We start from the raw sequence: 115,343 nt of genomic DNA on the forward strand, positions 1-115,343 counted from the left end.
ATCTCGATCTTCTCCACAAGACAAAAGCATACATACAACGGTTGTTCCTAAAAATAAATTTCTTTTCATTTTTTATTATATTTTTTCAACTTGAAAATGAGAACTATTACATATACCTTCGTTTACAATAATGCTGTATTTTGACTGAAATGCACTTACGATTTCTTTTGGTCTTGGTTCTCCACTTCTGTCTGAAATTACAATTTCCACACTCATTCCTTTCACTACTTTTCCGCTGTCTCTTTTTGCGGTGACTTTCCAAAGTTTTGCCATTTTATTTATTTTTTAATTGTTTAATTCTTTCTTGTAATCTTTCCAAAATCTTTTGGTCAGAATCGTCGTAAATATCTCTTATTTCTTCCGAACCCTCTTTAAATTCATTAATATTGAGATTGAATAAGATTTGTGCAAACCTCTGATTTGGATTCTCTTTACAATAATTTGCAATGATATTTAGTATTTCTTGTTTCGCTTCATTCATTATGATGCAAATGTAAATTTTAAAACAGACAAAATATGTCTGTTTATTATTTGAAATCAAAAAATATTGAAATAAATTAAATTTTGGAGAAATTTCTTTTGGAACGGAATTTTGATAACATTTCTGCTAACGTTTTGGGTATTGCCGAAGGCGGGGAAATCGAAGCCGAAAGTTTCGATTTTGCACCGAGGTGAGCCAAAACGAATTTTTATGAGTTAAATTTACAAAACAAAAACGAATAAAATTCGTTTTTGGCGGAATAGTAGGGCAGAACCTTGAGTTTAGCACTTTAGCCCCGCTTTTGGCAATACCTTGTGTGTGCCCTGCATATGCAGGACACACCCCGAAAGCTTTTCAAATAGTTCAAAAATACAAATTTAGTTTTACGAACCAAGTTTTCGGGGTGTTATTTTTCCAGAGGGTGCAAGTCCCTTACGAGCGGATTGAAAACCCGAATCGTTAGCAAGCTGCAAGGTGGTTTATCGTGAGGTATGCACTGAAGGAAGCAGGACTGCAAAAGTCTGTACCGACGAACAGAAAGTACATAAGAGGCATAGCAATAAGGATGAGTATCCACAGCAATACGAAGTCCAAAACAGTGTTCTGAACATGCTATTAAATCAGATTATTGTTATGTAGATGTACCGGCGATAGACGGAAGGAAAAAGCATTTACCAGGGGAGGTCTTGGCGATTACGAGTTAATCAATCCAAGAAGTCAGCAGAGGTCATAGTACTTGCAGGCAAACGAGGTGCGAATAGATACCGCATAGGTCTCACAAACAAGGAAGGACCGAACGTAAAGAGGTTTTCAATAGGTAACGGAACGCATTGTAGCCCTACTTAACGAAAACAGGTTAAAACGACTAAAATGATAACAAGAGTAGTACATCCGTTTAATCTTCAAAAAGCATTGGAACACGTGATTGCCAATAAAGGCAGTGCGGGTGTTGATGGTGTTTCTGTCCGAGAACTCCGCAAGGTGTTTTCAGAAAAGAAACTACAGCTGATTGAAGCAATCAAGCAAGGCAACTACCAAGTGCAACCCATTTTAGGTATTGAAATTCCGAAAGGAAACGGGAAAACCCGATTATTAGGTGTTCCCACCACTACAGAACGTGTGTTGCAACAAGCCGTAGCACAAACTATTGCACCGCATTTCGAACCCGAATTCAGTAATTACAGCTATGGATTTAGACCCCACAAGAATGCCCGACAAGCCGTTGGACAATCTCGGGAATACATCCATTCAGGATTAAACCACATTGTGGATATTGACCTGAAAAACTTCTTTGATGAAGTTGACCATTGTTTATTACTGAATTTAATCTATCAAAAAGTGAAATGCAAAGCTACGATGCAACTCATACGCAAATGGCTCAGAGCACCGATTAAAATCAACGGAAAACTACATAAACGAAGAAAAGGCGTTCCACAAGGAAGTCCACTAAGTCCGCTATTGTCGAACATTTTACTCCATCAATTGGATAAGGAAATGACTCGAAGAGGACATAAATTTGTACGTTATGCGGATGATTTTAGTATCTATTGCAAAAGCCACAATCAAGCCAAAGCTACAAGAGTAGTAATTGAAAAGTTTTTGAAAACCAAACTCAAATTGACTATAAATGAAGAAAAGAGCGGGATTAGAAAACCAATCAACTTCACAATTTTGGGTTTTGGATTCGTACCTACGTACGAGAAAGGAAGTAAAAATCAATACCAACTCATTGTATCGGAAAAAGCATGGAAGAAACTAAAAGAACGACTTAAAACAATCACCCGAAAAACCACACCAGCCACATTTGAAGAGCGTATTGCCAAGATAAAAGAAGTGCAACGCGGATGGTTGAACTATTTCCAAGGCACGAGTATTTTGGGCAAATTACGAGATTTAGACGGTTGGCTTCGCAACCGACTGCGCTATTGCATTTGGCATCATTGGAAAAAACCTGAAAGGAAAAGGAAAAACCTGATTCGATTAGGTGTAGACCAAGACCATGCCTACGCTTGGAGCAGAACACGGAAAGGCGGTTGGGCAATAGCACAAAGTCCTATTCTAGGCACTACCATTACTTTACAACGCCTGAAGAAAAGAGGATATGTTTCCTTAACTGAATTACATTTACAACTTAACCCATCTCTTTGCGAACCGCCGAGTACGTGACCCGTACGCTCGGTGGTGTGAGAGGCGCACTCCGTCAGTTTCTGGCGGAGCCGTCTACTCGATTGAACTAAACCTCCGGTAGCTTTCGCTGCGATGATTTAGTACCTTAGTATTTATTAACGTTTAAATAATTGATAATATGGTAACTAAAAAAAATCTCCGGAGGAATTAAGAACGAACAAATATTTGAATCGTGCTTGTAATGAAATTACAGGTTTTTCTGAACTTCTGCAACGTTTTGAGCGAAATATTTCTATTTTAGGACGAAGCAAACGCACTTTTGAAAATTATTCGCGCCATGTGGCCGCAATGGCACTTCATTTTGGTGCTTTACCAACCGAATTACATCCAGAACAGGTTAAAGATTATCTGTTTGAACTGCAACAACGTTCCAATTCACCTTCGCAATCGTATTTTAAACACACGGTTTACGGACTTCGATTTCTTTTAAAAACAGAGAATTTACCTTACGATCATCTTCATTTACCATCGATTCCTAAAGAAAAAAAACTACCCGTAATACTAAGTCGAGAAGAAATTTGGAGAATGCTTCAACATGCCGATTTGTTAAAACATCGCTTGCTCATCGGGTTGATTTACGGTTGTGGTCTGCGTTGCATGGAAGTTCGAAATATTGAATTGAAACACTTAGATTTTGATCGAAAATTGCTTCATATCGTTCAAAGCAAAGGTAAAAAAGATCGTTATGTTCCGCTTTCTGATCATCTCATTCGAGGGATAAAAAAGTACATTTCAATTGAACATCCGACTACTTTTTTATTTACTGGCAACACCAAAGATGCCAAAGGATTTGATTCGCGTTATAGTCAACGTGGCGTTCAATGGGCGATTCAGTCGGTTTGTAGAAAAGCTGGAATTTTAAAAGACGTTCACACGCATACCTTGCGTCACAGCTACGCTACACACTTGTTGGAAGATGGCGTGAATATTCTTCAGGTTCAGAAACTGATGGGACACGAACGAGTAGAAACCACAATGGAATACCTGCACGTTTGCCAATTGGAACAACAAAAAGTACACAGCCCATTAGATACCGTTTTTGCCTTATGCAGCCGCAGTGGGAGGTAGCCGATGTGCTTAGAAAGGTCGATTTGTCCAACCAAAACTTTACGGTTCATCAAGAGAAAACCTTACGGGCATTGACTTTATGTAGAACAGCAGCTTTGGGCGGACATGTAGATGCTTGTGATGCTTGTGGAAATATTAGCATCAGTTACAACAGTTGTAGAAACAGGCATTGTCCCAAATGTCAAGGGCACAAACGTGAAGAATGGATACAAGCTCGCGAGCAAGATTTGTTGCCTTGTTCGTATTATCATTTGGTATTTACGTTGCCCGATACGCTCAATGGTTTAGCGATTTCTCATCCGCAAATCATGTATCGCATATTATTTGAAGCAACTTGGGCTACAATGTCTCAATTTGGAAAAACAGAAGGATTGCAATTGGGAATGATCGCCATTTTGCATACTTGGGGACAAAATTTGAGTTTGCATCCGCATTTACATTGCATTGTTCCTGGCGGTGGAATTGATAGAAATGGCAATTGGAAACGCAAGATAAAAACCGATAAATATTTGTTTGCAGTAAAAGCTTTGAGTAAGGTTTTTCGGGCCAAATATGTAGCGTTGTTGCGCAAGGAAAAATTAGCGGATACTCAACTCTTACAAGGTTTGTTTGAAAAGAATTGGGTGGTTTATGCCAAACGACCTTTTGGTGGGCCAAAGCAAGTGATTGAATATTTAGGCAGATATACGCACAAGGTTGCGATAAGCAATCATCGGATAAAGAACGTAACCGATCACGAGGTTACTATTAATTATAAAGATTATAAAGACGGCAGTAAAACCAAGCAACTCACCTTAAAAAACGAAGAATTTGCAAGACGATTTAGCTTACATATTTTACCCAAACGCTTTGTGCGAATCAGACATTACGGAATTCTAAGCAGCAGTTGGAAACGCGGAAAGCTCCAGCAATTACAAAAAGAGTTAAATGTTGTACGCCCAATAATTGAACCCAAAACGCAACATAAAAAATGCTATTGCTGTAAAGTCGGTAATCTGATTACCTTGCATGTTTTTGGGCAAAGAGGACCACCGAAAGCCTATCTTATCGAAAATAAACTTGCGCCTGTGAATTAACTTTTACGGGTAAGGGAACTTGTGCTTTTTTGCATCGAAAAACAGTGTAAAAAAGTAAAAACAAACATAAAAAAAAGCAGTAATCCTAAAATTACTGCTCGTATATCTTAAAGTCATACTTCGACAACTCCATAATACTTTATTAGCTTCCTACGGTTCCGTTCAACGGGCTTTCATCTCGTGCCCTCCGGGCAAGACGAAAGCTTAGTTATTGGCAGTAGTTTATATTTAATTTAGCAGTTGCTTTAATTTTTCAATTTCGTCTTGAATTGGTTTGCGGTCAAACAAACCATTACCAATTTCTATGGCTTTTTCATAAAATGGAAGAATGTACTTAGGAAAACTTCTTTTCTTAAATGGATTTTCTTCATTGTCCATTCTCTGTTGTCTTAGACCACCAAATTTTAATAACAAATTAGTTGCCCTAGCAATTTCTATTGGTTCTTTTCTTTCAGATATAGTTTTCACTAATTCGTAAAACTCTACATCACTTTGATTAATATCTTCTTTATTTTCGTAACGTGTAAGTTGTTCTCTAATTTCAACTGTTTCTACGTTTGGCATATTAAAATTTATATTATGCCCTTCGTACATATCATAGTTTTCGTTATACCAAATTCCCGAATCGTGCCATTTACCATAGAATTGAACAGAATTTTTAATTATAAAACCTTTTAATCCATTATTACCACCTAATATTGTTACTTTACATAGATTAGGAAATGAACCTAAAACTTCTTTATCTACGGTGTAATTAGAAAATGCATTTAGATAAAGTCCCTTAAATGAATTAAAGAAAGCCAAAACATTTTCAATTTTTGGATAAAAGAATTCTTCAACATTGAATGATGAAACTCCCAGATTCTCAATAATTATTGGTTTTGAATCGTGAAGAATGTATTCCTCATCACTCAAAGCATAAGCAGAATGGAAAAACGTATTTCGTATTTCTTTAAAATGGTTCTCTTTAAAAAAATGAATAATATGATGTTTGTTAGAATCGTATAATAGTTCAAAGAGTGCTTCTTGTTTTTCTCCAATTCCTAGTAACCTTTCATACTTATTAGTTTTCCAAAATAAATATGATGAAGGTTTGTATCCTAATCTGATATTACATAAACTTCCAATAATGTTATACAAATCACTATTCTCAAAGAATATAGAATAAATCAAAGAACCCAATCTTGTCTTTTCTTTTCCTGTGTGTCTTTTGTATAAAGTTTGATAAAATTCAATTGCCTCAAACCACTCATATAAATTTGTCATTAATTTATGAGTTCCCATTCCTCGATAGTTTAATAAAGTCAAGACAAAGTCAAACTCGTTTTTTTCTTTTGCTTCTTGGAATAGAGTTTCTAAATCGTTAATGAAATTTTCCATTTGATTGGTTTTTAAAATTACTGCCACATTTTTTTTCACGAAATAAAACACGATGTAGTCTCGTAAAACAACACCTATATGCGCGTATTTCGTATAATCTTAAGCTAATTTACATAAATAAGTTGCATAAAAAAACCCAACTTTACATTTTTGGGTGTAAAATTGGGTGTTATACTTATAATTACCTGATAATCAAGGTAAATTGCGGAGAAAGAGGGATTCGAACCCCCGGACCTGTTACAGTCAACGGTTTTCAAGACCGCCGCATTCGACCACTCTGCCATTTCTCCAGTGGTCTGCATTACTTCCGTATTGCGAGTGCAAATATAGACACTTCCTTCAATTCTGCAAAAAAATATATACTAAAAAACACACTTTTTTTTTAGTAATAAAACTAACTCTCTCGGCATGAAATATTTATAAAGAATAAAAAAAGGTCTTAATAAGTAAAAAACTTATCAAGACCTTCTTATTCTAACTCTAAAAACTAATTATACTATTAGTAATTGATATATTCAGTGATTTCTAAACCATATCCTGTCATCCCTACTCTTTTGCCTTGAGCAGAATTAGACAACAACTTAATCTTAGAAATATTTAAGTCATGTAATATCTGCGCTCCGATACCGAAGTCTTTTTCATCTCCAGATAACTTAGGTGTATCAAGATCTAACTTCGCTCCAGAGTTTTTAAGTACAGCTAATCTATTTAAAAGACTTGCATTGTGATCTTCTTGATTAATAAATAAGATCGCTCCTTTATCCCCTTCGTTAATCTTAGCAAACGTATTCTCCATACGAATGCTTAATTTACCACTTAAGGCATCTAAGATATCATTATTACCGATCGTTGAATTAATACGTGTTAAAACAGCCTCATCAGCATTCCAATCTCCTTTAGTCAAAGCGATATGCACTTGTCCATTTGTATTCTGTTGATACGCTCTTAATCTAAAAGTGCCATATTTAGTTTCTAATTCGAAGTCTTCTTTCTTTTCGATTAAGCTATCGTGCTTCATACGATAAGCCACAAGAGCTTCAATAGATATAATTTTTAAGTCCCATTTCTTCGCTACATCCATTAACTGTGGTAGTCTAGCCATAGAACCATCTTCATTTAAAATCTCTACTAAGATACCTGCTGGTTTAAACCCTGCCAGTCTTGAGATATCAACTGCAGCCTCAGTATGCCCTGTTCTTCTCAGTACACCACCCTCTTTAGCAATCAATGGGAAGATATGTCCTGGACGACCAAGATCTTCTCCTGTAGTCTCTTCTTTTACCAATGATTCTATTGTCTTAGCACGGTCATATACAGAGATACCTGTCGTACATCCATGTCCTTTTAAGTCTATAGATACTGTAAATGCTGTCTGGTGAAGTACAGTATTATTAGTTACCATCGGATGCAAGTCTAATTCTTGACATCTCTCTTTAGTAAGGGGAGCACAAATAAGTCCACGTCCATGAGTGGCCATAAAATTGATCATCTCTGGAGTAACCATTTCTGCAGCAGCGATAAAATCGCCTTCGTTTTCACGATCCTCATCATCTACCACTATGATTACTTTTCCTGCTTTGATATCTTCAATAGCTTCCTCGATAGTGTTTAATTGAATGTGATTATGTGACATTATAGTTGTATTTTGTTGTTTTGTATTATTTCTTTTTTTGTTGTCTTTTTGATTTTAAAGCAACAAATAAATCTTTAAATGTATCTAACGATAGACTAAAGCTAACATCTCCATTATCCCTTGTAGCCTTATACGTTAAATATATAGCCAATGGAGTAAGAACTAAAGATCCTATCCACCCTCCAAAGAATGGGATAATTCCATCCTCCTGAGCCATCTTTCTTCCAAAAGTATTTATAAAGTGATAAGTAATAAAGATACCTACTGCAAATACAATTGGCAAACCAATCCCCCCTTTTCGAATAATAGCTCCCAATGGTGCTCCAATATAGAACATCAGGAAACACGAAAAGGCAATCACAAACTTCTCGTATAGAGCTAACCAGTGATCATTTATCTTCTTTACTTGATTTAATATAGAAAGGTCATTACTCTCTGTATTAAAGCTAATGTTATTCGTATAATCTATCGCTGACTGTAAGATTCTACTCTGATTATCATAAGAAAAATCCTTTATTAAGTCAGCATCCGCTATTTCTATTTTTGCAATAGTATCATTACTAGAAGGTTGTCGTTCCATAGACAACAGATTTCCTAATCTCAAAGTTAGGTTATCTGTATTAGATGCTTTCTCTACATTCATAGATCGTTGAAGAGAGTCTATCGTATAGTTTAGCTCCTTTATATTCAGCATACCATACGTATTGGTAATCTTATCCTCATCTTTCCCCTCATCTTGAAAACTACTCAAATCAATATTCATCGTATATTTTTCAAAAGAAGTTTTGATAAACGGCTCTTTCTTCTGTTCTTCATAGTTCTTCGCTACTACATCATCATAGTAGTTACCATCGAATAAGTGAAGCTTTAAGATATTAGACGTTTCTTCTGTTTCTAGTTCTCCATTTACTGATCTAATCACCGTCTTATTTTCATATCCAGAACTAGACTTGACATGCATCGTTACATTATCTAAATACTGACCTTTATCTCCAGTCTTATTATCTACCTTAATGTTGACCTGTCCTAAATCATTAAACTGCCCAGCGGCTATTGCCATAGCTGGTTTTGTTTGAATAATTTCTTTTCGAAGATTTAAAAAACGATATTCCGCCTTTGGAATAACATCATTCGCAAACCAAAATGATACTCCTGCTAATATAAATATGAATATAGACAATGGACGCATCGCTCTCTGAAGAGAGATTCCTGATGCCTTCATCGCTGCGAACTCATAGTTCTCTGCAAAGCTACCAAAGGTCATAATAGATGCTAATAGCACTGACAAGGGCAATACCAAGGGTACCATCTTAGGTGAATAGAACAGTAAGAACTGAACAATCACGATCAAATCAAGATCCTTTCCTGCTAATTCTGAGATGAATAACCACACCCCTTGTAGGATAAAAATAAAGTATAAAATAGCGAACACTGTTAGCAGCGTCGATATAAAGCTTTTTAAAATATAACGGTCAAGTAATTTCACTTAAATCTTTAATCTATATTGTTGATGTAATAATTAGGGTACAACGACTGTGTAAAGGTAAAATGATTTTTCGACATTGACTGATTTGTTTTAAAAGAATTAACCGTCAGTGTTGATTTAGAACCGTCTTTATTTACTTGAATCTTGTTATAGATATCTTTCGTTGCCGTATCTATCCCTAGATATACCTCTTTTATAACAGATTTTTTATCCGTAGGTATTAGTTTTATATACTGTACTTTCTTCCCATCTACATTCTGTAGAATATCCCACTGAAATGTATATCCTTGATTAAAGAAAGTCAGCATCTGAGAAGGCAATATTCCATCTGCATTTTTCTCATTAAACTTAGAGACTGTCACCTCTTCATCTTCATCCGAGATAGTATATATCTTCTTGCCATCATATATCTTCTTTATTCCCATAAATGTCAGGTTATAAAGGTCTTTCTTTAGATCCAGATGTCCTTTGCCATCGAAGTCTTTATTAGCCCCTTTTTGATTAAAAGAAAAGTCGATTGAGATATTCTCATACCCATTTATCTTCTTCGTTACTTCTAACAAATAATTCTTAGCTCGTTGACTACTCTGTGCATTTGCTGAAAAAGCAAATAGTACTATTCCTATAAGTGCAATAATCTTTCTCATTCTATTTCTTTAATTGTTGTTTTCTTCATTATCAAAAAACTGATCTAAAGCCATCAAATCTGGTATATTCACTGTACGTGCCTTACTTCCTTCGAAAGGCCCTACAATACCGGCAGCCTCTAACTGATCAATTAATCTACCTGCACGATTATAACCTAGTTTTAACTTTCTTTGTAACAATGAAGCTGACCCTTGCTGTGCTGTAACGATGATAGCTGCAGCGTCTTTAAACAGAGGATCTCTCTCACTAATATCCACATCTAAATTACTAGCTCCCTCCTCACCTACATATTCTGGTAATATATAAGCCTCTGGATAAGCCTTTTGTGCCCCTATGTACTCTGTTAGTTTTTCTACCTCTGGAGTATCTACAAAAGCACACTGTACACGTACCAAATCATTTCCTTGTGTGTACAACATATCCCCTCTACCGATTAACTGATCTGCACCCTGCTGATCTAAGATCGTACGAGAGTCTATTTTAGAAGTAACTCTAAAAGCTACACGTGCTGGGAAGTTCGCTTTAATAATACCAGTAATAACGTTTACAGATGGTCTCTGTGTAGCGATAATTAAGTGAATACCAATAGCACGAGCCAACTGAGCTAAACGTGCGATAGGCGTCTCTACCTCCTTACCTGCTGTCATAATCAAATCTGCAAACTCATCCACTACTAATACGATATAAGGCAAGAAGCGGTGTCCATTCTCAGGATTTAACTTGCGCTGTTTGAATTTCTCGTTGTATTCCTTGATGTTTCTAACCATTGCATCTTTTAGTAGCGTATAACGGTTATCCATCTCTATACACAGAGAATTCAGCGTATTAATAACTTTCGTATTATCTGTTATAATAGCATCTTCCGAATTAGGCAATTTAGCTAAATAATGTCGTTCTATTTTATTAAATAAAGTTAATTCTACTTTCTTTGGGTCAACTAATACGAACTTCACTTCGGCTGGGTGCTTTTTATACAGAAGCGATGTCAATAGAGCGTTCAGTCCTACAGACTTACCTTGTCCTGTAGCCCCTGCCATCAGAAGGTGAGGCATTTTTGCTAAATCTACTACGAAGGTCTCATTCGAAATCGTCTTACCAAGTGCCACTGGTAACTCCATTTCAGCACTTTGGAATTTAGGAGAAGCTATCACACTTCTCATGGACACAATAGAAGGACTGTTATTAGGTACTTCGATACCTATCGTTCCTCTACCTGGTATGGGTGCAATAATACGGATACCTAATGCAGATAAAGAAAGAGCAATATCATCTTCTAAGTTCTTAATCTTCGAAATACGAATACCTGCCTCTGGCACGATCTCATATAGTGTAACAGTAGGTCCTACAGTAGCCTTAATCTGAGCAATATCGATCTTATAGTTACGCAGGGTGTCTACGATTCTATTCTTATTCTCTTCTAATTCTTCTTGATTAATCGTAATTCCAGAACCACTGTATTCTTTCAATAATTCAATAGAAGGAAACTGATAATTAGACAACTCTAATGTAGGATCAAACTCTCCAAAGTCTTGAACCAATCTAGCCGCTAGATTCTCTTCTAAACTTCCTTCGTCTTTTATTTCTTCAATAACGAAGTCATTAGCACCTGCTTCCTTAGCAGTCACAGATTCTACCTTCTCTACGTTTGGCTTTGGATTTTTATGATCTAATACTAACTCAGAGCTATGTTCTATCGTCGGTTTAATATTCTTTGGTTCTACTATAGCAGACTTAGGAGACTCTGGTTGCTCATAGATACTAAAGTCTTCTTCTTTAACAGGTGTTTCCTGCTTAGCAGACGGTGCTTCTACCTCCTTATTCGCTACTGCTACAGGTTCTGCATTTACCTGATTTGCTTGTCCATTATTATCGAAGTCAGCAGGAGTCTCTATATGTTTCTTTTTAAACTTCTTAAAGAACGCTGGTAACCCTTCTAATCCTTGACGAATAGAAGTAGGTGATAATTTAAATCTAAACAGCGCAAAAGCAATCGCAAAGAATAACAATAACAATACCGTACCAGCTGTACCTAGATAATCTACAAAGTACAGATTTAACTCATATCCTACTGTCCCTCCTAAAAGAGGATTACTGCTCCAGAAAAAACCTAAGAAAACAGATAGCAATAACATTGAGAACAAGTCCCAGAAAATCACTTTCTTGATTCTTCTAGCTGGTATAGTGAAAAAGGCATAAATACCTGAATGAACTAATAACTTTGCAAAAAAGAAAGACGCTACTCCGAAGCCTTGATATACAAATAGGTGAGCTAGATATGCCCCTAGTTTACCTAACCAGTTAGCCACCTCAGCCTGTCTATCTCCTAATAATTCTAAATTACTCTGATCTTCTATCCCTGTGATTAAATAGGATATAAAACTCAACGTTAGTGCGATACCACTGATGATTAACAGTATAGTGATTAAGAATCGGCTATTGATATGTATCGTTGTATCAAATCGTTTGGCCGTACTCGTTGATTTTGTAGTTTTCTTTTTTGTTGTATTTTCTTTTTCCATTTCCTTTTTTATTGACAATATGGCTATATTGTTTTCAACCTAATTCTTTTTATAACAATAGACTGCTAGTAAATCATTCAATATACTAGCAGTCTATGTATATAAAACCCTTATTTTAAAGCAGCGATAGCTTTTTCATAATTTGGTTCATCAGCTGTTTCAGCCACTTGTTCTGTATAGATTACTGTACCTTCTTCGTTTAAGATAACAATAGATCTAGACAACAATCCTTTTAAAGGTCCGTCTGTAAACAGCACCCCATAATCTTTTCCAAATTGTCCGTCTCTAAAATCAGACAACATCTCTACATTCGCAATACCCTCAGCTCCACAGAAACGCCCTTGTGCAAAAGGTAAATCTCTTGAAACACATAATACTACTGTATTCTCTAGTTTAGAAGCATCTTGGTTAAAATGTCTTACAGAAGTAGCACATGTAGGTGTATCCACACTAGGGAAGATGTTTAAGATTACTCTTTTTCCCTTATAGTTTGCTAATGTTTTATCAGCTAAATCTCCTCCTACTAAATTGAATTCAGGAGCTTTTGTATTTAATCCTGGTAATGTTCCGATAGTTTGGATAGCATTACCTTTTAATGTTACAGTCGCCATATTGTTTTATTTTTTAGGTTACACAAAAATAAGTAAAATTCGATAGAATATAATGCTAAATACTGATAGATATATTAGCAAAACCTAAATGTAATAAATATATAATCAATGAAGCTCTCGTATGCAGTCTTCTAGAATTGGACTACAGTCTTATTTAACCCTAAAAACAAAAAAAGGACTGTACTCAGAGTACAGTCCTTAAAAATTTTATAAAGAGAGTTTTATTTATCTATCGATCCTAAAACTCTTTGCATAAAGGTATTCAACGCTTCTTTTTGGGTAGCTCCTTCTTTTACAAGTTTCTGAACCTCTAGAGCCCCATACATATTAGAAATAAGTTCACCGATCACATCTAGTTCCTCATCCTTAAGAGAAGGCACTTCTGTTAGGTTTTCTAACACTTCTAGCGTTTCTATAATATAATCTTGGTCGTTATCTGCAATGAATTGAGATAACTGTCTTATCACTGGTAATTTCATTCTATATCAGATTTATGAAATTATACAATTTCGTTTACTAATTCGTGTAACACCTCAGTTTTATTTGTCTGAGTTTGGTTAACTAACTTACCGTTTACGAATGTAGCAAAAGTTGGTAAATTGCTTACATCAGCCAATTTTCTTGACTCAGGGAAGTTCTCAGCATCTGCAATTACAAATGTCATGTTTTCTTTCTCTGTAGCCAATTTTTTGAATTTAGGCTTCATAATTCTACAATTACCACACCAAGATGCAGCATATTGAACAACCACTTTTTCATTTGAATTTACAATTTCTTGTAAATTATCTTTATCTAGTTCTAAAAGCATTTTTTTTAAATTTTGGGTTAGTAACCTGGTTTATTTCTTAGTGTTTGCTTAAGTATTCAGCTACACCTTTTCTGTCAGCATTCATTGCATCTTTTCCTTCTTCCCAGTTAGCTGGACATACTTCACCATGAGTTTGTACGTGAGCGTAAGCATCGATTAATCTGATGTACTCATTTACGTTTCTTCCTAATGGCATATCGTTTACTGATTCGTGGAAAATTTTTCCAGTCTCATCGATTAAGTAAGTAGCTCTATATGTAACGTTAGATCCTTCGATTTGAACTGAATCTAATTCTTCATTATATACTTCGTTTTCTACATCTAAGATTCCTAATACTGATGATAAGTTTCTTTGAGTATCTGCGATAATTGGGTAAGTAACTCCTTCGATTCCACCATTGTCTTTTGCTGTGTTTAACCAAGCGAAGTGTACTTCGTTAGTATCACATGAAGCCCCAATCACCATAGTGTTTCTTTTTTCAAACTCTGGTAAAGCTGCTTGGAAAGCGTGTAATTCTGTAGGACATACGAATGTAAAGTCTTTTGGGTACCAGAATAATAATACTTTTTTATTGTTCTTTGTTGCTTCTTCGAAAATGTTGATTCTTAAATCATCTCCCATTTCAGACATTGCGTCTACTGTGATGTTTGGAAATTTTTTACCTACTAAAGACATAATAATTTATTTTAAAGTTAATAATCCTTCTTGATTTCTTTTACAAATGTAAGGCTAGTAAATACGATAATCTATTAATCTTGATTATTGTTTTTTATTCTAACATAAATAAAATCTATACTTACATTGCATTGTCTATTGATTAGTTTAGACATGTCTAAAGATAGTCATTTTATATAGAACTAGGAAATCTTAGCATGTTATAATAATATTAATAAACCTAAATATTATTATAATCTATAGTATATCAGCTCCTTTATAGATCTGTATATTTATTCTGCATCACTTTCTTCCCTAGCTTCTCTATAACAAAATAATTTCCACCTCATCATCCAAGTCTTTAATTTTCTCATCTTTTATTCATTTTTACAGAAGTGATCGCATACTTATCGGATACTTATCGCATAGTGGTCGCATAAAAAAGGGCTAAAAGTATGCGACCACTATGCGATAACCTTCCCATCACAAGTCGACCACTCCAAAAATGAATCAAAAAATAAGCAATGAAAAAAGGCGATAAGCTTAGTACTACCTAAGTTTATCGCCCCTTTTCTCTATAATATATAAGGTATGTCTTATGCCTTATTCACTATCTTTCTAATTTTATAATTAAATGCTGCATATAACAAGGTCACAAATGGACTCAAATAATTAAAAAATGCATACGGTAGATAGGTCATCGTAGGTATCCCCAATACTCCTGAATGATATGCTCCACAAGTATTCCAAGGGATCAATACTGATGTCACAGTCCCTGAGTCTTCTAATGTACGGCTCAGATTCTCTGGTGCTAATCCTTTTGCCTTATAAGCGTCAGAAAACATCTTACCTGGTACCACGATAGATAGATACTGATCTGATGTCATCACATTAATCGCTAAACAACTAGCTACTGTACTTGCAAATAACCCGAATACATTATTAGCAATATTCAACAGTGCCATCGAGATCTTCTGTAATGCTCCAATAGCTTCCATCGCTCCACCAAAAAACATAGCACATAAAATCAACCAAACCGTATTCAACATACTTGCCATCCCTCCTGCTTCAAACAAGCCGTTCAGGCTCTCTAATGGCGACAAGATTCTGATATCTGTAGTCAGTGCTAGCATAACACCTTTATACGCATTATAAAAATTAAATGTATCTCCACCTGATACTGCGACTACGATGTCTGGCTGGAAAATCAGTGCAAATACTCCTCCTAATAGTGTTCCTATCAATAATGCTGCTATAGGCTGTACTTTCTTAACGATCAAAAAAACTACAAATACTGGTACTATAAATAAAATAGGTGTGATATTAAATGTATCTGCTATAGCCTGTAAAGTCACTGATGTATCTACATCTCCTCCATGACCATATAATACCCCTAACACAGAGAACAGCACTAACGTAACGATATAAGTAGGTACTGTAGTGTACAGCATATATCTGATATGGGTAAATAAGTCTGTACCTGCCATCACTGGAGCAAGGTTAGTCGTATCAGATAATGGGGATAACTTATCTCCAAAATAAGCTCCTGATATCACAGCTCCTCCTATCATCCCTATAGGCATCCCTATCGCATTACCTATCCCTACTAACGCTATCCCTACTGTAGCAGATGTAGTCCATGAACTACCTGTAGCTATAGATATAATAGAAGTAATGATCAGACAGGCTGGTAGATAAATAGCGGGATGTAAAATCTGTAACCCGTAATAAATCATACTAGGTATAATCCCGCTTAAAAGCCAAGTACCCGATAAGGCTCCTACTAATAATAAAATAAAGATAGCACTAGAGGTATCTCTAACATTATTAATAATCTGCGTGATCACCTTATCGTAACTTACATGATTAAAGATACCCACAACAGTAGCAATAGAACCACCTATTAATAAGATAAACTGATTCGTACCAGACAAGGCGTCATCCCGGAATACAAACACATTAATAGCTAATAATCCTACTAAAATAACAACAGGAATTAGCGATTGAAATAACGTGATTGGCTTCTCTACTTTGTCGTGTTTACTACTCATTTACTTAAATCTTAAATTTATTTTGATGCGAAAGTAACGATTTTACAGTTATATCTTATGCAAAATAAGACATAATACAATATAACTATTAAAAAATCATATTTTACTTTACTGATTCATAGTTTATTATAAAAAAGAATACCAATAAATCCAATTAAAGGTTCAAAAAAATTGTTAAAAACAAAACTTTTTTCTATATTTACTACATACATATAAAGCAATTTATATGCAATCTTTATGTACTATCTCTAGAGAAGAGATACATTTAGATATAAAATATTGTTGTTTTGATGTTTTTAGAGGACATCATATTAAGCTACTTATCTACAATAAGTAGCTTTTTTTATACCTCTAAAGTATAGGTACCTCACCCCTTAATTACAACAATATTATTTTACACAAACCTTATAGTCAGTCCATTATTCTATTTTTTAACGATTGCTTTTATTAATTTCACAAGGATTATTTGTCTAAGACTGAATCCCAAACTAACTTTGCTCTTATATCAAAACTCAACAATATGATAGTAAGACACAAAAAGCATATCATACAAATGCTTTTTATATGGAAGGGGTCTGTCCTTAAAAAAATATTTCCAACGCTACTGGCTATCTTTATATTCTCTTGGATTGTCTATTTTGCTCATTACCTATTCCCTGATGTAATAATCCCACTTAATGTAGGAGCGTTTGCCTTAGTAGGTATTTCGCTAGCGATATTCTTAGGATTTTGTAATAATGCGGCTTATGATCGCTTCTGGGAAGGAAGGAAACAATGGGGAAGCCTAGTGATACACTCTAGATCGCTTGCTTTTCAGATTCAAAACTATATAGACGAAAGCCCTTCGTTCTCTAAAAAGGAAAAACAAGAGGGGATCAAACTTATTATTGCTTTCTGCTATCTCTTAAATAAACAACTGAGAGAAAAGACAGACTATGAAGAGATACGTCAGTACCTGAAAGAAGAGGTATATCAAGAAATGCTGACTAAGAAATTTAAACCTGCGTATATTCTTAATGAATTAACGAAATGGATAGCTACACAGCAGCGTGCAGGTAGACTAGATACTATCACACAAGCTAGGATAGACAAGAATATCGATGAACTATCCATAGTATTAGGTGCATGTGAACGTATCGTACATACTAAAATTCCGTTTGTATACTTTGTTATTCTACACAGGACAGTCTATGTGTACTGCTTTATACTTCCGTTTGGATTAATTGATCTTATTGTCTGGACTATGCCCTTCTTTGTGACCTTCGTAGCGTATACCTTTATCGCACTAGACGCTGTAGTAGCAGAGATAGCAGAGCCATTCGGAGAAGAAGAAAACGACCTTGCTCTAGATCAGATGTGTGCTAATATAGCTTATTCTCTAAGTGAAATATCGGAAATGCCTCTACCAGAGCTGATGACACCTGATAAGAACTATATCGTTACATAATGTATCGAAAGTACATCACTAACGCTCATAAAAAAAGCACTTCGAATGAAGTGCTTTTTAGTTATAATTAAGCGTTAATTAAATTTAAAGATTCTTGAAGTTCTGGTTTTTCTAGAACATAACCATTCACCCATTTCGTTAAGCGATCTACATCATAAGGCAATAATTGATTAATAGCTTTATGAAGTTCTTTGTAAAATAACTTTGGATCAAAACTTACATTCTCAAGTATAGTTTTTGCGAAATCAAACATTAAACGTGTTTTCATATCTGTAATTTTTTATCTTACTACATAGTAAACATAGTCATTTTGAAAAGTATTTCCCGTTTTTCCCTCAGACTTTAATACAATTTTAGCAATTAATATCTGATTCTCATAATTTGAATAAATTGACTGAATTTTATTAAATAAATATTTCAATAATTTCATTTTCTGCAATGAGTTGATCTTATAAAAAAAGCATCTCCTATGGAAGTGCTTTTATCTTATGCGTTCAGTAATTCTAAGGATTGATGTAGTTCTGGTTTTTCCTGAACATAACCGCTAACCCACTGTTTTAACTGATCTAAATCGTATGGTAATAAATTCTGAATTGCTTTTTGCAATTCCTTATAAAATAACTTTGGATCAAAACTTACATTCTCTAATATCGTTTTGGCAAAATCAAACATTGTTCTTCTTTTCATATTTGTAATACTATTGTAACACATGAGCTAAATTAGCACTTACCGTATTAAAACACAAAAATAAATAACATTTTATTATTATTTTAAGCATTTATACATTAAATAAACTTTTATATCTTAATATATAAAATAGTATCAACAAACATCTGTAAGTATTATATAAAAACATCATGTTACCCTATAAATTCACAAAATGTGTATTTCCAAACAAATTGGGGGTATAAAAAAATGAACTCTATTCATAACTAATGATGAATAAAGTTCATTTAGATATTAAGATAAATTCTTTTCGACCGATTTATCCTGCTTTATATTATCCTGATAGAGTCACACCTATCTTATCTTTATGACACTAATACTGTTTTAAGAAGTACTTCAATAAATCCGTAGTAGTCACTATTCCTTTTAAATGTCCTAGCTGATCAACTATCGGTATAGAGTGATAGCTCTGCTTTGACAGTATTTCTGTTACCTCTTTTACTGTTGCTGTAGGTAAGGCACTTACCACTACTTTAGCCATTAGTTGTTCTATAGAATATAAGTCATAGACTACAGAAGGCATGTCTTCTGACTCATCCTCGACCACATCGACATAACTGATTTTAATCAAATCAGAATAACTTAGCACTCCTATTAATTTATCCCCCTTAACGATAGGGATGTGTCTTATTTTATGTTTTTTAAACAATCTCTCTGCATCATATAAACTATCGGATAAAGTAAGAGTGATGAGCTCTTTAGTCATAATCTCTTCAACTGGAACCTTTTGTTTCATAACAATCAGATTTTAGTTAGACAATACACATATAAAAAGGTCACCTTTTTATTACTTTAAATTTACGATACTTATAGGAATATAACAAATTAACTGCCAATGGATTAATTCTATTTTTCAAGTAATTAGACAATATCTTCATTATTTAAAAAGGAATATCTTCATTTTCATTCTTTATAGCTTATATCCTGCCTTCTTTACCATAAAAAAGCACTTCTGTATCTCTACAAAAGTGCTTTTTATACAAACCTATATTTCCTTTCCATTTATATCAATAACTACTGCTACTCCATTCTTTATCGCAGTAGTTTTACCATCTTTAAACTCTCCTATATGACTGTATGTAGTCGGTTCTAATACGATTACCCCTTTATCATTCATAAATCCTACATAGTTATTCAGCCTAATTCGCGCTGTATTATCTTTAGTGAAGCGCTCTACCTTATCATATTTCGCTACTGATACTACCTTTTGTAACTTATCCGCTATGCCCCACTTACCTTTCTCTAAATATGTAGCGTAGCCTTTAAATAAGTTATCTACATCTGTATACTGACCTGGTTTAAATAACTCTATCCCATTCTCATAATTAACAATAGTCAATAGTCCATTCGCTCTCACCTTTGCTAACTTGTCTTTTGTCAAAGCATAATCTGGTATTTCATATTTGGCATGCACAGTCGTAAGCCCTACATGATTCACAAATCCGTATAAACCTCCTTTTACTAAATAGGCATATCCTTCATTATTAAACTCACTGATACGATCGTACATCGGGTTTATAACAATGATGCCCTGTTTATTAATCAGTCCCCATACCCCATTCTGTTTCATCCTAGCTACTAGAGCATTGGTGAAGTCTAGCTCGTTCTCATAAACAGGAGAAGTGATATGTACAAGATTAACAGATGCAAAACCATGTAAATCATTCATCCCTTTTAACAAAATGACTTTGTTTGCATAGTCAAACTTTATCTCTTTATAGTTATCCTCTAAGATCTTTCCGTTCTGATTAAAAACATTATACATTGTCACTGAAGAAGTGTGGATAGTAAGCTTTCTATTACTCTCTTTGTCTGGCGTAGATACCTCATCATATTCTACAGCTAGAACTTCTTTCCACTGTCTATTAATAAGTCCACTCTTATTGCCAAAAGACACTACTGCATGATTATCCTCTGCGAACTCTTCTATATCTGTATATTTAGTCGGTTCTACCAACATATTCATTCTAGAGTCAAATATGCCTAAATAAGGAGCCTTAAGTACTTTAAACACTCCAGCTTCATTAAATGGATATATCTCTGTATAATAAGTATCTAATCGCTCTTCGAAGTTTTTATCTATAAGATTCTTAGATATCTCATTCTTCTGTACTAATGCATATCCAAAAGAGTTATAATTATCTATTCGCTCATAGGTTGGTTCTAAACGTTTATACGTTTTTAGATGGAATAACCCTACAGCTCTTTCTATACCTGGTATATCATTGTAGATTCTCACAGTACCTTGGTCTTCTGTCACATTGATATCCTTATAGTCCACAGGTAATACAACTTCCCAATTCTTATTCGCTAACCCTAGTTTACTGTCTAGTGTTAAGATTGTCATATCATAAGGTAGTAAAGTTCCGATATTATCATACATCACAGGTAGCACTACTTTCCATTGTTTATTAATCACTCCCCATTTACCATTCTGATTGACACGCGCAAAGCCCTCAGCGTTAAACACGGTTATATTATCATATTCTGGAGCTAATAATACCTTAAACTCTCTGTTAATCACTCCCCACTTCTCTCCTACTTTAATACGTGCAAAACCTTGTTCGTCGAATTCTGTGATCTCATCATATATAGGCTCTAAGATTACCTTGTGATTCTTATCAATGAATCCCCACTTCTCCCCTACATGTAATCTGGCATAACCTGATTTATCAAACTCAAATATCTTAAAGTCTGCCTCAAAACGAGGTGCTATAATTTCTTTCCAATCTTTATTTAACAGCCCCCATTTCTCTTTTAAAACTACTTTATAAGTAACTTCTACCTCATCATTAGACTCTTTAATCTCATCGTACTTAGGCTCTAGAATCTTTCCTTCCGTGTTAATCATCCCCATCTTTAACGAGTCGATTAACATCGCTATACCTCTAGTATCAAATTTGGTAATACTGTCATACTTAGCATTCGCTAATACTTTCCAATTCTTATTAATCAATCCTCTCTTTGTATTCTGCTCTACGATGATGTGATCTGCATTCACTCCTTCTGTTCCAAAATCGCGAATCTTAGTATAAGAAGGTTTGATTGCTAATTTCCAATCCTTGTCTATAATACCATACTTCTGCTCTATCATCACCTTTACATACTGCTTATCATAGTAGCCTGTAATCTCATCATACAAAGGTTCTATCTTCTCTTCTCCCTTAGTATTAATCACTCCACTTTTTTCTAATCTCACTACAGTCGCATATCCCTGTATACTAAAATCTTTAATATCGTTATAAGTAGGAGCTATTACAGGTTTGCCCAGCATATCTATTATTCCCCAAAGCTTACTCTTTTTTACTCTAGCTATTTTATGTTGGTCAAAATCTTTTACAGCTTCATACTGAGGTACCACTACCACAACATTAGCCTGTGGGTCTCTGAACCCCCATAAACCACGCTCTTCAAAAGGGATTAGTATTTTAGGTTGATAATCTGGTTTCTCTTCTTTAGGTTTATCATTCTTGTTATTGTCATCATTGCTACAAGAAAATGACAAGAAGCCAATTAATATAAGTAAGGTTATTTTTTTCATAAACGTTTAACGATTATTTGAATAGTTAACAAGGAGAATCAAACAAATTCATCAATCCAAATATATAAAAAATTAACATTATTTAATTATTACACTTAAAAAACAACAATATAACCACACAAAACACTAAATAACAAAACATATAAAAACAAAAAAAGATGATATACTTTATATTTATACCATCTTTTATGTTTGATTATTATATTTATTTTAAGAAATACACACAACTACCTTTCCTACAGTATTCCCACTTTCTATATATAAATGTGCTTTATCCATGTCTTCAAAGTCAAAAACACGACTAATATGAGCTTTTACAATACCTTTTTCTAAGAGATCAGCTATGATTTTCATATCTCTTCCACTCGAATACACACTCATAAAACAACTTCCGTGTAACTGTTTTTCATTAAACAATGCTTCATCTTTCTTTGTATATCCTGATGGCAAAGCTACAAGAGTACCGAACTGCTTAAGTACCTTTACTGATTTCTGAAAATTGTCTCCACCTACTGCCTCTAAGACAAAATCTATATCTGACACTACTTCCTCAAACTTCACACTTCTATAATCAATATACTCATCAGCTCCTAAGTTTAAAACAAAGTCTTTATTCTTCAATGAAGATGTTCCTATCACATAAGCCCCTAAATGCTTAGCAATCTGCACTGCATAATGCCCTACTCCTCCAGATGCGGCATGTATTAGTACCTTATCATTAGGTCTTAGTTTACCATAACTATCAAAAGCCTGCCATGCAGTCAAAGCTGCTAAGGTAGACGCAGCTGCTTCTTCATAAGTAATATTACTAGGTTTTAAAGCGATCTGATTAACGGGCACAGCAATATATTCTGCATAAGCCCTGCCGTGCCCTGGAAAGTTTACCATACCAAAAACAGCATCGTCTACTTTAAACTCTTGTACGTGATCTCCTATTGCTTCTATTACACCTGAAAAGTCCCATCCTAAAATAATAGGAGTAAACTGCTCTACTACTTTAGACATCCCTACTGTACCAGCTCTAGTCAAAGCATCCACTGGATTAATACTAAGTGCTTTCACTTTTACTAATACTTCATCTTTATTTATAAAAGGCATCTCTACCTCTCTGATTTGAAGATTCTCTACTCCTCCAAATTCATTTAACACAATTGCTTTCATATAATTATTACTTTTACACAAAAATAAACTGATTAAACACCATCATACAGGTACATTTTAATCAAATAACAGTATATACATGGCAAGAGAAAATATATATCAACCCTTTGAGGTCTTTTATGAGAAGGTAGATTCTTGTCCTCTACAGAACAGACAATTCAATTTTTTTGAGTTTGTATTTGTGATTTCAGGAGAAGGAACACACACTGTAAATGGCAATAAAAGCAAAATAACTATGGGTGACCTATATCTAATCACTCCAGAAGACAAACACTCTTTTGACCTAACAGCTCAATCAGAGTTTGTCGTTATTCGCGTGAATGATGAATACATCAAGCAATACAATGCTGCTAATATTAATCACTTAGAATGCGTGCTGTACTATGCTACGCATCTACCTACTTCTATTATAACAGATGAGGAAGACAAACATATCATTCACAAAATAGTAGAATGCCTTATACTCAGTATCCAAAATACTAAAACCTGTAATTGCGATTTACAACGTCAGTATATCAATGCTATTATGATTATAGCTACGCGTAATCTAATGAACTATATTCCTGAAAACTTAACCACTAAAGAACAAAAGGTATTAGACATCATAAGTTACATACAACAGAACATCTATGACCTCAAACGATTAACAGCACAGGTTATAGGACAAGAATTTGGTCTAGCACCGTCTTATATAGGTAATTATTTTTTTAATCAATGCGGAGAAACTATGCAGCAGTACATCACTACTTATCGACTAAAACTTATTAAGCAACGTCTATTATTTAGCGATCTTAGAATAGGTGAGATAGCTTCTGAATTTACGTTTACAGATGAGAGTCATGCTAACAAATTCTTTAAGAAACATGAAAGTATGAGTATGTCGGCTTATAGAAAGACACATCAAAAAAGATAATCTTTTTTATATCAGAAATAGTTGTAATTTCATTCTGAATAAGCTTTTCCTTTTTCTATCTCTTAAAAAAGGCTATGCTATTATTCATCAAACCATTACAACGCTTTTTTAAAAAAGACTTTATGAAAAACAAAATCAATTGGCCAAGAGTAGGTATTATCACAAGTACAATTATCTTCTTTATCGTAGCCATAACTTTTGAAATATTTGAGCTAGCTTCTCTTCCTGGTCAGTTCTTTGGTACATTATTAGGAGTTGTAATTACAGCTATTATTACTGTTCTCTTATTACAAGGACAAACTAAAAGTGAAGAGTCTAGAGAACGTCACTTATTAGTATTTGAAAAGAAACAAGAAGTTTTCTTTCAATTCTTGACTCAGCTAAACACGATCTTACAACGAGAATCACTTAGTCCACACTTATCTACAGGTAAGAAAATAGAGAAAGAAGTGAATAACCTACACGATCTGATCTTTGAGTTTGGTTTTCTTCAAATGCATACCTCAGCAGAGACTTTTGATAAAATCTTAGTTCACGTAGGTAATCTAATGACTGAAAGTCATCAGATCAAAATAGCAGAAAACCAATCAATAGAAAAAGTAGAACAATACTACTTAACGCTTACTTCAGATTTCTTTGCTATCGTATCACTACTTAAGCATGAATTATACAATGAATTCTCTCCTCATATAGACAAGGATAAATTAGATAGAATCATTCGTCTATCTTTCTAACTAAAATAATAGAATAAGGCTCTTGTTGATCAACAAGAGCCTTATTCTATTAAATAGCTTCTACTAAACTTTCTTCTCTCAGTTTTTTAGAGACATTCACCATCGCTATAAGCGCTTTTTCAGTCTCTTCCCAATGACGCGTTTTTAATCCACAGTCAGGGTTTACCCATAATTGTTTTGTTGGTATATAGTTTTCTGCCTTTTTAATTAGATACAACATTTCTTCTTCTGTAGGTACACGTGGAGAGTGAATATCATATACTCCTGGTCCAATCTCATTTGGGTATTTAAATGCTGCAAAAGCATCTAATAAATCCATCTGTGAACGAGAACACTCTATCGTAATCACATCTGCATCCATAGCTGCAATATGCTGTATAATATCGTTAAACTCAGAATAACACATATGAGTATGAATCTGTGTCTCATTCTTCACTCCTGAAGCAGAAATTCTAAATGCTCTAACAGCCCAATCCAAATAACTATCCCAGGCTGCTTTACGCAATGGTAAGCCTTCTCTTATTGCAGGTTCATCAATCTGGATGATTTCAATATTAGCACTTTCTAAATCTACTACTTCATCTCTAATTGCTAAAGCTATTTGAGTACAGGTCTCAGACCTAGGAATATCATTTCGTACAAAGGACCACTGTAATATCGTCACTGGACCTGTCAACATTCCTTTTACCTTTTGCTTAGTCAATGATTGTGCATAAGCAGACCAGAATACCGTTAATGGCTTACTGCGATACACATCTCCATAAATAACAGGAGGTTTCACACATCTACTTCCATAACTCTGTACCCAACCATTCTGAGTAAATGTAAATCCTTCTAATTGTTCTCCGAAGTACTCCACCATATCATTGCGTTCAAATTCTCCATGTACTAATACATCTAGACCGATTTCTTCTTGCCATTGTATAGCTCTAGCCGTCTCTTGTTTTAATAAATCTTCATACTGCTGTGCTGTAAGCTCTCCCTTTTTAAACTTAGCTCTCCACTGTCTTACTTCTTTCGTCTGTGGGAACGAACCTATTGTTGTCGTTGGAAATAAAGGCAGGTCTAATGCTTTATGTTGTAAGGGTTGTCTCGTACTAAACGGAGCTTTTCTTTGTGCATCTTGCTCTGTAATTCCTTGTACGCGTCTTTTTACTGCTTCATGATGTATAAGCGTAGATGTACGTTTATCGTGTTGAGCTATTTTATTCTCTTGATAAGCTGATACCCCCTCTCTATCTGCAACACTCGCTAACTTAGCTAAATCTACTACTTCCTGAACCTTTTGTTTAGCAAAAGCGAGCCATTGCTTGATTTCTGTTGTTAATTTCACTTCTCCTTCTAAATCAATAGGGCTGTGAAGTAATGAACACGATGTCGCTATGATGATTTTCTCTTTCCCTCTTCGCTCAATAGCTTTATCTATCAATGTTAATGATTGTTCATAATCGTTCTTCCAAATATTACGACCATCCACTACACCTAGTGACAACTTTAAACTAGACGGAGCCTTATTAAGTATCTCTTCTAGCTGCTCTTCATTACGCACTAGATCAATATGCAATACTTCTACTGGTAATGCCAATGCCAACGAAGCATTATCTTCTAATCCTCCAAAGTAAGTAGCTACAATTACCTTAAGATCTGGAAAAGAAGATTGTATAATATTGTAAAACGATGTGATTGCTTTTTTCTGTTCTTCTGTCAAGTCAAGCACTAGAAAAGGTTCATCAATTTGAATGTATTGAACTCCTTCATCTGTCAGACGTTTTATTATTTCAAGATATACAGGTAACAAACTATCTACTAAGCTTAATACATTGAAATCTTGTTCTTTTGCCTTACCTAATAGCAAATAAGAAACAAGACTTAAGATAACGGGCTTAGTCTCTATACCAATCTTCTTTGCTTCTTTATATTCCTCTACTACCTTTAGTGAAGTTAATTCAAACTGCTGTCCTTTATAAAACTCCGGTACGATATAGTGATAGTTAGTATCAAACCATTTTGTCATTTCCATAGCAGTAATATCAAATCCACCTTTTTGATACCCTCTAGCCATCGCGAAGTATAAATCTAGTAAAGACAGACCTTCATTTGTACGGAGAGGCTGATACCTTTTAGGAATAGCTCCTAAGGTTAAACTCCAATCCAATACCTGATCATAAAATGAAAAGTCATTAGAAGGAATTAATGTAATACCTGCTGTCTTTTGTAATTGCCAATTTTGATGACGAATAGCTTGCGCAACCTGCTCTAACTCTTCTCTTTCAATTTTCTCAGCCCAATACTGTTCATTTGCTTTTTTCAGCTCTCTTTGGCCACCAATACGCGGATAGCCTAATACTTGTGTTTGCATTTTCACAACTTTTTAAAATGGTTAATTAATCACTTAAAAAGTTCTCTCTTCCTAATGCATTACGCGGTAGTGGGGAAACTCTAATAGATAAGGAATAGCTATACAATACTACTTCTATATAACATAGAAACAGCACATCATAGCATCAAACCTGACTATAGCTCTTTACCGCGAAAGCATTGTCAATTCAAAAATGGCAGGTCTCCTGACTTATAACTACACTAATCGCCCTTCCCGATTTTATATCAGTGAGCATAATATGACTAGTATATTCAATGTTACTTACAGTTGCGCGACAGTTCGTGATTCTCACACGATTCCCTTTTAATCTACAGTTAAGTAAAACCTATTTTCGCCTGATGAAGTATTTTAAGAACAATTCATTAATTCTAAACAAAGATACAATTGAAGAATATAAACACATTACATATTCAACAATTAAGAACAAATAACCATAATAATAATTTAAACAGATTTTAATTCTATTATCACTACATTTGGTACCACTAAAACAAAATATTATTCTAATGCATAACCTAGACGAGACAGATTTAAAACTACTTCGAATACTATGTGACAACTCTAATCTGACTACAAAAGAGATTGCTCAACAAGTAAACCTATCTGCTACTCCAGTTTTTGAAAGAATAAAACGACTAGAAAAAGAAGGCTTTATAAAGAAATATATCGCTTTAATAGATGCTGAAAAGCTAAATAAAGGCTTTATTGTATTCTGTAATATTAAACTTAAACAACATGAGCGCCTTATCAATAACAAGTTTGTTGAAGATATTATGCTTATAGATGAAGTTGTTGAATGTTATAATATATCAGGAGATTTTGACTTTATCCTAAAAGTATATGCTAATGATATGAAGCATTACCAAGACTTTGTATTTAATAAATTAGCCATGGTAGATAGTATAGGAAGTACACATAGTTCTTTTGTGATGAGAGAAATTAAGAACACTCACAACATTTCTTTTTAAATATTAAAAGAAATCAATTAAAACAAAAAAGCCACATCTCACGATGTGGCTCTCTCAATTAAAAAGTAGTAAAAAATCGACAAAGATTATTTGTCTAGAAAGACTCAATCTATTGACATAATCCAGTTTTATAAATAGTTTCCAAATTAGCACGATGATTAACTATCTAAAAGTAAAATGCCGACGAACAGATTGAGTCAAGTAATTAATAATCTACTATAAAGATTGTTCTCCCTATAGTATCACTTTCATTACTCTATATATAAATGGAAAAAATTATTCTCTCCAACCTCCTCCTAATGCTTTATAAAGCTTAATAATGGCTTGCCATTCTAATAGCTGATCATTACTATGTGCTAATTGTGCATAAAGGTGTGCTTGTTCTGAAGTCAATACATCTGTATAATTCGTTGATGAATGATACACTAATAACTTCTTTGTATAATCAACAGCTAAGGCTAACTTATCCACTTGTTGTTGTCTCATAGTCAGTTGCTCTCCTGCCATCTCATAAGCATATAGTGCATCAGAGACCTCTTGCCCTGCTACTAACATAGTTTTTTGAAAGTTGTACGCTTTCTCTTGATAACTCGCTTTCGCTATCTCTAACCTCGTTTTGTTTTGTCTTTTATTAAAGATAGGCTGTAATAAGCCCCCTGCTATATTAGCAAACAATCCTGTAGAAGTAAACCAATCTTTAAACTCATAACTAGAGAATCCCGCTCCTCCTGTGATATTTAATGAAGGGTAGAATACTCTCTTAGCCGCATTCACATCTTCAAAATACGCTGCCAACTCATACTCAGCTGCCATCACATCAGGCCTATTCTTTAATAGATGTGCAGGTATCCCTATACTTGGTTCTATTGGTAGTTCTTGTACAGTTAAGTTAGCTCTATCTATTGTACCTACAGGTTTCCCTAATAGAACATTCAATGCATTTTCTACTTCTCTGATTTGGCGTTTCACACCAGGTAGTGTAGCCTCAGCGTCATAGTAGTTAGCTTCACTCTGTACCACAGCCGCACCTGTTACTACACTTGACTCCTTCAACTTTTGCATTGTTTCAACATCTACTTTTCTATTCACTATCGTCTTTTCGATAATAGTTTGTTGTTGATCTAACGCCAATAATTGGTAATAATAATCTGCTATCTGAGCGACTATCTGAGTCTGCACAGCCTTTTGTCCTGCATCAGACTGAAGCATTCTATAGTAAGCAGCACGCTTACTACTCGCTAATTTTCCCCATACATCTATCTCCCAAGAAGTATTAGCGAATACATCATACTGTGTCGCATTCTTTACAAAACCAAACCCCTGAGGATAAGATAATCTTGATCTTTTCACTCCTCCACCTATACTTAAGTCAGGTAAGAACGCAGCTTTAGATTGTTTTAATAACGCCTCTGAAGCATGTAGCCTTTCTATCCCTATCTTTAGGTCTAAGTTATTTTCTATTCCTTCTGTTATTAGCTCTTGTAGCTTTGCATCTTTAAACAAAGTTTGCCAAGGCATCATGCCTATACTTAATGTGTCCCCTTCTTGGGTATTTCGATAAAGCTCTTTTGCAGCAATATCTAAGTGCTGATAACTCTGTGTGGATTGGCATGAGGCCAACATCCCCATAGCCAGAGCACCTATATATATTTTATATGTCCATTTCATGATTCTTCTGATTTATCGCATTGACTTAAGTCATTGTGTAACGTATAAGTGCACCCTTAGATACACTTATACATTTCTCACTTTATAATTACACTTACTCTTGTTCTTCTAATACAGGAGCTCCACTTATTTTCTCTTGTAACGCCTGGAACACAACAAATAATGAAGGAATAACTAATACCCCGATCAGCGTACCAATCAACATTCCTCCTACCGCAGCTGTACCAATTGATTTATTACTCAATGCTCCTGCTCCTGTCGCCATCATCAGTGGTAATAATCCAAATATGAAAGCAAACGAAGTCATCAGAATAGGTCTTAGACGAATACGCGCTCCTTCTATAGCAGCCGCTGCAATAGTCTGACCTGACTGTCGTCTCTGTAGCGCAAACTCTACAATCAGAATAGCATTCTTCGCTAATAAACCAATCAACATAATCAAACTAATCTGTAAGAATATATTATTTTCTATTCCGAATAGCTTAGCGAAGATAAAAGCTCCTGCTAATCCTATCGGTAAAGAGAACAACACTGCCAATGGAAGTATATAACTCTTAAACTGAGCACTTAATAAGAAGTAAACGAATAAGATAGACAGCACAAAAATAATAACAGTCTGATTACCACTACCGCTCTCTTCTCTAGACAATCCTGAATACTCAAAACCATACCCTTGTGGTAAAGTCTGTGCTGCTACTTCTTCTATCGCACGTATAGCATCTCCAGAACTAAAACCTGGATTAGGGCTACCATTCACGAAAGCTGAGTTAAACAAATTAAAGCGCGTCAAGAACTCTGGACTGTACACTTTCTTCAGATCAATGAAGGCTGTGATAGGAGACATTACTCCTTGCTCATTCTTCACATATAGTTTATCGATAGCCTCTTTATTCTCACGGAAATTAGGATCTGCTTGTATCATCACCTTATACTGCTTACCGAAGCGGTTAAAGTTCGTTGCATAAATACCTCCTAAATACCCTTGTAGTGTAGTCAGAATCTCTGTTACCCCTACCCCTGCCTCTTTTGCTTTTGCTACATTGACAGACACTTCATACTGTGGGAAGTTCGTATTAAAAGACGAAGTGGCATACATAATCTCAGGACGTTGATTTAACGCTCCTAAGAATCCTCCTATTATTTCTTCAAACTTCTTATAATCTCCACCAGTCTTATCTTGTAACTGTACTTCGAATCCTGAACTGTTACCAAATCCTTGTAGTGTAGGTGCTGCAAAGAATACCACATTAGCATCCTTAATATGCGCTGTCTTAGCAAATAACTGTCCTACTACACTGTGAATATTTTGTTCTGGATTTGGGCGATCTTTCCAGTGTTTTAACTTAATGAACTCTACAGCATACGAACTACCATTCCCACTGAAGAAGTCCATACCTGCTAGTCGTGAAGTGAACTTTACCTCAGGTATACTCATCGCGATACTATCTATCTCGTTAGAGATACGCTCAGTCTCTTCAAGAGAAGTAGAAGGAGCTAAGATAATATTACCATAGATAGAAGCACTATCCTCATTAGGAACAAATCCCGTTGGTGTCGTTTTCGTTAAGAATACAAACAAGGCACCAAATACAACGATACTTCCTAACGACAACCATTTATTCTTATTCAAGAAGCCCAATACACCTACATAGCGATTAGTCATTCTGTCAAATGAACTATTAAAAGCAGATTTAAATCTATTGACAAAACCTCTTTTCTCCTCGTGTATACCTGACTCAGGTTTCAACATAATAGCACATAGCGCAGGACTCAGTGTCAAGGCATTAATAGCCGAAATCAAAATAGCGACAGCTAATGTGATACCAAATTCTTTATAAAACACCCCTACAGATCCTTCGATAAATGTAACGGGTACGAATACAGCTGACATCACTAACGTAATCGAAATAATAGCAGTAGTCAACTCACTCATGGCACTCACTGTAGCCTTCTTCGCTGTCTCTGCTCCTTCATATAGTTTGGCATGTACTGCCTCTACTACGATGATGGCATCGTCCACCACAATACCGATGGACAGTACTAGAGCAAAAAGAGTCAACAAGTTAATAGAGAAGCCAAATAGATTCAAGAAAAAGAACGTACCTACGATAGCTACTGGTACCGCTATAGCTGGTATCAAAGTAGAACGCCAATCCTGTAAGAACACTAATACTACTATGAACACTAATACAAATGCTTCTATTAAAGTCGCTATCAATTTATCAATAGAGGCTAATAAGAAATCATTAGAATTCGCATATACTTCGAATTTCGCCCCCGCAGGCAAGTCTTTTTCTGCTTCTTTTAATAATTCTTCACATTGCTTAATAATCTCATGGGCATTAGACCCTGCCACCTGATTTACCGCGATATAAGTACCGTGCTGTTTATAAGCAGTCATGGTCATCGCATACGAGTAGGCTCCTAAGTCTATCTCTGCCACATCACTTAGACGCAATATCTTACCTGTACCATTAGAACGGATAATAATATCTCCGAACTCTTCTGGCGTTTCTAATCGACCTGTGTATTTTAAAGCATACTGAAAACTCTGTCTGCTATTCTCTCCTACCTTACCTGGTGCTGCCTCTACGTTTTGCTCTTGTAACGCTTGTACGATATCACTTGGTGTAAGTCCGTAAGAAGCCATTGCATTTGGCTTTAACCAGATACGCATACTGTACTCACGCCCTCCATAGATAGAGGCATCCCCTACTCCATTGATACGCTTGATCTTAGGTAGAATATTGATACGAGCATAGTTCTCTAAGAATGCCTGATCATATCTACTATCAGAGCTATACATTAAGAAACTGAATATCTCACTACTCAATCTCTTGGTTGTAGTCACCCCTTGTTTTATTACCTCTTCTGGCAATTGACTCATGGCTTGGCTCACACGGTTCTGCACGTTCACAGCTGCCATGTCAGCATCTGCTCCTTGTGTAAAAGTAATGGTAATAACAGCCGAACCATCATTACTCGCCTTTGAGTTCATATACGCCATATTCTCTACTCCATTAATCTGTTCTTCTAATGGAATAATTACACTCTTCATTACCGCCTCAGCATTTGCCCCTTGGTAGTTAGCAGTCACCTGTACTGTAGGCGGTGCTATCTCAGGATACTGTGTGATAGGTAATGAGAATAGTCCTAACAACCCTAGTATTACTATAATGATAGATATCACGGTAGATAACACTGGGTTTTCTATAAATCTTTTCAACATAATGCTATTCTCTATTACATTTTAATCTTCATTCCTTCACGTAGTCCTCCTATATCTGCACTTACGATTTTGTCTCCAGGTTTTAACCCACTTGTCACTACGAAGTATTGACTCGAAGGCACCTTCTCCATAACCGAAATTTCTGTGCTAGTCACTACACCCTCTGCATTAGCCACATAAATAAAACGCTTCCCTTGCACTTCAAAAGTCGCCTTCTGAGGAACTAGAATAGCTTCGCTTACACTCTCGTGTACACGAATGGTAGCACTATTTCCACTTCTCAATATTCCCTGTGGATTAGTAAACACAGCTCTAAAGTTCACACTTCCAGTACGAGGGTCTACTTGTCCACTCACTGTATTTATTTTCCCTTTCTGATTGTATTCACTTCCATTCGCTAATAAAAGAGATACTTCAGGCATACTCGCGAGTCTCTGTTCTAGAGTTTGTTCTCCTCCTTTTTGCATAAAGTCGATAAACTCTTTTTCATTCATAGAGAAATAAGCATTGATACTTCCTATCTCAGATACTGTAGTTAGAGGCTCTGGTGAAGCGCTACTTACCAGTGCTCCCACTTTATAAGGGATTAATCCTATAACTCCATCAAAGGGAGCTACCACCTGAGTATATCCCACATTAGCCTGTGCACTATTTAAGTTAGCTTTAGCTTGTGCTAGTTGTGCTTCTTTACTTCTTAATGCATACTCTGCAGACTCTAACTCATAGTTACTGATAATACCTTCACTCACTAGTGGTTTAGCTTTAGCTACATGCATACGAGCGTTGTTTAACTCTGCCTCTGCATTTTTTATCGAAGCCACCGCTGCCACACTCTCTTCGTGATATTGTGGAGCGTAGATTTTGAATAAGGGTTGCCCTTTTTTGACTGTTTGCCCTTCATCCACATAGATTGCCTCAACGAAACCATCAATTTTTGGACGCAATTCTACATCTTTTATCCCTTGTAACACCACTGGATAATCTGTAAATAAATTAGCTTGCTCCGCTTTTATTGAAAGTACAGGATACTGCTCGACTTGACTGTCTCCTCCCCATTCTCCTTCTTGCTTTTTATCTTGACATGCCCATAATAAGGCGATTGTAGTAAGACCTAAAAAAGTAGATGTTTTTTTCATCTTTAACTATTTATTATTGATTGAACTATTGCGTTAAGTAGTAGCACTATTTCTATTTAAACATGTAGCAAATGTATTATCTAAACAAAATGAGGTAAAGGGGTAAAAAGTAGATTTTTTAGTCAAAAGGTAAGATTATAGAAATCAAGAAGTATCTCCCTTAAGTACAAAACACATTATTTCTCTTCCCTACCGCACTATGCCCTAGCTTATAAAAGAATATAATACACAGCCATTAGGCTACTATTAACATGAGGCAAAATTCCATCAATGAGCACTAGCACACAAGCACTATAACACGGTATAGATGTTCAAAATGTCGGATTTCAAACATTTAACTATAATCGTTCTAAATAAGTTAATTTTAGCCAATAAGTAAGTTTCAGCCACTTATCCCTTCTATTTATAGTTCTTAAAAAATGGGAAACACTTTTTTAAAATCATCTACTTATTACTACCTATTTATAGCAATAAAACACTTTTTTAAGCTCTATTTTTTCTAAAAAGCACTCTATTAGGCTAATTCTAGCCATAAATAGTAAAAAAGAGATTCACTTTTTTTAAACAGCAAAAACAACCAACAATATAGTAATCAACACATTACTATCTATTTCGTTTTTTATTCAATGAAGTACTATCCCCTACCATCCCTTATATAATCTAGCATTCATCCTAATTCCTTCGACAATACATGGAGAATACCTCGAAAATGATGGAGCTAAGATGGTCTTTGTCGAGGGATGCTTCTTTTATTCTCCCATTATTTTCCAATCATTTCGTTTGGAGAAAAACACAGTGCTCAATTATGAATCACTTAATGATCATTCACAATATTCAATAAATAGGTTAACAAAATGGAGAACTAGAGAAAAGAAGGCAATGGACTTCTATTAATTGGCAATGCATTCTTATCTCTTATAACAAGAATGGGATACGCTATAAAAAAGTAATACTATTATCAATAAAAAGATGATAACGCTCTTATAAGTAATTCCTCTTATAAACTGTGACGATAAGCACTAGGACTAATACTGCTATACTTTTTAAAGTATTTGCCAAAGGTGCTCTGATCGCTGAAGTGAAGTATCTCTGCGATGATTCCTATAGAGAGGTTTTGGTCTTGTAGTAAGATTTTAGCTTCTAAGACTACTTGATTTTGGATCCACTCACTAGCAGTCAGTCCCGTTTCTGATGAGATTACTTGACTTAGATATTTAGGATGTACATGGAGATAGTCAGCGTAGTACTGTACACTTCTGTGTTCTTTACAGTGCTTACCTACCGCCTCTCTAAACTTGAGAGCTAGTTTATGTAAACTTTTGGTCACATTACCATATTTCTCATACAGATACGCTACTTCGTTAATCATACTGTAGATTACTCCTCTGATGACCTCTGTATGAAAAGAGTTGGTTGAATTATGATAGAGATCTATGACCTTAAACATGGTTTTAAAACTCTCAAACTCCTTAGAATCTAACTGTGTAACACAACCTCCTAGACTAGATAAATCCGAAAAAGAAGCGAGTACATTATTCTCTACTAACTTATCTTGTAAGAAATCTTCTGAGAATAAGATTGTCATCATCTCATAAGTACGACGAGTCTTGTCCCATCTCTTAATTGATGTAGTATCTGCAAAAATAATGGCAGGTCCCTTGATAGTATACTCTGTAAGATCGATATAGAAGGTAATCTCTCCTTCCTCTAAAAGCCCTATTCCATAATAATTAGACCGATATGGCTCTGCCGGATAGTATGCTAGATTAATAAATGGCATATAGATATAGTGCTCCTGAGTCTCTAATTCTTTGAAACTATTCTTTAAGCGATCTAAGGTTTCCCATTTAATATTCTTCATTTCTAGTCTAGCTGATAGGCAAAAATAGAAAGTTATTTAGAATAATTTCGTTTTTTGATACTTCTTGTACCTCATTGCCTCACTACATTTATTTGTATAAAATCTGTAACTCCATAGCATGAGAAACGACTCTCAAAAAAAAATATCGTTATATTTGCTTTATCATTAAAATAACCTCAACACAAAAAATAAAAGATATGAAAAAAATAGGATGGATAGGATTAGGAAATATGGGAACCCCTATGGCGCACAATCTTTTAAAGGCAGGTTATAAACTAAACTTCTATAGAAGAGACAGTGCTAAAACTTCTCCACTTATCGCTGAAGGGGCTACTCCTATAGAAGATCTTACAGACTTTATCGCTAAGACAGATATTATCTTTCTAACACTGCCTGATGATAAAATAGTAGTAAGTACTTTCGAACAAATTCTCACTACGGATCTAAAGGGAAAAACATTCGTTAACAGTAGTACAATATCGCCTACATTAGCTGAAAAACTATATCAACAAGTACAAGAGAAAGAGGCTTTCTATCTAGATGCTCCTGTATCAGGAAGTGTAAAACCTGCGATAGATGGTACACTCTTATTCTTAGTAGGTGGTGATCTAGAAGATCACTTGACTTGCGAACCTCTTTTTGAAGTAATGGGTAAAAGCCATTATTACTTAGGAACGGCAGGTAGTGGTAGCAAAGCTAAACTAGCAATTAACTACTATATGTCTGTAGTAGTACAAGGACTAGCAGAGACTGTACTATTCGCAGAACAGAATGGAATAAATAGAGAGATGATGACTGCTATCGTAAATAATAGTGCATGTGGCTCTGGTATGAGTAAGATAAAGACCCCTGCTATCCTAGATGATAACTATCCTGCTGCATTTCCACTAAAGTTTATGCTAAAGGACATTCGCCTAGCACAAGATGCAGGATGGAATACTGCACTGACACAAGCTGCTGAACAAGCGTATGCAAAGGCTAGTGAACAAGGATTAGCCGAACAAGACTTAATGGCGGTAATCAAAGCCATTCAATAATTATATATTAACAAACCTCAATCTAATACAGATGACGCACTTACAAGAAGTAATCGAAAAGGCGTGGGACGACCGCTCACTATTACAAGATCAAAACACTCAAAATACTATTCGTGAAGTTATAGAGCTGATTGACAGTGGTAAATTGCGTGTAGCTGAACCTAAGGGAACAGAATGGCAAATCAATGAATGGGTAAAGAAGGCAGTAGTGCTATACTTCCCTATTCAAAAGATGGAAACTTTAGAAGCTGGTATCTTCGAATACCACGATAAAATGCCTCTAAAGAAGAATTATGCTGAGAAGGGAATCAGAGTAGTACCTAATGCTGTGGCTCGTCATGGAGCTTATATCTCATCAGGTGTTATCCTTATGCCTTCTTATGTGAATATAGGTGCTTATGTAGATGAAGGAACGATGGTAGATACATGGGCTACTGTTGGATCTTGTGCTCAGATAGGTAAACATGTTCACTTATCAGGTGGTGTAGGTATCGGAGGAGTACTAGAACCTCTACAGGCTGCGCCTGTTATTATTGAGGACAATGCATTCATCGGATCGCGTTGTATCGTAGTAGAAGGTGTTCGCGTAGGGAAAGAAGCTGTATTAGGTGCTAATGTAGTACTAACAGCGTCTACTAAAATTATAGATGTAACAGGAGATACTCCTAAAGAAATAAAAGGATATGTACCGGAGCGCTCTGTAGTGATACCTGGTTCGTATACAAAACAATTCCCTGCTGGTGAGTTCCAAGTACCTTGTGCGTTAATCATCGGACAGAGAAAACCATCTACAGATCTTAAAACATCTCTAAACGATGCTTTAAGAGAATATAATGTAGCTGTATAAATACTAAATATACCATTACTATCATAAAACAGAGTACTTTTGTGCTCTGTTTTTATTTATTAAAAAAAGTTTTTATTATTGATTATGAGTAAATTATTTTCTCAAAATTGTATCCTATTCTTTAAAAGATTTCTTTTAATCTTCTTCTTTTATCAAGTATGTAGAGTAGGTTTCTATTTTTACAATTCACACTTATTAGATCCTTGGGATTTAAATATATTTCTTGGGGGTGTTCGATTTGACTTAGCGGCACTAGGATTTATTAATATGGCATTCGCCTTATTACACTTATTCCCTGGTAAATTTCAAAATAACAAAGGATATCAACAGTTCTTATTTTACAGTTTCTACTTAGTGAATATATTCATACTATGTCTAAACTTTGTAGACTACGAATACTTTAGATTTATCAGTAGACGTAGTTCTTATGCCTTTATCACTGCCTCTGGTATGGAACAAGAATTACCAGGATTATTAAAGAATTTCATTGTAGACTACTGGTGGATACCAGTCTATATGTTCTTATCCTTCGTAATATTCTGGTTGATATACAGAAAGATAGATTACAAAATCAAAAGCAGTAAATTCAATATTAAAGATACTGTCGTGATGGTATTAGTAATAGGAATCATGCTAGTATTAGGTCGTGGGGGATTACAACGCAAACCTATTCGTCTAGTAGATGCATCTCAATATGGAGGATTAAAAAATACAGCTCTAGTCTTAAACACTCCATTCTCTGTATTAAAAACAATGGGAAGAAACGAAAACTTAGAAGAGGTAAACTTCTATACTGAAGCTGAACTAGACCAGGTATTTAATCCTGTACAAGAGTTCAAATATGACAGTATTAATAAAAAGAATGTTGTCTTGTTAATCGTTGAAAGTTTCGGTAGAGAAACGATGCATAGAGGATTGACTCCATTTATGGATTCGCTAGCGCAGAATAGTCATTTCTTCGAAAATGCATTCGCTAATGGTAAAGTATCTATCGATGCTGTACCATCGTCTATCTCTAGTATTCCTAGCTTAATGAATAGAACGTTTATTTCGTCTAGCTATGCATTAAACGACGTATATACACTACCTAAAATATTAAAAGAAAATGGATATCACACTGCGTTCTTCCATGGTGCGTTCAACGGTAGTCAAAACTTCGATCAATATGCTAATGTAGCAGGTTTTGATGAATATTATGGAAAGAATGAATACGAAGGCCCTGATGCATTTGACGGAACTTGGGGTGTATTTGATGAAGAGTTTTTACAGTTCTATATCAAACAATTAGACCGATTCAAGAAACCTTTTTTTACTACTCTATTCACAATTTCGTCACATAACCCATATACTATCCCTGAGAAGTATAAAGGTAAATTCCCTAAAGGAGAAGCAGACATCCACGAATCAATCGCCTATGCTGATTATTCTCTTAAAAAGTTCTTCGAAACTGCAAAAAATAAAGAGTGGTATAACAATACTATTTTTATTATTACTGCAGACCATACCTGTGCAGAACCTATAGAAGATGAATGGAAAACGAATGTAGGTAAATTCCGTATTCCTATCTTGTTCTTTGCTCCTAATGACCCAAGTATAACAACTGAAAAAGTAGAGAAGAACTTCCAACAGATCGATATCCTACCAAGTTTACTGGACTATCTACAGATTAATACTAAGATTATTACTTATGGTAAATCTTATAAATCTGATCAAGACTTTGTAGTAAACTACTTAGATAATATCTATAACTATGAAAAAGGAGATTATTACTTAGCTTTTGACGGGAAGAAAACCTTAGGTCTATACAACTGGAAAAAAGATCCTCTACTAAAGCAAAACCTGATGAATACAGAGGCTGCAAAAAGAGAAGAGATGGAAAAATTCATCAAAGCATATATACAGTCCTTTAATTCTAGAGTTAAAAACAATCAATTGACTGTGAAATAATATTATAATAACCTTACATTTAACAATTATCTTTAGAGAACAAATAGATCATGGCAATTAGTGGACTTGTAATAACATTTAACGAAGAAAAAAACATTGGAAAATGTTTGGATTCATTATTTCAATATTGTGAAGAAGTAATCATTATAGATTCAAATAGTACAGATAAAACAGTGGAAATAGCTAAAAATAAAGGAGCTAAAGTTTATTCTCAAGCATACCTAGGCGACGGTCCCCAGCGAACTTATGGATTACAATATTGTAAAAACGATTGGATTATGAACTTAGATGCTGATGAATTTTTGGATCAAGATGCATTAACTTTCATTTCGAAAAAATCTTATGAGAATAATACTTATGATGCTTATAAATTCAGAGTCAAAAACTTTTTAGGAAATAAGTTAATTAACTTCTCTGGGTGGTATCCTGATTCAAAGATTCGCTTTTTTAATAAAAAAACAGCCTATCCTTCAGATCATATGGCTCACCAACATATTATAGCAACAAATGAAAAGAGCATCAACGTCCATATTTTACACTATGGATGGAGCTCTTATAAACAAGTTATAGACAAAAAAAATCAATACTCTACTTGGGCTGCTCAACAACTTTTTGATGAAGGCAAAAAAGTTTCTTCGTTTAAACCTATTTTAAACGGTATTGTAGCCTTCATTAGATGTTATTTCTTTAAAAAAGGAATTTTTAATGGAATAGATGGTCTTGCATTTGCTCTAATTCAATCTTTCTTTTCTTTTATGAAATATACTAAATTAACTCAAGTTTCGCACCAATTTACTTTCACGTAGTAGCCTGATATTTAAAGTGATAATTATTGGATAAAAGTCCAAAAGATTCAATATTATCAATTATTTTAGTTGTAATATCATGAATATCAATAGACTCTACTAGTTTTTCCAAAACATCAAGTATTAAGGCTACTACAGCTAATAATCTAACGTTCAATTTGTTTTCAATATAATCTTGCTGGAGGTCTTTAAATAGACCTCCAATAGTTTCATAAGCTTCCATTCTATAACGGATACTTATGAGTAAATACTGTATAAACACAATAGTTGTTTGCGCTATCTGAATATCAAAGTTTGTCGATTGAGCTTTACCAAGTCCTAAGAGCTGTTTAGCTTCTTTGAAGAATACTTCTATCGACCATCGGATACTATATATTTCTATTACTTTGACGAATTTTAATGATGTATCTGTAGTTATTAATGTATGCCATTTGCCATTAATGCCACGTTTTGAAATAAATACTTCAACATCAAGTCCTTCAATATTAGTTACATAAGAGTGATAATAATAGTTGAATTTACGGCATCTTTTTGGTTTTTTGTCTTGTTTTTTAAGCTGTGAAATCGTTTTAATCCTCGACTGAACTTCAATCTTGCTATTGTATTTATACATACCAATAATATGAGTTTTCCCACAGATACTACGTAGTTTTTTGAGTAGACTTATACTTGTAAACCAAGTGTCTGTCAAAATATAATCCACTGTTATTTTGCGCTTTATCACTCTTGAAAACATTTGTACTAATACATCTGTCTTCTTTTTGTTGAGTTCTAAATATCTTTTTGCAGCAACGGTTTTCGAGCATCGAGGAGTCTTTTTTTGAGCTTGACGTTGTTTTGCAGTTAAACCATATTTCAGTTTTGACTTTTTGCTTTCACGGTGTAAACTAAAATCTACTGGAATAAATACGCTACCATTCCAATATCCTGCTACTAAAATCTTGTATCCCAAGTAGAAACTCTTTGATACATGATTGTATATTTTTGAAACACCTTCAATTGTTTTACCTGTTTTAGCAAGGTCAGAATCATCAAAAATCAAGCATTTTGTAGCATCTTTTTCAGGTGTAAAAAGTTCTTCTTTAAGTAAATATTGCATGACAAACTGATATAAGAATGATCTCCAGTCAATGTTTTGATTCGACAATAGACGGTAGTAAGAATCTTTACCACAGTTATTTATATCAGCGTCTTTATTCTTAGATAAAGAAAACACAGAACTAATACCGATAATGGGAAGTATTAAAAGTATGGAAATTAAGTCCTTAAATGTATAACCCGATTTTTTACACCAATCAAACTATTTTGTTATCTTATTAAAGCCTAATATGTTTAAATGTGAATTTAAATATTCAGAACTCAACCAAACCTTTTTGAACTTTCCTTTTATTTCTTGAACTTTAGTAATATCTTCGTATTGTAGCATGTTTTGTACTTTGTGTGTCGTAACTTAAAGATACAATAAAACCAAGGGATTACCTTGGTTTACATGCTATTTTTTCACTTCTATAAGCCCCAGTTTTGGGTGCGAAACTTCAGTAAATTAATTAACTTGCATAAGCAATAAAGCAGCTTTTATTCTGTTACTATTACTAAATACATTCATCATTTAAATTATTACAATGATCAATAAATTGACTCTTTTAATCCCGACTAAAAATGAAGAAGACAAGATTAAACAGTGTATTTTATCTGCTAAAGACATTGTAAGTGAAATTATAGTTATAGATTCTTATAGTCAAGATAATACTGTAAGCATTGCTGAAGGCTTAGGGGCAAAAGTTATACAACGCAAATTTGACAACTTCTCGAATCAAAAGAATTATGCTATACCTCATGCTAAAAATGATTGGATATTATTATTAGATGCAGATGAACAATTAACAGAAGACCTTAAACAAGAGATACAAGTCCTGATAAATAACGATAACATAAATAATCACGAAGCTTATTGGGTATATAGATCGAACTACTTCTTTAATCAACTTATACATTATTCTGGATATCAGAAAGACAAAGTTATCCGTCTATTTAATAAGCACAAATGTTCATATAAAAACTATGTTCATGAGAACTTAGTCGTAGATGGCACTATAGGCTTTTTAAAAAATAAACTATATCATAATACATATAGAGGATTTGACATTCATATTCAAAAACTTAATCAATATGCAACTCTACAAGCAGAGGATTATAATAAACGAACAGGTAAATTAACTCTATATCATTTTATTCTTAAACCAGCGTTTAGATTCTTAAAACACTATTTTATTCAACAAGGATTTAGAGATGGTGTACCAGGATTAATATTATCTGTTTTAAACAGTTACGCAACCTTCCTTAGATATGTAAAACTATGGATGTTAAGAAATGATATCAAATCATAACAAAGAAAGATTATAGAGTTGTCTATAATCTTTCTTTGTTAAAATGAGTTTATTGAATTAAAAATTAAGAGTAAAATATTAAGTTTTAAAATCTTGTTTTTTTAGTCTATTTTTGTGCATTACAACAACAACTAAATATTCTTAACGTAATGATTCATTTCTTCGAAAACCCTTCGAGAAAGTTCTACACTGTACAAGTGGAGAACAACTTATCTAATGAAGATATCCAAAAGTTAAATTGGTTATTTGGCAATGCCAAGCACATTAACGAGAAAACAATCAATGCTAAATTTGTCGGTCCACGCGCTACGATGGTTACTCCATGGAGTACGAATGCAGTAGAGATTACTCAAAATATGGGGATCAATGGAATTATCCGTATTGAAGAGTTTGTAAAAGCTGAAGACAGTGACGCATTTGACCCTATGTTACTACAAGAGTTTGATGCACTTCACCAAGACATCTTTACTATCAACATTGCTCCTGAAGCAATTAACTACATTGAAGACATCGCTAAATACAATGCACAAGAAGGTTTAGCTTTAAATGAAGAAGAAATTACTTACCTAAATGAATTATCTACTAAACTTGGACGTAAGTTAACTGACTCTGAAGTATTCGGATTCTCTCAAGTTAACTCTGAGCACTGTCGTCACAAGATATTTAATGGTACATTCATCATTGATGGAGAAGAACAACCTACTTCCCTATTCAAATTAATTAGAAAAACATCTGAGACAAATCCTAATGATATTGTTTCGGCTTATAAAGATAACGTTGCTTTCATAAAAGGTCCTAAGGTAACCCAGTTTGCTCCTAAATCAGCAGACAAGCCTGACTTCTACGCAGAGACTGAGTTTGACTCTGTGATCTCATTAAAAGCAGAAACGCATAACTTCCCTACTACAGTAGAGCCTTTTAACGGTGCTGCTACTGGATCAGGAGGAGAGATTCGCGACCGTTTAGCTGGTGGACAAGGTTCATTGCCATTAGCAGGTACTGCTATCTATATGACATCATACTCTCGCTTAGAAGAAAACCGCCCTTGGGAACAAGCGATGGACGAAAGAGCGTGGTTATACCAAACTCCTATTGATATCTTAATCAAAGCTTCTAATGGTGCTTCTGACTTTGGTAACAAATTTGGACAACCATTAATCACAGGTTCTATCCTTACATTCGAACATGAAGAAGACGCTCGTAAACTTGGATTTGACAAGGTGATTATGCAAGCTGGAGGTATTGGATATGGTAAACTTGACCAAGCATTAAAACACAAGCCATCTGAAGGTGACCAAGTGGTAATCTTAGGTGGTGAGAACTACAGAATCGGTATGGGAGGTGCAGCAGTATCTTCTGCTAATACAGGTGCTTTTGGTTCAGGTATTGAGTTAAATGCCATCCAACGTTCTAACCCTGAGATGCAAAAACGTGCTGCTAATGCTATCCGTGCGATGGTAGAAGCTGAACACAACCCTATCGTATCTATTCACGATCACGGTGCGGGTGGACACTTAAACTGTCTTTCTGAGTTAGTAGAAGAAACAGGTGGAAACATCAACTTAGATGCTTTACCAGTAGGTGACCCTACTCTATCTGCTAAAGAAATTATTGGTAATGAGTCTCAAGAAAGAATGGGATTAGTTATTGGTCAAAAAGACATCGATACTTTAGCGAAGATTGCTGAGAGAGAACGTGCTCCGATGTACACTGTAGGTGAGATTACAAATGATCACCGCTTTACGATAGAGTCTAAAACTAAAGGTGATAAACCAATGGACTTCGCTATCGAAGATATGTTCGGTAGTTCTCCTAAAACAATCATGGATGATAAAACTATCAACCGTGTATATGCTGATTTAGATTACTCTGTAAACAAAGTAGAAGAATACTTAAACCAATTATTACAATTAGAGGCTGTAGCTTCTAAAGATTGGTTAACAAATAAAGTAGACCGTTGTGTTGGTGGTCGTGTGGCTAAACAACAATGTACTGGTCCATTACAATTGCCATTAAACAATTTAGGTGCTATGGCACTTGACTACAAAGGTAAAGAAGGTATCGCTACTACTGTAGGACACGCTCCTATCGTAGCAATCATAGATCCTGCTGCAGGTAGTAGAAACGCTATCGCAGAGGCTTTATCTAATATCGTTTGGGCTCCGCTAAAAGAAGGTATCAAGAACGTTTCTTTATCTGCTAACTGGATGTGGGCATGTAACAATGCTGGAGAAGATGCTCGTCTATACAAAGCCGTAAAAGCTTGTTCAGACTTCGCTATCGAATTAGGAATCAATATCCCTACAGGGAAAGATTCTTTATCGATGAAGCAGAAGTACCCAAATGATGAAGTAATCGCTCCTGGTACGGTTATTATCTCTGCAGCGGCTAACTGTACTGATATTACGAAAATAGTAGAACCTACTTTAAAGAAAAATGCTGGTTCTATTTACTATATCAACTTGTCTAAAGATAGCTTCAAATTAGGAGGTTCTTCTTTTGCACAAGTATTAAACAAAATCGGTCAAGAAGTTCCTACTATCACTGATGCTACTTACTTTAAGAATGCATTTAATGCTATTCAAGAATTAGTAGCGAATGAGCAAATCGCTGCTGGACACGATATCGGAAGTGGAGGTTTAGTTACTTCTCTTTTAGAAATGACGTTTGCAGATGTAAACTTAGGAGCTAAGTATGACTTAAATGCTCTTAACGAAAAAGATACTGTAAAAGCGTTATTCAACGAGAACATCGCACTTATCGTTCAAGCAAAAGACGATGCTACTTTAGAACAAGCTTTAGCTACTAAAGGTGTTATCGCTACTAAGATAGGTACTGTAACTACAGATGAACAAGTATCATTCACTAATGGCGCAGATCACTTTACATTTAGCGTGCCTGCTATCAGAGATACTTGGGCTAAAACGTCTTACTTATTAGACCAAAAACAAACGAAAAACAACAAAGCAACAGATCGTTATAACAACTATAAAGTACAGCCTTTAAACTTCAGCTTCCCTGCTCAGTTTGACGGTAAAAAACCTGTAGTTGACGCTTCTAAACCAAGACCTAAAGCGGCTATTATCCGTGAGAAAGGTAGTAACTCTGAAAGAGAGGTTGCTAATGCTATGTTCTTAGCTGGTTTTGATGTAAAAGACGTTCACATGACTGACCTTATCTCAGGAAGAGAAACATTAGAAGACATCCAATTTATCGGAGCTGTAGGTGGATTCTCTAACTCTGACGTATTAGGATCCGCTAAAGGATGGGCTGGTGCATTTATGTACAACGAGAAAGCGAATACAGCACTGAAAAACTTCTTTGCTCGTCAAGATACTTTATCTGTAGGTATCTGTAATGGATGTCAGTTGTTTATGGAGTTAGAATTAATCAACCCTGAACACAAAGTACATGGTAAGATGCAACACAATGACTCTCAAAAACACGAGAGTAACTTTACATCTGTAACAATCCAAGAAAACAACTCTATCATGCTTTCTACTTTAGCTGGAAGTACATTAGGAGTGTGGATCTCTCACGGTGAAGGTAAATTCAACTTACCTGAGACAGAAGATCAATACAATATCGTAGCGAAGTACGCTTATGATGCTTACCCTGCTAACCCTAATGGTTCTGACTTTAACACAGCGATGATGTGTGATACTACAGGACGCCATTTAGTAATGATGCCTCATATCGAGCGTTCATTATTCCAATGGCACTGGGCTAACTATCCAGAAGGAAGAAAAGATGAAGTTTCTCCTTGGATGGAAGCATTCGTTAATGCACGCAAGTGGATTGAAGAAAACAACGCTAAATAATCAAATGGCTTATAAATAACAAGAAGGGCTGTCTTAAATAGACAGCCCTTCTTTAGTATATAATAAATTTAAAAAACATTACACTCTTTGATTTAATACATAATTTGAGTTAAACAATTTGAATTGTATATTTAAAAAAATATGCTTTACTATACCTTTAGTCTCTTAACCAACTAAAGAAACTATTATGAAAAAAATTGTAGTACTTATAATTATAGCTATTACAAGTTATAATTTTACAGCATGTTCTAGCGATGATAATGTCCCTTACGAAGTAGCTAATTTTAAAGAGGAAATTATAAAAGAATGGACAATCGAAAAAAAGGAATTTCTTGATAATAAAGGAAAAGTTATTCTAAGTATTGATTACACAAAGAAAAAAAAATGTTCAACTGAAAAATGGACTTTTAACAAAGAAGAAGTTAATCGAAAAATATCTTCTACAAATCAAGCAGGAAATTGTAATGAAACAACAGACAAACTAAGTTACAAAGTAGTTGAACGAGATTTACTTGTCATGGTTCCTTCACAATCTACAAGTACATTTAAAAAAATAGAAATTTCAAATTTCTACCATTATAAAATGCATTTAGTAGAAAAAGTAAATAAAGAAGAAATAACTCTTAGTTTAGATTACCCTAAAGGCACACAAACCATAAAATATACTTTTAAAAGATAACAAAGCCTCCCATTAGGAGGCTTTGTTATTTTATTTCTTCTTTACAAATTCATAAGAAGTATATCTAAAAACTCTTGCTTTATCAGGCTTCACCATCGGTTCCGCTGTTTTGCGTTCATACCTATGCATCTTTAAATAAATAAACAAGAAAGATAAGTATGAGTAAACCAATAAAGCATGCAAAAGCAATCTTCCATGTACTATAAGGTCGTTCACCTGTGATTCTACCCGTTACTCCATTGACATAAAAAGTATACTGCTTATTGCCATAAGAAAAAGAACTTACATATAAAGGCAAAAGAATATGCTTAAAAGTAATATCGGACAGATCTGTATTCATATTATGTATACGCTGTTCATCTCCCCCTATATTTCTTCTTACACTTTCTCTTTCATATTGATAGACGATATCTCTGGCCTTATCATATCCTTCTTTTAAATCTACTTGGTATTTCTCTGTAATAAACCCACTTAAATAATCTGGTTTTATCTTTTGTACGCCTTTAGGATCCCAACCTGTAGAGATAGAATTAAGTAAATCCATCTTCAGTGTTTTACTTCCTGTCACTAAGATATCATCATAGAAGTTAGAGACTCTACCACTTACTCTTGACCACGAAACTCTACGTTCTCTTCTTTTATTATCTCCACTACCTACTGTCACATAATAGACATCTCCACGCTCCCCTCTATAATCAGTATGAGTTTGCATATCATAGGTCCAAAAAGGTACATATACTCCTCTTAGATTATCCGCAGAGAATATCCCTCTCTGTATTTTATTAGGGGCAAACCATAAATCTTTTATCCACTTCTGTAATATACCTGACACTTGATTCCTATCTACAGCAAAAGGAGATACATACTCCGGCTTAATATATCGTTCTTCGTGTATATCTTGTTCTACTAAAGGATTTGCACAATAAGGGCATGCCATCGACTTCAGGTTCTCATCTACGGTAGAAGTAGCATGACAACTACTGCATTCTACAACCTTCGTAGTACTAAAGCTCTCTTTTTCATAACTCTCCATAAAACTGGCGAAATCATGCTCATTCAAATCTTTTGTCCCCTGCTCTATTTCCTTTACAGTACCACAATACTCACATACTAATGCTTGAGCACTTGGCTTATAGGTCATTGCCCCACCACATGAGCTACATGGTGTAGCTTCTGATGTATTTAATTTTATCTCTTCTCCTGACGACACTTCTTATTCTAATTAAATAGCTATTAACTTTCTCTTTATTCTAATCCTGTACAAAAAAGGTGCTGAAGAAGATTTAAAGCCTCTGAAGCACCTTTGTTTATCGTATTACATATTTGGTAATGGTGGAGGTGTTTGTGCCCATACAGCACTTAAATCGCTTTGGTCGCCTGCTTTCTCCCAATTCCCCATTCCGTTCTTCCATACTAAAGTATCTCTTTGCAATTGGCCATTAGTTGCCATCTGCTTTAATCCTTCTAAATCAAAAGGCCCTGCTTGTTGCCCGTTCACAGCCACAAAATAACTTACAGCTATAGTACCAGGTATTGGTGGCGGTGTATTTGCCGCAGGTTGTTGTTGCTGTGTAGTAGTTTGTCCTTGCGCCATTGCTTGTCCAAACTGATTCGCCATAGCGAATCCTGCTCCCATACCTACTCCTGCTCCAGCAACACCTGATGGATTATTAGCTGCTGCCTCCATCGCTTTAGCTGCTTTCATCTGCATCAACTTATTCAAATCAACATGATTCAATCTACTCAACTCAAAGATCTCTTTCTTAATCTCTTCAGGCATCGATACGTTCTCAATTAAGAACTTCGTAACATCCATACCATAAACTTCGAAATCGTCTTTCATATACGCGAAAATCGCAGTAGAAAGTTCATTTAAGTTTGCAGCATACGTCTCAATAGGTAAATTAGCTTCACCAATAGAATCCGTAAAACGAGTAACAATAGCACTTCTCAACTGATCATTGATTTGATCTGTTGTAAAAGTTCCTGATGTACCTACTATTTCTTTAATAAACTTACCTGGATCTGCTATTTTAAATGTATACGTACCAAAAGAACGCACCTCTATCATTCCAAAACGATTGTCATTTAGAATAATTGGATTCTTAGTTCCCCAACGTTGATCGATAAAAGTCTTTGTACTTACAAAATAAACCTCTGCCTTAAATGGGCTATTAAATCCGTATTTCCATCCTTTTAAAGTTGCTAGGATAGGTAAGTTTTGTGTATTTAAGGTATGTGTACCAGGACTAAAAACATCTGCTAGCTGCCCCTCATTAATAAACACAGCCATTTGTCCTTCGCGAACAACTAACTTTGCATTATTCTTTATCTCGTTTTGATAACGCTCAAAACGGTGTACTATAGTATTCTGAGTTGGGTCTAAGAACTCAATGATATCAATGAATTCTCCTGCTAATTTTTTAAACAAGTTCATATCTTTTCTTTTTCTTATTAGTAGTTATATCTAAGTAAATGTAACAGATTTTATCCTATAATTATCACAAAGTATTCTTTAAAAAACGAAATCACTTATTCATATAACAATACTTTAGAATTTGTATTTATCTATATTTTGAAAAAGATATAATATCTATACAGCAAAAAGACTGTATTTAAATTTATTATCACAAGACCTTATATTACATTTTTTACTATATTTATCTCTATAATTATCAATTAACTCATTATGAATAAGAATCTTAAACATAATAACACTAATACTAAAAGTGGTAAACGTATAGGCAAAATTGAAATCATCAATCCTATAGCACAATTAGTATTTGATGACAACGCATACATAGAAGTAATCGCTAAAGGTTTTCAATATGCTGATTCACCTTTGTGGATTCAAGCAGAAAACTTATTGCTCTTTACAGACTTCCCCAATAAGAAAATACACTATTGGAAAGAACATTATAACGAGCCTAGAACTTACTTAGAAGCCATCGATTTTATAGGTCAAAACACAAAGAATGGAGACCTAAACTCAAGTGCTTTACACTTTAATAACCAAGGAGAGATTACTCTTTTCCTTTATGGAGAAGATAAAATAGCTAAAATGAGTGCCATTATTAGAGAACCAAAGTTTAACTTCACCTCTTGGATCAATAACCCTCAAAAAATCAAATTAATCAATCCTTCTCACTTTACAGAAGATAACTCTGGTAATATCTATTTTACGGATACAATTCTTACAGAAAGTAAATCAAAACAGAAAAAAACTACTACTTACGGTTTATATAGAATAACAAACAAAAACAAACTAGAATTGCTCTTTCAAAGTGATTTAACACCACAAGGAATAACTTTATCTATTGATAATAAACTTCTCTATATCACCTATTCAGACCAAAAGAAAGACTATCTATATCAGTATAACTTAAATAAAAGCAAAATACAATCAGACACACCTAAAGTATTTGATTACACACCATTCATCAGTGAAATAGAAGATAAACCTAGAGGCATTGAAGTAGATCGATTTGGCAATATATTTACTGCAGGGCCTAATGGTTTATGGATATTCAATAAAGACCTTGAACTAACCGCTCGTGTACACTTCTCAGAATTAGCTACTAATTGTGTATTCTCAGATGACTTTAAGACCTTATATATCACAACTAATACTAAACTACTCAAACTTAAATTGCGAAACTAAGCACAAAAACAACTGTTTTGGTATTATATTTTACAGTTTGCATTATCTTTGACATCGAATAGAAACATATAATGTATCTATTCAATGATTAAAACAAATAGAACAAATATTAATACACAATGGAAGAGCAATATCAACAAATCTTAGTTAGATATTATAGTGATGTCTTAGAAGAAAATACGGTCGAGACTTTTTGGGGAAAGACCATAGATAAAGAAAAAGGGTTATACCAAGTTGATAATATTCCTTTTTATGGACCTGATTTTTCATGTGATGATATTATCTATGCAGAATTTGACGAAACAGAAAACACACTTACGTATCGATATGTAGATACTGCTTCAGGGAACTCTACTGTGCAAGTTATCGTTCAAAAAGAAAAATATAACAGAGAAGATCTATACAATGAAATCCTTTATGCAGGTACAGAAATAGAAGTGTGTAGTGAGCAATACTTCGTGATTAACATTCCTAGCAAAACCGACTATCGAAATGTATATGCTATCTTAGGAGCATTAGAAGAAGAAAAAGTAATAGAATTCGCAGAACCTCTATTGTCTCCTAAACACAGTGCTGATTTAAGACAGAAATAATCTTTATTATAATAATACAAAAAAGCCCGACTCATTAGAATCGGGCTTTTTTTATCTTAAATCAAATACTTTTAGAATTGGAAATAAATAAATGGTTGTGGTCCTGCTGTAGCAGTTGCATAAACAATCCAAAACACAAAGCCAAGTACTACTGCCTTTACAAACATTGGCGCAACATTAAACATCTGATGAGGCACTGCCATCCATGACTTAGGTATATAATGCCATACGAATCCAATACCGATCAACATAAACGCATTTTTATACCCCATAGCAATAGTAGTCCAAGCTTCCCAATCAAACTCTATACTTGCAATATTATTGATAACATTTAATGCGGTATCAAAAGAGGTCGCTCTAAAGAATATCCAACAAAACGTTACAAAGTTAAAGGTTAAGAATATAGAGAAAATTCTCCATAATAAGTGAGGTTTAACTCCTTTTGCTCTAGGAAACAGCTCCATGATAATCTTATGTATCGCTAAAGCAATACCGTGTAAGGCTCCCCACACAATAAAACGCAAACTAGCTCCATGCCATAACCCTCCTAATAACATAGTCGTTAATAGGTTAAAGTTAGTATACATATTTTTCTTTTTGTCTTTTGCTAACAAGAAGGTTAGGCCGAAAACAACAATAGATGCTACAGCTAGAATTAATGGAATAATACTTTCATTCATATAGTAAATCCCCCATCCTAAGATACCTGCAAAGAATAATCCTGGAAAGAAATATCCTCCGAAACTTCCTTTTCTATTTCCTCCTACTGATATGTACAAGAAATCTTTTAACCAAGTAGAAAGCGATATATGCCATCTTCTCCAGAATTCTGTAATAGACATAGACTGATAAGGTACATCAAAGTTAACTGGCAATCTATATCCCATCAACAATGCTATACCAATAGCCATGTCTGAATATCCTGAGAAGTCACAATAAATCTGAATAGCGTACCCATAAGATGCCATTAGATTTTCAAATGCTGTATAACTATTCGGAGCATCGAATACACGATCTACGAAGTTAATAGAGATATAATCAGAAATAACTGCTTTCTTCAATAACCCTCCGATGATTAATAACAACCCTTCATTCACATAATCTCTAGACACATAAATATTCTTATATATCTGTGGCAAGAAGTCTTTTGCACGAACGATAGGCCCCGCAACCAACTGTGGAAAGAACGAAATAAAGAATAAATAATCTAAAAAGTTCTTCGTTGGCTCTATCTCTTTTCTATAAATCTCTATAATATAACTAATAGATTGGAACGTAAAGAAAGAGATCCCTACAGGTAGTATAATATCATCTAAATGCAACTTCGTATTCGCAAAGAAATTAACTCCATCTAAAAAGAAGTTTGTGTACTTAAAGTAACCTAGTAACCCTAAGTTTACAACAATACTAATCGTTAAGAGTAGTTTCTTCTTCGCTGCATTCAAGGTATGATTAATAATATTAGCAAAATAGTAATCCATTAAAGAGGATCCTATCAAGATAATAAAATACATTCCACTAGACTTATAATAAAAGAATAGAGAGAATAAGGTCACATACAATAAACGAATGTGGAAGGTTTTTCTCATCAAGATATAGAAGAGGTAAAACACAATAAATATCCCTAAAAACAAACCTGAGTTAAACAACAAAGGCTCTTTAGGATTAAAAGTAAACCAATTGATTACTTGATCAATAGTTATACTTGGTATTTCAATATTAAATAGACTCATTTAATTAAAAAGCACTATTTTGTTTGACAAATTGGTTATAAGCATCGATAAGAGCCTCATAGAATAAATCTCCTGTATATTCATACCCTTTCACGGTATAGTGCACAAGATCTTTTGATAGCATTCCGTTCTCTCTTAAACTAGGCAAACCTAGCGTTGCTCCTAGATTATAATATAAATCCCAGATAGCATACTTCCCATCTATTCCATTAATGATTAATTCATTAGATAATTCTGCTGCTACAGTATTAGGCTTATCTTTAGAGAAATAAGATGGTGGAGGTGTAGTCAATAACACACTTGCATGAGGTGCTACTTTCTTTACCTTAGCTAAGAACATATTGACTTGCTCTTGAAAATCTCTTCCACTCATTCTATCAAAGGACTCATTAGTTCCCATAGATACAATTACTAAGTCTGGCTCTAATCCTCTAAGTTGCTTAAAGAACAAATCGTATTTAGTATAATCAGAGAACCTCGCCCCATTCACACCTATTGTATGATATAGTATTCCAGGTTTATCATTCTCTAATACTACACCATTTAGGTCATACGCTTCAGCCTGTTGATTAGAGTAGAAATAGATACGGTCTAGCTCTTCTCCTAACTCAAAGGTATAGAATACGTCATTCTTCTCCCCTGATAGCTCATTAAACATATTATTAGACACCACTACAGATTCCCTCTGCTTAGTAGGAATACTAAGCCTCTTACCCGCATGAATGGTATTCGTCTTCATATTATTCGCTTTCTTAATCTCAGTAATAGTAGTATTATACTTATTAGCGATAGCTCCTAGAGACTCTCCTCTTTTAATCTGATGAGAAATCTTCTTAGGGGCAGTTGATTCTAAGAAAACTTTTTGACTAGCCGTTCCTACATTAAACTCCTTTTTATTAGAAGGTGTAAAAACTTTCATGCGAGAAAAACCATATGAAGCATCACGTACACTAAGCTCTATGACAGCATTACTATTATTTGTAGACAGCGCTATTCCACTTAATCCTACTTGTGCATCTTTTACTGGAAATATGTTTCTGTAACTACTCCATTCTGCATTAGAAGAATACCTAACAAGAGAGTTACCATTAGTCTTAGCTAATTTATAAGGAAAGGCAAATCCCAATCCTCCATTTCCAAATCTATCTTGAAGTAAAGATCTCATTCTTCCACTAAAAAAATCAGCTTGAATATGAGAATCACCTATATGAACAATGTTTATCTTCCCTTCCTTAGAACGAATCATCTTCTGAACTTTCTCAAAGAAAGTTTTTAATTGTTCTGCGTAATAGATCTTATTTCCTATTCCTTCTTCATTCACATTTTCTACCTCTTCATCACTAAACTCATTAGTAAGAAGTGAATTAACCTGAGCAAAAGAACCAATATGAAATAAAATACCTACAACAAAAACAGCAATTTTATTCCTTTTCATTTTCTATTTTTTGTTTAGAACTATCTTCTCTTACAACAGTTTCTTTATCTGGTTGCTGAAGAGAATCTACTTTCTTAACAGGCACTTGTCCTGCGTGTTTCTTTTTATAATCTGTATACCCCTCTTCTAATCTAGCGAAGATCTTACCTGAGATATCAGAAGCTCCTCTATGATTAAAGTGTGTATAATCTTTATTCGCTTTTGCAGGTACCTCTTCTACCCATTTGACCATAGAACCATTTCCTCCCATAGCCTCGTATAGGTTAAAGAATCCAGCATGAGCTTCCATAGCATATTTTCTCTGTGCCTTCATCAGTGGTTCTACAGCAGCATCTGTCTTCATCACACCTTCTACTTTAGATGATTTATCCGCAGTAGATATTACTAGAATACTAGCATTAGGAAAACATTGTTTTAAATGTTTCACTACATCCCCCATCTTCTTCGTATACCATGAGTAATCTAGAGATCCGTAATTTAAAACATTAGCACCATAGTGTAATACGATTAGACTATAATCTAAATTCTTTTGATACTTCTGCATTAAACTCACTTTAAACAACGATAGTGGCAATCCTGAATTACCTCTACTAGAAAAGTTATCAACCTGCACTCCACCGCCTGCACTAAAGTCTACACCATATATTGGAATAGAATCAGCATGTTTAAATAGTAGTTTAACATCTTTAATATTACCATCAGCTATCTTCAGTTTATTTAATTCTGAACTGACACTTAATTTCTTGACAATAGTATCCTTATTAATAATAACTGCTACTTCTCCTCTTTTATTATTAGAACTTCCATAATAAAGTGTTGGATTATAAAGCATTGTCATATTTTGCATCTTACCTGCTGTATAACTCACCCAAGTAGATTTAACTGTATCTTTCACGAAATACACCTGTCCTGATACCCCAAAAGGCTTCTGAGGTTTTTTGACGTTTAGATAAGACTGCATCTTGAAGTTATTCGAATACTTATGGATAACAGATAATCTAGACTGTGCGGATTCAGACATAATAGGCACATAACCTACTCCCATACCCCCATATTTACTCTGATAATTCTTACGCAGATCTTGCACGATTAAGTCTCCATCAGTCATCGAATCTCCATAGTAAGCGATACGAACACGTCCCCCTTTTTGTTGTTCTAGAGCATATAGTTTAGCAAAGAAATTCTCCAGATACGCCATTCCTTTAAAAGAACTAGATTCTTCATCACTAGTAAACACATCTTCTGGAACGATGATTACATTCTCATCATCTATTCCTGTTTTTTCAGTCTTTAGACTATCTTTAGTTACTAGCTTCTCTTTTTCTATGCCTTCTAGTGCTTCTAACATCAGACTATCCACTACAATATTACTCGTAGGAAGAGCTTCTTCACTAAATAACTTTTTAGGCAAATTTCCTTTAAAGAATAAAAAAAAGCCACTTGCCATTACTATAATGGCAAGTGACTGGTATAGGTATGATTTCTCTACTTTCACAAAAAAATATAAGATTACATTCGGTCTGGTACAGCGATTCCCAATAATGAGAACGCATCCTTAATCACCATTCCTACTTTTTCTGACAATTGTACTCTAAACGCTTTTAATACAGCATCTTCTTCTCCTAGAATAGATACCGTTTGATAAAAAGAGTTATACTCTCTTACTAATTCATATACATAATTAGCTATAAGAGCAGGGCTATGTGTACGAGCAGCATCCTGAATCACTACAGGGAACTCCTCTAATAACTTTAATAATTCTTTCTCTTTAGGATCTAATGTGATTCCTTTTATTTCTGATGTATAATCGAAGTCTGCCTTTCTTAAGATAGATTGGATACGAGCATATGTATATTGAATAAACGGCCCTGTATTCCCTGCAAAATCAACTGATTCTTTAGGGTTAAACATCATTCCTTTACGAGGGTCTACTTTTAGGATAAAGTATTTTAATGCACCTAAGCCTATTGTAGTAAATAGTTGAGTACGCTCTTCTTCAGAGTACCCTTCTAGTTTACCTAATTCTTCTGAGATAGACTTAGCTGTGTCAGTCATTTCTTGGATTAGTTCATCTGCATCTACTACAGTTCCCTCTCTACTCTTCATCTTACCTGATGGCAACTCTACCATTCCATAAGATAAATGATATAAACTCTCAGCCCAGTCAAAACCAAGACGTTTAAGTATTAAAAATAGAACCTTAAAGTGATAATCTTGTTCGTTACCTACAGTATACACCATACCACCTACATCGCCGAAATCATTCACACGCTGTATAGCAGTACCGATATCCTGTGTCATATATACAGAAGTACCGTCTCCACGAAGTACCAACTTCTCGTCTAATCCTTCCTCTGATAAGTCTATCCATACAGAGTTATCCTCTTTTTTGAAGAATACTCCCTGCTCTAGACCTTTCTCTACCTCATCTTTACCTAATAAATAAGTATTGCTCTCGTAGTATACTTTATCGAAGTCTACTCCTAAGTTTTTATACGATACCGCAAAACCATCATAGACCCATTGGTTCATTGTTTTCCACAATTCAATAACCTCAGGTTTATTATGTTCCCAATCTACAAGCATCTGTTTTGCTTCTTTAATGATTGGAGCTTCTTTCTTAGCTTCGTCTTCAGACATACCTTGAGCCATTAATTCTTTGATTTGGCTCTTGTACTCCACGTCAAACTTCACATAGTAGTTTCCTACTAATTTATCTCCCTTAAGTCCAGTAGACTCAGGAGTCTCTCCATTACCATACTTCTGCCAAGCCAACATAGACTTACAGATATGGATACCTCTATCGTTAATGATCTGTGTTTTATAAACTTTTTTACCAGAAGCCTTTAATATCTCAGCTACTGAATATCCTAATAAGTTATTTCTAACGTGACCTAAGTGAAGAGGCTTATTCGTATTAGGAGAAGAATATTCTACTAATACAGACTTATCACCAGGTGTAGGTGTCACATATCCGAAGTGCTCTTCACTGCGTATTGCGTTAAAGAAATCGATATAGTAACTATCTGAAACAACTAAATTTAAAAAACCTTTTACTACATTAAACCGTTCTATTACAGAAGTATTCTCTACTAAGTACTCACCTATCTTCGTTCCAATCTCTACTGGGTTTCCTTTTATCTGTCTTAGAAAAGGAAAGATAACTACAGTAATATCACCCTCAAACTCTTTTCTTGTCGCCTGATACTCAACTTTATCTACAGTAGCACCGTATAATTGTTGAATCGCCTTCTCTATCTGCGGAGTTAAAATCTGATTTAATGTCATTTTGATTAATTTAATTAAAGGAGCAAAGATAATTTATATTTCTTCATTTCAAGAAGAGTATAGAAGGAATTTAAACATTTCCTTTAGATTTTATTACCATTCCTCTCTTAAAAACAACTGTCTAAATTACAATATTCTATCTCAAAAAACAACCTACTCTCTTCTTTTAAAATAAACAAAAAATTGTTAATGCATCTAACAGCCTTATCAAAATTCTGCTTACAATATTCATAAAGTAACACCAATCTCCTCACTACTGCTTAAATAAAAAGTCCTCATAAATACAATTACACTCTCCCTTACAATTTACCCTCTTTTCTCTTCGCTTATTTTACTACATTTACCCTACCTATTAAAATCTATTTGTAATAGTGAAATAGAAAGACCTACATAGCCTAAAACAGATAGCATGAAAAGTATCCTTCTTCCCAATGACTTCATCACTGTTACCTCAGAACAGATAACTATATTTGATTATCATACTAGACAAGAGCTGTCTAAGCAACAAGTTATTTTAGATCAAAACACTTTTAGTTTTTTAGTTGAAGGAACAAAAGAAGTATGGTCTGACAACCATTTTGAAGCATTAGATAACTCCAAATTCATCCTTATGAAAGCTGGTCATTGTCTAATGACCAAAAAACTATCTAATACAGCTAATTACAGAAGTATTCTCTTGTTCTTTGACAATGAATTGATACTTAAATTTATCTCTAAATACAAGATAGAACTAGTAGAAAATAAAAGTACTCACTCTATCCATACTTTTAACTACGATAACTTCAGTAAGCACTTTGTAAAAAGTCTAATGGATATAGCTAAACTCTCCCCCTTCTATCCAAAAGAGATTACTAAAGATAAAACTAGAAGAGATCATGCTATACCTCATTGAGGTCAATGGAACAGCATTTCTTCAATCCTTTATAACTAACAACAATAATAAAAGTTTAAAGTTCACACAGACAATAGAAAAGAACATCTTAAACAAACTCACTCTATCTGAGCTAGCCTTTCTGTGCAATATGAGTGTATCTACTTTCAAACGAGAATTTGAAAAACACTATGGCGACTCTCCTAGCAGATGGTTTCAAAACAGAAGATTAGAATATGCACATACCCTACTTACACAGCATGCAACTACTGCATCAGAAATCTACATAAAGGTAGGTTATGAGAATGTATCTAGCTTTATACAAGCATATAAATCCAAGTATAATATCACTCCTAAACAAAGTCAAAAACAATGAGCTTCTAGCAACATTTTTTGACCCAATCCCGCTAACTCCTACTATAGACCTTACTATAAATTTGCCCTAAACATTTAATCATAACTCAATGAAAATTGCAAATTTTATAATCGGTCTAGTACTAACACTATCGACTAGTGTTTTTGGACAGAATACCTTTACGCTATCAAGTAAAGATCTAGGTGGCGAAACAACTAAACAACACGAATTTAATGGTTTTGGATGCGATGGAGAGAATCAATCTCCTCAGCTATTTTGGCACAATGCCCCTAAAGACACCAAGAGCTTTGCCATCACGATGTATGATCCGGACGCACCTACGGGAAGTGGTTTTTGGCATTGGGTAGTCTTTGATATTCCTAGCAATATAAACGAACTAGTAACTGATGCAGGAAAAGTCAACTCTCCTCTATTACCTAAAGGTGCTATACAGAGCCTTACAGATTATGGAATAAAAGGTTTTGGTGGACCATGTCCTCCTGTAGATCATGGATATCACCAATACATCATAACAGTACATGCCCTTAAAACGGATAAACTAGGACTAGATGGAAATACTACTCCTGCCATTGTAGGTTTTAATTTATGGGCAAACACCATCGCAAAAGCGAGTATTATAGCGTACTATAAACGATAATACATATTTATAAATAAGCAAAACGACTCCTGATACACCAGAAGTCGCTTTGCTTATTTTTTTATTACAGAGTCCATCCACTAATAACTATTTTGCCACTCATAATACCCTCTCCATACATATTCATACACTTTCAAAATAGGTTCCCCATGAAAACTCTGTTGCCTATGATATTCATCATCTCCTTTAATAACCTCATCAAAACTAGGTGATATAATATACACCTTGACATTTGCTTGCTCTATTAAATTCAGATAGTACATCCAATTATCAATTAATTTTTTTGAACTATCCTTATCAGTAATAAATACTTTTTTATAAAGCTCTATATCACTAATACTCTCAGGAATATCGTCGATGATTAGAGTAACACTCTTTAGATCGTCCTTCCATTTCACAGCTAATTGCTGGGCAATATTACTAATTTCACCATCTTTATCTTTTTGAGGAAGCCCAAAGAAACTCAGTTCAGCATTTTTATTTTTCTCTTTTAGCTTAACAAACAGCTCTTTTATAGACTTTTTATCCCATTCTTTTTTTTCAAGCACTATACCTTGTGTCTCCATATTAGTATCTATATAGACATAAAAATCATTAAATACCAAATCATCAATATTTGCAACACTCTTATTAATTACCTCACTTTTACTTATTTGGAACTCTTTATAATCGTACGTAGTATCTTTATACGTTCTTAGGTCTACCGTTCTATAAGAAGTATATATCTGATCTATATACTGTCTACTTTCACCAGAAGAAAACATCTTCTCCATAGCTACCATACTTTTATAATCTTTCAGATAGGCAGGTCTTTTTTGTGTATAATCTAAATTCGACAAGTCCATTGTCGTAAAGCTATGTTTAACCTCTTCTTCTTTCAAAAACAACTTCTTAACGCCTTCATCATACTCTTCTTTAGATATAGGTAAGTACTTAAATACAAAATCTTTAGTAGGCTGAGATGTACCTACATAGTGAAACGTTATCATAAGAGTATCATTCTTTAACTGAACTTTATAAATACTATCTAATAAAGAACGTCCATCATTATATGTAGCTCCTGTAAAACTCTTAAAATTCTCCAATGATTCCCTCGTTTTTATTGGAAAATCAGTAATTACATCACCATCTTCTATTTTTAGATATGGAACTACCTCAGCGATAAACTCCATATACCCTAATGCAACTCCAAACATTAGGCTATTATCTACTTTACTAAAAGAAACAGCCTTATAATGACCATCTTTAGGTGGTTGACTACATCCTAAGAAACAACAAAACACTAAACTTATTAATAAAACATTACTAAATCTTCTAAAGATATTGTCTCCATTTTTAAACATACTGCTTCTATTTTTAAACATAACAAGCTATTACTTCTATTTTATTTACCAACACTACCATCTTATCTACCTCCCATCACCCTAGCTAATACTCTACCTAAAGTTTTTTCAAAGCCTTTGCGAACTACTTCTGCTCTTTCTTTTTTATCTAACCAACCTGTCATCTCTTTATTAAATGCTCGTTTAGAAGGAACTCTCACATACACCTTCTCTGCTTCCTCTAGATTCTTATCCATCATAGACCTTCTTACACTATACATCTCTTCATATCTATCTCTCACAGATAACTTCTGTTTAGCCTTAAAGTTTGCATAGAACCTCACATCTGCATGTATTAAATACAGCTCGGGACTTCCCTCTAAATAAATTATAGATGCAGGACTCGCAAAGTGAATCGTAGATAGGACTGACTGTCCATATATACAAGGCATTCCTAGTAAAATCAACAAATAAATATACACTTTACCCATAATCTAGCGATATTAAAACACCTATAATTAGGGTAATATTCCGATAAGAAGATCGAGAAATAGGTTCTGTAAAAAGGATAAATCCTGATCGTACTCTCTTACATACCCTTTATCTGGAGACACATCCACAGCTACTCCGTTATTAAACTTAACATTCCTATTCAATAAACGATATTTATTGTACATCAGTTCTTCTAGCTCATATTTCTCTTCATATCTATTCGTCTTAGTAGAAGTATGCTTCATTTTAAAATTAGTAAAAAACCTCACCTGAGCATCCTCTAAATACATTTTAGGATTACTGTTGAGATAAAGTATAGAGGCAGAACTAGTAAAACTAGGCTCAGACAGAACAGCCTGCCCATATATACAAGGCATCCCAATCAGTAATAATAGATATAAATACATACACTTCATAACTCAAAAATAAGACTCTTTATTTAATAAAAACTGTCAAAATATTTCATTATCTCACCAAATATTATTTCTGAGATAGATTACATCTTGATAACATCAGTGAAAACACTTAACTCATCACAAATCACAAAAACGGACTCTTAATCAGAATTCTGTGAAGGAGGTATCGCTTCTAGTATAGACCGAGGTGCTTCTCCTGTGTTTTCATCTAGAGGTGCTACTTCCTTATCCCTTCTCTTCTCACTTCCATAGAAGCCAGGTGGAGCCCACTTCTTCTTAGATGTATTCTCTGTTAGCCCAACTTTCTCAGGCTCTTTATGCTGTTCTATATCTAGTGATTCTTTCTCTTTTACATCTCCTCTTTTAGTAGACACACTTAACTTTATCACCTCTCTTTTCTCAGCTACTAGCTCTTCATTCTCTATCTCCTGTTCCCTGTTACCTGCTTGTAGTTCTCTTTCCTCAGTGTGCTGCTCACTATACTCTCCTAACTGTGTTATCCCGTGATACGCACTTGTGCTGATTACTCTATCATCTGCTGATTTCCACACACTCCAGAAATGAACCTTCCCTACTTTCCACTCCTTAGGTAAATCAAAGTGAACATATCTGTCCTCCCTCTTCCCGATTGCACTTATCTCTGCTACTAGATCTAGCGATTCGCTATAGGCTATAATAGATAATCTATCCGTATTCTTCGTCAGTACATTTGTGATACTATTATCCCATTGCACCTTTATACGTCCTGTCTTCAGTTGATTTATTTTCTTTATTACTGCAGGTGGTAGTGGCCCCATCGACACTAGTACCTTCGCGATATCAATGCACGGTTCGCCTTCTACCTTAACGATTCCTTCTTTCATCAGCATAGAGATCAGTTGCTCTTTTCCTGTCGCCATTTTATTATTCAATAGAGCCTGTGGGTAATGCTCATTTACAAAGTCTTTAAACTTACTCACAAAGCTAGATACTACCCCTAGTTTACTTCGTTGAAGTACTTGAGCCTCTGTAGCTAGTTTATGAGACTTACAAGGCTTAGAACGTATAAAATAACGTCCTCTCCACATAAATCCTACTACTGTGCCCACAGTACCATGTACACCTCCTAATATTCCATCTTTTATCTCAGCCATGATTAATACTGTTTAGTTGTGATATTATTAGTTTGTCAAGGCTAATTACAATTGTCTTGAACCTTTCTCTAGTTATCTTCTCTCTATTTTTCTTATCACAAGATATAAAAAACAGAAACACAACTATTTAACTAATCAAATAGCTTTTAAAAAAGGATCTACACTATTTATCATGTATAAACCTCAATAAACTTTCGAAATAACAATTAACAAATAATTCTTTTCGACAGATTAATATTCATGCTAACTCTAGCTACACTTTTACTTCTAGAACAACACTCTATCAATACAAGAAGTATTCGTCGACTACTAATTCTCTAGTCCACTATTTATGGACTATACTCCACGGATTGTCGAGGGACTAAAGGAAAACATAGACTTACGAAGGGGTAGAGCGAGGTATATGTAAAACAAAACAAGAACACTAAAAAACGTATAGCATTGAAAAAACAATTCAATAAACAAAAAAGAGGTACAAAAAAAGTGTAGTTGTTTTTTACCTTTCTCTCATACAAAAGACAATCTCAATAGAATAGCTATTCCTAAAGGTTATATAGCTCTACGAAGAAGATAATAATAAAAAAGGAAGTCTATATTTTTCTAAGCAAGCAGACTTTAAAAGAAGATTACTGATATGATTAATAACCTGAGTTCGATTATAACAAGGCTAATTGATTAGTTATTACTTTCTCATATCTAATGGCAGGTTTCTTAGGCAAGAAATGATATGCAATAATTCCAGCGATAAGGTTAGTAAAGAAGTTAATAGGTGATCTATGTCTAGAGTGTTCTACCTGACATACATTTTTTAATTCATCGTTAACAGTTTCAATTACTGATCTTTTTCTAAGTAGTATTTTATCAGACATACTCATAAGGGAGTTCTTCATATTATTTCTTATACTGGTAATTAATTCTATTCCATCTAGAAACAGTAATTCAGCAAGCTCAGCGCCAATATATCCCTTATCACCGAATAGTTTTCCAAAGATATTATTTAAGAATCCTTCATTTTTTAAAGGATCCCGGTCATTTACATTAGCTTGAGTGATGGCAAAGCTTAAGATTTCTCCTTTATCATTAATAATGATGTGAAGTTTAAAACCATGGAACCAACCAATAGTTGACTTACCAGTTGTTGCTATATTTTTAAAAACCTTGTTTCTATTAATTCTTTTAGTTTTACAAACCTGAATTGGAGTAGAATCTACAAAAGAAATGCCTGTACACTTGCCTAAACAACATGTTTTAGCAAAAATAGTCATGGGCATAATCACTGATTGCATCAACTCTACAAAACGATTATAAGAAACAGTATTAGGAAATTCTTTAGTCATATGTTTTTGAACATAATAAATATAAAAATGCTTAAAACAACGAAAACCACTTAAATGAAATAGAAGATAAATGGTGATTACTTCAGATTTAGACATTCTAGGTGGGCGTTTTGAAGGGCTCCCTAAAAGAAATGATTTAGTAGAATTTTCAAAATCTTTGCAGAACTCATCTACAATACAAAAAATATCAGTAATTTTATCGAAACAAATCATAGGTAAAAATCTTTTATATATTTAAATTTCAGATACTTAAATATACGGATTTTTACCTTTTTTTATGCATTAATATTAATCGAACTCAGGTTTTTTAAATTGAATATAAAGTTATGAACTCATAAGGGATCAACGTTAAAAGTTGGGGAGGAAAGTGTAAAATAATATCTTTGTGCTATGATGGATAGCCAAGAAATACTAAAACTAATCTTACCTACTTACTTAGTAGAACACTTCAATATTACTAAAGTAGAAGAATTAGAGACCAAACTACATATCTACTTTGAAGAGAAGAATGATTACGGAAATCAATGTGCTGAAAGACAGCTTATTTCTAAAGGTTTCCATAGTATGATTACTATTGAAGACTTCCCGTTACGAGGTAAATCAGTTAAACTACACGTACAACGTCGTCGTTGGACAGATAAACAAACAGGAGAAATTATATCACGTGATTGGAATATCATCGCAGAAGGAACACGAATGACTACAGAGTTTTCGGAGTTCTTAAAAAAAATTGGCCGATACTAAAGTACTTAGCTGTAAGGCTATTGGTGAATTATTTGGAGTTAAAGGTGAAAAGTTTCAACGCCAATACAAACATAAAACTAGTGGTTTCAAACAATGGGATCAACAAGAACATGCACAAGACTGGCTACTCTACCCAGAAAATATAACTGAACAACTGTCCATAGATGAAGTATGTTTATCTATGAGAGAATTGTACACTATACTGACTTCTAAAGCAGGTAAAGGTCAGAAAAAGACCATTGTAGCGATAGTTAAAGGAACAAAATCAGATACTGTAATAAAGCATCTATCTAAACTACCTAAAAAATTTAGAAATAAAGTTACCGAGATTACTTTAGATATGGCAGGGGCTATGAAACAGATAGCTAAGAAGTGCTTCCCTAAAGCTGTGCAAGTAATTGATCGTTTTCATGTACAAAAGCTTGTAAGTGAAGCTGTACAAGATATTAGAATAAAATATAGATGGGCTGAGCTTGACGCTGAGAACACTGCTGTTTTAAAGGCTAAGGAAGAAGGCGTTATATATAATCCTGAAATACTTACTAATGGGGATACTAAGAAGCAACTTTTAGTTCGCTCACGTTCTCTACTTTATAAAAACCAAATTAATTGGACATCTGATCAACAAGAAAGAGCTAAGGTACTATTTGAATTATACCCAGAGATCAAACAAGCCTATCTACTTGCTAATAACCTTAGACAGATATATAATCTACAAATAGATAAAGAAATAGCTATGACTAAGCTAGCTCATTGGTTTAATGATATTGAAAAAGCTTCACTCAAACACTTTAGTACTGTTTTAAAGACTTTTAATGTACACTATAACGAAATCATCAATTACTTTATTAATAGAAGTACAAATGCTTCTGCGGAATCATTTAATGCCAAAATTAAATACTTCCGTATGATGTATAGAGGTGTTAGGGATAAGAAGTTTTTTCTTTTTAGATTAACTAGACTTTTTGCCTAGTCCCCAAATTTTGTCACTGATCCCTCATAAGAGTGGTACAGTATGGTAATCCCTAAAAACGATAGAACAGTAAACACATTAGGTCAAAAAAAAAAGCTTCACTGTATAGTGAAGCTTAGGATGTGGGCGATGAGGGATTCGAACCCCCGACCCTCTCGGTGTAAACGAGATGCTCTGAACCAACTGAGCTAATCGCCCAAAATATTACTTTTAAACAAACTTGTCTTGTGGGCGATGAGGGATTCGAACCCCCGACCCCCTCGGTGTAAACGAGGTGCTCTGAACCAACTGAGCTAATCGCCCAAAAATGTTTTAAATAACTTGGTGTTATTGTGGGCGATGAGGGATTCGAACCCCCGACCCCCTCGGTGTAAACGAGGTGCTCTGAACCAACTGAGCTAATCGCCCAAAAGAATTTTAAATAACTAGGTATTGTTGTGGGCGATGAGGGATTCGAACCCCCGACCCTCTCGGTGTAAACGAGATGCTCTGAACCAACTGAGCTAATCGCCCTAAGTATTTAAACAATTTTGGATAAAAACAATATTTTGAAAATGGTGGGCGATGAGGGATTCGAACCCCCGACCCCCTCGGTGTAAACGAGGTGCTCTGAACCAACTGAGCTAATCGCCCATTTCCTTTTTAAGAACGTGTAATCGTTTGTTGATTACGGGTGCAAATATACGACTGTGATTTTACTTTGCAAGCTTTTTTGAATATTTTTTTTATAAAATTTCAGCTACCACAAATGTGCTCCCCCCTATATATATCAAGTCCTCAGCACCTGCTGTCTCCTTCGCTTTTGCGTAAGCATTTGGTATTGAACTACAAACCTCTCCCATCAAACCAAACTCTCTCGCTTTAGTAGCTAAAATCTCAGGTTCTAGCCCGCGTAAATTATCTGGTTTAGCAAAAAAATATTTTGCTTCTTTGGGCAATAAAAGAAGGATAGAATCTAAATCTTTATCATTCACTACACCAAAAACAACATACAAATTGCGGTAATTTTCGTGTTTTAGCTGATTCATCACGATAGTTAGCCCATGAGAATTATGTGCAGTGTCTGTAATTATCTTCGGATTCTGACCTAAAACTTGCCATCTACCCAATAATTTTGTGTTCTGTACTACATGAAGAAGTCCTTCTACTTCGGCTTTTTCTGTTATTTCGAATGATTTTCTTAGTAATTCTATAACTTGTCTTACAGTTCGGATATTAGATTTCTGATAATCTCCTTTTAGATCTGATACTAATGTGTTATCTATATAGGCATCTTGAGCAAAATGGATATCTACAGACATCTCTTTTGCCTTATTTATAAATACAGGTTGTGTATGCTCGTTATACTCTCCTATCACTACAGGTACACCTTTCTTTATAATACCTGCTTTCTCACCTGCGATAGCTTCAAGTGTATCTCCTAAGAATGCTGTGTGATCCTTACCTATATTAGTAATTACAGAAATCAATGGATGTATAACATTAGTCGCATCTAGACGACCTCCCATTCCCACTTCGATTACAGCTACGTCTACTTGCTCCTGTTTAAAGTATTCAAAGCACATGCCTACTGTCATCTCAAAAAAGCTCAAAGAGTTCTCTTCAAAAAAGGGTTTATTACGTCTAATAAAGTCGATTACAAAAGATTCTGATATCTCTACCCCATTGATCTTGATACGCTCTCTAAAGTCCTTTAGATGTGGAGAAGTATATAACCCTACCTTATATCCTTCTTCTTGTAGAATAGAAGCGATCATAGAAGAGGTAGACCCCTTTCCATTAGTACCTGCTATATGTATCGTCTTCAGACTATCTTGAGGATTGCCTAAATGATTAATTAGTTTTATTGTATTGGATAAATCTGCTTTATAAGCTATTGCCCCTTTTTGTTGATACATTGGCAATTGATTAAACATCCATTCTAAGGTTTCTTGATAATTCATATTCAAAAAAATAGGACTACTGTCCTACTTTAAAATTAATAACTATAAATCCGACTTGAATATTCGGTGCGTTGTCATCTGCTTTCCATCTAAATGTCTTGGCAGTAGCAATAGCTGCATCTGTAAGACATTTAGCAGAGTTAGTTGTCCCTTTAGTATGTTGTGCAGATACGACCTTTCCGCTCTTATCTACTCTTATCTCCACTACTACAGTTCCTACCTCATTACATTCAGGTACTACTTGTCCTCTATTGGCTAATGCACGTCCATTCAGTCCCCAACTAGTACCGTTACCACTACCATTCCCCTTACCGCTACCATAAGTAGAGTTAGAGTAAATATCTCCATCTAGCTTTCCTTGATCTCCTCCTTTAGTAGAGCTCCCTTGTCCTTCAGACTTTTCTCCAGCTGTCTTTGGCCCATTAATAAGGCTAGCTAGAGCATCTGTTGTACTTTGACTAGGTTTTGGATCAGGTTTAGGTTTGACAACTTCTTTTTTAGGTTCTTCTTTTGCTTTTGGCTTATCCTCCGTTTTCTTTACTACAGGAACATCTACCTTATTTTGAGTAACAACAGGCTCAGCTGTTGTCTCAATAGGAGTAGCTACTTCAGGCTCTGGTTCCATAGCGATAGGTTCAGTTGGTTGTACATCCCCTTTCCCTACTTCGCTATTCCCAAAGTTAATAGCAATCTCCCCACCTAATAAATAAGGTTCTTCTTCCTGAACAGGAGTTATTATTTTATAAAAGAAAAACAACAAAAAAAGAAGTACAAAAACTGTTGAAGTAATTGCAAAAGCCTTTTTTTCACTTTCTGTTTGTAATATCTTCATACCTACTTTGGTTCCACTGCTAATACAATCTTATAATTATTGCGATAAGCAATATCCATCACAAATACTGCATCCTCTACAGGTACACCTTTAGCGACATGCAATACTACATTAGGATTTTCTATTCTATTTAATTTATTTTTCAGTCCCTCTTCTAGTTCTTCCGGCATTACTTTTAGCTCATTGATATAATAGTTAGACTGATCATCTACACTCACAGCTACAGTCTCCACTACATCAGCCTTACCATCAGAATTAGGAAGTATTAAATCTAGTGCGTTAGTACTCGTCATCGTAGTAATAGCCACCATAAAAAATATAAGCAATAAGAATACGATGTCTGTCATCGACGACATATTAAACTCTGCGGATACTTTATTTCTACCTCTTATGTTCATTATGCAGGATCATTTAATAGGTCTAAAAACTCTACTGCATTTGCCTCTAACTGATGTACAATCTTATCTATCTTACTCACTAAGTGATTATACCCAACATACGACACAATACCTACGATCAATCCAAATACTGTAGTCATCATCGCAGTATAAATCCCCTCTGATAATACACTCATATCTATACGAGCAGAGCTAGCTGTAGACATCTCATGGAATGCCATCACCATCCCTACTACAGTTCCTAAGAATCCTGTCATTGGTCCTGCTCCAGATAATGTTGCTAACAGATTAATGTTCTTCTCCATCTTATACACTTCTAACTTCCCTGCATTCTCTATCGCAATATTAATATCCTGAAGAGGTTTCCCTATTCTAGATATTCCTTTTCCGATTAGGTGAGATACGGGTGTATTTGTGTTTGCACATAGAAGTTTAGCTTGATCTATCTTTCCTTGAGATAAGAACATTTTTATCTGAGCCATAAAGTTATCATCTATCTTAGACGCATTTTTTATAGCAAAGAAACGCTCTAAATATAGATACAGAGCCATGAATAGCATGATAAAAATAATAATCATAATAGCCTGCCCTATCGGCCCACCACTAAAGATAATCTCGCTAAGAGCTAGTTCTTTTTTAACGGCTGCTTCTCCAGCTTCTGCTGCATTAGCTAATTTCTGTGCTACTGCTGTTGTATCCACTTGTAAGAAATGAAACATAAATAATCTGAGTTTTAAAATTTTAAAAGTCTTTTTTCTGTTGTTCTATATTGTGCAAAATTGATATAGATTATTCTCATTCTATAATCTCATTTACTTCATGATAACGAAAAAAAATGAGATTTAATATTCAAAATATCAAAAAAAGTGAGATTTTGTCTTTATAATCATTTGCCATTATAGTTCAAAATGAGTTCAAAGATAAAATGTTTGTATGTATAATTATACATAAATGCTATATTCTTTATATAACATTCATGCTAGTCATTATCCTAGGGTTATCACCTACTAATTAATACACTCGTATACAATACAATGCAAACATAATCTTCATCTTCTAAATAAGCTAATTTACCTGTGTATATACCTCGTGAATTCTACCTGAACTATGATCATACTTGGCTCCAGTAACACTAGCTAAGACATTCACTTCATCTCTCAATTTTAGTACTCCTAGTAAACCAAATATTATTGCTTCTTTATAATCAATCACTTCATCAGAAGGTTTTTCAAACAAAATACCTTTTGCGTGTGCCTTAATCCTACTAACTAAGTAATCATTTTTAGCTCCGCCTCCTGTGACTAATACACGCTGTCCTTCTTTAACACCGATACCTGCTGCAATTTGGATAGCAATATGCTCTACTAGCGTAGCTAAATAATCTTCTACAGATAAGGTGTATTTATTAAGAATAGGTTTTATATAAGCATTTAAGAACTCTATCCCCAATGATTTAGGCGCAGACTGCTTATAGAAATCAAGTGCATTTAATTCTCTTAGCAGGTCTTCATTAATCGTTCCTTCTGAGGCAAGCATTCCTTTATCGTCATACTCTAAGCCAAGTTTGGCCACTTGTTCATTAAGCAATGTATTCACTGCACTAATATCATAGGCTAATCTATAATTAAGCCTTCCTTCAAAAGAAATATTAGCAAATCCTCCAAGATTAAGGCAAGCCTCGTATTCACTAAATAACAAGCTATCTCCTATAGGTACTAAAGGTGCTCCCTGTCCTCCTAAAAGAACATCTTGTACTCTAAAGTCACATATTACCTTCTGCTGTATTAAGTCAGCTAGTATAGGCATATTCCCTATCTGTAAGGTATAGCCTAGCTCTGGCTTATGAAAGATAGTATGACCGTGTGAGCATACAGCATCTATATTCTCTATCGTTTTATCTTTAATGAATTGATTAATCACAGTGGCTAAATAGGTGGTATAGCGTACATCTAATATTTCTATTTGTTTACTATCTAGATCGATTGCATTCTTTAATTGTTCTTTCCACTGAGCACTATAAGCGACAGTATCAGTACAGTGAACCTCAAAACTCCACTTACCACTTTCACAATTAAAAGTGATATAAGCCAGGTCTATTCCATCTAATGAAGTACCTGACATAACTCCGATGATATTATATTGGTATTTATTCATAGTATAAAGATTGGGTTTTTACTATAATCTACAAAGGTTTAAGGTATAATATTCATTACATTATTCACTTATCAATATAAGTTCTTTAAAATAACAAACATTGTTTCGCCCAAAAATAAATTATAATCATTTTATGCATCAAATTTAAACAGAATCTAAATTGAATAATTGTTTTAAATCAATTATATTTGAGAGCTACAAAAATTAGAACAACTAAAAAATTAAGAGACTATAAATGGATTTTAAATTTACAGAAGAGCAATTGATGATTCAGCAGGCTGCTCGCGACTTTGCTCAAACAGAATTATTACCAGGTGTAATTGAAAGAGATGAACATTCTAAATTTCCAACAGAACAAGTTAAAAAACTTGGTGAACTAGGATTCTTAGGAATGATGGTAGATCCTAAATACGGAGGTAGCGGATTAGACAGCGTATCTTATGTATTAGCTATGGAAGAAATTGCAAAAGTAGATGCTTCTGCTGCTGTAGTTATGTCAGTAAATAACTCATTAGTATGTGCTGGTTTAGAGAAATACGCTAGTGAAGAACAAAAACAAAAATACCTAGTACCTCTAGCTTCAGGACAAGTAATCGGTGCATTCTGTTTATCAGAGCCAGAAGCAGGGTCAGATGCTACATCTCAAAAAACTACTGCTGTAGATATGGGAGATCACTATCTACTAAATGGTACTAAAAACTGGATCACGAATGGTAGTACAGCTGACTACTATATCGTAATCGCTCAAACAGATGTAGAGAAAAAACACAAAGGAATCAATGCATTCATAGTTGAAAAAGGTTGGGCTGGTTTTGAAATCGGAGCTAAAGAACAAAAAATGGGAATCAGAGGATCTGATACACATTCATTGATGTTCACAGACGTAAAGGTTCCTAAAGAAAATAGAATCGGAGAAGACGAATTCGGATTTGCATTCGCAATGAATGTATTAAACGGAGGACGTATCGGTATCGCTTCTCAAGCGTTAGGTATCGCTCAAGGTGCTTACGAATTAGCATTAAAATATTCTAAAGAGCGTAAAGCTTTTGGTACTGAAATTATCAACCACCAAGCAGTTGCATTTAAATTAGCTGATATGGCTACTCAAATCACTGCTGCTAGAATGCTTTGCTTCAAAGCTGCTGCTGAGAAAGATGCAGGTCAAGATATCTCATTATCTGGTGCTATGGCTAAGTTATTCGCTTCTAAAACAGCAATGGATACAACTATCGAAGCTGTACAAATCCACGGAGGTAATGGATATGTAAGAGAATATCACGTAGAAAGAATGATGCGTGATGCTAAGATCACTCAAATCTATGAAGGTACTTCTGAGATTCAAAAGATTGTTATTTCTAGAGCTATTGCTAAATAAGCATTACTCAATCCTTATAAAAAAGGCTATTAACCAATTGTGTTAATAGCCTTTTCGTATTTATTGTACATTGACCTTTATGGGTAATTTAAATGTTGTCGGGACACGTCTGCCATTCTGAGAACCAGGTTGCCACTGAGGTATTGTTTGAAATACAGCTATAATATCTCCCTTTAAATAAGGTGGTAGATATCCTTGTACACTCTGAATAACAATATCAGAGAATGTACCATCTATATCTACTGTAAAGTTCACATTAAAACGATACTGCTCACCTTGATTTAAATAATGATCTAAATTAAGTTTATTAATCATATTTGCTCTAAAAGTCTCTTCCCCTTCATATGGACTTGCTTCTATTATCAAAGAAAAAAAAGGTTTACCATACTCTTCCTCCATGTATTCAATATTAGTATCCGCACTGTTAGAACTAACTTCTTCACCAGAAGCTGTAATTATTTCTTTCTCAGGACTAACAGTTATATCAGTAATACTAGTATCATATTCTATAATATCCCCTCCTACTACTCCTACTTGTGTAATATCAGCTGGCATTTGGTTGTTAAACCTAACTCTTGGACCTTCAAAATAGTTTCCTAAAGGAATTTCTTCTACAGGTACATAGTCAATTATAGGACTTGTTAATAGATAATAAGCTTCGACAGTGTTAGCTAAGTCATTATTACTATCTGGAAGAGGAAGTAAGGGACAAAATACAATAGTTTCATCTTTTCTATTAGAATCAGAAGTAAACAAATAAGAACTACCAATAACACCTAGACATAAGAATACACTTACTCCTAAAGCAAACAACATGATTTTAGCATCACTTTGTTTGGGATGAAAAGGGCTATAATATAATTTTACCGTACTCATAATCTTCTACTTACGTTATGTAAAAATAGCGTTTTTAAGATTAACAAATACCTTATAAGCAAAAAAAGACCTACTGTAAATAGTAAGTCTTTGTTTAAAACGTATTAAACATTGATTCGTGAGAATTTTCTTTTCTCTTTTTCATATAATTTAATCTGTACGATTCTACTTAAAGGGCAATAAACACCGCTAATCACCTAAACCAAAAATACAAACAAAAAGTTAAATACAAAACAAAAAACAACATTAATACCAAAAAAGATATACTTAAACAAAAACAGTTAAAAATAAACTTTAGCAAAGACTATTGCTTTTAACACAATCATTGAACTCTCTTTTGTAATTTTACACCAAACTTTATCTATACATGAAGCCACCTAAATCTATAAAAGCGAAGATTCTCTTTCTATACTTTACGCTATTTGCAGCTGCATTATTCTCTGGAGCGTATATTTATAAAGAGGCTAAAAAATTTACTATTCCTGAGGAGCATGTAATTGAAGAAAATAATAAAATCTTCTTAGTTACTAGTGCTATCAATAACCTATACAGTAGTGAAGCTTATAGTAGAACAGCTATTCTGAGTGGTAATAGTAAAGATATCAAGCTCTATTATAAAGAGCTCGACACCATCGTTAAGCAAATTAACTTGGTACAAACACATGTACAAGATCCTATTACAGTAGTGAAGCTTGACTCTGTTAAAGACCTACTTTCTCGTAAAAAAGTCAGTTTTGAAAACATTATCAAAGCTAGAAAAGATCTTTCTGCTGAAAACAAATACACTGAGGCTTTCTCTGAAATCTACAATATCCGTGAAGAAATAGAGAAAAACATACAACCTATCGTAATCCAAAGTAAAGAAAAGGAGAAAAGAAGTGGTTGGGCAAGGTTATTCAAAGGAGATCATACTGATACTATTAAAACAACTATTAACTATCCTAGTATATCTGACTCTATTATCAATGCAATGGAGCGTATCCTTATCGCTACACAAGAGAAAATCAATGACAAACAAAACAACTTGCTCAACCAAGAACAACGTTTACTGAAAGAAAACAAGATTATCACTGATCAGCTAAGAGGTATCCTACAGAATGTAGAACAAAATATACTTACACTATCTTATCAAAAGATCAATGAGTCAAAATCTAGAATTAGCGCTGCTTCTACCAATATCGCGTATATCGGAGGGACTGCACTAATCGTAGTTTTAATACTAGGGTGGATTATCATTAGGGATATCAATCAAACACAGGAATACAGAAATGCATTAGAAAAACTAAATAAAGAGAATGAAGTGCTACTGCGCAGTAAGTCTATGCTGCTCGCTACAGTAACTCATGATTTACAGACTCCTCTAGGGGGACTTATTGGTTTTACTGATTTATTAGATCAAACAAACCTTGATAACAAACAACAGAAGTACGTTAACAACATTAAGTCTTCTTCTAAGTATATCACAAATTTAGTCAACGACTTAACAGATTTCTCTAGATTAGAGAACAACAAAATAAGTATACAACAGAAAGCATTCAACCCTAAAGAACTAGTAGATAACACATGTAATATACTAGTGCCTAATGCTGAGAACAAAAACATAAAATTAAATTGGTCAATTGAAGATAGCTTAAATAGCAACTTTGTCTCAGATCCGCATCGTATAAAGCAAATACTAACAAACTTAGTCACTAACGCAATCAAGTTTACACAAGAAGGAGGAGTGAATGTTAGTGTTACGAAAGAAAAAGAATATATAGTCTTTAAAGTTTCTGATTCTGGAATAGGAATAGCAGCTAACCAAACTAAGAATATCTTTAACGAGTTTCAACAAGCTCATGATGGAATAGAAAAGAAATTTGGAGGTACTGGATTAGGACTTAATATTTCTAAAAGAATGATTGAATTATTAGGAGGAACTATTCATGTAGAGAGTATATTGAATGAAGGATCTACCTTCACCTTTACAATACCTATTATAGAAGCTGAAGAAGACACCAATATAATTGTACACACCAATGACTTACAATCTGTATTCCAATCTCTTAATAGGATAAATATAGTTGTTATAGATGATGATAAAGTACAGTTACAATTGATGGAAGAGATTCTTTCTCCTTTATTTAATAAAGTCACTGTAACTTTCGATCCTACATCCATAGAAGCTATTTTAAAAGAAGATCAATACAATTTGATACTTAGTGATATTCAGATGCCTAAGATGGACGGATTTGAGCTTATAAGTCATTTAAAGAAAAATACTGATTTTAAGACCATTCCTGTTATAGCACTTTCTGGTAAAAGAGATATTACAATGGAAGAATTCACTCAAGCAGGGTTTGCTTCTGCGCACCCAAAACCATTACAGCTTACAGAGTTACTAATTCTAATTTCTAATATTCTTAATCTTGACTATCAATTAAACAGTTCTAGAACTAAAGAAAAGAACATTGAAGACGCTAATAATCAAACAACAATAAGTGCTACTTATAACACGAATACACTAAAACAATTTATTGGAGATGATCTTAATGCTTTAAGGAACCTTCTAGTAATCTTTATAGAAAGTACAGAAGAGAACCTATTAGACATGCATTATGCTGAAGAAGATTTTGACTTAGAACAAATTGGAAATATAGCTCATAAAATGCTACCTATGTTCAGACAACTTGAAATTACATCCATTATACCTCTTCTAGAAGTACTAGAAGATAAAACAATAACTTTCGAAACTCAACTTGAACTAAGAAACTATATTGAGGTATTGGAAGATAAAATAAACTTAATACTTACTCAGATAAAACAGAATCACTTAGAAGAATAACTAATCAAAAAGCCCCTTAATACGAATATTAAGGGGCTTTATATATAACAATAATCTTGTCTATTATTTCAAACTAGCAACTGTTGTTAGCTCATCTGATTCTAATGTATAATCAATTGAATCAAACTCAAATCCAAACAAGTTGAAGAAGTCTTTTCTATATCCAGCTAAATCAGAAATAGCTTCGATATTCTCTGAAGTTACCTCTTCCCATAACTTAGCTACTGCAGATTGTACATCTTCTCTCATCTCCCAATCATCAACACGAATACGTCCTTCTGTATCTAAAGCTAAACTACCTCCATATAAACGATCAGCAAATAAACGTTGCATTTGCTCAATACATCCTTCATGAATATTTTTCTCTTTCATTACTTTATATAATAATGAAATATATAAAGGAACAACAGGGATAGCAGAACTTGATTGAGTAACTAAAGCCTTATTTACAGAAACATAAGATACACCATTAAGATCTTTAAGTAAATCATTAATTACTGGTACCGTAGCCTCTAAATCATTTTTAGCCATACCTATAGTACCATTTCTATAGATAGGGTAAGTTAATTCAGGTCCTATATAAGAATAAGCAACTGTTTTAGCTCCATTTGCTAAAACACCCGCTGCTTTTAAGTCTTCAATCCAGAATTTCCAATCCTCTCCCCCCATTACAGCAATAGTGTTATCAATATCGCTTTGTTCCTTAACAGGATCAATACTAATATTAGATACAACACCTGTATGGAAGTCTACTGTTTTATTAGTGAAAGGTTCTCCGATAGGTTTTAATACTGAAGCATAAGCTACACCAGTCTTTGGATGAGTTCTACGTGGCGAAGCTAAACTGTAAACAACTAAATCTACTTGACCTAAGTCTTTTTTAATTAGCTCTATAGTTTCTTTCTTAATTTCGTCAGAAAAAGCATCTCCATTAATACTCTTTGCATAAATACCAGCCTGTTTAGCTTGCTCTTCAAAAGCTGCAGAATTATACCATCCTGCTGTACCTGGTCTACCTTCTGTACCTGGTTTTTCAAAGAACACACCAATTGTAGCTGCATTAGAACCAAAAGCAGCAGAAATACGTGAAGCTAATCCAAATCCTGTAGAAGCTCCAATTACTAATACCTTTTTAGGTCCGTTTACTATTTGTCCTTTAGACTTAACATATTCGATTTGCGTTTTTACATTCTCTGCACATCCTTCTGGATGAGAAGTTAAGCAAATAAATCCTCTAGTTCTAGGTTGTATAATCATTATAAATCTTTTTCTACTTAGTTGAATTTAAACCAAGTTGCAAATTACGCATTTTATCACAACAATACATATTTATTATTATAAAATAACATATCTACAAATTCCTCATCTTCAACAAGAAACTTTAATTATGAGATAAAAACACACATGATATCGGGTATCACCAACAGCCATTAAAGTCATAAGCGTATCAAACCAAAAAGGTTATCGCTTAAAACGATATCTTAGTACCAATAAATCAAAATATACGACCTATGGCTGTCAATGGATTACCCTTTATCTTAGACCGTGGTTGTGGATTAGATGTTCACAAAGACACAGTTGTAGCTACCATTAAAGGTAGTGATTTTGAAACAGAAACAAGAACATTCTTAACTTTTACAGATGATCTTTATGAATTAGTAGCATGGTTACAGAGTTACTCCATAACAGAGGTTGCAATGGAGAGTACTGGAGTTTATTGGCGTCCTGTCTATTGCATCTTAGAAGATTATTGCCATGTTATTCTTGTTAACGCTCGCCATATCAAAAATGTTCCTGGACAGAAAACAGACAAAAAAGATAGTGAGTGGATTTGTAAATTATTACTCTCTGGTTTACTTAAAGGTAGTTTTATACCTGAACAAGAAATACGAGAATTAAGAGAACTATATAGACACAGAAGAAAACTTGTTTCTTCTCGTACAGCCGAGAAAAACAGACTGCAAAATGTATTAGAGTCTGCTAATATAAAATTACGTAGTGTAGTTAGTGATGTATTTGGAGTAAGTGCAATGCAAATGATTCAAGCTATCATTCAAGGACAAACAGATCCAGAAATATTAGCAAATTTGGCAAAAGGTTCTTTAAGAAATAAGCGAGTAGAGTTAGTCAAGGCTTTAAAAGGAAATGTAACCAAGCATCATATTTTTATGCTTAATCTCATACTAGAATCCATTAATAATATCAACTTACAAATAGCACAATTAGAAGCTCAAATGGAACAGTATAGATTTAGTATGCAAAAAGATGTAGAATTACTGGAAACTATTCCTGGGATATCAAGACAATTAGCTTTAAGTGTACTAGGCGAAATTGGTAATGATATGTCTTACTTTCCAGACCATCAAAATTTAAGTTCTTGGGCAGGAGTATGCCCTGGTAATAATGAAAGTGCAGGTAAAAAGTATTCTACAAGAATAACACAAGGCAATAAATATCTTAAAGCCTCTTTAGTTGAAGCTGCTTGGGTTGCAATACGATCCAAAGACAATCCCATATTTGCAGTAAAACATTATCATATTTCTAATCGTAGAGGAAAGAAAAAGGCCACTATCGCTATAGCTCATAAATTACTAATCGCAATATATCATGTACTAAGAGATAAAGAACCATATCAATTACACACTCAAGACAAAAAAATACTAGAACATAGAAGAATTAAAAAAATAGAGAGATTTCAATTAGAAATAGAAAAACTTAAAAATATACATATACAATAATCTAATTTATCAAGCTTTAATTATATAGTGAGAGAGAAAAACTAAACGTCTTGAATATATTAAGATCGTCCTTTTTTTGGTGGTTAAACTCCCCGAGATAAAAACTGATATCAGACGCTAAGAACCAACAGTTGATGCCTTTGAGCTCGTAGAAAAAATTATACTCCTTATTTTAAGCATTGATCTTTTAATCTATTGTAATATGTAAATATCTTAATAAAGGCCTTTTATACATTAGGCTTAATACTTTATTGTCTGATGATTAATAATACCTATAGACTTTCAGAAAAAAAAGAACCCCTGGTACAAAGTGAATATAATCATCTTTAAAAAATGCTACTGCACTTTTACCAGTATCAGCATTTTCTTTAACCTCTTTTGCAAATGTTTTAAAACAACAGTAAAAATATGGTGCATAAAATATTCCAAACGGCATCCCTAAATAAACAAATGTTTCTTCTTCAAAAAAGAATCTCACTAGAATAGTTACTGTACAATGAAGAATCATAAATAGTAAAAACCAATTTAAAATTCTCTGAGAACTTCTTTTACTAACTAATCTATTATTTATAAAGTAAGATATACATGCGAAAACGATTGCTGCTGATAAAATAAGTATGTATAAATATTCTTCCATAACTTATCCTTACGCTACCAAACTTCTATACCCTGATGGTGTCTGGCCAACGAAATATTTAAAATATTTATTAAAAGTTGACTTACTACTGAATCCACACTCATCTACTATCGCCTCAATAGTCAAGTTCTGTTTCTTTTCTATTAAAAATTTCGCATGGTTAATTCTATACTTTGCTAACAACTGATAGAAACTAGTATTCATATCGTGATTGATAACTTCTGACAAGTGATGTTTACTCATCTCAACTTCTTTAGCCAAATGATCTAAAGAGAAATTAGTATCCAAATACTCTTCTGAGTTTTCAAAGTATTGAATAATGCTCTCTACTTGACCACTCATTTCTTTCTCTAATGCATCAGTAACAACAACATTCAACACTGGAGCATCTATAATTTTATTTGTTACCTCCTTAATTTCATTTTCAACAGTTTCTTCTGAACGACTAACAATCAAAGTAAGTGTCGAAAACAAAATAGCAAAGAAATCTATTCCACCAAATAAGAAAGAACTTGTTACTCCATAGCTCTTATCAAATAAATCCATTAGGAAATAGAAAAAACAAATTACAGTACCAGCAACAGCATAAAAACTAAAAAAGCTAATAAAGTTAAATGCCTTATAACTTAAGTTCTTTGCGTGTACTGAGTTTATATTTTTACAAATAGCAAATAGATATCCTACCAAAAAAAGTAGGTTAACAATCTCATATAGCATTGTCATTTCACTAAAAGCTAATAATAGTACTCCTAAAGTACCTACAAAATGTAATTGTAATTTATTAAAGATATTGACCTCTGTACGGTCATATTTTATCATAACGTATATGATAGGTAGGATGAAGTATCCAAACGTAATATTAATATTGATTAGCGATAATAAAAACTGCAAAGCCACTAATACAATAGTTAGCTGCACTATCTTTTCGAAGATAGCTTTATCACTTTTTGCGTTATAAGGATTACTCAAAAATTTCATGCGTTAGGTGGTGTTAATGCAATGCTTTGGAAGCTGCCCTCAACGCACAAGATCATACGCCACATATTGATACAATATGTGGTACATGCCTAGATAAGTGGGGACTTAAATATAAATATTCGCATATTCATATTTTTCTCTAAAGCAGTGCAAATTTATTACTTATTTCTTACTTAAAAACATTTTTTAACAATGCAAGATCAGTTTTGTGAAAATCATATATATAAACTTAAAATGACGAACAAAAAACAACCATTACACAATAAATTATTAAACTTTATTTACCAATCATGTTTAAGTAAAGAAAATAATAAACCAAATTACCCTTATTTTGTAAATATTACTAAAAATATTATCGCAAAATCCGATTATTAGGTAATTCAAGCTCCTATTTTTGTTACATGATATATATCATACTTTATTTTTTAGATATATTATATACCTTATAAGTATACTTTACACAAAAATGAATGGTTAACTTCTGTAAATAAGACAACAAGACATCTAAAAAGTCACATATTTAAAAACATGAAACAAGAATATTTCGCATACAGTCACACAGCACAATACACACAAACATAAACAACTATCATTAATCAATATTTTTTAACTTAAAAAACAAACTTACCATCATAAAAACAACCAAAAACAAGTAAAAAACACAATAGTTATAAAAAACATATTCTTTTTAAAATACTTTATTTATGCTTCCTTTTAACCTATTTCTTCACATTTAATGAAACAAAAAAAACAGCCATATATAGCTATATTAACTATACATGACTGCTCATGTTTCATTTTATTAGAACATCGTACTGATACGTCGTTTTAACTTATTTAATACCTTACTAGGAGCCTCCTTTACTTTACTGCTTTAATCTTCTCTACCCAGGTATTCCATAATTGTTGAGCGACCTTATCAAGATCAGGACGTTTCCCTCCGCCATAGACTTCATAATCATTAGAAGTCTCTTCATCATCTTCATAGAAGTAATAATAAGTATAAACTTCTTTTGCCCAAATCTTTTTTGAGATTAACCCTAATAGCTTCCTTACTTTCTCTTCGCGTTCATCTATATTAAAACGAATAGTATAATTTCCTTCTTTAAAATAAAAATCTAATGATGTATCATAAATAACCTCCTTAGTATTTTCTCTTAAATTCTTAGGACATACTTTTAAATGGTATTCTTCACTTACCCAATATTCAGCAGGTGTCTCTTGTCCCTGTTGTACATAATCAACGATATCAGCCAAATACTTAATATTCGCTGTATGGTCCATTAAAGAATAATTCTGTGTAACATTAACCTCTACTTGTGCCAAATGCCATAATCGATTAACAGCTTCACGTTCCTCACTAGGTAACTTGTATTCTTGAGGAATTTCATCTACTGTACTCTGATAGCGCCCATGTCCATCAAAAGCATCGACTATCATATCAAAATACTTACTTGCATTATTTCTATCATTTAACCCATGATAAGACCAAGCTAAACTAAACCAATAATTAACCTTCGCTACCTCATCTACTAAATCAAAATACATAGGGTTACTGAAGAACTCTTCTGTTAATTCAATAGTTTTATAAAAATCGTGCTTCTTATATCTCACATAAGTAAAGAAGTCTGCTGCCATATAGATCATCTCTGATACAATGTCCTCATCCTCTATTTCTTTTTGTTCAAATCGCTCTTTTAAGCTGTAATAAAATAACTCTGCCTCCTCATATTGATCAGCATTAATATGATTCTTTAAAATACGTCCTTGAACAGACATCCACTCACTGCTAAACTCATCGTGATACGTTAATAGTTCTTGAGAGAAATACTCAACTTCTCTAAACTCTTCTAATGTTTCTGCTAAAAACAAACCATTGTCTAAGTTCTCTATAAATGGAGACAACTCATACCCTTTGCGATGAAGGGTTAAGGCATATCTACAGTCATCAGTCTCATAAGTATCTTCCTTTAATTTAGATACATTTCTGATCGCTATTCCCAGGTTATTACACAGCATCGCATAGCCATGACTATTATTATTCACCTTTGGGCCTTCTCCTCTATCAAAATAAGCATCAAGTTGAGGGATGACTAATCCTCCTATTTCTTTTGCCTGTTCATAGTACTTTAATGCCCTTTCATTATCTTCTCCTTTTAGTTCTCCAGCTTTTTCTAGAAAACGAGTCATCAAGTTGTACCCATAAAAACTATCACATCGAATAGGATAATCCTCTATTGACACACCAAATTTCTCTGCTAATTCATAATAAGTAAAAAATAGAGAACTAGTCACTTCCTTTACCACTGAATAATACTTACCTAAAGTTTCGAAAGCCTTCTTTGAATTTTTTTCTACTACGAGATAGTAACGTATTTTCATACGAAGTACTATTTCATTCTCAGGGTTAGTTTTTAACTCTTCCTCTATTATATCAGCGAACCTCATTCCATATTCACGTGTATTCTTCGCTCCGAATTCTTCAGGATAATCAATACCGATATGATATAATAAAGAGATTAAATTCCAATACCCCTCTAATTTACCTGCTTTATACAGTTCTTCTATTTCTTTTCCAAAATTGACACTATACTCATTTCCATGAAAGATATAGAAAGAGTTTAATAGTTCATAAGCCTCATTATACTCCCCTCTTTCTAAAAATAATCGTCCTCCTTGATAAGTAGCATAATAGTGATCTGGGAAGTGATCATAAGCTAACTTATAAAAAGATACTGCTGTACTATAATCTTCTAACTCACGATATAGATAAGCTATCATATAATAAGTCTCTCCGAACTCTTTATCTTGCAGACTATAATCGTCTTTTAATAACGATATTTCAATTAACTTATCATGTAGCACCTCAATTGCTTTCTCTTTAAGCTCTAATTTAGTCTCATAGATCCAAGATAACCAATCAAAAGCACTAAACACAGACTTCTTATCAGTAGGCAGTTTATCTATAATCTCTTGTGCTGTAGACATCATCACAGAGACATCGTCATAGTATGGCCCATTATAGATTCGTATCTTCCAGAATAGCGCATCCTTATCTAAAGCATCTTCCCTTAAGATTTCTTCTATAATAGATAATATTTGTTCGGATACCTCCTGATTCTTATGATATAATTCTATTTTTTGCTCTTCATTGGCATTAGACAAATCATCTCCCATCACCAACTGATCATATAATTCTTTTATTTCGTCTAATCGTTTATCTTTTTGCTCCATAAAGCACATCTTTCCTTTTTTGTATAAATAAACGATAAAGATAATACTTTAACCTATTCCCTAAAAAGACGCCTAAACATTTTACCCTAAACCCTAAACAAAAAAAGACGAACTATCGTTCGTCTTTTTTATAATATCTATAAGTTCTTTTTTCATTTAATGCCTTCTCCTCTTCTATAAATTCTTCTGGAATCACTTTTAAGAAAGAAGGGTGTTGCTCTATCGCCATCTCTACTTTTTCTACGATTTGCTCTATAGTATCATTCTCGTAGTCAATATCTAAAGGCTCCTTAATAACCATAGACTGTAGAATTCCTTTTTTCTTAAGGTGTAATCCCTTTTTATCAAAAGACCTTCTAAAACCATCTATTACGATAGGAACTACAATAGGCTTATAATTCTTAATAATATGAGCAGTTCCTTTTCTGATAGGTTTAAAAGACTTAGTAGTCCCTTGCGGGAAAGTGATTACCCATCCATCATCTAGAGCTACTTTAATATTCTCTACTTGATCTTGATTTACTTCTCTCTTTTCTTCTAACTCTTTTCCTTGGCTTCTCCAAGTTCTATCTACCGTCACAGCCCCTACATAAGCTAATATACGCGGTAACCATCCAGCCTTCATTGTTTCAGATGCAGCTACATAATACAGATTTAACTTTGGCTTCCAGATATAAAATATATTCTTGATAGAATCTTCACGTCCTTTAAGACTTGCATTAAATACATGGTACATTGCTACCACATCAGCAAAGTAAGTTTGGTGATTTGAAATAAATAATACATGCCTATCTGGCAATTGCCTAAGCACTTCAGAGCCTTCTATTTGTAAGCTATTAAAGCCACGGAAACGCTGATGCGTTGCAAATCCAAAAACCCTAATTATCCACTTCTTTAAAAATAAAATATGACCAAATGGATTTCTTTTAAACAATCCCATAATTCACACACATTGGTTCGAACTACAAAATTACAACTTTTACTCCTCTACTTTGTTAATTAAATGAAATAAGTCATACTTCTAAATACTAAATAGTATTAAATAAACACTAATATACTGAATAACAGAACAGATAAAGAATCAATATTTTTTTTATAACCTACTTATATATCTGCTTAATTGTCTCCTTTAACTCACTTAACATCATCGCCGTAGCTCCCCAAATCGTAAAATCTTTGTATACATACGCTGGCACATCTATAAACTTAGCATAACTAGTTTGTAGCCCTACCTCTTTGACAATGCTGTCGTCTAACAGAGTCTTGAGTGGCATCTCTATCACACTAGCTACCTCATCTACACTTAATGTCATTTTAGGCGTATGGTCTATCACTCCTAAATAAGGTTGTACGATAAAATTACTAGGAGGTATATACACCCTCGTAAACGCTTTTAGCACTTGTATTTTACTAGGAGACACTCCTATTTCTTCATCCGTTTCTCTTAGCGCTGTCCTCTCTAATGACAAGTCTTCTTCCTCATACTTCCCTCCTGGGAATCCTATTTGTCCTGAATGCACTCCACCACAGCTAGCTCTTTCGATTAATAAGATAGAAGTATCCTCTCCTTTAGGGTATAAAAGCATCATCACAGCAGAATATCTCGGATCCTTCTTAATGAAATCATCTACAGCTAAGTAAGGGCGCCTTTCTTCAGGCACCATCAGTTGCTGTGCTTCTACTCCTAGTAGATTAACACTTTTAATTTCAGGTATTCTATGTAAAAGAGAATCAAAAGTCATATTTTTGTACACGTATAAATTACAACTACTAAAATTACAATTTTATTATCTATGTTTAGCAAAGAAGAAGCACAACGAATAAAAAAAGAATTCTGGATAACTTTTGCAGATGAATATCCTCGCAAATGGTTATTACACAATACTAAGATTAAAGATTTCTCTTTTAAATTCTACGCTGATAACAAAAAAGCACAAGTTTTATTAGACATAGAACACAAAGACGAAGAAAAAAGAAAAATCTATTTCGAAAAGATTGAATCTCTAAAAACAATCTTACTTGAAGAATATCTTCCTGAAGCTATTTTTGAAAGAAACTTCTACCTAGAAAACGGTAAATTAATCAGCCGTATTTGGATAGAACAACCTAATGTTTGTATCAATAACAGAAAAACCTGGAATGAGATCTATGATTTCTTTAATGATAAAATGAACCTTTTTGAATTATTTTTCTACGAACACGAAGATTATATAAGAGATTTAGAAATAAACACGTAATTTTAGCGTTATACATCTAAGTTTCTAAACAAGAATGCGTTATCTAAGCTTTTTTATTATCTTATTTACACTATGCTTTACAGCTAGTAATGCACAAGAAAATCAACCTTATCAGAAAGATTCTTTGTCTTATGTTAAGGTGCATTACTCTGAACATGAAGCACCTAAGTTAATAGAGAGAGACACCACTCGAATTTTTAAAAACTTCGAACAAAAAAGTAAAAAAACAAAAGTAGGACGTTTTTTCAACAAACTTGTTTATAAGAATAACAAGAAGCTTATAGCGAATGCTCCCGATATAAAAACAAACCAACACCTAGAATTAGGCGAAGGAAAAGTTATACGCAATATCTATATCAAGACATTAGACCCTTTTGGGTTTTCTGATACGGACTCTCTAAAGACACCTAAAAACAAAGTAGAGGAAATAGGAAATAAGCTCCACTTCAAAACAAAAAGCTTTACCATCAAGAACTTTCTAATCTTCAAAGAAGGAGAGCGTTTTGACTCTTTAAAGATTAAAGAAAGTGAGCGTCTTTTGCGTACCCAGAGCTTTGTCAGAAAAGTAACAATGTATCCTATTCCTACATCACATCCAGATTCTGTAGATGTCCTCATAAGGGAGTTAGACTCTTGGAGTATATACCCAACCGGCTCTATCTCTACTTCATCTTATAGGATAAAACTACGTGACAGAAACTTTGCTGGTCTAGGACATGACGTGATTCTTCAGTATACGAATAGATACAAAGAAAAAAAACAAGGGGTATACTTCGATTATACGGTTAACAATATTCAGAATACCTTCATAAGAGCTAATCTATTATATAATAAACAAGTTTGGGGAGACTATGTAAAAGGTATTGTAGTAGACAGACCTTTTTACTCTCCTTATGCTAAATGGGCAGGAGGCGTGACCTTATCTCAGCATTTTAGAAGAGATTCTCTACCTGATATTAATAATAATTACAGTTACGAATCACGCAAGTATAATACAGTAGATACGTGGGCAGGATATTCTATTCCTTTGTTTAAAAGCTATAAGGACAAACCTGTTATTACCAATCTTAGAACCTCACTGCGATATATAAAACAAAACTATGTAGAAAGTCCACAAGAACAATATGATCCATATGGATTCTATAGAGATCAGAGTACCTATTTAGCTTCTGTTAGTTTAAGTTCCATCAACTACGTCCAAGATCAATACATTTTTAACTATAATATTATTGAGGACGTCCAAGTCGGTAAAGTATTCGCACTGACAGGAGGCATGAGAGATCAGTACGGCAAGCGAAGAGCCTACTATGGAGCCAAACTAGCAATGGGAGGATATACTAGACTTGGCTATTTCTCTGGCAATGTCGAATGGGGAAGCTACTTCTATGGCAATAATTCAGAGCAAGGCGCTTTACGATTAGAAGGAACCTATTTCACTAAGCTATTTATTATGGGAAACTGGCGTTTTAGACACTTCTTTACTCCTCAGTTTATCTATGGATATAATCGTTATGATCACATCGGAGATGAACTTAGATTGGATAATGTAATCCAAGGAATACGTGCCCAGAAAGTAACAGGATCAAAACGTCTAGCCTTCGCTTACCAATGGCAGTCTTACGCGCCTTATGAGTGGAAAGGATTCCGTTTTAACCCTTATTTCAGTTTCGAAGGTGCCTTTATTACGAATAAGAGCGAAAACTTATTTGATTCTAAATTCTATTCTAGATTCAGCATCGGACTTGTTGCTTATAATGATTATCTAGTTTTTAGTAAAGTAGCACTCTCTCTTGTTTTCTACCCTACTATGCCTGATACAGGATCTAGCGTCATCAGAGCTAACTCTAGACAGTACAATATGAATCTACCAGACTTTAACTACGATAGGCCTCGTACCGTATCGTATTATTAATAAAATCCCCAAAGCAGTTAGTCTACTTTGGGGATTATTTTTATCTATTCTTTAGATATTGTTGAAATCTATAAATCTCTGTTTCTGCTGCTACATTATGCATGATTTCCTCATCTATAGGAGTTAATTCTACATGTCGTCTAGCCATCACTATTTTCATCGTTTCTAGAGCTTTCTCTACTTTATATGTTTCAGAAGACTCTCCTCCTCCCCAAGTAAAACTTGGTAAAAATGTCTTAGGAAATCCTCCTCCGAAGATACTACATCCCACCCCCACTACAGTTCCTGTATTGAACATGGTATTAATACCACTCTTACTGTGATCTCCCATCATTAAACCACAGAACTGCAAACCTGTATTTTCATACGATTGAGTCTCATAGCTCCATAATTTCACAGGACTATAGTTATTCTTTAGATTAGAGTTATTTGTATCTGCACCTAGATTACACCACTCTCCTAATACAGAATTACCTAAGAATCCGTCATGCCCTTTATTAGAATATCCAAACATCACAGAGTTACTCACTTCTCCACCTACTCTACAGTGAGGCCCTACAGTAGTAGCTCCATAAATCTTAGTTGCTAGTTTCACCTGCGCTTCTTCACATAGTGCAAATGGCCCTCTAATAACCGAACCTTCCATGATCTCAGCATTCTTACCGATATAAATAGGCCCTGTAGAAGCATTTAATGTTACAAATGCTAACTTAGCTCCTTCTTCTATAAATACATTCTCTGGAGCGATTACATTTACACTCTTCGGAATGTCTTCTGATATTCTATCTTCTGTAATTAAAGCAAAATCTGCACGAATAGCAGCGTCGTTCTTCTCGAATATATCCCATTTGTGCTCTATCTTCATCAATTCACTCTCACATACCAATAACTCATAGTCATCGAAGTTCACTTCTTCTTGAGAGTCTTGTGTATAGAACGCCACTATATCTTCATTATAGATAACAGCCTGCATAGGTTGTAATTCCTTAATTAAATCAGCTACCTCTTGATTAGGTAGATAAGCCGCATTAATCATTACATTATTCTCCACCTCTATCATTGGATATTTAGTAGATAAATATTCCTCTGTCAGAGTTGTAGTTGTATAACGCAGGTAATTTTCCCATTTTTCGCGGATAGTCAATATTCCTACACGAATATCTGCTACTGGTCTAGTAAACGTAAACGGCAATAAGGCTGTTCTTACGTCTCCATCGAATAAGATATAGTTCATAGTATATAATTCAAGATTTTAAAGGTTTAAAGTTAACGAATCTACAGTAAAAAACAGTGATAACGATCAATTAAATAATACTCTATTCATACATAACAAATTCACTCCACAACCTATCTACTTCAAAATAAATCCTTTATCTTTAAAATAAAAAATATTATGAAAAAACTATTGCTATTATTCGGTCTCGTCCTATGTACACTATTAATTAGCTGTAGTGGCTCTGATACTTATCAAGGTGAATGGAAGGCTACAGATGAAAACAATAAACACTTCACCATCACATTCGAAAAAAGAAAATATACTATCACCAGTGAAGATGGACAAGTCAGCACACATAACTACACCGAATTTGAACATCACACCATAAATAGTATTGAGACCTACGGTATCAGGATGATAGAAGAAGGAAAAGAACTATACATACACTTCCCGATCAAGAACAATAATGTCATTGCCTTTATACAAACCAAAGGAAAGCAAGTATTATACACACTCTCTAGAGACGCATATCTCACCACATCAGATGTATATAAACTATAAAAAAAGCCTCTCAAGTGATTGAGAGGCTTTCGTATATGATAAGCTAAAATTATTTACCAAATTTAGCGTATTTGTTTTTGAATTTGTCAATACGTCCTGCAGTATCGATAAGTTTAGATTTACCTGTGTAGAATGGGTGAGATGTACGAGAGATCTCCATTTTGTACACTGGGTATTCTACTCCGTCAACTTCGATTGTTTCTTTAGTCTCTACTGTTGATTTTGTGATGAATACGTCATCATTTGACATATCTTTAAATGCTACTAATCTGTAATTTTCTGGGTGAATACCTTTTCTCATGATAAATTCTATTTTAAATTGTGAGCTACCTTCCATTTCGAAGCTTTCTATTTTCAAGAAAGGTGTAAACTTCCGATAACTTTTTAGTTATACTTATGTATTTTATTTCAGATTGCAAATGTACAATATAATTTGAAAAATCAAATAACTATTTTACTTTATTTACTGATTTTATCAATCCCTTATAATATCCTATTCGTTATCAACTAATAAGCTTAGACACTATCTCCCAATCCTTATCCTCTTCTATCTCTATATGTATATCTATAGTATCTTCTATAGTATCACAATATCCTCCTATAGCCTCTCCATCTACATCATCACTCGCTAAATAACAAAAGATATCTCTTACACCCCTGCGCGTCATTTTACCTATATATTGTATATCTGACTGAGTTCTTCTTAAGATATCTATGATATTATTCTCTATTTCTTCTAATCGTTCGTTTTCTTCCCATGTAGGGTACTCACGCTCTGTCTCTACAAGTGATAATTCTATAACAAATGCATAAGGATATTTATCCTTGTCGCTAAAGTTAGCATAAGACATATTAATCACTCCAGTAGCTTTAAAGCCGCCTACCTCTAAAACACGAATACTCATACTTTGATCGCTCATAACTCTTTTAATTTTGAAACTAAATATACAAAAATTTTCGCATTTTAACATTTTTATATTTTAGTGAAGCTTTAACAATCCTATCTTTGAAAACACTAACCCTATTTAAGACTAAAACATTATGTTTAAAAAATTAATCACACTCGTATTCTTATTGATTACAGTGCTGGCAGTCGCACACCCTGATCAGAAAAAAGTAGAACAGGCTCTGTACAACTTAAAGAATGTAACATTCAAACAACTAGAGTCTAAAGATGACTCATATCTATTGTATGAACTTAGAGTAAGACAACAAGTAGATCACACAGATCCTTCTGAAGGTTATTTTTATCAAAAGGTACACTTCTATCACAAGGATTTTGATCACCCTATGATTATGGAGACTAACGGTTATGATCTATATGTACGTGCTAGCGAAATGGTAAACTATCTACAGAGTAACTATTTAAATATAGAACACAGATTCTTCGGAGAGTCTATTCCTGAAGGCAAACCATGGCAGTATCTTACTATGGAACAAGTAACAGCTGACTTACATGAGATCAACCAACTATTCAGAGAAATCTATACAAACAATAAATGGATCAGTACAGGTATTAGCAAAGGTGGACAGACTAGCATCTACTATAAATACTTCTATCCTAATGATGTAGATGTAGCGATTCCGTATGTAGCTCCTTTTAACCAAGCGTTAGAAGAGCCTCGTATATATCCATTTTTAGCAAATGTGGGAGACAAATCATGTAGAGACAAAATCTACAATATCCAGGTAAAACTATTTGAAAATAAAACACAGATTCTAGAAAAGCTTAAATGGTATGCTAAAGGAGCTAGACTGTCTTTTAACTATTTAGGTTCTTTAGAAAAAGCTTTTGAATACGCAGTATTAGAATACAGCTTCGGATTCTGGCAAAGTGGTCACTCATGTGCTACATTCCCAAATACAAAAAACATTGATGAACTAACAGAACACTTCCTTAGTGTGAGTAATATAGACTTCTTTAGTGATCAAACGATCAAGCGATACGAATCTCACTATTATCAGTCAGGAACACAGCTAGGATACTACGGATATGACATCACTCCATTCAAGAAATACGTGAGCTTTACGTCTAACCCGTTAGCTACCTTTATGCCTGAAGGAACTACATATAACAACTTTAACGATGCACTAATCCAAAAAGTAAAAACATGGTTAGAGAATGATGCGAATAACATTATCTATGTATATGGCGAGACAGATACATGGAGTGCCTCTATGGTAGTACCTAGTGCTAAGGTCAACTCTAAAGCTTACGTACTTCCTAAAAAAGATCATGGACAAGCGCGTGTGAAGAATATGACTCCTGAGATGAGAACGCAGTTCTTCTCTACGTTAGAAAAAATGACAGGACTAAAACCCCTAAAATAACTTGAAGAAATAAAGCCAAAAGCGCCTTTCTCTAATGAAAAGAGAAAGGCGCTTTTGGTTTCTAACACTCCTTATAGGTAAATATTATATAAGTCACTTCTTTATTTTTTATAAGCGAGATAGAATCCTATACCAATCAAAATAAAGAGTATAGAAAAACAGATATTCAAAAACTTAGCTACTTTAATTCCAAAGGTATTTCGTATCCAAGCCATATTAAACACAGGTCCTCCTGTCTGATCATACATGTGCTCATATGCTTTAATAGAACAGAATAAAAGCACACCTCCTATCAATACGAGTCCTATACCTCCATACTCTGGATGTTCTCTAAAAAGAGTATGAAAATACTCTGAAATTAAATCTAACATACTTCATCATTTTTACGCTCCACATCCCTCTATATTATTCTTTTGCATAAACATTTTATATAAAAATAGAATACTAAAATACAATATAAAAACACATCAAAAAAAAACGCTTTTCAAACAAACCTATACCCTACTATACATCCCCTATACTTCATTCTATTTAAGTGCCCCTTTACTCAAAATTAAATTACTCAACCTATAACTCCCTCCACACAGAACCCAAATTTTAGATTAGTCGTAGATCCCCTATCAATACAAGAATCATTCTTCGACTAATGACCTCTCTACTCCACCATTCTCGGCTTATTCTCCATGAATTGTCGAGCAAATAAGAACCAACACCAGTGTACGCAAGGGATTACAAGGGGGTATCATATTAGGTACATCATATCATTATTTGTATCAATATAGCTTCTATCCCTTATAAATAAAGAGATTAGCAGTAAATATCTCTTTTTAGCATTCTAAAAAAAATAGGATACTTTTTTTATAAAAAGGGTTAAAAACAGCGTTTCGAACCGAAAATTTTAAAAAAACAGAAGATTATAGCTCAAATAAGGGGGTATACAGCTACATTTTAGATCAGAATAAAAAAACTGGATTATGAATTTTAATTCCCATTGATAAAAAGACGCTCCACATACTCACTTTCAATATGCTTATAAATTATTAGATTAGATATCCTTCTAGTATAGAAAGAACCAATAAATGAAAGCACGACAAGACCTTCTGCATCTTCACAACTTTACTGTTTTATAAAAAGAATAGATAAATAAGATGATTAGTGCACATTCTGTTAACAAACTCCCATTACATACCGTTCTAAAAGGGTTATTTTATTATATTTGTAAATCATATTTATAGATAACCAATGAAGAACCCAGTAAATAAAGTAGGTATTACTTTCGGAATCATATTAGCCATCTATTACACACTATTTAACAGTGTAATATTTTTTACAGACAAAGCCCTATTTGCCAATACTTTCGCTGGTTTTTTTAATATGGGTGTGATGGTTATCTTAGGGATACTGACTATCTATTTTGCTCGTAAAAAAGCAGGAGGATATGTTACATTCAGAGAAGGTTTTACTCCATTCTTCTTGATGGTCATCATCGGAGTGACTGCGAATATTATCATTTATAATATTCTTTTTAATATCGTGGATCCTTCTGCTAAGGAGGAAATCAGCAAATCTCTTTATGATATGTTAATCAAAACATTAGACGGGTCTGGACTTCCACAAGAACAAATCAATGAACAATTAGAAAAAGCTAGAAATATCAACCAATTTGCTCCTAAATCACAATTGTTTTTATGGGCAGGTAGTGTACTTAGAAATTCAATACTAGGGATATTATTAGCTGCTATATTTAAAAATAAATCAGAATTCGTAAACCCACATCCTGAAATTAATCATGATGTAGATACTGATTTTAATAAAGATCATAAATAATCTAGATGAATCTATCAATAGTAATTCCTCTGCTAAACGAAGCAGAGTCTCTGCCAGAACTACATACGTGGATAACTAAAGTTATGCAGGAGAACGGCTTTACCTATGAGATTCTCTTTATCGATGATGGTAGTAAAGACAAATCGTGGAATATAATCACTGCACTAGCTGCTAGAGATACTCAGGTTAAAGGAATACGCTTCCAACGCAACTTTGGTAAATCACAGGCTTTACATGCTGGATTTGCACAGGCACTAGGAGATGTAGTAATCACTATGGATGCTGATCTTCAAGATAGTCCTGATGAGATACCGGTACTATATGATATGATCACTAAAGAGGGGTATGATATGGTATCTGGTTGGAAAAAGAAACGATATGACTCTGTCGTATCCAAAAACCTTCCTTCTAAACTATTTAACTGGGCTGCGAGAAAGACTTCTGGTGTTCAGCTAAACGACTTTAACTGTGGACTGAAGGCCTATAAAAATGAGGTCATTAAAAATATAGAGGTATCTGGTGAGATGCACCGCTACATCCCTGTCCTAGCCAAAAATGAAGGCTTTGATAAAATAGGTGAAAAAGTAGTCATCCACCAAGCACGTAAATACGGTACTACCAAGTTTGGGATGAGTAGATTTATCTACGGTTTTCTAGATTTGATTACCATTTGGTTCCTCTCTAAATTTGGCAAAAGACCGATGCACTTATTCGGATCACTTGGGGTTATCACCTTTGGGATTGGGTTCTGTGCTGCCTTCTTTATTGGAGCGAATAAGCTGTATAAGCTTTATTATGGATTACCTGCTATCCGAGTGACTCAAGATCCGTGGTTCTATATATCACTGACAACGATGATCATCGGAACACAGTTATTCTTAGCGGGATTCTTAGGAGAACTTATACTTAAAACAAAGACAAACATTAGTAGATATAAAATCGCTGAACAAAGCGGTTTTTAATCCACACTAAATATCAATATTATGCAAATAGAAAAAGAAATCTTAGCAAAAGCTGAATTATGGTTAAAAGAACCTTTTGATGCTGAAACACAGGCTTCTGTTCAAAAAATGATGGATACTGATCCTGCAACTCTTAAAGACAGTTTTTATAAAAACTTAGAGTTCGGTACAGGAGGTATGCGCGGTATAATGGGAATTGGTACAAATCGTATCAACAAATATACACTAGGTAAAAATACACAAGGATTATCAAACTATATCAAACAATCATTCCCTAACCAAGAATGGAAAGTAGCTATCAACTTTGACTGTCGTCACAACAGTCAAGAGTTAGCGAAAGTAGTAGCAGATGTATTCACTGCTAACGGTATTAAAGTATACTTATTCGCAGAGATGCGCCCTACTCCTGAGTTATCTTTCGCGGTAAGACACTACGGATGTAATGCAGGTATCGTATTAACAGCTTCTCACAACCCACCAGAATACAATGGATATAAAGTGTACTGGCAAGATGGTGGACAAATCGTTCCTCCTAATGATGCTGCTGTTATAGACGAAATCAACAGGTTAACCTATAACGAAGTAAACTTCAAAGGAGATGATAACCTGATTACTTATGTAGGAGAAGAACTAGATGCTGCGTTTATCCAATCAACTGTAGAGAATGCAAGCTTTGATACTCCACAGTCTGTAAAAGATCAGTTAAAAATAGCGTATACTTCTCTACACGGTACTTCTATCAAACTTATCCCTAGAGCATTCGAAGCTGCTGGATATAAGAATGTATTCATCGTAAAAGAACAAGCAGAACCAGATGGGGACTTCCCTACTGTAAAATCTCCTAATCCTGAAGAACCAGAAGCATTGACTATGGCACTTCAGTTAGCAGATGAGACAGGTGCAGATATCGTGATCGGTACTGACCCTGATTCTGACCGTATCGGTATAGGTGTACGTGACTTAGATGGTAATATGATTCTGTTAAATGGTAACCAAACGATGGTGATGATGACAGGTTTCTTACTAGAACAGTACAAACGCAATATCGGTTTTAAAGGAAATGAATTTATTGGTTCTACTATCGTTTCTACTCCTATGATGCTAGACTTAGCAGAAAGCTATGGTGTAGAGTGTAAAGTAGGATTAACAGGATTTAAATGGATAGCTAAGTTTATCAATGAATGTCCTACTCAGAAATTTATCGGTGGTGGTGAAGAGAGTTTTGGATATATGGTAGGTGATGCTGTACGTGATAAAGACGCTGTAGCTTCTGCTCTATTAGTATGTGAGATTGCAGCTGTAGCTAAAGCTGCAGGTAGTTCTTTCTATAGAGAGTTAATGAATCTATATATCGACAATAAGTTCTATAAAGAATACCTTATTTCTCTAGTGAAAAAAGGAATTTCTGGAGCTGAAGAGATTAAACAAATGATGATCGAATTAAGAGAAAATCCACTTACTGAAATCATCGGACAGAGAGTAGTATGTGTAGAAGACTATCAGTCTAGTGAAGCGAAAAACTTATTCACTAATGAAATAGAACCTATCCATGTGCCTAAATCTAATGTACTAATCTATTATCTAGAAGATGGTACGAAGATAGCTGCTCGTCCTAGTGGTACTGAACCGAAGATTAAATTCTACTTTAGTGTAAACGAACCATTACACGATATCGCTGAAGTGAAGGCAACGGAGAAAGTATTAGACCAAAAAATTCAAGATATCATCAACGAAATGAAGTTGAATTAGAACATATAAGAAAGACTGGTAGTACTACCAGTCTTTTTTTCTTTATTTTTGCTTTTTACATTATAACAAATATGAACGAATACTTTAAGAAGATACTTCACTTTGGTAAGCCATATAAGACCTATGCTTACTTAAACGTTTTTTTTAATATACTATACGCTTTATTCAGTGCGCTATCTTTTGTGGCATTGATCCCGATGTTGACAGTGCTTTTTGGTGATGCCAAAAAAGTTACAGAGAAACCTATCTATACAGGTATAGGACATATCAAGAATTACTTAGAAGACTATATGTCTTACTTCATCACACAGTATACTGCAGAGCATGGAGCTCAAGATACCTTGATGGTAATGGCTGCTGTAATTATCTCGTTGTTTTTATTAAAAAACTTATTCAACTATTGGGCGATGTACTTTATTACCTTCCTGAGAAATGGGGTATTAAAAGATATTCGTAATGCGATGTATAAAAAGTCATTAGAATTACCACTATCGTTCTTCTCTGAAAAAAGAAAAGGGGATGTGATCTCTCGAATCACTTCTGATGTGCTAGAGATACAACACTCTTTCTTATCTATCTTAGAAGTAGTGGTAAGAGAGCCTCTAACCATCGTATTTACTATTGTAGCTATGTTTGCAATCAGTACTGAACTAACTTTATTCGTATTTATATTTGTTCCTATCTCAGGTGTGATCATTTCTAAAGTAGGGAAGACCTTAAAGAAAAGTTCACAAAAGGCTTCTGAAGAACAAGGGTACTTCTTATCTATTATAGAAGAATCTCTATCTGGGCTAAAAGTGATCAAAAGCTTTAACTCAGAAAAAAACTTCAATAAAAAGTTTCAAGACTCTACACATAGTTTCTATGAACTAAACAATACTATCCTTAATCGTCAGAACTTATCTTCTCCACTTAGTGAATTCTTAGGTATCGTGACTATCGCTGTATTATTAGTATACGGTGGTCACTTAGTACTAGGTGAAGGTACACTGACAGGGGCTGCATTTATTGCTTATATCGGTATGGCTTATAATATCCTTACACCTGCTAAGGCTATGTCTAAGGCCTCATACTCATTAAAACGTGGTAATGCTGCTGCAGAGCGTGTGTTACAAATATTAGAAGAAAATAATCCTATCGAAAGCAAAGAAAATGCAATAGCGAAGTCTAGCTTCGAGGATAAAATAGAGGTAGATAATATCTCGTTTAAATACGAAGAAGAGTACGTATTAAAAGACTTTACCCTTACAGTACCAAAAGGAAAATCAGTAGCACTAGTAGGTCAGTCTGGTAGTGGTAAGAGTACGATAGCAAACTTATTGACTCGATTCTGGGATATCAATGAAGGAGCAATTAAAATAGATAACGAAGATATTCGTAACTTAGAACTGAGCGATCTACGTGATCTTATCGGACTAGTAACTCAAGATAGTATCTTATTCAATGATACGATCAAGAACAACCTTAAGCTAGGTAAAGAAGATGCTACGGATGAAGAAATCATGCAAGCACTTAAAATAGCTAATGCGTATGAGTTCGTCAAAGATCTACCTCATGGTATAGATACCAATATCGGTGATGCTGGAAACAAATTATCTGGAGGACAGAAACAACGTCTGTCTATCGCAAGAGCAGTGCTTAAGAATCCTCCGATCATGATATTAGACGAAGCGACGTCTGCATTAGATACAGAAAGCGAAAAACTAGTACAGGTAGCACTAGATAATATGATGCAAAACAGAACGTCTATTATCATAGCTCACCGCCTATCTACGATCCAAAAGGCAGACTTAATCGTAGTCATGCAAAAAGGTAAAATAGTAGAACAAGGTACTCATGAAGAGCTAATCCAGTTAAATGGTACTTACTCTAAATTAGTTTCACTACAATCATTAGAATAAATGTATAAAGACGGTAAAAATATAACACTCCCTAGCGATCCGAATACTGTTGTATGGAAGTACTTAGACTTATCTAAGTTTTTAGATTTATTACTGTCTAATAAACTATTCATGTCTAGATCTGACAAATTTGAAGATCAGTATGAAGGGACATTTAGCGAGCCTACTTTTGAAGAGATAAAAAGAATCAGCCAAGACAATCCTGATTTCTTACATCACTATAAACAGAAAAGAAAGAATATAGTTATCAGTAGTTGGCACCTTAATGAATGTGAGTCTTTCGCGATGTGGCAGATATTCACAAAAAACAAAGAAGGTATCGCTATTCAATCTACGCTAGAACGACTGCAAAAAGCGGTCTCTGTAGAAAACCGAATAGATCAGTACATTGGAGAAGTAAACTATATCGATTACAAAAGAGAGTTTATTCCTTTTGACGATGAGTTCTTCCCTTTCTTGTTCAAAAGACAAAGTTTTCAATACGAAAAAGAGGTTCGTATTATCTCAGATGTTAGCCCTCTGGGTATAGAAGTCAATGAGGGTATTAAAATACACGTGGATATCGAACAATTAATAGAAAAAATTTATATTCATCCTAAGTCAGAGAATTGGTATAAAAACTTAGTATTAGAGCTAATGCATAAGTTAAACTTCAAATTTCATGTGGAGAAATCTGACTTAGAAAGTGATATATTAATCTAAAAAACTATGGAAGCAATGAACACTAACCAAGTTATCGTATCTATATTAGATAACGATTTCTATAAGTTTACGATGCAGTACGCTGCTATTAAACAATTCCCTTATGCTAAAGCGTCCTATATCTTCATCAATAGAGGACAACATAAATACCCCCCAGGTTTTGCTGAAGCACTGCGCTCTGCCGTAGATGAAATGGCTAAACTAAAACTAACAAAAGCAGAGAAGATATTCTTAGAAAAGACTTGTCCTTACTTAGACCCTACTTATCTAGACTTCTTACAAGGGTATCACTATGATCCATCAGAAATAGAAATATCACAAGATGGACCAGACCTAGAAGTACATATTAAAGGATATTGGTATAGAACTATCTTATGGGAGGTACCTCTAATGTCTATTATCTGTGAGCTATATTATAAAATGACTAATTCTGAAAGAGACTCTTCAGAAAAGGTGATTGCGAATACGCGTAACAAAATAGAGAAATACAAAGAATTAGGGATTACTATTGCTGAATTTGGTACAAGAAGAAGACACTCTTATGCAGTACACCAATTAGTGGTAGATACCTTAAAACAATATGGTGATGGCAGTTTCATCGGAACGAGTAATGTGCACTTAGCGATGAAGTATAACACTAAACCTATTGGAACACATGCTCATGAATGGTTTATGTTCCACGCAGCTAAGTATGGTTTCAAAATGGCAAACTCAATGGGATTAGAACATTGGGTAGATACTTATAGAGGAGATCTAGGAATCGCGCTAACGGATACGTATACAAGTAAAGTTTTCTTTGAACAGTTTGATAAGAAATTTGCTAAGTTATTTGACGGAGTTAGACATGACAGTGGAGATCCACTAGACTTCGCTGATCAAGTCATCGCACATTACAAATCATTAAATATCGATCCTACTCAGAAGACTATTATCTTCTCTGATGGATTGAACCCTGAAAAAGTAGAGCGCATCGCTAATCACTGTAAAGGAAGAATAGGAATGTCATTTGGTATCGGTACAGACTTTACTAATGATGTGGGGCTAGACGCTATGAATATCGTAATCAAGATGTCTCAAGCTCTTCCAGAGGGAGGATATTGGACTGATGTAGTGAAATTATCAGATGAGCCTAAAAAGCACACAGGAACTCCTGAGATGATAGAATTAGCACAGAGATTATTAGAGATTCCTGTTTCTAAATAAAAGTGATTTAAACCACACTTTTTTATAAATATTATCACTTTTGTAATATTTAAAAGACTATTTTTGCAATAAATTAAATTTAAGAATAATGGCAACGAACAGAACTTTTACAATGATTAAACCTGATGCTGTAGAAGCAGGTAACATCGGTGGAATCATCAACATGATTACTGAAGGAGGATTTAAAATCGTTTCAATGAAGTTAACTCAATTAACTGTAAGAGACGCTCAAAAATTCTATGAAGTACACAGTGAAAGACCTTTCTACGGAGAATTAGTTGAATTCATGTCTAGAGGTCCAATCGTAGCAGCTATCTTAGAAAAAGAGAACGCTGTAGAAGATTTCAGAAAATTAATCGGTGCTACTAACCCAGCTGAAGCTGCTGAAGGTACTATCCGTAAAAAATATGCAAAATCAATCGGTGAAAACGCAGTACATGGATCTGATAGCGACGAGAACGCTGCTATCGAGTCTGCTTTCCACTTCTCAGGAAGAGAGCAATTCTAAGAATTTGCAATAGATTATTTGCACCCAAAAAGAAAGCCAACTGATAACAGTTGGCTTTTTCTATTTACAAGTACTTATTCTTATCTATTAAAAGATACTAAGGTTTAATTCATTTACTAGATCTAAGATCATGTGATACCCTACTACAGAGTTACCCTGTGTATCTAATCCTGGGCTGAAAGTCCCTATTCCGATTCTATTCGGCACAGAAACAACAATACCTCCTCCTACTCCAGACTTACTAGGCAAACCTACTGTACGAGCATACTCTCCACTAAACTCATACATCCCCGCGATTAACATCTGTGACTGTACTAACTTAGACATCTCTGAGTTTTTATACTTCGTATCTCCATCAAAACGAGTACACTGATTAGCAAAGAAATAACCAATCTTAGCTAAATCTTCTGCTGTAACTTCTATAGAACATTGTTTAAAATAATTATCTAATCTATTCTCTTCTCCTTCGATCAGACCATTATTCTTTAATAAATGGAATATACCTCTGTTTCTATGTCCTGTTTCTCTCTCAGACATATATACAGAGTGGCTATAACCTATCGCTTCGTTCTTCGTGATATAACGAACCATGTCTAAAATCTTCTGAAATGCTTCATCATTATCCCCACCTAACAAGGCAGTAGTAAGTATAGCACCAGCATTCATTAAAGGATTTAAGGGCTTTCCTTTAGTCTCTAAATTAGCGTAATGATTAAAAGGCTTGTCAGTTCCATAATACCCTGCTTTAGAAAACACTTCTTTCTCTCCTAACTCCTCTACAGCTACCATCAGAGCTATTACTTTAGAAATACTCTGAATCGTAAACTTCTGTGATACATCCCCTACATTAACAACTTCTCCATTCTGCTTCACTACAGAAAATGCGATAGCGCTGGCATTAACCTTGCTCAGTTCGGGGATATAGTCTGCGACTTTTCCTTCTCCTACATGTATTCTATTTTTCTCTAAAATACGTTCTAACATCTCATTGGTAATTAGATTGGTATTATCACCATTTCTAATTATCTTCTTAGCATAAGCAGTTCCTCCAAAAGAAACTAAACATGCTACAACCCAGCTTAGGATAATGTTACTTACACTATTCTTCTTCATGTTATTAATCTAGTTTATTGAATATTCTTCTTTCTTATTATTTTGCCTGTTTCTGTCTCTTCGAACTTAGAAACAAACTGTACTTCACGAGGTTTCTCATATTTACCAAGCTCCACGTATATATCATCAGGTAAAGTATACTGCTCACTTTCAATAACTAACACTAGTTTATTACCTAAGTAAGTATCTTCTTTACTCGCCACAAAGAAACGATAAGGAATCCTCTTTGACAACTTTTCTTCTATTTGCTCAGGAAAAAGTTTTACTCCACCACTATTAATGACATTATCTACCCTTCCAAGCCATTTAAACTCCTTATTATTAATAATTTCTACTAAATCATTAGTAATAACTAATTCTGGATTAACAGTCGGGGCAGAGATTACTAAACACCCTCTATCATCTTGACTAACTGTCGCATGAGAAAGCACTGAGAAAGATGCTACACCTACTCGTTTAGCAGCTATATGAGTGATTGTTTCAGTCATCCCATAAGTCTCATATACCTTAGTAGTAACTTGTTTTAACTTATCTGCTAAACCTTGATTCACTTTAGCACCTCCAATAATAAGAGTCTTTACTTTATTTAACTCCTCTATCGAGTTCTCTACTTGCATAGGTACCATCGCTACAAAGTCATATAACTTTGTATTTTGCTCCAAAGGTCTTGCTGTAGGTTCTTTAACATCTAAAGACCATCCAACAATTAAAGATCTAATAAACATCAACTTACCACCTACAAACTTCGTAGACATACATAAAAGAGCAGTACTACCAGTAGTTATTTCAAAAAAAGAAGCAGTAGCCTTTGCTGAACAGATCATAGCTTCTTTCTTTAAATGTATAATCTTAGGAGGTCCAGTAGTACCTGATGTAGTCAAACTTACATAATCATTCGTATCAAACCATTCTATAATAAGCCTTCCTAAATCGACCAAATATTCTTGAGTTCCTAGTTCCCATTCTTTAGCCAATGTAATCAACTCCTCTATCGTATAAGAGTTACCATTCAATCTAAAGTTAGGATGTATATAATTTAATTCCATAATTTGTTCTTTTATCTTACTCTTCCTAATAACTGGTGTTTCCAATTCTTCCATTTATACTTTCTAGCGAAAACAAAAACCACTAGAGGTAATACAACGCCGACTTGGATAATATATTCCCAAGGTGAAATAACACTTTCCGAATTAACATTGGTAAAAATAGAGTTTGTCTGAAAGGCAGTCCAATCAGAAGTGACTAATAGCACTCCTATTAAGTTATTCGCAGCATGGAAACCTAAAGCTAACTCTACACCATCATCCATTAAAGTAATAATCCCTAGAAAGAGTCCTGTTCCGATATAATAAATCATAATAGAGAATCCTATCTTCTCTACTTCAGGATTTGCTAGGTGCATTAAGCCAAATAAAATAGACGTTGTAAACAAAGCTACTGCTCTACTGCGCGTAGCTAGACCTATTCCTTGCATTAAATAAGAGCGCATAAAGTATTCTTCAAAACTAGTCTGTAAAGGGATTAAAACAATCGCAAATAGAAAGAATACTAAAAAAGGCCACAGTTTAAACGAAAACACATAATCTTCTGGAGAAGTTATATATCCATAGATAAAGAACGCTATAATCACAGAACTCCATAGAGAAAAAGCAAATAATACTCTCTTCCAATCTACCTTAACCCTAGAGGTAGTAAGGCTTAGCAGACTCTGCTTATGAACTACTAATACCCAAGCTATTAGAAACACAAACATGAATACTAATGGCCCTATAGTTATCAAAAAATTGATATTTTTACCAAATTTATCAATATTCATTTTTATGATTTCATTAGTAGATAGGGCTGAATATCTTAAAGAAATCCAATTCAGGAACATAATCCCTAAAAAAAATAACGAAAAAGGTAAATAATGCCAAAGTTTCTGACTTTTGTTTATTCTCAATAGCTGTTCAATAATTCCCATATCTCAAAAAATGTACTATATTTGGTATAAAATTCCTTATTTATGATCACAATTTATCACAATCCGCGTTGTAGCAAATCACGCGAAAGTATTGCTTTCATGGAAGAGCAAGGTGTAGCATACAAAATTATAAAATATTTGGATGCAGACCTTACTGAAAATGATGTAAAGACAATACTAACAAAACTCAATTACAATCCAATCGATTTAGTTCGTACAAAAGATGCATTTTGGAAAGATACTTTTGGAAGTAATACATTGAGCGATGACGAGATAATCGAAGCTATGGTTTTAAACCCAAAGCTGATTGAAAGACCTATTGTTGTTAATGGCCCTAAAGCTGTTATTGCAAGACCTACAGAAAAGATTCATGAAATCCTGTAAGACTAATTAACAATTTATTAACCATTTTGTTTTTAAACCTTCACCGCAAATTATAGTCTAATAGATATAAAACTAACGACTATAATGAAAAGATTAAAAACTACAAAAGTTCTTCTAATGCTGTTAACTCTAATGTTCGGGGTAACAGCATTAGCACAGAACTCTAAAAAAAGTACTGTAACAGGTACTGTAGTAGAAGCTGCTACAAATCTTCCCTTAGAATATGCGAGTGTATTCGCACAAAATGAGAACAATGCTAATATTGTCTCAGGAGGTATGACCGACTCAAAAGGACAATACTCTTTTGAAGTACCTGACGGGTCATACTTAATTCGTATAGAATACTTAGGTTTTAAAACTATTGAACTACGCAAAGTAGCTGTCAATGGAAATACTAATATAGGTATTAAGAAAGTCACAGATGACGCTCAAATGCTAGACGAAGTACTAGTCATTGCAGAAAAATCTACTGTAGATATTAAGCTTGACAAAAAAGTTTACAATGTAGGTGAAGATATGATTGTAAAAGGAGGTACTGCAGGAGATGTATTAGACAACGTTCCTTCAGTAACTGTAGATAGTGAAGGTGCTGTTAGTTTACGTGGTAACGAGAATGTAAAAGTACTTATCGATGGTAAACCTACTGGTCTTGCTAATAATATCCAAGAAGCAATGCGTATTCTATCTGCTGAATCAATCGAAAAAGTAGAAGTAATCACTAATCCATCAGCTAGATATGAAGCTGAAGGAGGTGCTGGTATTATTAATATCGTCCTTAAGAAAGGTAAAGCACAAGGTATTAATGGAAATATCACGGGTACAATAGGAGATCCTCGCAACTATGAATTAAATGGTAATGTAAATATTCGTGGAGAGAAATATAACTTCTATACGACCTTATCTTATAGAGATACTAAAACAAAAGGATATAACGTTAACAACAACCAATATCTAGATCACGATGGTAATCCTATACAGTACATCGATGAATATAAAGACAACAATAGAGAAAGACAAGGCTACAACGGTATGTTCGGTCTAGACTACTATATTACTCCTTCTCTAACTTGGTCTAATAGTGTGAATGTACGTAGAAGTAATGGTACCTCTCCTAACTCTGTTGATTACCAATATTACGATGGTAACCACAACTTAGACTATAATAGATATAGAGAAGAAAGACGTAAGTCAAACTATAACAGTGTAGAATATACAACATCATTTGAAAAGAAATTCGCTAAAGAAGATCACAAGTTAACAGTAGAGGCTAGTATCTCTAAAGACACTAGTGATGACGATGCTAATATCTCTGACATTAATGATAAGCATAACCTAATGACTTACGAAAGAACTCTTAGTGATGACAAATATAAGTCAGGTCTAGTAAAAGTAGATTACACATTACCTTTAGGAGAGAGTGGAAACTTTGAAGCAGGTTACTTAGGTACATTTAAATCGACAACTAATAACTTTGGATTATATAATCTAACTAATAATGAATGGATTAACAACACTAGAGTTTCTAACGTACTAGAATACAAAGAACAAGTTAATGCATTCTATGCTCAATATGGAGATAAAATAACTGACAAACTTAACTATATGGTTGGGTTCCGTTGGGAAAAAAGTAATATTGACGTAAATCAATTAACTAGCAACGATTACAACAACAAGAAATATGATGACTTCTTCCCTAGTTTATTTTTAAACTATGAATTGGATGAATCTAGTAATGTGAGTATTAGTTATAGTAAACGTATTATGCGTCCTAGAGGGCGTTTCTTAAACCCTTTCTCTAATTATACGAGTGACATCAACTTCTTTCAAGGAAACCCTGATTTAAACCCTGCTAAAACAAATGCATTTGATTTAGGGTATTTGAAGAGATGGAGTGGATTCACTCTTAGTGCATCTGCTTACTTAAATAAAACGGATGACACATTCCAATTCGTAAGAAGAGAAGCGGGTACAAATGCAAGTGGTACAACTATTATTGTTAGTTCACCAATTAACTTAGCTACAGAATACAGATATGGATTTGATTTCACCTTAAACTATACTCCATTTAAATGGTGGAAATTAAATGGTAACTTCAACTTCTTTAGAACAGAAACAAAAGGAGACTATACTTTCACTAAACTAGATGGAACAGTAGAAACGCAAAACTTTGACCAAAACTCTTATGCTTGGTTTACTAGATTATCATCTAAGATATCATTGCCTTATAAAATAGATTGGCAAGTAAACGGAATGTATAGAGCACCTTATGATACGTCACAAGGAAAAGCATTAGGAAACTTATCAGCTAATACCTCTATAAGTAAAGATATCTTAAAAGACAAAGCTACCATTACATTAAATGTTAGTGATATCTTCGACTCTAGAAAAAGAGAAACAGACACTTATTTACCAACATCTATTTCACATAGTGAAATGCAGTGGAGAGGAAGACAAGTAAACTTATCATTTACTTATCGTTTTAACCAAACTAAAATGGACAGACAGAAACAACAAAGAAATGCTGGTGGTGGCGAAGAACAAGGAGAAGGAGAAATGATGTAATCAAACAAAGAAACCTTTACTAAACTATTATAAATTTATTATTTGTTAGGGGACTACCATTGGGTAGTCCCTTTTTTTATCTCCATATTTTTCGAATCTATCAACCCTCATAAATAGGCATAAAAAAAGAGCCATAATACATATTATGACTCTTTATTTCTTAAACCAAATACTAGATCTGATTGTCTTCTAATTGCTGTCTTTTAGCTTTCTTCTCTTTGATTAGTTCTCTAGCTCCACCTACTGCCCAGTAAGATACGAAACCAACTAAGAACATCATAAGCCAAAATGCCATAGTAACTACAGTCATGGCAACGATGAAACCTAAATACTGTTGAAATTCAAACATGTTTTCTCCGGATTAATTTTTGTATATACGCCGTAAATATACTCACTTTTATTTTTTCTACCTAGTCTACCTTAACTTTTAATCTTTCTTTAGAATGAAACTAAATAATTCTCCTTATCTTTAGGGTACAATCATTCTAAATAAATTAATAATGGAATACAGAATAGAAAAAGACACTATAGGAGAAATAAAAGTTGCTAAAGACAAATATTGGGGAGCACAAACGGAACGCTCTAAAAACAACTTTAAAATAGGTCCTGAGGCATCTATGCCACACGAAATCATAGAAGCTTTTGCTTATCTTAAAAAAGCAGCAGCTTTTACGAATGCTGATTTAAATGTTTTACCTTCAGAAAAAAGAGATCACATCGCTAAAGTATGTGACGAAATACTAGAAGGCAAACTAGATGATCATTTTCCCTTAGTTATTTGGCAAACAGGTTCTGGTACACAGTCTAATATGAATGTGAATGAAGTAATTGCTAATAGAGCTCAAGTATTAGCTGGTCTTCAAATAGGTGAAGGCGAACCAGTACTTAAAGCAAATGATGATGTAAACAAATCTCAATCCTCTAATGATACCTACCCTACTGCAATGCACATTGCTGCTTATAAAGCTGTCGTAGAATATACTATCCCAGGTGTGACTGCATTGAGAAACACATTAGACAAAAAAGCTAAAGAACTAAAAGATGTAGTAAAGATAGGCCGTACACACCTTATGGATGCTACCCCTCTTACACTAGGTCAAGAAATATCAGGTTACGTCGCACAATTAGATTATGGACTAAAAGCATTAAATCACACTTTACCTCATCTTGCTGAATTAGCTCTAGGAGGTACTGCTGTAGGTACAGGCTTAAATACTCCTAAAGGATATGATGTAAAAGTAGCAGAGTATATTGCTAAATTCACGAAACTACCTTTTGTAACGGCTCCAAACAAATTTGAAGCTCTAGCCGCTCATGATGCAATTGTAGAAACACATGGAGCATTAAAACAACTTGCTGTTTCTCTTTATAAAATAGCTAATGATATCAGACTACTAGCTTCTGGACCACGCTCTGGAATTGGCGAAATCATTATTCCTGCAAATGAACCAGGGTCTTCTATTATGCCTGGTAAAGTAAACCCTACACAATGTGAAGCACTTACTATGGTAGCTGCACAAGTGATAGGTAATGATACTACAATATCTTTTGCTGGTACTCAGGGTCATTTCGAACTAAACGTATTCAAACCTGTTATGGCAGCCAACTTCTTACAATCTGCTAGACTGATAGGAGAAGCTTGTATTTCTTTTGATGAGCATTGTGCACAAGGAATTGAAGCAAACGACAAACGTATTAAAGAATTACTAGATAGTTCATTAATGCTAGTAACTGCTTTAAATACCAAAATTGGTTATTACAAAGCAGCCGAAATAGCGCAAACTGCTCATGCTAATGGCACAACGCTAAAAGAAGAAGCTGTTCGCTTAGGATATGTTACACCTGAAGATTTTGACAAGTGGGTTGATCCTAAGTTAATGATTGGAAATATCGAAGATTAAAACATACTGAACCTTAAATAGAAAAGCCAATAGCATATAATATGTTATTGGCTTTTTACCTTTTAAACAGTTCTCTTCAGATAACAATTCTTAAATACATACCTTATCTATTTTAGAAGTTAAAATAACTGCGATAATTATCTAAATCTTTATCTCCTCTTCCTGATAAATTGATCACAACAATATCCTCTGGTTTAAATTTACGTTGTTCTAATACTGCTAAAGCATGAGAACTTTCTATCGCAGGGATAATTCCTTCTACTTTACACAAGGCTAATCCAGCTGTCATTGCCTCATCATCTTTAATAGCATAAAACTCTGCTCTTCCCAATTCTTTCATATGTGCATACAAAGGACCGAAACCAGGGTAATCTAATCCTGCTGATACTGAATATGCTTCTAGAGGTTCTCCATTTTCATCTTGCATAAACAAAGTCTTACTTCCATGTAGCACTCCTTCTTTTCCTACAAAAGAAGTAGCCGCTGTTTTTGGACTATCAGCTCCTTCTCCTCCACCTTCTGCTACAATTAACTTCACTTGTTCATCTTCTAAGAAATGGTAAAAAGCTCCTACTGCATTACTACCTCCACCAACACAAGCTACTATATAATCAGGTTCTTCTCTTCCTTCTTTTGCTAATAATTGCTTTCTAATTTCTTTAGATATAATAGATTGGAATCTACTCACCATATCAGGATAAGGGTGTGGGCCTACTGCTGATCCTATCAAATAGAATGTATCATCAGGGTTCTCTATCCAGTATAATAAAGCCTCATCTACAGCCTCTTTTAATGTCTTTGCACCAGACTCCGCTGCTCTCACCTCAGCACCTAGCATTTTCATACGTGCCACGTTAGGCGCTTGTCTTTCTATATCTAAAGCTCCCATATATACGATACACTCCATGCCCATAAGAGCACATACTGTAGCGGTAGCTACTCCATGTTGTCCTGCGCCTGTCTCTGCTACTATTTTATTCTTTCCTAAGCGTTTTGCTAATAATATCTGACCGATAGTGTTATTAATCTTATGAGCTCCTGTATGACATAGATCTTCTCTCTTTAAATACACTTTAGCATTATACTTCTCTGATAACCCCTTTGCAAAATATAACGGAGTAGGACGGCCTACATAATCTTCTAATAACTGATTCATTTCTTGTTGAAAATCCTCTTGTTCAATAATGGTGATATACTCGCTCTGTAATTGGCCAATAATTGGAGCTAATGCTTCAGGAATAAATGCTCCTCCATAATTCCCATAATAACCGTCTTGATTAACTTGATATTTCATTTTATATATTGTTTTAAATTTTACTTTCGATAAGGCACAAAAAAAAGAGGCTTGTCGTTTGACAAGCCTCTTCTAGGTATTATATATTATTTCTCTTAATTCATATATACATAGCAAGGACTGCTCACGACATTCGACGTAAGTTTAGTCCACCACCAAGTATTTGTTAGAATTAAATTCATTTCGTTTTTCTACTTATTGAATTGCAAATGTAAAAACTTATTTTCAATAAACAATAAAAAAAGGATACCATTTTTTAAATGATATCCTTTAAGTTTTTCTTTTCTAAAGAGTTATAGCATCACTACAGCATCTTTTTCTGCTGTAATATCAGATACATCGTATCCACTAAAACTTTTTAGATATGTACGTATCGAAGTACCGTATCCATCTTGGAAACCGTTTGCTCCATTACTGTTCAAGAATTTCTTTACAGAACCTGCTCCACCTAAGTGAGCTGCTGCTAAGATTCCTGACTCTGTAATTGCAATTCCTCCGATGCGTTTACCATCAAATTTTTCAATCTCTTTTCTCAAGATCCATTTGTTTTTTGCAACCAAAGCATCAAAAGCTTTCTCTTGCATTAGTGGATCATGTAAAAAATTAGTCGTATCCGTTACTCCTATTGAACGTAATGCCACTTTACCAAACTGGTATTTGCCCATGTAACCATATGAATTTACTATTCTGTACAATCCATAAGATTCGCGTACTGCCAATGCCTGTTTAAAACCGACATAAGTCTTTCCGATAAATGGTATTGCTAATAACTCTCCTGACTCCTCCATAGCTAAATCGCTACTATATGGAAAATCATAAGATAGGGGGCCTTCAGGAACTATTTTATACTCCTCTAAAAGCATAGTTTCATACTGTTTAAAACCTGAAACTCCTACCCCTGTTAATAGGACAATACCAATAAAAAAAGAACATTTTTTTCTCATTAAAACTAATTTCTCAAGCCCTGTCACCACTTGAAATTTCTGTCTGCAAAGTTACTTCATTTTTCACATTCTCCTATTTTTTTAATATCACTTTTCAAATTTTAACACCAACACACAATATAAAATATTAAAAATCAACCATTTAAAAAATAAACAATTAACTTTTTCAATCTTGTTTGTTTCATAAATAAATCCTAAATTAAAGGAGCTCACATCACTAAAATAGGCTATTAAACGAAAAAAAGGTACAATATTGCTCAATATTGTACCTTTCTTATTTTTCTTAATTATGGTGTTTTTTATTCTTCCATTTTAGAAGAAAGTTCAAACCATTTCTCTTCTCTATCCTCTAATTCTGCTAACACTTTCTGTAGTTCATTCGCTTTAGATTCGATCTCATCATCTCCTACTTTTCCATCAGAAAATAATTTCTCTATTTCTACTTTCTTTTGCTCCAGATTAGCAATCTCTCTTTCTATTTTTTGAAACTCTTTTTGCTCCTGAAATGTCAATCCTTTTTTAACTTGACTTTCTTTCCAGTTTACCTTCTCTTTTGCTGACTCTTCTTTTACTGGTTCTATACTATCTTCATACGTTCTAAAGTCAGAATAGTTACCTGGAAAATCCTCTATTTCTCCTTCTCCTCTAAATACGAATAAGTGATCCACGATCTTATCCATAAAGTATCTATCGTGAGAAACTACCACTAAACAACCTGGATAGTCTAATAAGAAGCTTTCTAAGACATTTAAAGTCACGATATCCAAATCATTCGTAGGCTCATCCAGAATCAAGAAATTAGGGTTCTGAATCAGTACTGTACATAAATAAAGACGTTTTAGCTCCCCTCCACTTAATTTCTCTACGAAGTCATGTTGTTTCTTTCTATCAAATAAGAAACGCTCTAGAAGCTGTCCTGCCGATATAGATCTACCTTTAGCCAATGGAATATACTCACCGAACTCTTTAATCACATCGATTACCTTCTGTTCTGGTTTTATATTAATCCCTCCTTGTGTATAGTATCCTATTTTTATAGTTTCTCCTACCACTACTTTACCAGCATCTGGTAGTATACCTTGAGTAAGGATATTTAAGAAAGTAGACTTTCCACTACCATTCTTTCCGATAATACCAATACGCTCACCCTTATTGAAATTATAACTAAAGTCATTTAAGATGACCTTATCCTTAAACTTCTTATGTAGTTTATGAAGCTCCACGATCTTACTACCGATACGCTCCATATTGATTTCTAACTCTACTTGGTGTTCACGTCTTCTACTATGTGCTTTTTCTTTAATTACATAGAAGTCATCAATACGAGACTTAGACTTAGTTGTACGTGCTTTAGGCTGTCTTCTCATCCAAGATAACTCTTTCACAAATAAGTTCTGCGCCTTGTCTATGCTCGCATTCTCTATCGCCAGACGTTCTTCTTTTTTCTCTAAATAATAAGAGTAGTTTCCTTTATACTGATAGATCTTACCATTATCTAGTTCGATAATTTCATTACAAACCCTTTCTAAAAAGAAACGGTCGTGCGTCACCATAAACAACGTAATATTCTCCTTCGCGAAGTAATTCTCTAACCACTCGATCATCTCCAGATCTAAGTGGTTGGTAGGTTCATCTAAGATTAACAAGTCTGGTCTATTAATTAAGATAATAGCCAATGCTAACCTTTTGCGTTGTCCACCAGATAGCGTTTTTACTTTTACCTTTAGATCCTCTAACTTCAGCTTAAACAAGATCTGTTTATACTGCGTCTCAAAATCCCAAGCATTATGAGCATCCATCTTCTCGAATGCCTTCTGATAAGCATCTGCATCTTCCGGATTCTCTAATGCCTTCTCGTATTCTTCTATGATTTTTAAAGTATCATTGTCTGAGGCAAAAATACTTTCTTCTATTGTCAATTCATCCTGAAGTACAGGCTCCTGAGGCAAAAAGGCCATACGGATTCCCTTGCGCATAACTACTTGTCCTGCATCCGGAAAATCTTCTCCTGTTAGGATTTTTAAAATGGTTGTTTTACCTGTTCCATTCTTTGCTACGAAAGCAATTTTCTGATCTTTATTAATTCCAAATGATACATCCTCGAACAATGTTCTCGCACCAAATGATTTCGCTATATTCTCAACCGATAAATAATTCACAATCTAATATTTTTTACAAAAATAGCCTTTATTTTATTATATTCCTTGTACTCTGATTACGACGTATTCTGACACAGTACCTATTCTATATCTACCTCCCCATATTCCTACACCAGAACTGACATAGATATGTGTATCCTCTTTCTTTAGATACCCATGCGAATTCTCAAATAACCGATCTGTTATCCAAGACACAGGCCACATCTGTCCTCTATGTGTATGTCCAGAACACTGTAGATCCACTCTATTGTTCACCGCATTTTCTAAGGCGTAAGGTTGATGATCTAAGAGAATATTCAGTTTGTCACCATCTATGTTCTCCATCAGTTCACCTAACTCTTTACGATGTCGATTCGTCTTATCATCTCGTCCTATCAGATTCACGTTTATATCTTCTAGTACCTTGACCTGATCTCGTAATATATTTATACCTGCTGATTTTAAGAACGTAACGCTTCCTTCTACCCCTGCCAGATATTCGTGATTACCTAGACAGGCATATGTACCATACTCACTCTTAAACTGCTTTAATACCTCATCTAACTTATAATATTGTAATGGTATCAGACTTACATCTATCACATCTCCTGCGATAAGTACAGCATCAGCATGCTCTGCATTGACAGTATCTACCCATTTATTTAACTCTTTGTGTTCTATAGCATACCCAAGATGCAAATCTGTTAACAAAACAAAACGAAGCTCTTTAGGCAACTTCTTATTCACCTTGATCACTACTTCTTTTCTCTTCTTTTTAAGATAGGTAATATGTCCTATAAACGCAATTACTAATGTCAACAGTATCAATAGAGAACCACGTGCAGAAGAGTAATGATCATAAATAAACAAGGTAGACTGCTGTGTAAAGTGATTAATCAACGCTCCTATATCAAAAAGTAAACACAGCATAAAAGCGTATATACTCAACATAAGCCACCCCGTACCTATTCTATAGAAATATGATGCTAGATATACAGGCATTCTCTTCCCTACACCATAGAATATAAGTATACTTAACGACAT

94 protein-coding genes, 6 tRNA genes, 2 pseudogenes and 1 riboswitch (2 of these 103 cut by a window edge) are annotated in these 115,343 nt (G+C 34.2%); of the genes and pseudogenes, 37 read left to right on the plus strand and 65 right to left on the minus strand.

All coding sequences use genetic code 11. From position 1 onward, the window contains the following. The 3 genes in view from E0Z07_RS00270 to E0Z07_RS00280 are tightly spaced (at most 6 nt apart) and all read right to left on the minus strand, a layout consistent with a single transcriptional unit that may run on beyond the window. Window positions 1–69 carry the 5' portion of a lipocalin-like domain-containing protein gene (locus E0Z07_RS00270; protein WP_131540131.1) on the minus strand. The gene continues 357 nt to the left of window position 1, outside the view, so 69 of the gene's 426 nt are visible here — the first part of the coding sequence; the start codon lies at window positions 67–69; the stop codon falls past the left edge of the window. A gap of 6 nt (window positions 70–75) precedes the next feature. Continuing rightward, window positions 76–273 (minus strand): peptidase, encoded by a 198-nt coding sequence (locus E0Z07_RS00275; RefSeq protein ID WP_131540132.1) that lies wholly within the window; start codon window positions 271–273, stop codon window positions 76–78. A gap of 1 nt (window position 274) precedes the next feature. Beyond that, window positions 275–481 (minus strand): hypothetical protein, encoded by a 207-nt coding sequence (locus E0Z07_RS00280; RefSeq protein ID WP_131540133.1) that lies wholly within the window; start codon window positions 479–481, stop codon window positions 275–277. A gap of 870 nt (window positions 482–1,351) precedes the next feature. On the opposite strand from E0Z07_RS00280, the gene ltrA reads away from it, so the two are divergent. The 3 genes from ltrA (at window position 1,352) to E0Z07_RS00295 (ending at window position 4,812) form a co-directional block, all read left to right on the plus strand. Then, on the plus strand, window positions 1,352–2,647 hold the full coding sequence (gene ltrA / locus E0Z07_RS00285) for a group II intron reverse transcriptase/maturase (RefSeq protein WP_131540134.1): 1,296 nt from the start codon (window positions 1,352–1,354) through the stop codon (window positions 2,645–2,647). A gap of 186 nt (window positions 2,648–2,833) precedes the next feature. Then, a complete protein-coding gene (locus tag E0Z07_RS00290) occupies window positions 2,834–3,736 on the plus strand; it encodes a tyrosine-type recombinase/integrase (protein WP_131540135.1) in 903 nt (300 codons plus the stop codon). Continuing rightward, window positions 3,715–4,812, plus strand: a complete 1,098-nt coding sequence (locus E0Z07_RS00295) for an IS91 family transposase (RefSeq protein ID WP_131540136.1) — start codon at window positions 3,715–3,717, stop codon at window positions 4,810–4,812. The genes E0Z07_RS00290 and E0Z07_RS00295 overlap by 22 nt, the downstream gene beginning before the upstream one ends. Window positions 4,813–5,040: 228 nt before the next feature. Here the strand turns inward: E0Z07_RS00295 and E0Z07_RS00300 are convergent, their stop codons facing one another. The 11 genes from E0Z07_RS00300 to nhaC all read right to left on the minus strand — a co-directional run bounded on the left by E0Z07_RS00300 (window position 5,041) and on the right by nhaC (window position 16,603). Next, on the minus strand, window positions 5,041–6,219 hold the full coding sequence (locus E0Z07_RS00300) for a hypothetical protein (protein WP_131540137.1): 1,179 nt from the start codon (window positions 6,217–6,219) through the stop codon (window positions 5,041–5,043). A gap of 178 nt (window positions 6,220–6,397) precedes the next feature. After that, window positions 6,398–6,482: transfer RNA gene (locus E0Z07_RS00305), tRNA-Ser, on the minus strand. A 209-nt stretch (window positions 6,483–6,691) separates the two neighbouring features. Then, window positions 6,692–7,825, minus strand: a complete 1,134-nt coding sequence (ribB, locus tag E0Z07_RS00310) for a 3,4-dihydroxy-2-butanone-4-phosphate synthase (protein ID WP_006258621.1) — start codon at window positions 7,823–7,825, stop codon at window positions 6,692–6,694. 25 nt (window positions 7,826–7,850) lie between these two features. Beyond that, entirely contained in the window at window positions 7,851–9,311 is a 1,461-nt protein-coding gene (locus tag E0Z07_RS00315) for an LptF/LptG family permease (RefSeq protein WP_006258622.1), read from the minus strand. Window positions 9,312–9,319: 8 nt separating this feature from the next. Beyond that, window positions 9,320–9,958, minus strand: coding sequence for a LolA family protein (locus E0Z07_RS00320; RefSeq protein WP_006258623.1), 639 nt, complete (start codon window positions 9,956–9,958; stop codon window positions 9,320–9,322). 9 nt (window positions 9,959–9,967) lie between these two features. After that, the gene (locus E0Z07_RS00325) at window positions 9,968–12,478 is read right to left on the minus strand and encodes a DNA translocase FtsK (RefSeq protein ID WP_006258624.1); all 2,511 of its coding nucleotides are present in this window, start codon (window positions 12,476–12,478) and stop codon (window positions 9,968–9,970) included. 110 nt (window positions 12,479–12,588) lie between these two features. Beyond that, entirely contained in the window at window positions 12,589–13,089 is a 501-nt protein-coding gene (gene tpx / locus E0Z07_RS00330; protein ID WP_006258625.1) for a thiol peroxidase, read from the minus strand. A 221-nt stretch (window positions 13,090–13,310) separates the two neighbouring features. Next, entirely contained in the window at window positions 13,311–13,568 is a 258-nt protein-coding gene (locus tag E0Z07_RS00335) for a DUF6952 family protein (protein WP_006258626.1), read from the minus strand. Window positions 13,569–13,588: 20 nt separating this feature from the next. After that, entirely contained in the window at window positions 13,589–13,897 is a 309-nt protein-coding gene (locus E0Z07_RS00340) for a thioredoxin family protein (protein WP_006258627.1), read from the minus strand. 37 nt (window positions 13,898–13,934) lie between these two features. Further along, window positions 13,935–14,573 carry a peroxiredoxin gene (locus tag E0Z07_RS00345; RefSeq protein WP_006258628.1) on the minus strand — a complete coding sequence of 213 codons (639 nt, stop codon included), beginning with the start codon at window positions 14,571–14,573 and terminating at the stop codon, window positions 13,935–13,937. A 575-nt stretch (window positions 14,574–15,148) separates the two neighbouring features. Then, entirely contained in the window at window positions 15,149–16,603 is a 1,455-nt protein-coding gene (gene nhaC, locus E0Z07_RS00350; RefSeq protein WP_006258629.1) for a Na+/H+ antiporter NhaC, read from the minus strand. A 520-nt stretch (window positions 16,604–17,123) separates the two neighbouring features. On the opposite strand from nhaC, the gene E0Z07_RS00355 reads away from it, so the two are divergent. Then, a complete protein-coding gene (locus E0Z07_RS00355; RefSeq protein ID WP_006258631.1) occupies window positions 17,124–18,050 on the plus strand; it encodes a bestrophin family protein in 927 nt (308 codons plus the stop codon). A gap of 67 nt (window positions 18,051–18,117) precedes the next feature. On the opposite strand, the gene E0Z07_RS00360 is transcribed toward E0Z07_RS00355, so the two are convergent. The 5 genes from E0Z07_RS00360 to E0Z07_RS00380 form a co-directional block, all read right to left on the minus strand. Next, on the minus strand, window positions 18,118–18,318 hold the full coding sequence (locus tag E0Z07_RS00360) for a hypothetical protein (RefSeq protein ID WP_006258632.1): 201 nt from the start codon (window positions 18,316–18,318) through the stop codon (window positions 18,118–18,120). A gap of 218 nt (window positions 18,319–18,536) precedes the next feature. Then, window positions 18,537–18,737 (minus strand): hypothetical protein, encoded by a 201-nt coding sequence (locus tag E0Z07_RS00365; RefSeq protein ID WP_029988608.1) that lies wholly within the window; start codon window positions 18,735–18,737, stop codon window positions 18,537–18,539. Between the two features lie 352 nt (window positions 18,738–19,089). Next, window positions 19,090–19,512, minus strand: a complete 423-nt coding sequence (locus tag E0Z07_RS00370) for a CBS domain-containing protein (RefSeq protein ID WP_006258635.1) — start codon at window positions 19,510–19,512, stop codon at window positions 19,090–19,092. A 249-nt stretch (window positions 19,513–19,761) separates the two neighbouring features. Then, window positions 19,762–22,317, minus strand: a complete 2,556-nt coding sequence (locus E0Z07_RS00375) for a WG repeat-containing protein (RefSeq protein WP_006258636.1) — start codon at window positions 22,315–22,317, stop codon at window positions 19,762–19,764. 210 nt (window positions 22,318–22,527) lie between these two features. After that, window positions 22,528–23,478 carry an NADP-dependent oxidoreductase gene (locus tag E0Z07_RS00380; RefSeq protein WP_006258637.1) on the minus strand — a complete coding sequence of 317 codons (951 nt, stop codon included), beginning with the start codon at window positions 23,476–23,478 and terminating at the stop codon, window positions 22,528–22,530. A 79-nt stretch (window positions 23,479–23,557) separates the two neighbouring features. On the opposite strand from E0Z07_RS00380, the gene E0Z07_RS00385 reads away from it, so the two are divergent. Beyond that, the gene (locus E0Z07_RS00385) at window positions 23,558–24,391 is read left to right on the plus strand and encodes a helix-turn-helix domain-containing protein (RefSeq protein ID WP_006258638.1); all 834 of its coding nucleotides are present in this window, start codon (window positions 23,558–23,560) and stop codon (window positions 24,389–24,391) included. A 122-nt stretch (window positions 24,392–24,513) separates the two neighbouring features. Further along, complete coding sequence (locus E0Z07_RS00390; RefSeq protein WP_016648903.1) at window positions 24,514–25,125, plus strand: hypothetical protein; 612 nt, start codon at window positions 24,514–24,516, stop codon at window positions 25,123–25,125. Between the two features lie 49 nt (window positions 25,126–25,174). On the opposite strand, the gene metE is transcribed toward E0Z07_RS00390, so the two are convergent. Beyond that, window positions 25,175–27,484, minus strand: a complete 2,310-nt coding sequence (gene metE, locus E0Z07_RS00395) for a 5-methyltetrahydropteroyltriglutamate--homocysteine S-methyltransferase (protein ID WP_006261782.1) — start codon at window positions 27,482–27,484, stop codon at window positions 25,175–25,177. Between the two features lie 178 nt (window positions 27,485–27,662). Beyond that, window positions 27,663–27,850: riboswitch (cobalamin riboswitch) on the minus strand. 161 nt (window positions 27,851–28,011) lie between these two features. Between metE and E0Z07_RS00400 the strand changes: the two genes are divergently transcribed. Further along, complete coding sequence (locus tag E0Z07_RS00400; RefSeq protein ID WP_006258641.1) at window positions 28,012–28,473, plus strand: Lrp/AsnC family transcriptional regulator; 462 nt, start codon at window positions 28,012–28,014, stop codon at window positions 28,471–28,473. Between the two features lie 276 nt (window positions 28,474–28,749). Here E0Z07_RS00400 and E0Z07_RS00405 read toward each other — a convergent pair whose 3' ends face one another. The 4 genes from E0Z07_RS00405 to E0Z07_RS00420 form a co-directional block, all read right to left on the minus strand. Continuing rightward, window positions 28,750–30,141, minus strand: coding sequence for a TolC family protein (locus E0Z07_RS00405; RefSeq protein ID WP_131540138.1), 1,392 nt, complete (start codon window positions 30,139–30,141; stop codon window positions 28,750–28,752). A gap of 94 nt (window positions 30,142–30,235) precedes the next feature. Then, window positions 30,236–33,370 carry an efflux RND transporter permease subunit gene (locus tag E0Z07_RS00410; RefSeq protein ID WP_006258643.1) on the minus strand — a complete coding sequence of 1,045 codons (3,135 nt, stop codon included), beginning with the start codon at window positions 33,368–33,370 and terminating at the stop codon, window positions 30,236–30,238. A gap of 14 nt (window positions 33,371–33,384) precedes the next feature. Next, a complete protein-coding gene (locus E0Z07_RS00415; RefSeq protein ID WP_006258644.1) occupies window positions 33,385–34,506 on the minus strand; it encodes an efflux RND transporter periplasmic adaptor subunit in 1,122 nt (373 codons plus the stop codon). A 997-nt stretch (window positions 34,507–35,503) separates the two neighbouring features. Then, window positions 35,504–36,367, minus strand: a complete 864-nt coding sequence (locus E0Z07_RS00420; protein ID WP_006258645.1) for a helix-turn-helix domain-containing protein — start codon at window positions 36,365–36,367, stop codon at window positions 35,504–35,506. Window positions 36,368–36,564: 197 nt separating this feature from the next. Here E0Z07_RS00420 and E0Z07_RS00425 point away from each other — a divergent pair, with 197 nt between their 5' ends. From E0Z07_RS00425 to E0Z07_RS00440, 4 genes are all read left to right on the plus strand, one after another. Then, complete coding sequence (locus tag E0Z07_RS00425; RefSeq protein ID WP_006258646.1) at window positions 36,565–37,404, plus strand: NAD(P)-dependent oxidoreductase; 840 nt, start codon at window positions 36,565–36,567, stop codon at window positions 37,402–37,404. A gap of 31 nt (window positions 37,405–37,435) precedes the next feature. Then, window positions 37,436–38,251: a 2,3,4,5-tetrahydropyridine-2,6-dicarboxylate N-succinyltransferase gene (locus E0Z07_RS00430; protein ID WP_006258647.1), complete on the plus strand. Its 816-nt coding sequence runs from the start codon at window positions 37,436–37,438 to the stop codon at window positions 38,249–38,251. 78 nt (window positions 38,252–38,329) lie between these two features. Continuing rightward, on the plus strand, window positions 38,330–40,198 hold the full coding sequence (locus E0Z07_RS00435) for an LTA synthase family protein (protein WP_006261783.1): 1,869 nt from the start codon (window positions 38,330–38,332) through the stop codon (window positions 40,196–40,198). Between the two features lie 50 nt (window positions 40,199–40,248). Then, window positions 40,249–41,004 (plus strand): glycosyltransferase family 2 protein, encoded by a 756-nt coding sequence (locus E0Z07_RS00440; protein WP_131540139.1) that lies wholly within the window; start codon window positions 40,249–40,251, stop codon window positions 41,002–41,004. Here the strand turns inward: E0Z07_RS00440 and E0Z07_RS00445 are convergent. Next, window positions 40,997–42,430: pseudogene (locus E0Z07_RS00445) on the minus strand (IS4 family transposase). The gene E0Z07_RS00440 and the pseudogene E0Z07_RS00445 overlap by 8 nt on opposite strands. 196 nt (window positions 42,431–42,626) lie before the next feature. Between E0Z07_RS00445 and E0Z07_RS00450 the strand changes: the two are divergent. The 3 genes from E0Z07_RS00450 (at window position 42,627) to E0Z07_RS00460 (ending at window position 47,891) form a co-directional block, all read left to right on the plus strand. Continuing rightward, the gene (locus E0Z07_RS00450; protein ID WP_006258650.1) at window positions 42,627–43,391 is read left to right on the plus strand and encodes a glycosyltransferase family 2 protein; all 765 of its coding nucleotides are present in this window, start codon (window positions 42,627–42,629) and stop codon (window positions 43,389–43,391) included. Window positions 43,392–43,540: 149 nt separating this feature from the next. Then, the gene (gene purL / locus E0Z07_RS00455) at window positions 43,541–47,212 is read left to right on the plus strand and encodes a phosphoribosylformylglycinamidine synthase (RefSeq protein WP_006261784.1); all 3,672 of its coding nucleotides are present in this window, start codon (window positions 43,541–43,543) and stop codon (window positions 47,210–47,212) included. A gap of 187 nt (window positions 47,213–47,399) precedes the next feature. Continuing rightward, a complete protein-coding gene (locus E0Z07_RS00460; protein ID WP_006258652.1) occupies window positions 47,400–47,891 on the plus strand; it encodes a hypothetical protein in 492 nt (163 codons plus the stop codon). 121 nt (window positions 47,892–48,012) lie between these two features. Here E0Z07_RS00460 and E0Z07_RS00465 read toward each other — a convergent pair whose 3' ends face one another. Together E0Z07_RS00465 and E0Z07_RS00470 are read right to left on the minus strand one after the other, a co-directional pair. After that, the gene (locus tag E0Z07_RS00465; RefSeq protein ID WP_006261785.1) at window positions 48,013–49,101 is read right to left on the minus strand and encodes a hypothetical protein; all 1,089 of its coding nucleotides are present in this window, start codon (window positions 49,099–49,101) and stop codon (window positions 48,013–48,015) included. A 105-nt stretch (window positions 49,102–49,206) separates the two neighbouring features. After that, window positions 49,207–50,328 (minus strand): SPFH domain-containing protein, encoded by a 1,122-nt coding sequence (locus E0Z07_RS00470; protein ID WP_006261786.1) that lies wholly within the window; start codon window positions 50,326–50,328, stop codon window positions 49,207–49,209. A 252-nt stretch (window positions 50,329–50,580) separates the two neighbouring features. Between E0Z07_RS00470 and E0Z07_RS00475 the strand changes: the two genes are divergently transcribed. Continuing rightward, a complete protein-coding gene (locus E0Z07_RS00475) occupies window positions 50,581–51,552 on the plus strand; it encodes an SMP-30/gluconolactonase/LRE family protein (protein ID WP_006261787.1) in 972 nt (323 codons plus the stop codon). A gap of 119 nt (window positions 51,553–51,671) precedes the next feature. Continuing rightward, the gene (locus E0Z07_RS00480; protein WP_006258657.1) at window positions 51,672–52,145 is read left to right on the plus strand and encodes a DUF4265 domain-containing protein; all 474 of its coding nucleotides are present in this window, start codon (window positions 51,672–51,674) and stop codon (window positions 52,143–52,145) included. Window positions 52,146–52,216: 71 nt separating this feature from the next. Here the strand turns inward: E0Z07_RS00480 and E0Z07_RS00485 are convergent, their stop codons facing one another. From E0Z07_RS00485 to argS, 4 genes are all read right to left on the minus strand, one after another. Further along, window positions 52,217–53,878, minus strand: a complete 1,662-nt coding sequence (locus E0Z07_RS00485) for an MBOAT family O-acyltransferase (RefSeq protein WP_006261788.1) — start codon at window positions 53,876–53,878, stop codon at window positions 52,217–52,219. 4 nt (window positions 53,879–53,882) lie between these two features. Next, on the minus strand, window positions 53,883–55,313 hold the full coding sequence (locus E0Z07_RS00490) for a LysM peptidoglycan-binding domain-containing protein (RefSeq protein ID WP_131540140.1): 1,431 nt from the start codon (window positions 55,311–55,313) through the stop codon (window positions 53,883–53,885). Then, window positions 55,300–56,760: an SGNH/GDSL hydrolase family protein gene (locus tag E0Z07_RS00495; RefSeq protein WP_006261790.1), complete on the minus strand. Its 1,461-nt coding sequence runs from the start codon at window positions 56,758–56,760 to the stop codon at window positions 55,300–55,302. Before E0Z07_RS00495 ends, E0Z07_RS00490 begins: the two co-directional genes overlap by 14 nt. Before the next feature lie 62 nt (window positions 56,761–56,822). After that, window positions 56,823–58,601: an arginine--tRNA ligase gene (argS, locus tag E0Z07_RS00500; protein WP_006265894.1), complete on the minus strand. Its 1,779-nt coding sequence runs from the start codon at window positions 58,599–58,601 to the stop codon at window positions 56,823–56,825. A gap of 409 nt (window positions 58,602–59,010) precedes the next feature. Between argS and E0Z07_RS00505 the strand changes: the two are divergent. Both E0Z07_RS00505 and E0Z07_RS00510 read left to right on the plus strand, forming a co-directional pair. After that, window positions 59,011–59,848 (plus strand): annotated as a pseudogene (locus E0Z07_RS00505) (helix-turn-helix domain-containing protein). A gap of 88 nt (window positions 59,849–59,936) precedes the next feature. Then, window positions 59,937–60,485: a YbhB/YbcL family Raf kinase inhibitor-like protein gene (locus E0Z07_RS00510; RefSeq protein WP_039328324.1), complete on the plus strand. Its 549-nt coding sequence runs from the start codon at window positions 59,937–59,939 to the stop codon at window positions 60,483–60,485. Between the two features lie 80 nt (window positions 60,486–60,565). Here E0Z07_RS00510 and E0Z07_RS00515 read toward each other — a convergent pair whose 3' ends face one another. The 5 genes from E0Z07_RS00515 to E0Z07_RS00535 all read right to left on the minus strand — a co-directional run bounded on the left by E0Z07_RS00515 (window position 60,566) and on the right by E0Z07_RS00535 (window position 65,398). Then, entirely contained in the window at window positions 60,566–61,828 is a 1,263-nt protein-coding gene (locus E0Z07_RS00515; protein ID WP_039328325.1) for a hypothetical protein, read from the minus strand. A 62-nt stretch (window positions 61,829–61,890) separates the two neighbouring features. Continuing rightward, the gene (locus E0Z07_RS18160; protein WP_225600898.1) at window positions 61,891–62,298 is read right to left on the minus strand and encodes a hypothetical protein; all 408 of its coding nucleotides are present in this window, start codon (window positions 62,296–62,298) and stop codon (window positions 61,891–61,893) included. Between the two features lie 27 nt (window positions 62,299–62,325). Beyond that, a complete protein-coding gene (locus E0Z07_RS00525; protein ID WP_233446002.1) occupies window positions 62,326–62,706 on the minus strand; it encodes a hypothetical protein in 381 nt (126 codons plus the stop codon). Window positions 62,707–62,855: 149 nt separating this feature from the next. Then, window positions 62,856–63,848: a DUF6266 family protein gene (locus E0Z07_RS00530; protein WP_039328327.1), complete on the minus strand. Its 993-nt coding sequence runs from the start codon at window positions 63,846–63,848 to the stop codon at window positions 62,856–62,858. A gap of 656 nt (window positions 63,849–64,504) precedes the next feature. Next, window positions 64,505–65,398, minus strand: coding sequence for an IS982 family transposase (locus E0Z07_RS00535; RefSeq protein WP_039328328.1), 894 nt, complete (start codon window positions 65,396–65,398; stop codon window positions 64,505–64,507). Window positions 65,399–65,575: 177 nt separating this feature from the next. Between E0Z07_RS00535 and E0Z07_RS00540 the strand changes: the two genes are divergently transcribed. Continuing rightward, complete coding sequence (locus tag E0Z07_RS00540) at window positions 65,576–65,929, plus strand: ISAon1 family transposase N-terminal region protein (RefSeq protein WP_006260368.1); 354 nt, start codon at window positions 65,576–65,578, stop codon at window positions 65,927–65,929. Next, window positions 65,916–66,902: an ISAon1 family transposase gene (locus tag E0Z07_RS00545; RefSeq protein ID WP_039328333.1), complete on the plus strand. Its 987-nt coding sequence runs from the start codon at window positions 65,916–65,918 to the stop codon at window positions 66,900–66,902. The genes E0Z07_RS00540 and E0Z07_RS00545 overlap by 14 nt, the downstream gene beginning before the upstream one ends. A gap of 123 nt (window positions 66,903–67,025) precedes the next feature. Here E0Z07_RS00545 and E0Z07_RS00550 read toward each other — a convergent pair. The 10 genes from E0Z07_RS00550 to E0Z07_RS00595 all read right to left on the minus strand — a co-directional run bounded on the left by E0Z07_RS00550 (window position 67,026) and on the right by E0Z07_RS00595 (window position 72,229). Continuing rightward, window positions 67,026–67,100 (minus strand) — tRNA-Val (locus E0Z07_RS00550). Between the two features lie 30 nt (window positions 67,101–67,130). Then, window positions 67,131–67,205 (minus strand) — tRNA-Val (locus E0Z07_RS00555). A 30-nt stretch (window positions 67,206–67,235) separates the two neighbouring features. After that, a tRNA-Val gene (locus E0Z07_RS00560) sits at window positions 67,236–67,310 on the minus strand. Window positions 67,311–67,340: 30 nt separating this feature from the next. After that, window positions 67,341–67,415, minus strand: a tRNA-Val gene (locus E0Z07_RS00565). Between the two features lie 42 nt (window positions 67,416–67,457). Further along, window positions 67,458–67,535, minus strand: a tRNA-Val gene (locus E0Z07_RS00570). A gap of 92 nt (window positions 67,536–67,627) precedes the next feature. Beyond that, window positions 67,628–68,845 carry a bifunctional folylpolyglutamate synthase/dihydrofolate synthase gene (locus E0Z07_RS00575; protein ID WP_131540141.1) on the minus strand — a complete coding sequence of 406 codons (1,218 nt, stop codon included), beginning with the start codon at window positions 68,843–68,845 and terminating at the stop codon, window positions 67,628–67,630. A gap of 16 nt (window positions 68,846–68,861) precedes the next feature. Further along, window positions 68,862–69,677, minus strand: coding sequence for an energy transducer TonB (locus E0Z07_RS00580; protein WP_131540142.1), 816 nt, complete (start codon window positions 69,675–69,677; stop codon window positions 68,862–68,864). Window positions 69,678–69,679: 2 nt separating this feature from the next. After that, window positions 69,680–70,075, minus strand: a complete 396-nt coding sequence (locus tag E0Z07_RS00585; RefSeq protein WP_131540143.1) for an ExbD/TolR family protein — start codon at window positions 70,073–70,075, stop codon at window positions 69,680–69,682. After that, window positions 70,075–70,794: a MotA/TolQ/ExbB proton channel family protein gene (locus E0Z07_RS00590; protein WP_025124723.1), complete on the minus strand. Its 720-nt coding sequence runs from the start codon at window positions 70,792–70,794 to the stop codon at window positions 70,075–70,077. The genes E0Z07_RS00585 and E0Z07_RS00590 overlap by 1 nt, the downstream gene beginning before the upstream one ends. Before the next feature lie 346 nt (window positions 70,795–71,140). Beyond that, window positions 71,141–72,229 carry an anhydro-N-acetylmuramic acid kinase gene (locus E0Z07_RS00595; RefSeq protein ID WP_131540144.1) on the minus strand — a complete coding sequence of 363 codons (1,089 nt, stop codon included), beginning with the start codon at window positions 72,227–72,229 and terminating at the stop codon, window positions 71,141–71,143. 235 nt (window positions 72,230–72,464) lie between these two features. Here E0Z07_RS00595 and E0Z07_RS00600 point away from each other — a divergent pair, with 235 nt between their 5' ends. Then, a complete protein-coding gene (locus tag E0Z07_RS00600; protein ID WP_131540145.1) occupies window positions 72,465–73,604 on the plus strand; it encodes an acyl-CoA dehydrogenase family protein in 1,140 nt (379 codons plus the stop codon). Between the two features lie 60 nt (window positions 73,605–73,664). Here the strand turns inward: E0Z07_RS00600 and E0Z07_RS00605 are convergent, their stop codons facing one another. After that, entirely contained in the window at window positions 73,665–74,480 is an 816-nt protein-coding gene (locus E0Z07_RS00605) for a hypothetical protein (protein ID WP_131540146.1), read from the minus strand. A gap of 367 nt (window positions 74,481–74,847) precedes the next feature. On the opposite strand from E0Z07_RS00605, the gene E0Z07_RS00610 reads away from it, so the two are divergent. After that, on the plus strand, window positions 74,848–77,304 hold the full coding sequence (locus tag E0Z07_RS00610; protein ID WP_006258679.1) for a hybrid sensor histidine kinase/response regulator: 2,457 nt from the start codon (window positions 74,848–74,850) through the stop codon (window positions 77,302–77,304). 63 nt (window positions 77,305–77,367) lie between these two features. Here the strand turns inward: E0Z07_RS00610 and fabV are convergent, their stop codons facing one another. Then, the gene (gene fabV / locus E0Z07_RS00615; RefSeq protein ID WP_006258680.1) at window positions 77,368–78,561 is read right to left on the minus strand and encodes an enoyl-ACP reductase FabV; all 1,194 of its coding nucleotides are present in this window, start codon (window positions 78,559–78,561) and stop codon (window positions 77,368–77,370) included. A 254-nt stretch (window positions 78,562–78,815) separates the two neighbouring features. On the opposite strand from fabV, the gene E0Z07_RS00620 reads away from it, so the two are divergent. Beyond that, window positions 78,816–80,042, plus strand: coding sequence for an IS110 family RNA-guided transposase (locus E0Z07_RS00620; RefSeq protein WP_006261804.1), 1,227 nt, complete (start codon window positions 78,816–78,818; stop codon window positions 80,040–80,042). A 262-nt stretch (window positions 80,043–80,304) separates the two neighbouring features. Here E0Z07_RS00620 and E0Z07_RS00625 read toward each other — a convergent pair whose 3' ends face one another. The 5 genes from E0Z07_RS00625 to E0Z07_RS00650 form a co-directional block, all read right to left on the minus strand. Then, window positions 80,305–80,679, minus strand: coding sequence for a hypothetical protein (locus E0Z07_RS00625; protein ID WP_233446003.1), 375 nt, complete (start codon window positions 80,677–80,679; stop codon window positions 80,305–80,307). Between the two features lie 9 nt (window positions 80,680–80,688). Continuing rightward, window positions 80,689–81,657, minus strand: a complete 969-nt coding sequence (locus tag E0Z07_RS00630; RefSeq protein WP_006261814.1) for an AraC family transcriptional regulator — start codon at window positions 81,655–81,657, stop codon at window positions 80,689–80,691. Between the two features lie 861 nt (window positions 81,658–82,518). Beyond that, on the minus strand, window positions 82,519–84,891 hold the full coding sequence (locus tag E0Z07_RS00640; protein ID WP_230456747.1) for a tetratricopeptide repeat protein: 2,373 nt from the start codon (window positions 84,889–84,891) through the stop codon (window positions 82,519–82,521). 112 nt (window positions 84,892–85,003) lie between these two features. After that, window positions 85,004–85,831 carry a lysophospholipid acyltransferase family protein gene (locus E0Z07_RS00645; protein ID WP_006258695.1) on the minus strand — a complete coding sequence of 276 codons (828 nt, stop codon included), beginning with the start codon at window positions 85,829–85,831 and terminating at the stop codon, window positions 85,004–85,006. Window positions 85,832–85,991: 160 nt separating this feature from the next. Continuing rightward, a complete protein-coding gene (locus tag E0Z07_RS00650) occupies window positions 85,992–86,633 on the minus strand; it encodes an NUDIX hydrolase (RefSeq protein ID WP_006258696.1) in 642 nt (213 codons plus the stop codon). A 51-nt stretch (window positions 86,634–86,684) separates the two neighbouring features. On the opposite strand from E0Z07_RS00650, the gene E0Z07_RS00655 reads away from it, so the two are divergent. Further along, window positions 86,685–87,128 (plus strand): DUF4268 domain-containing protein, encoded by a 444-nt coding sequence (locus tag E0Z07_RS00655; RefSeq protein ID WP_006258697.1) that lies wholly within the window; start codon window positions 86,685–86,687, stop codon window positions 87,126–87,128. A 34-nt stretch (window positions 87,129–87,162) separates the two neighbouring features. Next, entirely contained in the window at window positions 87,163–89,040 is a 1,878-nt protein-coding gene (locus E0Z07_RS00660) for a BamA/TamA family outer membrane protein (protein ID WP_006261818.1), read from the plus strand. 40 nt (window positions 89,041–89,080) lie between these two features. Here the strand turns inward: E0Z07_RS00660 and E0Z07_RS00665 are convergent, their stop codons facing one another. After that, complete coding sequence (locus E0Z07_RS00665; RefSeq protein WP_006261819.1) at window positions 89,081–90,274, minus strand: GlmU family protein; 1,194 nt, start codon at window positions 90,272–90,274, stop codon at window positions 89,081–89,083. Window positions 90,275–90,433: 159 nt separating this feature from the next. Here E0Z07_RS00665 and E0Z07_RS00670 point away from each other — a divergent pair, with 159 nt between their 5' ends. Then, the gene (locus tag E0Z07_RS00670; RefSeq protein WP_006261820.1) at window positions 90,434–90,817 is read left to right on the plus strand and encodes a hypothetical protein; all 384 of its coding nucleotides are present in this window, start codon (window positions 90,434–90,436) and stop codon (window positions 90,815–90,817) included. Between the two features lie 49 nt (window positions 90,818–90,866). On the opposite strand, the gene E0Z07_RS00675 is transcribed toward E0Z07_RS00670, so the two are convergent. Together E0Z07_RS00675 and E0Z07_RS00680 are read right to left on the minus strand one after the other, a co-directional pair. Next, window positions 90,867–91,118 (minus strand): type B 50S ribosomal protein L31, encoded by a 252-nt coding sequence (locus tag E0Z07_RS00675; RefSeq protein WP_025125308.1) that lies wholly within the window; start codon window positions 91,116–91,118, stop codon window positions 90,867–90,869. Between the two features lie 202 nt (window positions 91,119–91,320). Next, window positions 91,321–91,737: a DUF695 domain-containing protein gene (locus E0Z07_RS00680; protein WP_006261821.1), complete on the minus strand. Its 417-nt coding sequence runs from the start codon at window positions 91,735–91,737 to the stop codon at window positions 91,321–91,323. Between the two features lie 121 nt (window positions 91,738–91,858). Between E0Z07_RS00680 and E0Z07_RS00685 the strand changes: the two genes are divergently transcribed. Further along, window positions 91,859–93,148, plus strand: a complete 1,290-nt coding sequence (locus E0Z07_RS00685; RefSeq protein WP_006261822.1) for a S28 family serine protease — start codon at window positions 91,859–91,861, stop codon at window positions 93,146–93,148. Between the two features lie 101 nt (window positions 93,149–93,249). Here E0Z07_RS00685 and E0Z07_RS00690 read toward each other — a convergent pair whose 3' ends face one another. Beyond that, window positions 93,250–93,519 (minus strand): hypothetical protein, encoded by a 270-nt coding sequence (locus E0Z07_RS00690; RefSeq protein ID WP_006261823.1) that lies wholly within the window; start codon window positions 93,517–93,519, stop codon window positions 93,250–93,252. 871 nt (window positions 93,520–94,390) lie between these two features. Here E0Z07_RS00690 and E0Z07_RS00695 point away from each other — a divergent pair. From E0Z07_RS00695 to E0Z07_RS00725, 7 genes are all read left to right on the plus strand, one after another. Next, window positions 94,391–94,975, plus strand: coding sequence for a DUF4199 domain-containing protein (locus E0Z07_RS00695; RefSeq protein ID WP_006258705.1), 585 nt, complete (start codon window positions 94,391–94,393; stop codon window positions 94,973–94,975). Between the two features lie 5 nt (window positions 94,976–94,980). After that, window positions 94,981–95,937: a glycosyltransferase family 2 protein gene (locus E0Z07_RS00700; protein WP_006261824.1), complete on the plus strand. Its 957-nt coding sequence runs from the start codon at window positions 94,981–94,983 to the stop codon at window positions 95,935–95,937. A 21-nt stretch (window positions 95,938–95,958) separates the two neighbouring features. After that, a complete protein-coding gene (locus tag E0Z07_RS00705) occupies window positions 95,959–97,686 on the plus strand; it encodes a phospho-sugar mutase (protein ID WP_006258707.1) in 1,728 nt (575 codons plus the stop codon). A 71-nt stretch (window positions 97,687–97,757) separates the two neighbouring features. Beyond that, on the plus strand, window positions 97,758–99,587 hold the full coding sequence (locus E0Z07_RS00710) for an ABC transporter ATP-binding protein (RefSeq protein ID WP_006258709.1): 1,830 nt from the start codon (window positions 97,758–97,760) through the stop codon (window positions 99,585–99,587). Continuing rightward, a complete protein-coding gene (locus tag E0Z07_RS00715) occupies window positions 99,588–100,289 on the plus strand; it encodes a DUF2971 domain-containing protein (RefSeq protein WP_006258710.1) in 702 nt (233 codons plus the stop codon). A gap of 15 nt (window positions 100,290–100,304) precedes the next feature. Beyond that, entirely contained in the window at window positions 100,305–101,492 is a 1,188-nt protein-coding gene (gene pncB / locus E0Z07_RS00720) for a nicotinate phosphoribosyltransferase (RefSeq protein WP_006258711.1), read from the plus strand. A gap of 88 nt (window positions 101,493–101,580) precedes the next feature. Continuing rightward, a complete protein-coding gene (locus E0Z07_RS00725) occupies window positions 101,581–102,000 on the plus strand; it encodes a nucleoside-diphosphate kinase (RefSeq protein ID WP_006258715.1) in 420 nt (139 codons plus the stop codon). Window positions 102,001–102,087: 87 nt separating this feature from the next. Here E0Z07_RS00725 and glsA read toward each other — a convergent pair whose 3' ends face one another. Genes glsA through E0Z07_RS00740 form a run of 3 tightly spaced genes read right to left on the minus strand, consistent with a single transcriptional unit; the run spans window position 102,088 to window position 105,076 of the window. After that, window positions 102,088–103,113 carry a glutaminase A gene (gene glsA / locus E0Z07_RS00730; RefSeq protein WP_006258717.1) on the minus strand — a complete coding sequence of 342 codons (1,026 nt, stop codon included), beginning with the start codon at window positions 103,111–103,113 and terminating at the stop codon, window positions 102,088–102,090. A gap of 14 nt (window positions 103,114–103,127) precedes the next feature. Then, on the minus strand, window positions 103,128–104,213 hold the full coding sequence (locus E0Z07_RS00735; protein WP_006258719.1) for an AMP-binding protein: 1,086 nt from the start codon (window positions 104,211–104,213) through the stop codon (window positions 103,128–103,130). Next, window positions 104,171–105,076 (minus strand): CPBP family intramembrane glutamic endopeptidase, encoded by a 906-nt coding sequence (locus tag E0Z07_RS00740; RefSeq protein ID WP_006258720.1) that lies wholly within the window; start codon window positions 105,074–105,076, stop codon window positions 104,171–104,173. Before E0Z07_RS00740 ends, E0Z07_RS00735 begins: the two co-directional genes overlap by 43 nt. Before the next feature lie 42 nt (window positions 105,077–105,118). Here E0Z07_RS00740 and arsC point away from each other — a divergent pair, with 42 nt between their 5' ends. Both arsC and E0Z07_RS00750 read left to right on the plus strand, forming a co-directional pair. Continuing rightward, the gene (gene arsC / locus E0Z07_RS00745) at window positions 105,119–105,460 is read left to right on the plus strand and encodes an arsenate reductase (glutaredoxin) (protein ID WP_006258722.1); all 342 of its coding nucleotides are present in this window, start codon (window positions 105,119–105,121) and stop codon (window positions 105,458–105,460) included. 84 nt (window positions 105,461–105,544) lie between these two features. Continuing rightward, complete coding sequence (locus tag E0Z07_RS00750) at window positions 105,545–108,022, plus strand: outer membrane beta-barrel family protein (RefSeq protein ID WP_006258724.1); 2,478 nt, start codon at window positions 105,545–105,547, stop codon at window positions 108,020–108,022. Between the two features lie 172 nt (window positions 108,023–108,194). Here E0Z07_RS00750 and E0Z07_RS17970 read toward each other — a convergent pair whose 3' ends face one another. Then, window positions 108,195–108,371: a hypothetical protein gene (locus tag E0Z07_RS17970; protein WP_006258725.1), complete on the minus strand. Its 177-nt coding sequence runs from the start codon at window positions 108,369–108,371 to the stop codon at window positions 108,195–108,197. A gap of 151 nt (window positions 108,372–108,522) precedes the next feature. Here E0Z07_RS17970 and fumC point away from each other — a divergent pair, with 151 nt between their 5' ends. Further along, complete coding sequence (fumC, locus tag E0Z07_RS00755; RefSeq protein ID WP_006258726.1) at window positions 108,523–109,923, plus strand: class II fumarate hydratase; 1,401 nt, start codon at window positions 108,523–108,525, stop codon at window positions 109,921–109,923. Window positions 109,924–110,035: 112 nt separating this feature from the next. Here the strand turns inward: fumC and trpB are convergent, their stop codons facing one another. The 4 genes from trpB to E0Z07_RS00775 all read right to left on the minus strand — a co-directional run. Beyond that, a complete protein-coding gene (gene trpB / locus E0Z07_RS00760; RefSeq protein ID WP_131540147.1) occupies window positions 110,036–111,217 on the minus strand; it encodes a tryptophan synthase subunit beta in 1,182 nt (393 codons plus the stop codon). 293 nt (window positions 111,218–111,510) lie between these two features. Further along, the gene (locus E0Z07_RS00765) at window positions 111,511–112,161 is read right to left on the minus strand and encodes a peptidoglycan-binding protein LysM (RefSeq protein WP_233446004.1); all 651 of its coding nucleotides are present in this window, start codon (window positions 112,159–112,161) and stop codon (window positions 111,511–111,513) included. Between the two features lie 299 nt (window positions 112,162–112,460). After that, window positions 112,461–114,320, minus strand: a complete 1,860-nt coding sequence (gene abc-f / locus E0Z07_RS00770; protein WP_006264360.1) for a ribosomal protection-like ABC-F family protein — start codon at window positions 114,318–114,320, stop codon at window positions 112,461–112,463. Window positions 114,321–114,356: 36 nt separating this feature from the next. Next, window positions 114,357–115,343, minus strand: partial view of a metallophosphoesterase gene (locus tag E0Z07_RS00775; RefSeq protein ID WP_006258730.1) — the 3' portion only. The gene runs 135 nt beyond the window's last position; only the last 987 of its 1,122 coding nucleotides appear in the window; its start codon lies beyond the right edge, outside the window; it ends in the stop codon at window positions 114,357–114,359.

Origin of the sequence: Myroides odoratimimus (assembly GCF_004337635.1) — a bacterium.
GTDB classification, from domain to species: domain Bacteria; phylum Bacteroidota; class Bacteroidia; order Flavobacteriales; family Flavobacteriaceae; genus Flavobacterium; species Flavobacterium odoratimimum.

Coding starts and splice junctions, on each gene's coding strand:
- E0Z07_RS00275 (WP_131540132.1), bottom strand. CDS start 273: ATGGCAAAACTTTGGAAAGTCACCGCAAAAAGAGACAGCGGAAAAGTA.
- E0Z07_RS00280 (WP_131540133.1), bottom strand. CDS start 481: ATGAATGAAGCGAAACAAGAAATACTAAATATCATTGCAAATTATTGT.
- ltrA (WP_131540134.1), top strand. CDS start 1,352: ATGATAACAAGAGTAGTACATCCGTTTAATCTTCAAAAAGCATTGGAA.
- E0Z07_RS00295 (WP_131540136.1), top strand. CDS start 3,715: ATGCAGCCGCAGTGGGAGGTAGCCGATGTGCTTAGAAAGGTCGATTTG.
- ribB (WP_006258621.1), bottom strand. CDS start 7,825: ATGTCACATAATCACATTCAATTAAACACTATCGAGGAAGCTATTGAA.
- E0Z07_RS00320 (WP_006258623.1), bottom strand. CDS start 9,958: ATGAGAAAGATTATTGCACTTATAGGAATAGTACTATTTGCTTTTTCA.
- E0Z07_RS00325 (WP_006258624.1), bottom strand. CDS start 12,478: ATGGAAAAAGAAAATACAACAAAAAAGAAAACTACAAAATCAACGAGT.
- tpx (WP_006258625.1), bottom strand. CDS start 13,089: ATGGCGACTGTAACATTAAAAGGTAATGCTATCCAAACTATCGGAACA.
- E0Z07_RS00335 (WP_006258626.1), bottom strand. CDS start 13,568: ATGAAATTACCAGTGATAAGACAGTTATCTCAATTCATTGCAGATAAC.
- E0Z07_RS00340 (WP_006258627.1), bottom strand. CDS start 13,897: ATGCTTTTAGAACTAGATAAAGATAATTTACAAGAAATTGTAAATTCA.
- E0Z07_RS00345 (WP_006258628.1), bottom strand. CDS start 14,573: ATGTCTTTAGTAGGTAAAAAATTTCCAAACATCACAGTAGACGCAATG.
- nhaC (WP_006258629.1), bottom strand. CDS start 16,603: ATGAGTAGTAAACACGACAAAGTAGAGAAGCCAATCACGTTATTTCAA.
- E0Z07_RS00355 (WP_006258631.1), top strand. CDS start 17,124: ATGATAGTAAGACACAAAAAGCATATCATACAAATGCTTTTTATATGG.
- E0Z07_RS00360 (WP_006258632.1), bottom strand. CDS start 18,318: ATGAAAACACGTTTAATGTTTGATTTCGCAAAAACTATACTTGAGAAT.
- E0Z07_RS00365 (WP_029988608.1), bottom strand. CDS start 18,737: ATGAAAAGAAGAACAATGTTTGATTTTGCCAAAACGATATTAGAGAAT.
- E0Z07_RS00370 (WP_006258635.1), bottom strand. CDS start 19,512: ATGAAACAAAAGGTTCCAGTTGAAGAGATTATGACTAAAGAGCTCATC.
- E0Z07_RS00375 (WP_006258636.1), bottom strand. CDS start 22,317: ATGAAAAAAATAACCTTACTTATATTAATTGGCTTCTTGTCATTTTCT.
- E0Z07_RS00380 (WP_006258637.1), bottom strand. CDS start 23,478: ATGAAAGCAATTGTGTTAAATGAATTTGGAGGAGTAGAGAATCTTCAA.
- E0Z07_RS00385 (WP_006258638.1), top strand. CDS start 23,558: ATGGCAAGAGAAAATATATATCAACCCTTTGAGGTCTTTTATGAGAAG.
- E0Z07_RS00390 (WP_016648903.1), top strand. CDS start 24,514: ATGAAAAACAAAATCAATTGGCCAAGAGTAGGTATTATCACAAGTACA.
- metE (WP_006261782.1), bottom strand. CDS start 27,484: ATGCAAACACAAGTATTAGGCTATCCGCGTATTGGTGGCCAAAGAGAG.
- E0Z07_RS00400 (WP_006258641.1), top strand. CDS start 28,012: ATGCATAACCTAGACGAGACAGATTTAAAACTACTTCGAATACTATGT.
- E0Z07_RS00405 (WP_131540138.1), bottom strand. CDS start 30,141: ATGAAATGGACATATAAAATATATATAGGTGCTCTGGCTATGGGGATG.
- E0Z07_RS00410 (WP_006258643.1), bottom strand. CDS start 33,370: ATGTTGAAAAGATTTATAGAAAACCCAGTGTTATCTACCGTGATATCT.
- E0Z07_RS00415 (WP_006258644.1), bottom strand. CDS start 34,506: ATGAAAAAAACATCTACTTTTTTAGGTCTTACTACAATCGCCTTATTA.
- E0Z07_RS00420 (WP_006258645.1), bottom strand. CDS start 36,367: ATGAAGAATATTAAATGGGAAACCTTAGATCGCTTAAAGAATAGTTTC.
- E0Z07_RS00425 (WP_006258646.1), top strand. CDS start 36,565: ATGAAAAAAATAGGATGGATAGGATTAGGAAATATGGGAACCCCTATG.
- E0Z07_RS00430 (WP_006258647.1), top strand. CDS start 37,436: ATGACGCACTTACAAGAAGTAATCGAAAAGGCGTGGGACGACCGCTCA.
- E0Z07_RS00440 (WP_131540139.1), top strand. CDS start 40,249: ATGGCAATTAGTGGACTTGTAATAACATTTAACGAAGAAAAAAACATT.
- E0Z07_RS00450 (WP_006258650.1), top strand. CDS start 42,627: ATGATCAATAAATTGACTCTTTTAATCCCGACTAAAAATGAAGAAGAC.
- purL (WP_006261784.1), top strand. CDS start 43,541: ATGATTCATTTCTTCGAAAACCCTTCGAGAAAGTTCTACACTGTACAA.
- E0Z07_RS00460 (WP_006258652.1), top strand. CDS start 47,400: ATGAAAAAAATTGTAGTACTTATAATTATAGCTATTACAAGTTATAAT.
- E0Z07_RS00470 (WP_006261786.1), bottom strand. CDS start 50,328: ATGAACTTGTTTAAAAAATTAGCAGGAGAATTCATTGATATCATTGAG.
- E0Z07_RS00475 (WP_006261787.1), top strand. CDS start 50,581: ATGAATAAGAATCTTAAACATAATAACACTAATACTAAAAGTGGTAAA.
- E0Z07_RS00480 (WP_006258657.1), top strand. CDS start 51,672: ATGGAAGAGCAATATCAACAAATCTTAGTTAGATATTATAGTGATGTC.
- E0Z07_RS00485 (WP_006261788.1), bottom strand. CDS start 53,878: ATGAGTCTATTTAATATTGAAATACCAAGTATAACTATTGATCAAGTA.
- E0Z07_RS00490 (WP_131540140.1), bottom strand. CDS start 55,313: ATGAAAAGGAATAAAATTGCTGTTTTTGTTGTAGGTATTTTATTTCAT.
- E0Z07_RS00495 (WP_006261790.1), bottom strand. CDS start 56,760: ATGGCAAGTGGCTTTTTTTTATTCTTTAAAGGAAATTTGCCTAAAAAG.
- argS (WP_006265894.1), bottom strand. CDS start 58,601: ATGACATTAAATCAGATTTTAACTCCGCAGATAGAGAAGGCGATTCAA.
- E0Z07_RS00510 (WP_039328324.1), top strand. CDS start 59,937: ATGAAAATTGCAAATTTTATAATCGGTCTAGTACTAACACTATCGACT.
- E0Z07_RS00515 (WP_039328325.1), bottom strand. CDS start 61,828: ATGTTTAAAAATGGAGACAATATCTTTAGAAGATTTAGTAATGTTTTA.
- E0Z07_RS18160 (WP_225600898.1), bottom strand. CDS start 62,298: ATGGGTAAAGTGTATATTTATTTGTTGATTTTACTAGGAATGCCTTGT.
- E0Z07_RS00525 (WP_233446002.1), bottom strand. CDS start 62,706: ATGTATTTATATCTATTATTACTGATTGGGATGCCTTGTATATATGGG.
- E0Z07_RS00530 (WP_039328327.1), bottom strand. CDS start 63,848: ATGGCTGAGATAAAAGATGGAATATTAGGAGGTGTACATGGTACTGTG.
- E0Z07_RS00535 (WP_039328328.1), bottom strand. CDS start 65,398: ATGATTTGTTTCGATAAAATTACTGATATTTTTTGTATTGTAGATGAG.
- E0Z07_RS00540 (WP_006260368.1), top strand. CDS start 65,576: ATGATGGATAGCCAAGAAATACTAAAACTAATCTTACCTACTTACTTA.
- E0Z07_RS00575 (WP_131540141.1), bottom strand. CDS start 68,845: ATGAATTATCAAGAAACCTTAGAATGGATGTTTAATCAATTGCCAATG.
- E0Z07_RS00580 (WP_131540142.1), bottom strand. CDS start 69,677: ATGAAGATATTACAAACAGAAAGTGAAAAAAAGGCTTTTGCAATTACT.
- E0Z07_RS00585 (WP_131540143.1), bottom strand. CDS start 70,075: ATGAACATAAGAGGTAGAAATAAAGTATCCGCAGAGTTTAATATGTCG.
- E0Z07_RS00590 (WP_025124723.1), bottom strand. CDS start 70,794: ATGTTTCATTTCTTACAAGTGGATACAACAGCAGTAGCACAGAAATTA.
- E0Z07_RS00595 (WP_131540144.1), bottom strand. CDS start 72,229: ATGAATAAATACCAATATAATATCATCGGAGTTATGTCAGGTACTTCA.
- E0Z07_RS00600 (WP_131540145.1), top strand. CDS start 72,465: ATGGATTTTAAATTTACAGAAGAGCAATTGATGATTCAGCAGGCTGCT.
- E0Z07_RS00605 (WP_131540146.1), bottom strand. CDS start 74,480: ATGAGTACGGTAAAATTATATTATAGCCCTTTTCATCCCAAACAAAGT.
- E0Z07_RS00610 (WP_006258679.1), top strand. CDS start 74,848: ATGAAGCCACCTAAATCTATAAAAGCGAAGATTCTCTTTCTATACTTT.
- fabV (WP_006258680.1), bottom strand. CDS start 78,561: ATGATTATACAACCTAGAACTAGAGGATTTATTTGCTTAACTTCTCAT.
- E0Z07_RS00620 (WP_006261804.1), top strand. CDS start 78,816: ATGGCTGTCAATGGATTACCCTTTATCTTAGACCGTGGTTGTGGATTA.
- E0Z07_RS00625 (WP_233446003.1), bottom strand. CDS start 80,679: ATGGAAGAATATTTATACATACTTATTTTATCAGCAGCAATCGTTTTC.
- E0Z07_RS00630 (WP_006261814.1), bottom strand. CDS start 81,657: ATGAAATTTTTGAGTAATCCTTATAACGCAAAAAGTGATAAAGCTATC.
- E0Z07_RS00640 (WP_230456747.1), bottom strand. CDS start 84,891: ATGGAGCAAAAAGATAAACGATTAGACGAAATAAAAGAATTATATGAT.
- E0Z07_RS00645 (WP_006258695.1), bottom strand. CDS start 85,831: ATGGGATTGTTTAAAAGAAATCCATTTGGTCATATTTTATTTTTAAAG.
- E0Z07_RS00650 (WP_006258696.1), bottom strand. CDS start 86,633: ATGACTTTTGATTCTCTTTTACATAGAATACCTGAAATTAAAAGTGTT.
- E0Z07_RS00655 (WP_006258697.1), top strand. CDS start 86,685: ATGTTTAGCAAAGAAGAAGCACAACGAATAAAAAAAGAATTCTGGATA.
- E0Z07_RS00660 (WP_006261818.1), top strand. CDS start 87,163: ATGCGTTATCTAAGCTTTTTTATTATCTTATTTACACTATGCTTTACA.
- E0Z07_RS00665 (WP_006261819.1), bottom strand. CDS start 90,274: ATGAACTATATCTTATTCGATGGAGACGTAAGAACAGCCTTATTGCCG.
- E0Z07_RS00670 (WP_006261820.1), top strand. CDS start 90,434: ATGAAAAAACTATTGCTATTATTCGGTCTCGTCCTATGTACACTATTA.
- E0Z07_RS00675 (WP_025125308.1), bottom strand. CDS start 91,118: ATGAGAAAAGGTATTCACCCAGAAAATTACAGATTAGTAGCATTTAAA.
- E0Z07_RS00680 (WP_006261821.1), bottom strand. CDS start 91,737: ATGAGCGATCAAAGTATGAGTATTCGTGTTTTAGAGGTAGGCGGCTTT.
- E0Z07_RS00685 (WP_006261822.1), top strand. CDS start 91,859: ATGTTTAAAAAATTAATCACACTCGTATTCTTATTGATTACAGTGCTG.
- E0Z07_RS00690 (WP_006261823.1), bottom strand. CDS start 93,519: ATGTTAGATTTAATTTCAGAGTATTTTCATACTCTTTTTAGAGAACAT.
- E0Z07_RS00695 (WP_006258705.1), top strand. CDS start 94,391: ATGAAGAACCCAGTAAATAAAGTAGGTATTACTTTCGGAATCATATTA.
- E0Z07_RS00700 (WP_006261824.1), top strand. CDS start 94,981: ATGAATCTATCAATAGTAATTCCTCTGCTAAACGAAGCAGAGTCTCTG.
- E0Z07_RS00705 (WP_006258707.1), top strand. CDS start 95,959: ATGCAAATAGAAAAAGAAATCTTAGCAAAAGCTGAATTATGGTTAAAA.
- E0Z07_RS00710 (WP_006258709.1), top strand. CDS start 97,758: ATGAACGAATACTTTAAGAAGATACTTCACTTTGGTAAGCCATATAAG.
- E0Z07_RS00715 (WP_006258710.1), top strand. CDS start 99,588: ATGTATAAAGACGGTAAAAATATAACACTCCCTAGCGATCCGAATACT.
- pncB (WP_006258711.1), top strand. CDS start 100,305: ATGAACACTAACCAAGTTATCGTATCTATATTAGATAACGATTTCTAT.
- E0Z07_RS00725 (WP_006258715.1), top strand. CDS start 101,581: ATGGCAACGAACAGAACTTTTACAATGATTAAACCTGATGCTGTAGAA.
- glsA (WP_006258717.1), bottom strand. CDS start 103,113: ATGAAGAAGAATAGTGTAAGTAACATTATCCTAAGCTGGGTTGTAGCA.
- E0Z07_RS00735 (WP_006258719.1), bottom strand. CDS start 104,213: ATGGAAGAATTGGAAACACCAGTTATTAGGAAGAGTAAGATAAAAGAA.
- E0Z07_RS00740 (WP_006258720.1), bottom strand. CDS start 105,076: ATGGGAATTATTGAACAGCTATTGAGAATAAACAAAAGTCAGAAACTT.
- arsC (WP_006258722.1), top strand. CDS start 105,119: ATGATCACAATTTATCACAATCCGCGTTGTAGCAAATCACGCGAAAGT.
- E0Z07_RS00750 (WP_006258724.1), top strand. CDS start 105,545: ATGAAAAGATTAAAAACTACAAAAGTTCTTCTAATGCTGTTAACTCTA.
- E0Z07_RS17970 (WP_006258725.1), bottom strand. CDS start 108,371: ATGTTTGAATTTCAACAGTATTTAGGTTTCATCGTTGCCATGACTGTA.
- fumC (WP_006258726.1), top strand. CDS start 108,523: ATGGAATACAGAATAGAAAAAGACACTATAGGAGAAATAAAAGTTGCT.
- trpB (WP_131540147.1), bottom strand. CDS start 111,217: ATGAAATATCAAGTTAATCAAGACGGTTATTATGGGAATTATGGAGGA.
- E0Z07_RS00765 (WP_233446004.1), bottom strand. CDS start 112,161: ATGAGAAAAAAATGTTCTTTTTTTATTGGTATTGTCCTATTAACAGGG.